The sequence below is a fragment of the Acinetobacter sp. CWB-G5 genome (assembly GCF_019209785.1).
Lineage (GTDB): Bacteria > Pseudomonadota > Gammaproteobacteria > Pseudomonadales > Moraxellaceae > Acinetobacter > Acinetobacter johnsonii.
This window is the reverse complement of sequence record NZ_JAHUTF010000001.1, coordinates 676,528-791,870: the sequence shown is the minus strand read 5'-3', so window position 1 is coordinate 791,870 and position 115,343 is coordinate 676,528. Positions and strand designations below refer to the sequence as shown.

105 protein-coding genes, 1 tRNA gene and 2 pseudogenes (2 of these 108 only partly in view) are annotated in these 115,343 nt (G+C 42.3%); 63 read left to right on the top strand and 45 right to left on the bottom strand.

Going from position 1 to position 115,343, the window contains the following annotated elements:
* A protein-coding gene (locus KVY11_RS03820; protein WP_218288212.1) for an NAD-dependent succinate-semialdehyde dehydrogenase crosses the window boundary here: on the top strand, positions 1-785 show its 3' portion. 664 nt of this gene lie to the left of the window's left edge; 785 of the gene's 1,449 nt are visible here — the last part of the coding sequence; its start codon lies beyond the left edge, outside the window; the stop codon is at positions 783-785.
* 218 nt (positions 786-1,003) lie between these two features.
* Here KVY11_RS03820 and KVY11_RS03815 read toward each other — a convergent pair whose 3' ends face one another.
* The 3 genes and pseudogenes from KVY11_RS03815 to KVY11_RS03810 form a co-directional block, all read right to left on the bottom strand.
* A complete protein-coding gene (locus KVY11_RS03815) occupies positions 1,004-1,429 on the bottom strand; it encodes a hypothetical protein (protein ID WP_218288151.1) in 426 nt (141 codons plus the stop codon).
* Between the two features lie 92 nt (positions 1,430-1,521).
* Positions 1,522-1,869, bottom strand: a pseudogene (locus KVY11_RS16585) (hypothetical protein); the annotation flags it as partial.
* Between the two features lie 169 nt (positions 1,870-2,038).
* Complete coding sequence (locus KVY11_RS03810) at positions 2,039-2,461, bottom strand: Lrp/AsnC family transcriptional regulator (RefSeq protein ID WP_004981435.1); 423 nt, start codon at positions 2,459-2,461, stop codon at positions 2,039-2,041.
* A gap of 203 nt (positions 2,462-2,664) precedes the next feature.
* Here KVY11_RS03810 and KVY11_RS03805 point away from each other — a divergent pair, with 203 nt between their 5' ends.
* The 11 genes from KVY11_RS03805 (at position 2,665) to KVY11_RS03755 (ending at position 17,886) form a co-directional block, all read left to right on the top strand.
* Positions 2,665-3,939, top strand: coding sequence for a Glu/Leu/Phe/Val dehydrogenase (locus KVY11_RS03805; protein WP_218288211.1), 1,275 nt, complete (start codon positions 2,665-2,667; stop codon positions 3,937-3,939).
* Between the two features lie 77 nt (positions 3,940-4,016).
* A complete protein-coding gene (locus KVY11_RS03800) occupies positions 4,017-5,234 on the top strand; it encodes an aspartate aminotransferase family protein (RefSeq protein WP_218288150.1) in 1,218 nt (405 codons plus the stop codon).
* Between the two features lie 13 nt (positions 5,235-5,247).
* The gene (gene astA, locus KVY11_RS03795) at positions 5,248-6,279 is read left to right on the top strand and encodes an arginine N-succinyltransferase (protein ID WP_218288149.1); all 1,032 of its coding nucleotides are present in this window, start codon (positions 5,248-5,250) and stop codon (positions 6,277-6,279) included.
* Positions 6,279-7,748: a succinylglutamate-semialdehyde dehydrogenase gene (astD, locus tag KVY11_RS03790; RefSeq protein WP_058952228.1), complete on the top strand. Its 1,470-nt coding sequence runs from the start codon at positions 6,279-6,281 to the stop codon at positions 7,746-7,748. The genes astA and astD overlap by 1 nt, the downstream gene beginning before the upstream one ends.
* 23 nt (positions 7,749-7,771) lie before the next feature.
* Positions 7,772-9,112: an N-succinylarginine dihydrolase gene (gene astB / locus KVY11_RS03785; RefSeq protein WP_218288148.1), complete on the top strand. Its 1,341-nt coding sequence runs from the start codon at positions 7,772-7,774 to the stop codon at positions 9,110-9,112.
* A gap of 21 nt (positions 9,113-9,133) precedes the next feature.
* Positions 9,134-10,111, top strand: coding sequence for a succinylglutamate desuccinylase (gene astE / locus KVY11_RS03780; protein ID WP_218288147.1), 978 nt, complete (start codon positions 9,134-9,136; stop codon positions 10,109-10,111).
* 403 nt (positions 10,112-10,514) lie between these two features.
* Positions 10,515-12,014 (top strand): amino acid permease, encoded by a 1,500-nt coding sequence (locus KVY11_RS03775; RefSeq protein WP_168158444.1) that lies wholly within the window; start codon positions 10,515-10,517, stop codon positions 12,012-12,014.
* 55 nt (positions 12,015-12,069) lie between these two features.
* Positions 12,070-13,296, top strand: coding sequence for an alanine racemase (gene alr, locus KVY11_RS03770; protein WP_218288146.1), 1,227 nt, complete (start codon positions 12,070-12,072; stop codon positions 13,294-13,296).
* A 564-nt stretch (positions 13,297-13,860) separates the two neighbouring features.
* On the top strand, positions 13,861-16,107 hold the full coding sequence (locus KVY11_RS03765) for a TonB-dependent hemoglobin/transferrin/lactoferrin family receptor (RefSeq protein ID WP_218288210.1): 2,247 nt from the start codon (positions 13,861-13,863) through the stop codon (positions 16,105-16,107).
* Positions 16,108-16,171: 64 nt separating this feature from the next.
* Positions 16,172-16,981: a hypothetical protein gene (locus KVY11_RS03760; protein ID WP_218288145.1), complete on the top strand. Its 810-nt coding sequence runs from the start codon at positions 16,172-16,174 to the stop codon at positions 16,979-16,981.
* Positions 16,982-17,073: 92 nt separating this feature from the next.
* Complete coding sequence (locus KVY11_RS03755) at positions 17,074-17,886, top strand: DUF4198 domain-containing protein (RefSeq protein WP_218288144.1); 813 nt, start codon at positions 17,074-17,076, stop codon at positions 17,884-17,886.
* 105 nt (positions 17,887-17,991) lie between these two features.
* On the opposite strand, the gene pcaU is transcribed toward KVY11_RS03755, so the two are convergent.
* The gene (gene pcaU / locus KVY11_RS03750) at positions 17,992-18,816 is read right to left on the bottom strand and encodes an IclR family transcriptional regulator PcaU (protein WP_218288209.1); all 825 of its coding nucleotides are present in this window, start codon (positions 18,814-18,816) and stop codon (positions 17,992-17,994) included.
* 279 nt (positions 18,817-19,095) lie between these two features.
* On the opposite strand from pcaU, the gene KVY11_RS03745 reads away from it, so the two are divergent.
* The 14 genes from KVY11_RS03745 (at position 19,096) to KVY11_RS03680 (ending at position 36,161) form a co-directional block, all read left to right on the top strand.
* Positions 19,096-19,776, top strand: coding sequence for a 3-oxoacid CoA-transferase subunit A (locus KVY11_RS03745; RefSeq protein ID WP_218288143.1), 681 nt, complete (start codon positions 19,096-19,098; stop codon positions 19,774-19,776).
* 13 nt (positions 19,777-19,789) lie between these two features.
* Positions 19,790-20,446 (top strand): 3-oxoacid CoA-transferase subunit B, encoded by a 657-nt coding sequence (locus tag KVY11_RS03740; protein WP_218288142.1) that lies wholly within the window; start codon positions 19,790-19,792, stop codon positions 20,444-20,446.
* Positions 20,447-20,563: 117 nt separating this feature from the next.
* Positions 20,564-21,769: a 3-oxoadipyl-CoA thiolase gene (pcaF, locus tag KVY11_RS03735; protein WP_218288141.1), complete on the top strand. Its 1,206-nt coding sequence runs from the start codon at positions 20,564-20,566 to the stop codon at positions 21,767-21,769.
* A gap of 22 nt (positions 21,770-21,791) precedes the next feature.
* Positions 21,792-23,147 carry a 3-carboxy-cis,cis-muconate cycloisomerase gene (gene pcaB / locus KVY11_RS03730; RefSeq protein ID WP_218288140.1) on the top strand — a complete coding sequence of 452 codons (1,356 nt, stop codon included), beginning with the start codon at positions 21,792-21,794 and terminating at the stop codon, positions 23,145-23,147.
* Complete coding sequence (gene pcaD, locus KVY11_RS03725) at positions 23,144-23,932, top strand: 3-oxoadipate enol-lactonase (protein WP_218288139.1); 789 nt, start codon at positions 23,144-23,146, stop codon at positions 23,930-23,932. Before pcaB ends, pcaD begins: the two co-directional genes overlap by 4 nt.
* Positions 23,933-23,974: 42 nt before the next feature.
* A complete protein-coding gene (locus KVY11_RS03720) occupies positions 23,975-25,330 on the top strand; it encodes an MFS transporter (protein WP_218288138.1) in 1,356 nt (451 codons plus the stop codon).
* A 14-nt stretch (positions 25,331-25,344) separates the two neighbouring features.
* Positions 25,345-25,779: a 4-carboxymuconolactone decarboxylase gene (gene pcaC / locus KVY11_RS03715; RefSeq protein WP_004981395.1), complete on the top strand. Its 435-nt coding sequence runs from the start codon at positions 25,345-25,347 to the stop codon at positions 25,777-25,779.
* A gap of 26 nt (positions 25,780-25,805) precedes the next feature.
* Entirely contained in the window at positions 25,806-26,531 is a 726-nt protein-coding gene (pcaH, locus tag KVY11_RS03710; protein ID WP_148826560.1) for a protocatechuate 3,4-dioxygenase subunit beta, read from the top strand.
* A 15-nt stretch (positions 26,532-26,546) separates the two neighbouring features.
* Positions 26,547-27,176 (top strand): protocatechuate 3,4-dioxygenase subunit alpha, encoded by a 630-nt coding sequence (pcaG, locus tag KVY11_RS03705; protein WP_218288137.1) that lies wholly within the window; start codon positions 26,547-26,549, stop codon positions 27,174-27,176.
* Positions 27,177-27,326: 150 nt separating this feature from the next.
* Positions 27,327-28,184: a type I 3-dehydroquinate dehydratase gene (gene aroD, locus KVY11_RS03700; RefSeq protein WP_218288136.1), complete on the top strand. Its 858-nt coding sequence runs from the start codon at positions 27,327-27,329 to the stop codon at positions 28,182-28,184.
* Positions 28,185-28,228: 44 nt separating this feature from the next.
* Positions 28,229-29,689, top strand: coding sequence for a NosD domain-containing protein (locus KVY11_RS03695; RefSeq protein WP_218288135.1), 1,461 nt, complete (start codon positions 28,229-28,231; stop codon positions 29,687-29,689).
* 60 nt (positions 29,690-29,749) lie between these two features.
* Positions 29,750-31,069 carry a carbohydrate porin gene (locus KVY11_RS03690; RefSeq protein ID WP_218288134.1) on the top strand — a complete coding sequence of 440 codons (1,320 nt, stop codon included), beginning with the start codon at positions 29,750-29,752 and terminating at the stop codon, positions 31,067-31,069.
* A 447-nt stretch (positions 31,070-31,516) separates the two neighbouring features.
* Complete coding sequence (locus tag KVY11_RS03685) at positions 31,517-33,940, top strand: glucose/quinate/shikimate family membrane-bound PQQ-dependent dehydrogenase (RefSeq protein ID WP_218288133.1); 2,424 nt, start codon at positions 31,517-31,519, stop codon at positions 33,938-33,940.
* A gap of 94 nt (positions 33,941-34,034) precedes the next feature.
* A complete protein-coding gene (locus KVY11_RS03680; protein WP_218288208.1) occupies positions 34,035-36,161 on the top strand; it encodes a TonB-dependent receptor in 2,127 nt (708 codons plus the stop codon).
* 99 nt (positions 36,162-36,260) lie between these two features.
* Here the strand turns inward: KVY11_RS03680 and KVY11_RS03675 are convergent, their stop codons facing one another.
* The 4 genes from KVY11_RS03675 to KVY11_RS03660 all read right to left on the bottom strand — a co-directional run bounded on the left by KVY11_RS03675 (position 36,261) and on the right by KVY11_RS03660 (position 39,375).
* Entirely contained in the window at positions 36,261-36,647 is a 387-nt protein-coding gene (locus tag KVY11_RS03675) for a carboxymuconolactone decarboxylase family protein (RefSeq protein WP_004981378.1), read from the bottom strand.
* 255 nt (positions 36,648-36,902) lie between these two features.
* Positions 36,903-37,550: a CoA transferase subunit B gene (locus KVY11_RS03670; protein ID WP_218288132.1), complete on the bottom strand. Its 648-nt coding sequence runs from the start codon at positions 37,548-37,550 to the stop codon at positions 36,903-36,905.
* 2 nt (positions 37,551-37,552) lie between these two features.
* The gene (locus KVY11_RS03665) at positions 37,553-38,257 is read right to left on the bottom strand and encodes a CoA transferase subunit A (RefSeq protein WP_218288131.1); all 705 of its coding nucleotides are present in this window, start codon (positions 38,255-38,257) and stop codon (positions 37,553-37,555) included.
* A gap of 236 nt (positions 38,258-38,493) precedes the next feature.
* Positions 38,494-39,375 carry a LysR family transcriptional regulator gene (locus tag KVY11_RS03660; RefSeq protein ID WP_218288130.1) on the bottom strand — a complete coding sequence of 294 codons (882 nt, stop codon included), beginning with the start codon at positions 39,373-39,375 and terminating at the stop codon, positions 38,494-38,496.
* 575 nt (positions 39,376-39,950) lie between these two features.
* Here KVY11_RS03660 and KVY11_RS03655 point away from each other — a divergent pair.
* Both KVY11_RS03655 and KVY11_RS03650 read left to right on the top strand, forming a co-directional pair.
* Positions 39,951-41,375 carry a GntP family permease gene (locus KVY11_RS03655; protein WP_218288129.1) on the top strand — a complete coding sequence of 475 codons (1,425 nt, stop codon included), beginning with the start codon at positions 39,951-39,953 and terminating at the stop codon, positions 41,373-41,375.
* Positions 41,376-41,412: 37 nt separating this feature from the next.
* A complete protein-coding gene (locus tag KVY11_RS03650; protein WP_218288128.1) occupies positions 41,413-42,198 on the top strand; it encodes a 3-hydroxybutyrate dehydrogenase in 786 nt (261 codons plus the stop codon).
* 454 nt (positions 42,199-42,652) lie between these two features.
* Here the strand turns inward: KVY11_RS03650 and KVY11_RS03645 are convergent, their stop codons facing one another.
* Positions 42,653-42,847, bottom strand: a complete 195-nt coding sequence (locus KVY11_RS03645; RefSeq protein WP_004694700.1) for a hypothetical protein — start codon at positions 42,845-42,847, stop codon at positions 42,653-42,655.
* 449 nt (positions 42,848-43,296) lie between these two features.
* On the opposite strand from KVY11_RS03645, the gene sbmA reads away from it, so the two are divergent.
* From sbmA to KVY11_RS03625, 4 genes are all read left to right on the top strand, one after another.
* Positions 43,297-44,493 carry a peptide antibiotic transporter SbmA gene (gene sbmA, locus KVY11_RS03640; RefSeq protein ID WP_218288127.1) on the top strand — a complete coding sequence of 399 codons (1,197 nt, stop codon included), beginning with the start codon at positions 43,297-43,299 and terminating at the stop codon, positions 44,491-44,493.
* Between the two features lie 245 nt (positions 44,494-44,738).
* Positions 44,739-45,689 carry a hypothetical protein gene (locus KVY11_RS03635; RefSeq protein ID WP_218288126.1) on the top strand — a complete coding sequence of 317 codons (951 nt, stop codon included), beginning with the start codon at positions 44,739-44,741 and terminating at the stop codon, positions 45,687-45,689.
* 59 nt (positions 45,690-45,748) lie between these two features.
* Positions 45,749-46,612: a hypothetical protein gene (locus tag KVY11_RS03630; protein WP_218288125.1), complete on the top strand. Its 864-nt coding sequence runs from the start codon at positions 45,749-45,751 to the stop codon at positions 46,610-46,612.
* Positions 46,613-46,722: 110 nt separating this feature from the next.
* Positions 46,723-47,241 (top strand): hypothetical protein, encoded by a 519-nt coding sequence (locus KVY11_RS03625; RefSeq protein ID WP_218288124.1) that lies wholly within the window; start codon positions 46,723-46,725, stop codon positions 47,239-47,241.
* A gap of 159 nt (positions 47,242-47,400) precedes the next feature.
* Here KVY11_RS03625 and KVY11_RS03620 read toward each other — a convergent pair whose 3' ends face one another.
* The 6 genes from KVY11_RS03620 to gatC form a co-directional block, all read right to left on the bottom strand.
* The gene (locus KVY11_RS03620; RefSeq protein WP_218288123.1) at positions 47,401-47,979 is read right to left on the bottom strand and encodes a DJ-1/PfpI family protein; all 579 of its coding nucleotides are present in this window, start codon (positions 47,977-47,979) and stop codon (positions 47,401-47,403) included.
* Positions 47,980-48,203: 224 nt separating this feature from the next.
* Positions 48,204-48,677: a hypothetical protein gene (locus tag KVY11_RS03615; RefSeq protein ID WP_218288122.1), complete on the bottom strand. Its 474-nt coding sequence runs from the start codon at positions 48,675-48,677 to the stop codon at positions 48,204-48,206.
* A 306-nt stretch (positions 48,678-48,983) separates the two neighbouring features.
* The gene (locus KVY11_RS03610; RefSeq protein WP_218288121.1) at positions 48,984-49,349 is read right to left on the bottom strand and encodes a hypothetical protein; all 366 of its coding nucleotides are present in this window, start codon (positions 49,347-49,349) and stop codon (positions 48,984-48,986) included.
* Positions 49,350-49,795: 446 nt separating this feature from the next.
* On the bottom strand, positions 49,796-51,271 hold the full coding sequence (gene gatB, locus KVY11_RS03605; protein WP_218288120.1) for an Asp-tRNA(Asn)/Glu-tRNA(Gln) amidotransferase subunit GatB: 1,476 nt from the start codon (positions 51,269-51,271) through the stop codon (positions 49,796-49,798).
* The gene (gene gatA / locus KVY11_RS03600) at positions 51,271-52,749 is read right to left on the bottom strand and encodes an Asp-tRNA(Asn)/Glu-tRNA(Gln) amidotransferase subunit GatA (RefSeq protein ID WP_218288119.1); all 1,479 of its coding nucleotides are present in this window, start codon (positions 52,747-52,749) and stop codon (positions 51,271-51,273) included. Before gatA ends, gatB begins: the two co-directional genes overlap by 1 nt.
* Before the next feature lie 53 nt (positions 52,750-52,802).
* Positions 52,803-53,117: an Asp-tRNA(Asn)/Glu-tRNA(Gln) amidotransferase subunit GatC gene (gene gatC / locus KVY11_RS03595; RefSeq protein WP_062034404.1), complete on the bottom strand. Its 315-nt coding sequence runs from the start codon at positions 53,115-53,117 to the stop codon at positions 52,803-52,805.
* A gap of 133 nt (positions 53,118-53,250) precedes the next feature.
* Here gatC and KVY11_RS03590 point away from each other — a divergent pair, with 133 nt between their 5' ends.
* The 6 genes from KVY11_RS03590 (at position 53,251) to KVY11_RS03565 (ending at position 58,000) form a co-directional block, all read left to right on the top strand.
* On the top strand, positions 53,251-54,297 hold the full coding sequence (locus KVY11_RS03590) for a rod shape-determining protein (RefSeq protein WP_087527717.1): 1,047 nt from the start codon (positions 53,251-53,253) through the stop codon (positions 54,295-54,297).
* Between the two features lie 15 nt (positions 54,298-54,312).
* A complete protein-coding gene (mreC, locus tag KVY11_RS03585) occupies positions 54,313-55,170 on the top strand; it encodes a rod shape-determining protein MreC (protein WP_004694667.1) in 858 nt (285 codons plus the stop codon).
* Positions 55,157-55,648 (top strand): rod shape-determining protein MreD, encoded by a 492-nt coding sequence (gene mreD / locus KVY11_RS03580; RefSeq protein ID WP_126035663.1) that lies wholly within the window; start codon positions 55,157-55,159, stop codon positions 55,646-55,648. Before mreC ends, mreD begins: the two co-directional genes overlap by 14 nt.
* On the top strand, positions 55,636-56,202 hold the full coding sequence (locus KVY11_RS03575; RefSeq protein ID WP_126035664.1) for a Maf family nucleotide pyrophosphatase: 567 nt from the start codon (positions 55,636-55,638) through the stop codon (positions 56,200-56,202). The genes mreD and KVY11_RS03575 overlap by 13 nt, the downstream gene beginning before the upstream one ends.
* Before the next feature lie 38 nt (positions 56,203-56,240).
* Positions 56,241-57,695, top strand: a complete 1,455-nt coding sequence (gene rng / locus KVY11_RS03570; RefSeq protein WP_004981336.1) for a ribonuclease G — start codon at positions 56,241-56,243, stop codon at positions 57,693-57,695.
* Between the two features lie 131 nt (positions 57,696-57,826).
* Positions 57,827-58,000, top strand: a complete 174-nt coding sequence (locus tag KVY11_RS03565) for a PA1571 family protein (RefSeq protein WP_162841312.1) — start codon at positions 57,827-57,829, stop codon at positions 57,998-58,000.
* A 63-nt stretch (positions 58,001-58,063) separates the two neighbouring features.
* Here the strand turns inward: KVY11_RS03565 and KVY11_RS03560 are convergent, their stop codons facing one another.
* A complete protein-coding gene (locus KVY11_RS03560) occupies positions 58,064-59,443 on the bottom strand; it encodes a wax ester/triacylglycerol synthase family O-acyltransferase (protein WP_178896256.1) in 1,380 nt (459 codons plus the stop codon).
* A gap of 161 nt (positions 59,444-59,604) precedes the next feature.
* Positions 59,605-60,339: a phosphoadenylyl-sulfate reductase gene (locus tag KVY11_RS03555; protein ID WP_218288118.1), complete on the bottom strand. Its 735-nt coding sequence runs from the start codon at positions 60,337-60,339 to the stop codon at positions 59,605-59,607.
* A 202-nt stretch (positions 60,340-60,541) separates the two neighbouring features.
* On the opposite strand from KVY11_RS03555, the gene thrH reads away from it, so the two are divergent.
* Positions 60,542-61,159 (top strand): bifunctional phosphoserine phosphatase/homoserine phosphotransferase ThrH, encoded by a 618-nt coding sequence (gene thrH, locus KVY11_RS03550; protein WP_078426022.1) that lies wholly within the window; start codon positions 60,542-60,544, stop codon positions 61,157-61,159.
* Positions 61,160-61,235: 76 nt separating this feature from the next.
* Here thrH and KVY11_RS03545 read toward each other — a convergent pair whose 3' ends face one another.
* Together KVY11_RS03545 and KVY11_RS03540 are read right to left on the bottom strand one after the other, a co-directional pair.
* Complete coding sequence (locus KVY11_RS03545) at positions 61,236-62,474, bottom strand: OmpP1/FadL family transporter (protein WP_218288117.1); 1,239 nt, start codon at positions 62,472-62,474, stop codon at positions 61,236-61,238.
* 331 nt (positions 62,475-62,805) lie between these two features.
* Entirely contained in the window at positions 62,806-64,137 is a 1,332-nt protein-coding gene (locus KVY11_RS03540; RefSeq protein ID WP_218288116.1) for an OmpP1/FadL family transporter, read from the bottom strand.
* Positions 64,138-64,886: 749 nt separating this feature from the next.
* On the opposite strand from KVY11_RS03540, the pseudogene KVY11_RS03535 reads away from it, so the two are divergent.
* Positions 64,887-65,003: pseudogene (locus KVY11_RS03535) on the top strand (IS5/IS1182 family transposase); the annotation flags it as partial.
* Between the two features lie 30 nt (positions 65,004-65,033).
* Here KVY11_RS03535 and KVY11_RS03530 read toward each other — a convergent pair.
* Positions 65,034-66,053, bottom strand: coding sequence for an AraC family transcriptional regulator (locus tag KVY11_RS03530; RefSeq protein ID WP_218288115.1), 1,020 nt, complete (start codon positions 66,051-66,053; stop codon positions 65,034-65,036).
* A 153-nt stretch (positions 66,054-66,206) separates the two neighbouring features.
* On the opposite strand from KVY11_RS03530, the gene KVY11_RS03525 reads away from it, so the two are divergent.
* The 8 genes from KVY11_RS03525 to KVY11_RS03490 all read left to right on the top strand — a co-directional run bounded on the left by KVY11_RS03525 (position 66,207) and on the right by KVY11_RS03490 (position 74,252).
* Complete coding sequence (locus KVY11_RS03525) at positions 66,207-67,652, top strand: coniferyl aldehyde dehydrogenase (protein ID WP_218288114.1); 1,446 nt, start codon at positions 66,207-66,209, stop codon at positions 67,650-67,652.
* Positions 67,653-67,766: 114 nt separating this feature from the next.
* Positions 67,767-69,497 (top strand): GMC oxidoreductase, encoded by a 1,731-nt coding sequence (locus KVY11_RS03520; protein WP_218288113.1) that lies wholly within the window; start codon positions 67,767-67,769, stop codon positions 69,495-69,497.
* Between the two features lie 480 nt (positions 69,498-69,977).
* On the top strand, positions 69,978-70,412 hold the full coding sequence (arsC, locus tag KVY11_RS03515) for an arsenate reductase (glutaredoxin) (protein WP_218288112.1): 435 nt from the start codon (positions 69,978-69,980) through the stop codon (positions 70,410-70,412).
* Between the two features lie 57 nt (positions 70,413-70,469).
* The gene (locus KVY11_RS03510; protein ID WP_218288111.1) at positions 70,470-70,790 is read left to right on the top strand and encodes a metalloregulator ArsR/SmtB family transcription factor; all 321 of its coding nucleotides are present in this window, start codon (positions 70,470-70,472) and stop codon (positions 70,788-70,790) included.
* A 6-nt stretch (positions 70,791-70,796) separates the two neighbouring features.
* Positions 70,797-71,270, top strand: a complete 474-nt coding sequence (locus KVY11_RS03505; RefSeq protein ID WP_218288110.1) for an arsenate reductase ArsC — start codon at positions 70,797-70,799, stop codon at positions 71,268-71,270.
* 7 nt (positions 71,271-71,277) lie between these two features.
* Positions 71,278-72,321, top strand: a complete 1,044-nt coding sequence (arsB, locus tag KVY11_RS03500; RefSeq protein WP_218288109.1) for an ACR3 family arsenite efflux transporter — start codon at positions 71,278-71,280, stop codon at positions 72,319-72,321.
* Positions 72,322-72,326: 5 nt separating this feature from the next.
* Complete coding sequence (gene arsH / locus KVY11_RS03495) at positions 72,327-73,031, top strand: arsenical resistance protein ArsH (RefSeq protein ID WP_130114375.1); 705 nt, start codon at positions 72,327-72,329, stop codon at positions 73,029-73,031.
* A gap of 153 nt (positions 73,032-73,184) precedes the next feature.
* Complete coding sequence (locus KVY11_RS03490; RefSeq protein ID WP_218288108.1) at positions 73,185-74,252, top strand: ArsO family NAD(P)H-dependent flavin-containing monooxygenase; 1,068 nt, start codon at positions 73,185-73,187, stop codon at positions 74,250-74,252.
* Between the two features lie 273 nt (positions 74,253-74,525).
* On the opposite strand, the gene KVY11_RS03485 is transcribed toward KVY11_RS03490, so the two are convergent.
* From KVY11_RS03485 to fahA, 3 genes are read right to left on the bottom strand one after another with little or no spacing between them, the layout of a single operon-like run.
* The gene (locus KVY11_RS03485; RefSeq protein WP_058952186.1) at positions 74,526-75,101 is read right to left on the bottom strand and encodes a VOC family protein; all 576 of its coding nucleotides are present in this window, start codon (positions 75,099-75,101) and stop codon (positions 74,526-74,528) included.
* 21 nt (positions 75,102-75,122) lie between these two features.
* Positions 75,123-75,761: a maleylacetoacetate isomerase gene (gene maiA / locus KVY11_RS03480; RefSeq protein ID WP_218288107.1), complete on the bottom strand. Its 639-nt coding sequence runs from the start codon at positions 75,759-75,761 to the stop codon at positions 75,123-75,125.
* 21 nt (positions 75,762-75,782) lie between these two features.
* Positions 75,783-77,066, bottom strand: a complete 1,284-nt coding sequence (gene fahA / locus KVY11_RS03475) for a fumarylacetoacetase (RefSeq protein WP_218288106.1) — start codon at positions 77,064-77,066, stop codon at positions 75,783-75,785.
* Between the two features lie 185 nt (positions 77,067-77,251).
* Between fahA and KVY11_RS03470 the strand changes: the two genes are divergently transcribed.
* Positions 77,252-78,073, top strand: coding sequence for an IclR family transcriptional regulator (locus tag KVY11_RS03470; protein WP_218288105.1), 822 nt, complete (start codon positions 77,252-77,254; stop codon positions 78,071-78,073).
* Between the two features lie 255 nt (positions 78,074-78,328).
* Here the strand turns inward: KVY11_RS03470 and KVY11_RS03465 are convergent, their stop codons facing one another.
* The 5 genes from KVY11_RS03465 to KVY11_RS03445 all read right to left on the bottom strand — a co-directional run bounded on the left by KVY11_RS03465 (position 78,329) and on the right by KVY11_RS03445 (position 84,400).
* The gene (locus KVY11_RS03465; protein WP_218288104.1) at positions 78,329-79,555 is read right to left on the bottom strand and encodes an amino acid aminotransferase; all 1,227 of its coding nucleotides are present in this window, start codon (positions 79,553-79,555) and stop codon (positions 78,329-78,331) included.
* A gap of 29 nt (positions 79,556-79,584) precedes the next feature.
* Positions 79,585-80,985, bottom strand: a complete 1,401-nt coding sequence (locus tag KVY11_RS03460) for an amino acid permease (RefSeq protein ID WP_218288103.1) — start codon at positions 80,983-80,985, stop codon at positions 79,585-79,587.
* Positions 80,986-81,149: 164 nt separating this feature from the next.
* Positions 81,150-82,211: a 4-hydroxyphenylpyruvate dioxygenase gene (hppD, locus tag KVY11_RS03455; RefSeq protein ID WP_062034383.1), complete on the bottom strand. Its 1,062-nt coding sequence runs from the start codon at positions 82,209-82,211 to the stop codon at positions 81,150-81,152.
* A gap of 681 nt (positions 82,212-82,892) precedes the next feature.
* A tRNA-Arg gene (locus tag KVY11_RS03450) sits at positions 82,893-82,968 on the bottom strand.
* Positions 82,969-83,047: 79 nt separating this feature from the next.
* Positions 83,048-84,400 carry an amino acid permease gene (locus tag KVY11_RS03445; protein ID WP_062034382.1) on the bottom strand — a complete coding sequence of 451 codons (1,353 nt, stop codon included), beginning with the start codon at positions 84,398-84,400 and terminating at the stop codon, positions 83,048-83,050.
* 342 nt (positions 84,401-84,742) lie between these two features.
* On the opposite strand from KVY11_RS03445, the gene prpF reads away from it, so the two are divergent.
* Both prpF and KVY11_RS03435 read left to right on the top strand, forming a co-directional pair.
* Positions 84,743-85,933: a 2-methylaconitate cis-trans isomerase PrpF gene (gene prpF / locus KVY11_RS03440; RefSeq protein WP_058869113.1), complete on the top strand. Its 1,191-nt coding sequence runs from the start codon at positions 84,743-84,745 to the stop codon at positions 85,931-85,933.
* Between the two features lie 316 nt (positions 85,934-86,249).
* Positions 86,250-87,161, top strand: a complete 912-nt coding sequence (locus KVY11_RS03435; RefSeq protein WP_218288102.1) for a polyprenyl synthetase family protein — start codon at positions 86,250-86,252, stop codon at positions 87,159-87,161.
* A 141-nt stretch (positions 87,162-87,302) separates the two neighbouring features.
* Here the strand turns inward: KVY11_RS03435 and KVY11_RS03430 are convergent, their stop codons facing one another.
* The 4 genes from KVY11_RS03430 to KVY11_RS03415 form a co-directional block, all read right to left on the bottom strand.
* Entirely contained in the window at positions 87,303-88,160 is an 858-nt protein-coding gene (locus tag KVY11_RS03430; protein WP_058869115.1) for an SPFH domain-containing protein, read from the bottom strand.
* 15 nt (positions 88,161-88,175) lie between these two features.
* Entirely contained in the window at positions 88,176-88,649 is a 474-nt protein-coding gene (locus tag KVY11_RS03425; protein ID WP_004694603.1) for an NfeD family protein, read from the bottom strand.
* Positions 88,650-88,746: 97 nt separating this feature from the next.
* Entirely contained in the window at positions 88,747-89,664 is a 918-nt protein-coding gene (locus KVY11_RS03420) for a patatin-like phospholipase family protein (RefSeq protein WP_004981268.1), read from the bottom strand.
* A gap of 65 nt (positions 89,665-89,729) precedes the next feature.
* Positions 89,730-90,359: a 1-acyl-sn-glycerol-3-phosphate acyltransferase gene (locus KVY11_RS03415; protein ID WP_183174027.1), complete on the bottom strand. Its 630-nt coding sequence runs from the start codon at positions 90,357-90,359 to the stop codon at positions 89,730-89,732.
* 136 nt (positions 90,360-90,495) lie between these two features.
* On the opposite strand from KVY11_RS03415, the gene KVY11_RS03410 reads away from it, so the two are divergent.
* The 5 genes from KVY11_RS03410 (at position 90,496) to KVY11_RS03390 (ending at position 97,102) form a co-directional block, all read left to right on the top strand.
* Positions 90,496-91,752, top strand: coding sequence for an MFS transporter (locus KVY11_RS03410; protein ID WP_218288101.1), 1,257 nt, complete (start codon positions 90,496-90,498; stop codon positions 91,750-91,752).
* Between the two features lie 141 nt (positions 91,753-91,893).
* Entirely contained in the window at positions 91,894-93,018 is a 1,125-nt protein-coding gene (locus KVY11_RS03405) for a porin (protein ID WP_218288100.1), read from the top strand.
* Between the two features lie 423 nt (positions 93,019-93,441).
* A complete protein-coding gene (locus KVY11_RS03400; protein ID WP_218288099.1) occupies positions 93,442-95,100 on the top strand; it encodes a phosphoethanolamine transferase in 1,659 nt (552 codons plus the stop codon).
* Between the two features lie 3 nt (positions 95,101-95,103).
* Positions 95,104-95,784 (top strand): response regulator transcription factor, encoded by a 681-nt coding sequence (locus tag KVY11_RS03395; RefSeq protein ID WP_004694591.1) that lies wholly within the window; start codon positions 95,104-95,106, stop codon positions 95,782-95,784.
* Position 95,785: 1 nt separating this feature from the next.
* The gene (locus KVY11_RS03390; protein ID WP_218288098.1) at positions 95,786-97,102 is read left to right on the top strand and encodes an ATP-binding protein; all 1,317 of its coding nucleotides are present in this window, start codon (positions 95,786-95,788) and stop codon (positions 97,100-97,102) included.
* Here KVY11_RS03390 and KVY11_RS03385 read toward each other — a convergent pair.
* On the bottom strand, positions 97,092-97,802 hold the full coding sequence (locus tag KVY11_RS03385) for a phosphatase PAP2 family protein (protein WP_218288097.1): 711 nt from the start codon (positions 97,800-97,802) through the stop codon (positions 97,092-97,094). The genes KVY11_RS03390 and KVY11_RS03385 overlap by 11 nt on opposite strands.
* A 164-nt stretch (positions 97,803-97,966) precedes the next feature.
* On the opposite strand from KVY11_RS03385, the gene KVY11_RS03380 reads away from it, so the two are divergent.
* Positions 97,967-98,659, top strand: a complete 693-nt coding sequence (locus tag KVY11_RS03380) for an HAD family hydrolase (RefSeq protein ID WP_218288096.1) — start codon at positions 97,967-97,969, stop codon at positions 98,657-98,659.
* A 71-nt stretch (positions 98,660-98,730) separates the two neighbouring features.
* On the opposite strand, the gene KVY11_RS03375 is transcribed toward KVY11_RS03380, so the two are convergent.
* Positions 98,731-99,918: an ammonium transporter gene (locus KVY11_RS03375; protein ID WP_058952170.1), complete on the bottom strand. Its 1,188-nt coding sequence runs from the start codon at positions 99,916-99,918 to the stop codon at positions 98,731-98,733.
* Between the two features lie 724 nt (positions 99,919-100,642).
* On the opposite strand from KVY11_RS03375, the gene KVY11_RS03370 reads away from it, so the two are divergent.
* On the top strand, positions 100,643-101,365 hold the full coding sequence (locus KVY11_RS03370; protein WP_218288207.1) for a carbonic anhydrase: 723 nt from the start codon (positions 100,643-100,645) through the stop codon (positions 101,363-101,365).
* Positions 101,366-101,427: 62 nt separating this feature from the next.
* Here KVY11_RS03370 and KVY11_RS03365 read toward each other — a convergent pair whose 3' ends face one another.
* The 5 genes from KVY11_RS03365 to KVY11_RS03345 all read right to left on the bottom strand — a co-directional run bounded on the left by KVY11_RS03365 (position 101,428) and on the right by KVY11_RS03345 (position 105,597).
* Positions 101,428-102,153, bottom strand: a complete 726-nt coding sequence (locus KVY11_RS03365) for an amino acid ABC transporter ATP-binding protein (RefSeq protein WP_010326224.1) — start codon at positions 102,151-102,153, stop codon at positions 101,428-101,430.
* A 14-nt stretch (positions 102,154-102,167) separates the two neighbouring features.
* Positions 102,168-102,851: an ABC transporter permease subunit gene (locus tag KVY11_RS03360; RefSeq protein WP_062034370.1), complete on the bottom strand. Its 684-nt coding sequence runs from the start codon at positions 102,849-102,851 to the stop codon at positions 102,168-102,170.
* A complete protein-coding gene (locus KVY11_RS03355; protein ID WP_148826519.1) occupies positions 102,851-103,594 on the bottom strand; it encodes an amino acid ABC transporter permease in 744 nt (247 codons plus the stop codon). Before KVY11_RS03355 ends, KVY11_RS03360 begins: the two co-directional genes overlap by 1 nt.
* A gap of 68 nt (positions 103,595-103,662) precedes the next feature.
* Complete coding sequence (locus KVY11_RS03350) at positions 103,663-104,607, bottom strand: transporter substrate-binding domain-containing protein (protein WP_218288095.1); 945 nt, start codon at positions 104,605-104,607, stop codon at positions 103,663-103,665.
* 567 nt (positions 104,608-105,174) lie between these two features.
* Positions 105,175-105,597 carry a hypothetical protein gene (locus tag KVY11_RS03345; protein ID WP_004694572.1) on the bottom strand — a complete coding sequence of 141 codons (423 nt, stop codon included), beginning with the start codon at positions 105,595-105,597 and terminating at the stop codon, positions 105,175-105,177.
* A gap of 287 nt (positions 105,598-105,884) precedes the next feature.
* Here KVY11_RS03345 and KVY11_RS03340 point away from each other — a divergent pair, with 287 nt between their 5' ends.
* The 4 genes from KVY11_RS03340 to KVY11_RS03325 all read left to right on the top strand — a co-directional run bounded on the left by KVY11_RS03340 (position 105,885) and on the right by KVY11_RS03325 (position 108,606).
* Entirely contained in the window at positions 105,885-106,163 is a 279-nt protein-coding gene (locus tag KVY11_RS03340; RefSeq protein ID WP_004981228.1) for a hypothetical protein, read from the top strand.
* Between the two features lie 164 nt (positions 106,164-106,327).
* Positions 106,328-108,034, top strand: a complete 1,707-nt coding sequence (locus KVY11_RS03335; RefSeq protein ID WP_218288094.1) for a mechanosensitive ion channel — start codon at positions 106,328-106,330, stop codon at positions 108,032-108,034.
* 60 nt (positions 108,035-108,094) lie between these two features.
* Positions 108,095-108,286: a hypothetical protein gene (locus tag KVY11_RS03330; protein WP_218288093.1), complete on the top strand. Its 192-nt coding sequence runs from the start codon at positions 108,095-108,097 to the stop codon at positions 108,284-108,286.
* 167 nt (positions 108,287-108,453) lie between these two features.
* Positions 108,454-108,606, top strand: coding sequence for a hypothetical protein (locus KVY11_RS03325; protein ID WP_004981224.1), 153 nt, complete (start codon positions 108,454-108,456; stop codon positions 108,604-108,606).
* 21 nt (positions 108,607-108,627) lie between these two features.
* On the opposite strand, the gene KVY11_RS03320 is transcribed toward KVY11_RS03325, so the two are convergent.
* From KVY11_RS03320 to KVY11_RS03300, 5 genes are all read right to left on the bottom strand, one after another.
* Positions 108,628-109,827 (bottom strand): NAD(P)/FAD-dependent oxidoreductase, encoded by a 1,200-nt coding sequence (locus KVY11_RS03320; RefSeq protein WP_218288092.1) that lies wholly within the window; start codon positions 109,825-109,827, stop codon positions 108,628-108,630.
* A gap of 64 nt (positions 109,828-109,891) precedes the next feature.
* Positions 109,892-110,761 (bottom strand): 1-aminocyclopropane-1-carboxylate deaminase/D-cysteine desulfhydrase, encoded by an 870-nt coding sequence (locus KVY11_RS03315; RefSeq protein ID WP_218288091.1) that lies wholly within the window; start codon positions 110,759-110,761, stop codon positions 109,892-109,894.
* 63 nt (positions 110,762-110,824) lie between these two features.
* Positions 110,825-111,976, bottom strand: coding sequence for an HlyD family secretion protein (locus KVY11_RS03310; protein ID WP_218288090.1), 1,152 nt, complete (start codon positions 111,974-111,976; stop codon positions 110,825-110,827).
* 32 nt (positions 111,977-112,008) lie between these two features.
* Positions 112,009-113,658: an MFS transporter gene (locus KVY11_RS03305; protein WP_218288089.1), complete on the bottom strand. Its 1,650-nt coding sequence runs from the start codon at positions 113,656-113,658 to the stop codon at positions 112,009-112,011.
* 12 nt (positions 113,659-113,670) lie between these two features.
* Positions 113,671-114,219, bottom strand: coding sequence for a TetR/AcrR family transcriptional regulator (locus KVY11_RS03300; protein ID WP_218288088.1), 549 nt, complete (start codon positions 114,217-114,219; stop codon positions 113,671-113,673).
* A gap of 545 nt (positions 114,220-114,764) precedes the next feature.
* Here KVY11_RS03300 and KVY11_RS03295 point away from each other — a divergent pair.
* Positions 114,765-114,968, top strand: coding sequence for an NF038215 family lipoprotein (locus KVY11_RS03295; protein WP_218288206.1), 204 nt, complete (start codon positions 114,765-114,767; stop codon positions 114,966-114,968).
* A 207-nt stretch (positions 114,969-115,175) separates the two neighbouring features.
* Here the strand turns inward: KVY11_RS03295 and KVY11_RS03290 are convergent, their stop codons facing one another.
* Positions 115,176-115,343, bottom strand: partial view of a DIP1984 family protein gene (locus KVY11_RS03290; RefSeq protein ID WP_086208533.1) — the final stretch only. It continues 288 nt past the right edge of the window; only the last 168 of its 456 coding nucleotides appear in the window; its start codon lies off the right edge, out of view; the stop codon is at positions 115,176-115,178.

The following is a 115,343-nucleotide window of genomic DNA, read 5'->3' as shown; positions in this document are numbered from 1 at the left end:
ACACGGTGAAAAAGTTGAGCTTTACAGGTTCAACTCAAGTTGGTCGTATCTTGATGCAACAATGTGCGCCAACCATCAAAAAACTGTCTTTAGAATTAGGCGGTAATGCACCAGTATTGGTTTTTGATGATGCCAATCTTGAGCAAGCGGTACAAGGCATTATGGCCAGCAAGTTCCGCAATAGCGGACAGACCTGTGTATGTGCCAACCGTATTTATGTACAAGACGGTATTTACGATGCTTTGGTTGAAAAACTGGCAGTTGCTGTAGCGAACTTAAAAGTGGGTGATGGCCGAGTTGAGACTTCAACCCAAGGCCCGTTGATCGATGAAGCCGCGATTGAAAAAGTACAGTCGCATATCGCCGATGCCATTAGCAAAGGTGCGCAGCTTAAAACCGGTGGTCAACGCTCAAGCCTAGGTGGAACTTTCTTTGAACCGACACTTTTAACGGAAGTGACGCAAGAAATGAAAGTCGCGAAAGAAGAAACTTTTGGTCCATTGGCACCGCTATTCCGTTTTAAAACGGAAGAAGAAGCAGTACAAATGGCCAATGACACTGAGTTTGGTCTGGCAACTTACCTATTTACGCAAAACACGGCACGTCAGTGGCGTGTTGGTGAAGCGCTTGAATACGGTATGGTTGGCATCAACACGGGCGCGATTTCAAACGAAGTGGCTCCCTTTGGTGGTGTGAAGCAGTCTGGCTTAGGTCGTGAAGGTTCTAAATTTGGTATCGATGAATATCTCGAAATGAAATATTTGTGCGTGGACTTATCTGTTTAAGTCAGTCCAGTAACCATCAGTTAAAGAATCAGCCTTGCCCATTCAAGGCTGATTTTTTATGGGTGCATATTACGGAGAGCCGATTTATTTTAAAATATTGCAAGGTCTAATATGGATCTGACCCTGAAAATTATAGTTATGTGAGATAATGTTTGATTAACCCAATAAGATCACTTTTTTGATTTATGAAAGAGGTTTTATATTCATAAAAACCCTTATTATTCATTTTTTAGTAAAATTAAAATTGCTTGACTCAAATCGTTTTCTTTATCTTTCCTGCGCTTTAAAATCAAACAAACTTTTTGCCCTTTTTTTAGATTATCAAAACGCACTCTATCAGGGTAGGTATTATTTCTGAATCCAAATATACCATACTGATCAAACCTTATAAAATATTCCTTTGGATAAGGAGGTCTTGATGAAATAACATAATCTTCATACACATAAATCCCGCATAACTCTTCTTCCTCAAGATAATCAAATGAAGGGGAGTATGGCAAATATTTATACCCAAAAAAAAGCATTGGTATCAAAAATAAGATGCCAAGTAAATATATCTGTCTATCAAATAAAACAACCAAAACTAAAGACAATATAACAACAAAAAAACAAATAATAATTAGAATAAAATAGAGGTCACCCATGCTAAAAACCAACCTATTATCTTGAGGTAAGTAAAATTCAATTAAATGAATATATTTTTAAAATTAACTTTTTATAAGCGAATATAATTAACTTAATGCTGTAAAAGTGAAAATTCTTGACTCATATAATTCACTACACCTGAAATCTGCTCCATATATTGCATTGTTCTGGTATTTTTTCTGCTTGAATCATGTTCACTGTTCGAGAAGGATCAACCCCATCAAACTGACAATAAAATAAAGGCTCACCACGCTTTAAAATGAGAATATTTGAAGTGTCATGCCATTCAAACCTTCACAGACTAAGTCAGTGGTCTAGACTAAATATGGGCGGAGAAACGACAACCATGTGTCGAGCCTATCAAAGGATTTTTATAATAGCCAAATGCGTCTAGTGGGGTAGTGTACACTATTTTATCTGCTATAAAACAACATGATAGATTAGGGTAATAATATTGGAGATTCACACCAACCGCTCAAACCAAGCAGAATTTGATCCTTATGGATTATACATTTTTAGTTCAGGATCCAATTTACAGCGTCTTTTGACTTTGAAGGCAATAGGCTAGAGATACTCAGTATAAATTTCCCTGATTGCCTTTATCGACTTTAAACTTTATAGGTAGACAATAAAATGCTGGTTTCAGTATTGTAAATTCCTGAAATATTTCGAATTCTTTCTAGAATTCGATCAAAATTTTCTAAGCTGTCAGACTTCAACTCTACCAACAGATCCCACTTGCCATTGGTGCTATGCAAGGTATGCACGGCAGGGTCGATTCTGAGCTCTTTGACCACCGCACTCGTCTTGGTGCCTTCGACCATAATATTCATCCAAGCACGGATACTATTTTTCTCAGTCCCCGGTTTAATCCGCACCGTATAGCCTGTAATGACGCCACTGGTTTCCAAATATTCAATACGCTTTTGCACCGTATTTCGAGAGATACGGAGCTTGTTGGCAATCTCGGTAATCGAGATACGCGCATTGTCTTGCAGTAAGCCGAGGATTTGACTGTCCGTATCATTCATTTTGATTTTTCCTATTATCAATTTGATGAAATTTATTTCATTTTAATCAAAATTACAACTTTTTCGGCGCAGTTTGATTTTTCATACTATGCATATTGAGCAGTATTCACATGAACGTTACATCGAGCTGAGGCGATGTGTTCTGCGGGTTATGTCTCATATCTATTTAATGGATTTGATTCACCAAATTTTCAAAGGGAAACATCATGTCTTTGTCATATGAAATGGACAATAGTGGCGCTTGGCAGACCTATCTTGCACAGATTAACCGTGTTGCGCCATATCTGGAAGACGACTTAGTTCCATTCATCGATACTTTAAAGCGTCCTAAGCGCGCTTTGATTGTTGATGTACCAATCGTGATGGACGATGGTTCGATCCAGCACTTCGAAGGTTATCGTGTACAGCACAATTTGTCGCGTGGACCAGGTAAAGGTGGTATTCGTTATCATCCAGACGTAGAACTCAATGAAGTCATGGCACTCTCAGCGTGGATGACGATTAAAACTGCGGTATTGAACTTACCGTATGGCGGCGCTAAAGGTGGTGTTCGTGTAGACCCTCGCAAATTGTCTCCACGTGAACTTGAACGCTTAACTCGCCGTTTTACTAGCGAAATTAGCCTAGTGATTGGCCCACAGGTCGATATTCCTGCTCCAGATGTAGGCACCAATCCAGACATCATGGGTTGGATGATGGATACCTACTCAAGTATCAAAGGTCATACCGTAACAGGTGTAGTAACCGGTAAGCCTGTGCACTTGGGTGGTTCTTTAGGCCGTGTGCGTGCAACAGGTCGTGGCGTATTTGTTACTGGTTTAGAAGTTGCTAAGAAAATCAATCTCGCACTTGAAGGCAGCCGTGTAGCGATCCAAGGTTTCGGTAACGTGGGTAGCGAAGCGGGTTACTTATTCCATAAAGCCAATGCGAAAGTGGTGTGTGTACAAGACCATACAGGCACGATCTTTAATGCTGAAGGTATGGACGTTAAGCAGTTACAAGACTACGTTGCGATTCATAAAGGTGTAGCAGGTTTCCCAGATGCGAATTTAATTGAAGACGAAGCGTTCTGGTCGGTTGAAATGGATATTTTAATTCCAGCGGCTTTAGAAGGTCAGATTACGCCTGAGCGTGCGCAAAAATTGACTGCAAAATTAGTCTTGGAAGGTGCGAATGGTCCAACGTATCCAGACGCAGAAGACATTCTGTTAGAACGTAAAATTACGATTGTACCTGACGTACTGTGTAACGCAGGCGGTGTAACTGTGAGTTACTTCGAATGGGTTCAAGACATGGCGAGCTACTTCTGGACAGAAGAAGAAATTAACCAACGTTTAGACAAACTCATGATGTCAGCAGTTGAAGACGTTTGGTTCACTGCAAGCGAAAAGCAGTGCAGCCTACGTACAGCAGCATACATCTTGGCGTGTAAACGTATCTTAAAAGCACGTAAAGAACGAGGAATTTTCCCAGGTTAAGGGGAAGTTCCGTGCCCTTCGGGGCACACCATATTATTAGAAAGAACAACATCAGATTTATTAAGGACGAACAAACCATGAACCAGAATAGTCAACCAAATCGCCAAGATTTTAATCAGTACATGGTGCCAGTTTTTGCACCCGCTCAGTTTATTCCTGTGCGTGGCGAAGGTTCTCGTTTATGGGATCAGCAAGATAAGGAATATATCGATTTTGCAGGCGGTATTGCGGTCAATGCGCTTGGACATGCTCACCCTGTGGCGGTTAAAGCTTTGGTCGAACAAGGTCAAAAGCTTTGGCACATTGGCAATGGTTATACCAATGAACCCGTACTTGCACTTGCAAAACAATTAGTTGATAACACCTTTGCAGATAAAGTGTTCTTCTGTAACTCTGGTGCAGAAGCAAATGAAGCGGCTTTGAAACTTGCGCGCAAAGTGGGCCTAGTTTCAGGCTCTGCACGCAAAAATAAAATTATTGCATTTAAAAATGCTTTCCACGGTCGTACTTTATTTACGGTTACGGCAGGTGGTCAACCGAAATATTCACAAGATTTTGCACCGCTTCCAGAAGGTATTCACCACTTACCATTTAATGATTTAGACGCAGTACGTGAAGCGATTGATGCAGACACGTGTGCGGTGATTGTTGAGCCGATTCAAGGTGAAGGTGGTGTCATTACGGCAAGCCCTGAATTTTTAAAAGGCTTACGTGAACTGTGTGACCAACATGGTGCGGTACTCATTTTTGATGAAGTGCAAACAGGTGTTGGTCGTACAGGTGCTTTATATGCGTATATGAATACGGATGTGATCCCAGACATTTTAACCACAGCCAAAGCACTCGGCGGCGGTTTTCCAATTGGTGCCATGATCACAACAGATAAGTTTGCCAACATGTTTGTGGTGGGTGACCATGGTACGACTTATGGTGGTAACCCATTGGCGTCTGCTGTAGCCAATGCCGTATTTGGTTTGATCAATACCCCAGAAGTGTTAAATGGTGTACGTACACGTGCGCAAATTTTTGCCGACGGTTTAAACCAGTTAAATGCACGTTATGGCCTATTTGAAGAAGTCCGTGGTCAAGGTTTATTAATTGGCTGTGTACTAAAAGCTGAATATGCAGGCAAAGCCAAAGACATCGTGACTTTAGCGGGCGAAGAAGGATTATTGGCGCTGGTTGCAGGTCCAAATGTCGTTCGTTTCACGCCATCATTAATTATTCCAGAAGCAGATATCGAAGCAGGTTTACAACGCTTTGAGCGTGCGCTCGCGCGCTTTGTTGGCGCGTGATAGGCCACTGGTTATGATGATTGTTAGACATGCAGAGCATCGAGATTTAGATGATATCTACATTCTGGCGGGGAAGTCGGGCGTTGGCCTGACTTCTTTACCCCAAAATAAAGAGATCTTATCTGCTCGAATTGCACGCACACAAAAGACCTTAGTGGGGCAAGCTGCACCAAGTGAACAAGGGTATTTATTTGTTTTAGAAGATACTCAGTTACAACGTGTGGTGGGTGTGAGTGCCATTGAAGTTTCAGTGGGTTTAACTGAACCTTTTTATAACTACCATGTGGGCAAACAAGTCCATGCCTCACAAACTCTGAATGTTTATAAAACTTTAAATACGCTGTTTTTAAGCAATGACCATACAGGTTGTAGTGAACTCTGCACACTGTTTTTAGATCCAGAGTACCGCAAAGACCAAAATGGAAAACTGCTGTCGAAGATTCGTTTTCTGTTTATCGCAGCTTTCAAACAGGCTTTTCAAAATAAGCTGATTGCAGAAATGCGTGGTTATTCGGATGAAAATGGTCGTTCGCCATTTTGGGATGCCTTAGGCCATCACTTTTTCAATATGGATTTCTCGACTGCGGATTACCTCAGTGGTATTGGACAAAAAGTCTTTATTGCGGAGTTGATGCCACGTTTTCCTGTGTATATCGACTTACTGCCGATGGCCGCACAACAAGTGATTGCACAGGTGCATCCTCAGACTGTTCCTGCCTCTCGTGTGTTGGAGTCGGAAGGGCTGTGTTACCAAGGTTATGTCGATATTTTTGATGCAGGCCCGACGCTTGAAGCGGAAGTCAGTAGCCTTCGTGCAGTCAAAGAAAGTCACACTTGTGCCGTCAAAATTGTCGATAGCGTACCAGAAGGTGCAGGGCGTTATTTGGTGGCGAATGATCGCTATCAAGACTATCGCGCGATTTTAATTCAGCATGCGGCTGAGACAGACAGTTTAAGTTTAACGGTAGAACAAGCGCATGCCCTTGGTGTGCAAGAAGGGCAAAGCATTCGTATGTTGCCTTTAGATAAGATGGAGCAAAAATAATGTCACAAGGGAATTTATATATAAACGGGACATGGTCTCCAGCACAAGGTACGGCATGGGACAAACTCGATCCAGTTACGCAAGACACAATTTGGCATGGTGCAGAAGCAACAGCTGAGCAAGTTGCACAGGCTTGTCAGTCTGCACGCGCAGCATTTGCCGCTTGGGCACGCCGTCCTTTAGCTGAGCGCCTTGAAATTATTCAACGATTTGCCAGCTTGTTAGAACAAAACAAACAACAGCTTGCAACGATTATTAGTCGTGAAACCAGTAAGCCGATTTGGGAAACATTGACTGAAGTTCAGTCAATGATTGGTAAAGTAGCGATTTCAGTACGTGCTTATCACGAACGTACAGGTGAAAGTCTGACGGAAATGCCAGATGGCGCTGCGTCTTTACGTCACCGTCCGCATGGTGTTTTGGCTGTATTTGGCCCATATAACTTCCCAGGTCACTTGCCAAATGGTCATATCGTCCCTGCGCTGATTGCGGGCAATACCATTGTTTTTAAACCAAGTGAACTTACGCCGTGGACAGCAGAAGAAACCGTGAAGTTGTGGCAAGAAGCAGGCTTACCAGCAGGCGTATTGAACTTGGTACAAGGTGGTCGCAGTACAGGTGAAGCACTGGCCCAATCGCATGAAATTGATGGCTTGTTGTTCACAGGCAGTGCCAATACGGGTTACCACTTACACAAGCAGCTTGCGGGCGCACCAGAAAAAATTCTCGCGCTAGAAATGGGTGGCAACAACGCATTAATTATCGACGAGATTACCGACATTGATGCGGTGGTGAACTTAACCGTCCAATCTGCCTTTATTTCAGCGGGGCAGCGCTGTACTTGTGCACGTCGTTTAATCATTAAAAATGGTGCACTAGGCGATGCCTTCATTCAACGTTTGGTTGAAGTCAGCCGTAATTTGGTTGTGGGTCAGTGGGATGCTCAGCCACAACCGTTTATGGGTGGTGTCATTTCATTGCATGCTGCACAGCAAATTCTACAAGCACAACAACGCCTAATCGATTTAGGGGCTCAAGTTCTGCTCCCTGTTACTCAAGCGGATGCCAACAGCAGCTTGTTAAGTCCGGGTCTTTTAGACGTGACCCATGTTAGCGATGTGCCAGATGAAGAATATTTTGGCCCATTGAGCTGTATCTATCGTTATGACCATTTCGATGAGGCTTTGGCACTGGCGAATGCCACTCGATTCGGTTTGTCGGTGGGTCTAGTTTCACCTGACCGTGATCTGTTTGATCGTTTATTGATTGAAGCGCGTGCAGGCATTGTGAACTGGAATAAACCATTAACAGGCGCTTCAAGTGCCGCGCCATTTGGTGGTGTTGGTGCATCAGGGAATCATCGTGCCAGTGCTTTCTATGCCGCAGATTACTGCGCATGGCCAATGGCATCACTGGAAAGTCAGCAGGTAAGCCTACCTGAAAAATTATCGCCAGGCATTGTGCTGTAAGTCGACAAAAAGGGAGTTTATAAATGTCAGGCTATGAAATTAATTTTGATGGTTTAGTCGGTCCAACGCATCACTATGCGGGATTGTCATTCGGAAACGAAGCATCCACCAAAAACCAAAATAATCTTTCCAACCCGAAGTTGGCTGCCAAGCAAGGTCTGTTAAAGATGAAAGCTTTGGCCGACATGGGCTTAAAGCAAGGTGTATTTGCACCGCAAGAACGTCCACATGTCCCGACTTTACGCAAATTGGGTTTTCGCGGTGATGATCACAGCGTGATTGAACAAGCCATGCGAACTTCGCCTGCATTATTATCCGCTTTGAGTTCTGCATCGTGCATGTGGACTGCCAATGCGGCAACGGTTTCACCGTCGGCAGACAGCGCAGATGGTCGTGTGCATTTTACTGCGGCAAATTTGAACAACAAATTCCACCGTTCAATTGAGCATGAAACGACATCGCGTGTTATGGCAGCCATGTTTAACGATGAGCGTCACTTTGCCCATCATGAAGCACTGCCACCTGTGGCTTTGTTTGGTGATGAAGGTGCGGCGAACCATAACCGTTTAGGCGGTGCTTATGATCAAGCCAGCGTGCAAGTGTTTGTCTATGGTCAGCAGTTCCTCGGTGGTGGCATCGGTCCGAAACACTATCCTGCACGCCAATCCCTTGAGGCGAGTGAAGCAGTCGCACGTTTACACCAACTCAAAGCGGAACAAACGGTATTTGTCCAGCAGCATCCCGATGTGATTGACCAAGGGGTCTTCCACAACGACGTGATTGCGGTGAGTAACCAAAACGTACTGTTCCACCATCAGCATGCATTTTTGAATCAATCTGAAGCGTTGTCAGAAATTCGCGAAAAAATGGCGCGCTTGGGTCAAGAGTTTGTGTCCATTGAAGTGCCTGATCAGCGTGTTTCTGTGAAAGATGCGGTAAATACCTATTTGTTCAATAGCCAATTGCTCACGCGTGCCGATGGCGGGATGAGCATTGTGGTGCCTGAAGAGTCGCGTCAAAACCCAGCAGTATGGGGTTATTTAAACGACATGATCCAAATGGGCACGCCGATTGATGACATTAAGGTGTTTGACCTGCGTGAAAGTATGCGTAATGGCGGTGGCCCTGCATGTTTACGTTTACGTGTAGCAGTGAATGAAGCAGAGCTGAATGCGATCAATCCAAACTTGTTTATGAATGATGCCTTGTTTACCCGTTTAAATACGTGGGTGGATCAGTACTACCGCGACCAGCTGGCGCAGCAAGATTTGGCTGATCCGCAATTACTGATTGAAAGCCGTACTGCGTTAGATGAACTGACGCAAATTTTGAACTTAGGTTCGGTGTATCACTTCCAACGTTAAGTAATCGTGCAGGGAAAGCAGATGATAGATTTTCTAGGTGATGTTTTAGCACAACGTGTCCCGACTGTAGCGCATGGCGTACAGCATGATTTTTGTTGGGAGTGGTTGGCTGAAGGTGTTTTATCTTTTACGCCGAAACAGGCTTATGAAAAAGCGGTCGTGCTTTCCGCGGGTGTGCATGGCAATGAAACTGCGCCGATCGAGTTGTTGGCGCAGCTGAGTCAAGATTTGTTTGCAGGGGCATTAGAGCTCAAGGTTAAGTTATTACTGATTTTAGGTAACCCTATCGCGATTCGCGCAGGGCAACGTTATGTTGAAAATGATATGAACCGCATGTTCTGCGGGGCTTATCAACAATTTACCGATACAGTTGAAGCGCAGCGGGTGGCGGTCTTAGAACAGATCGTCACCGCTTTTTTTAATGATAGTCCAGCTCAAGTACGGCGCTATCATTACGATTTGCACACTGCGATTCGCCCATCTTTGTTGCCGACTTTTGCCTTATTTCCATATCAAATCCATGACTATGATGCGGTGATGCTGGACAGTCTAAAAGCTGCGGAATTGGATGCCTTGGTGTATCACAATGCAGTAGGCCGTACCTTTACGCACTTTAGTAGCTCTCAGTTTCAAACAGCCAGTTCGACACTCGAACTTGGTCATGCCAAACCCTTTGGACAAAATGATTTGGCAGCTTTCACCGCGATTAATCATGTGCTTCGCGCCGTGGTGAGTGAACAGTCTTTACCTATCCGTCAAAAACAAGCAATTCAAACTTTCCGAGTCGTTGATTCGATCATCAAAACTGAAGATGACTTCCAGCTTAATTTGGCAGATTCTGCGCCTAATTTTTCCGTGTTCGAAACCGATGCCGTGATTGCTCTGCAACAGGGCAAACCGTATGTGACTGCACCTGAGCAGGTTCGAATTTTATTTCCGAATACTCAAGTGAAAAAGGGATTAAGAGCAGGGCTGATATTAACTGAGGTTCATCCTTGATGATTTCAGTCAATTTATTAAATGTGATGATGGTGGTTTATCGAACTTAAGTCGTTAAATTAATTTTCAATGGAATTGAATATATGGATGTTGAGAAAAATATTAATTCAATATTTTCATCTTTCGATCATAAGGGTACTTATAATCGATGGATGATTTTGCGTTGTGTTTTTATTAAGTTATTGTTTTTTAATATTAAATAATTAAATTTGGCATGGGTTTTGCAGCCTGTGTGAGTATTATTTTGCCGCCATAAAGAGATAAATAGTGTGGTGCTGAATAATAAAAATTAATGTTATTGAAAAATAATATGTAGCTTAATTTTGGACTGAGATGAAATAAGGAATTATCTAAATCTGAGTCCCATATTTACACCCATTGGGTTGTAAATTGGAGTAAAAACATGATGAATGGAAAACAGACCCATCAACAAAAAGAGCCCTTAGAAGGTGATTTACTGGGTGGACATCATTACGAGTCAGTTGAGGAAGAACAACTGCAACGCTCACTGACCAATCGTCATATTCAGATGATTGCGATTGGTGGTGCGATTGGTACAGGTCTTTTTATGGGGTCGGGCAAGACACTCGCTGTGTCGGGTACTTCGATCATCTTAACTTACCTCATTATTGGCTTCTTCTTCTTCTTCGTCATGCGTGCGATGGGGGAACTACTGCTTTCTAATACCAATTACAAATCTTTTGCAGACTTTGCAACGGCTTATTTGGGACCGTGGGCAGGGTTCTTTTTAGGTTGGTCGTACTGGCTCAGTTGGATTGTCACCGCAATCGCGGATGTGATTGTGATTGGCGGTTATGCACAGTTTTGGTACCCCGATCTCCCCGCATGGATACCCGCCTTCACCTCCATTGCCATTTTGACTTTATTGAACTTTGTTGCAGTAAAACTGTTTGGTGAAGTGGAGTTCTGGTTTGCTTTAATTAAAATTATCGCGATCATTATGTTCCTCTTGGTCGGTGTTTATCTGATTACGATTGGTTTCGTCTCTCCAGATGGTGTGAAAGCGTCTTTAGCCCATGTAGTCGAGAAAGAGTCACTGTTCCCTTATGGTTTAACGGGCTTCTTGGCTGGTTTCCAAATTGCGGTATTTGCCTTTGTCGGTATTGAATTGGTGGGAACTACAGCAGCAGAAACCAAAGATCCGCATCATGCTTTACCACGCGCGATTAACTCAATTCCATTACGTATTTTATTGTTCTATATCGGTGCTTTGGTTTGTATTATCGCAGTCACTTCTTGGTCGCAGATTTCACCAGACAAGAGTCCATTTGTTGAAATGTTTACTTTAATTGGTTTGCCCGCAGCAGCCAGTATTGTCAACTTTGTCGTGGCAACCTCTGCTATGTCTTCAGCGAACAGTGGCGTGTTTGCCACCAGTCGTATGTTGTTCGGTTTAGCGGTAGAAAAAGATGCACCGAAAAGCTTTGCTCGACTGTCGAAAAGCAAAGTGCCTGTATTGAGCTTAATGTTCTCGATGTTCTGTGTGGTGGTGGGTACTTCAATTTTGTTCATTGTGCCTGATGTCATGACGGCATTTATCATCATTTCAGCCTTCACTTCGATTTTGTGTATTTTCACCTTTGCCATGATTATTTTGTCGTACTTGGCTTATCGCAAAAAAGCGCCTGAACTGCATGAACAGTCGGCGTATAAAATGCCAGGTGGACGTTTTATGGCATGGTTTACCTTGTTGTTCTTAATCTTTGTGGTTGCGATTTTGGCGCTCGATCATGACACCATGATTTCATTGGCCTTCTCTCCAATTTGGTTTATTGGACTGGGTATTGCTTATTACTATAAAACGAAAAAATATGCTGAGCGTAACTGGATTTTGACCCATGGTCGCCGCATTGAACAGGATGAAATGCCAGAAAATAATTAAGGAATAGAGGGGGATATTCCCCCTTTATTTTTATCGCAAAACAGAGGGATTTATTTTGAAAAAAGCGACACTTTGGGCATGCATGCTGGGTGCTGGATTACTACATATACAGAGCAGTTTTGCCGCACCTTTATTGACGCCACATCTTTCAGCGACACAAGTGGTAGCGCCACAGGCCAATGCATGGGTCGAAATTAATGTGCAGACCTTCGAGCAGAATATTCAGACCTTACAACAGCAGCTACAGGACAAAAGCCAGATTTGTGCGGTCATGAAAGCCGATGCTTATGGTCACGGGATTGAACTGTTGATGCCGAGTATTATTAAGCTCAATGTGCCCTGTGTTGGTATCACCAGTAATGCCGAAGCCGCGATGGTACGCAAGACTGGTTATCAGGGGCGCTTATTAAGGCTACGTGCAGCGACTGACCAAGAAATCCAAAATGCTGCTTCCTTAAAGATGGAAGAGTTGTTGGGGAACTATGAACAAGCACAGCGCCTCTCAGTATGGGCTAAACAACAGGGTTTAACCCTTGCGTATCATTTGGGTTTAAATGCAGGGGGGATGGATCGAAACGGTTTAGAGCTGAACAGTGCACTAGGTAAACAGCAAGCGCTACGCATGACCAAACTGCCAAATTTAAAGCTGGTGGGCATCATGACGCATTATGCTGTGGAAGATGAAAAATATGTGCGTGAACGTTTGGCGGTCTTTAACCAGCAAACGGATTGGATAATTAAAAAAGCCAAATTAAAGCGAGAAGCACTGACTTTACATACCGCAAATTCTTTTGCGACCTTGACGGTTCCAGAGTCACACCTAGATATGGTACGTGCAGGCGGTGTGATTTATGGTGACAGCCTTCCAGATCGAGCTGAATATAAAAAGCTGATGACCTTTAAAACTCAAGTGGCAACAGTCAATGCCTATTTGAAAGGCACAACAGTTGGCTATGACCAAACGTATACTTTGAAGCGTGATTCACTATTGGCGAACTTACCACTTGGTTACTCAGATGGTTATCGACGTGCATTTAGTAATAAAGCCTATGTGTTGATTCGTGGGCATAAAGTGCCTGTAGTTGGGCGCACCTCTATGAACACTACCATGGTGGATGTCACTGATTTTCCAGATATTCGTGCCAATGATGAAGTAGTTCTGTTTGGCGAACAAAGGGGCGCAATAGTGAAGCAAAGTGATTTGGAAGAATACAATGGCGCTTTGCTGGCAGATGTCTACACCATGTGGGGTAACTCGAATCCGAAAGTTGTGGTTCGGTAGAGTAAAAGAGGGGGGAGACTCTGTTGTTTTGACCGCCTTACTGACAAAATCATCGTTTGGTTTGGGCATTATTCCAGTGTCTAATAATGATTAAAATATTGTTTTTAAGAATGAACTGACGGTTTTATTCAAGGCAGTGCATATGTTGATATGCACTGCCTTTTCATTTCTAGCATCGATGATTTGAAGTTTAAGGGTGGAGTTGAACTGTATTGAGATTCTTGGATTTGATGATAGCGCCCCATTATTTTTTGCTTTAAACGCTCGATATTGGGTTTAAAGTTTGAGGTTTTTTTTGTATACAAATCGATCGAGAAGCCACTCGGCTTGAGTTAAGCATTGAAATCAAAAACTATTTTTTGAACAGTCTGATTCGCTGGAAAAATAAAATAAAAGCAAATACTATTTGTAAATAATAATCTAATTGATTATGATTCGCATCCACTAAGTGTCCCTATATCAATTATCTTTCCTAGCCTCCGTCCTTGAGTGCATGGAAAAGTAATTTGAATTGTATGTAATGATTATCAATATCATTTAAGAGGTGGGTTTAACCGCATGAGTATGAAGCAATATCAGTCGCAATTTTCGGGCGACGAAGTTAAAAGTTTGAACCTCCGACCTTGCTATTTATCATTATGTTTGGCTGTGCTCATGACCACAGGTTTGAGTTCTAAGAGCTTTGCACAAGACAATGTTTTAGTTTCAGCCTCACTTCCAAAGATTACGGTTTATGCTGAACATGAAGATCAAGCCCCAGTTTCTAAGACAACGATTAATCGGGAAAATTTAGATAAAACTGGGGTGACCGATATGGCAAGTATCGTGAAGTACTTGCCTTTGGTACAAGCGCCATTTTCAGTTGCGGGCAGTGGCACATTTTTCGATGGAGCTGGAACCAGTGGTTATAACATTCGTGGGATTGATGCCAACCGTATTGGCTTAGATATTGATGGGGTTGATATTGCCGAAGCGACTGTCAGCTCTTATGTTCCGCCTAATAGTATGAGTCAACGTGGTGCAGGTCGTGATTATATCGAGCCTGAAATGTTTAGCTCGGTAGATATTGTTTCCGGAACAACAGATGCATCTACTGACGGAATCGGTGGACGCGTTTCATTTAAAAACAAATCTCCAGAAGATTATTTGGTGGATGGAAAAACCATTGCGGGTACTGCAAAAGCAGGCTATAGCTCTGCGGATGAAGCATGGTTAAGTTCGGTAACAGGGGCGGTAGGAAACGATGAGGTGAAAGCCTTAGTTGCTTATGCTCATCGTGATGGACATGAAACAAAACCTAACTCGAAAACCAAAGCATTCCCAACGGATTGGAGCTCTGATGCAGTATTGGGCCGAGTTGTATGGGCGCTCTCCGATCAGCATCAGTTTAATTTGACAGGAGATTTCTATCGTAAAAGTGCCGATACCACAGACATTAGTGCCAGTTTATTTAGTAATTATAAAAGCGATGCCACCCAGCAGCAGGACATAGATCGTACCCAATTTAGTCTTGAACATATTTATAAACCTGAGACATTGGTGCTATTTGATCAGCTGAAAAGCAAAATTTGGTATCAGGAATCAAATAACGAAACCGCGACTTCATTCATGAATAATGCGAATACGAAACGTGATTTCTCAACCACTTATAAAGAAAAAAATACAGGGATTAAGTTTGATGCATCGAAGAACTTAGAGCAGCAGACTTTAAAATATGGCCTTGCGGTCGACCAAAAAGATTATTCCAGTACCAAAGTCGATTTACGCAATGGTGCAACACTGCCAACCCTCTATCAAGATGGTTACTTACTGGATTCTGAGTTAAAGCGTTATGCAGCCTATTTCTCAGATGAAATTCGTTTGGGGCTCTTTGGTCATGACTTAACCCTAACACCATCGCTTCGTTTTGAACGTCAGGAGTATCGACCAGATTCTTCGAGCTATAGTGATGTCCAAGCACGTGACTTTAGTTATGTTTCGCCGAGTTTTGCGGCCAGCTATCAATTTACTCCTGAAAACTACAGTTATTTTAAATACACCCGCGGTACACGTATTCCATCACCTACTGAGATAGGCGGCATCTATCAAACCACCGCAGGCAATCCAAGTTATATCGTGATTGGTAACTCGAATCTTGATGAAGAAACCAGTGATGCATTTGAAATTGGACTGAGAAATACTTCAATTGATGGTATCAAGTTTGATGTCACAGGTTTTTATACCAAATACAGTGACTTCATCGATTACCACAACTATGACACCACACCACAATATCCTTATGGTTACTACCGTGCAGAAAACCTAGCCAATGCCGAAATTTGGGGCGGTGAGCTGTCTACACGTATTGATTTGGGTCAATTTATTCCACACTCGGATGGATTTAGCCTCGCTTTAGTGGCAGGTAAAACCAAAGGCACCGCAAAAAATAAAGATAGCCTGAAAAGTGGGGTGAATTCAGTACAACCTGAAAAGGGCAGCCTCACCTTTGCTTATGACCACCCAGATAAAGTCTTTGGTTTAGGTCTAACTGCAACTGCGGTCGGGGACAAAATCGCATCTAAAGATGTGAGTACCTACCAAGATGACGTGGAGTATCAACCTGTTGCAGGTTATGCCGTGTTTGATCTCTCAGCTTACTGGAATATGAATAAGTTCACTAAGTTGAACGTGGCGGTGAATAACATCTTTGATAAGACGTATTGGGACTATGCCGCAGTGGGCACCATTACAGGAACGAACCAAGCCAGTCTGATCGATCGTGCTGCAGAACCGGGTCGTAATATTGTCGCAAGTATCGAATTTAAATACTAATTTCAAAGCTAGATAGAACTGAGATTCCGTCTAGCAAATTTAACCTTCAGGAAATGAAATCACCATGAAAATTATGACTATATTGGCAACGGGCATCGTTATGCTCAGTGCTTCAGCGAGTATTTTAGCTGCAGACAAAACAGCACAAACGGATACATACCAACAAGCTTATGCCATTCATGCGCTTTATCACCCAGAAAATAAACAACCGAGTGCTGCACTGGTAACACAGCAATATACGCAGGATTATGCCGCACTTTTTGCGAATACTAAAAAAGTGACAGCCGAACAGTTTGCACAATTTGAACAGGCACGTTTAGCCCCTGTACTTAAGCAACGACGTGAAATGTCATTAAAACAGGCGCATGTCCGTTATGGTATTTTAGATAAAAGCAAGGATCAAAAGTTGACGTTGAAAGAGTTCCAAGCCTCTGGTGAAAAGACTTTTGATGGTTTCGATCAGAACCAAGATGGTTTGATTAATGCTGAAGATGCAAAGTTGGCTGGGGCAAATACAGGAACACATGATGGTTTCCGTGCCAAATTACCGATTTCAATGCCGATGCCAAGTAATGTGAATGAGTTTATCGCGCAATATGGTCAGGGTAAAAATTATGTGACTTTGGGTGACTATCTAACAGCGCGCGATAAACAATATTTCGAGACCGATACCAATCAAGATTTGATTGTGACTGAACAAGAATATGTCGATGAGTTTATGCAACGTTTTGACCGTAATTTGGCGACGGGTACAACTCAAATGCAGGAGATTGCAGGACAGCAATTCAAAGCCATTGCAAAGGGTAAAACCACCATTCAAGCAAACGATATTAAACAGTATGCGAAAAAAGTAGGGCAAGCCTCAGCTCAATAAACAGGCCATACCTTTAAGCCATCTATGAATGGCTTAAAGGGAAAACTGATTTGGTTGACGATGGACAATGATACATCAATGGAATATCAACGATGAAAAAAATAGGTTTGGCTTGCTTACTGAGTATCTTGGTCGCAAATGGTTGGGCACATGCACCCTTTGTGGCGCCAAGCAGTTATGTGGTGGAAGGTGGGAACACTGCAATTTTGGCAGGATTTGCAGAGCAAGCCTTTGACTCGGAAGTGGCGATTAAAGGCTTTAACTTTAAAGTACTCACGCCGAAGGGTGAAACTCAAGAGTTAACTCTGAGTCATAGTAAAGCTTTAAGTTTGGCTGATGTGAAAACGGATCAAGCAGGAACTTATACAGTTACTGGGCTCCGAACAGGCGAGCTTAAATATGCAAAAGTGGGGCAGCGTTGGTTACGTGTCTTAGATGCAAAAGCTGAAGATTTAGCGCCACTGGCTGAACGTCACTTCATGACTCCAAGTGAAGTACAAGCGAAAACCCAGCAGTTTACTGTGCAACGTTTTGATCAGTTGCTGAGTTATTTTTCTAAGCAACAATATAGTGCGGTGAAGCAAGACCCCACGCAACAAGGTTTAATATTGGAGTTTTCAGGACATCCAAATCAAATTTCATTAAAAACTCCATTCAGAGTGAAATTGAATTTGGGTAATAAAGCTGCATCAGGTTTTCAGGTCACACTAGAAAAACAAGCCACAACATTGGGAAAGGCTGAAAAAGCGATCCAGTTGCAGACCAATGGTTCAGGTGAAGTCACTTTGCCATTTTCAGCGGTCGGGCAGTACCTTGTCACTATTACCTCACCAGAACAGTCTGAAAAGATTCGACCCAATGCTCAGATCTATAGAACGATTTTGAGCTTATACGTAAACCCTTAAAATTAAGCTAAAACAAAGAGGAAATTCACAGAAAGCTGTTCTAGCTCCTCTCGGCTGAATCATAGACTTATATATGATAAGGACTGCGTGATTTTCTTTTAAACCTTAAAGAATATTACGTAGTTCGCGTGCGGTTTCTTGTAGTAATGGCAGTATGTGTTGAATCAAATACTCTTTGGTTGTGCGCATGGTAGGGGAAACAATATTTAAGGCTGCAACCACCTTTAACTGTTGCCCATAAATTGGAACGGCAAGAGCATGTACGCCCAATTCATGTTCCTCACATGAGTAGCACCAACCTTGCTCTCGAATTTCATGCAATAAGGCCAGAAACGTTTCATTGTTGGTATGGGTATATTTGGTTAGGCGTTGTAACGGATATTGATTCAGCCATTCACACTGTTCCTGATCATCTAGATAGGCAAGTAAAATTTTGCCTGCCGATGTCGCATGTGCAGGTAAACGATTTCCCAAATGCAGGCCATAAGGATTGACACGATCCGTTTGCTGGTGCGCGGCACTGCGTGCAATGGTAATGGCTTCATAGCCATCTAGAACCATAACGGAGAAAATGAGTGAGGTTTGATTGGTGAGCAGGTTCAGCAAAGGTTGTGAAATTTTAGGAAGATGTGCTCCACCTAAGTAAGAGCCTGAAAACTTAAGAATTTTAGGGGTTAAATAAAAATAATGACCATCAGATTCTAGATAGCCTAAATATTCAAGGGTGAGTAAATGGCGTCGCGCTGCAGCACGGGTCATGCCTGTACGTTCCGCGGCCATAGTGATATTTAAACGATGTCGATCAGTACCAAAGCTGTCGAGAATGGCCATGCCTTTACTAATACCTGCGACAAAATCTTCATGTCGAATGGTTTTTTTATTGTCTTTGTGTTGAAGACACTTTTCTCTTGTCTCAGTTGCTTCGTCCATCGTGTTCCCTTTATCCATTTTTATTTCTTCATTATTTTTACTATAACGTGAAATCAGAGTGAAATAATCAGGTTTTGTTCGATATACGGGAATTTTGTTCGATCATCGAACAAAACCTATGAGCACTATCTATCCTAAAGTGGAGAAATTATAAAAAATGAACAGATAAGGAAATCGAACTAAAAAACTAGGGAATGTGGTTTTAGCTGAATCATCCTCCAGTATAAGTTAGTTTTCCGCGCCTTTTCAAATTTGCATGATGCACAATGGAGTTATCTAATGATAGATAAAAGTGCAGCGACCCTAACGGAAGCGCTCTCCCAAATCACCGACGGCTCAACCATCATGATTGGTGGTTTTGGTACAGCAGGACAACCCGCTGAACTGATCGATGGCTTAATTCAACTCGGCATTAAAGACTTAACCATTGTCAGCAACAACGCTGGTAATGGTGACTATGGTCTAGCGAAACTGCTTAAAGCAGGTGCTGTGAAAAAAGTCATTTGTTCTTTCCCGCGTCAGTCAGACTCTTGGGTCTTCGATGAACTCTATCGTGCAGGAAAAATTGAGTTAGAACTGGTGCCGCAAGGCAACCTAGCCTGTCGTATTCAAGCCGCAGGCATGGGACTCGGTGCAGTCTTTACCCCAACTGGCTACGGCACCTTATTGGCCGAAGGCAAAGAAACCCGTCACATCGACGGTAAAGATTATGTGTTGGAATATCCAATCAAAGCCGACTTCGCTTTGATTAAAGCACAGCAAGGCGACCGTTGGGGCAATCTGGTCTATCGTAAATCTGCACGTAACTTTGGTCCAATTATGGCCATGGCCGCAGGTGTAACCATTGCACAAGTCTCTGAAGTGGTGGACTTGGGTGCTTTAGATCCTGAACACATCATCACCGCAGGTATTTTTGTTCAACACGTGGTACAGGTTCAACCTGAACCAGTTGCTGTGTAATCGGGAGAACATCATGAGCTATCAAAAACTCAGCCGTAACCAAATTGCAGAACGTGTGGCACAAGATATTCCAGATGGCGCTTATGTGAATCTTGGGATTGGCTTACCGACCAAGATTGCCAGTTACCTACCAAGTGACAAAGACGTGTTCTTACATTCTGAAAATGGTTTATTGGCTTTTGGTCCACCACCTGAAAAAGGTCAAGAAGACCCTGAGTTGATTAATGCAGGTAAAGAATATGTGACCATGCTCGAAGGTGGTGCCTTTTTCCATCACGGGGATTCTTTTGCCATGATGCGTGGCGGTCACTTAGATATAGCCGTCCTCGGTGCCTTTCAAGTGGCAGCCAATGGTGACTTGGCCAATTGGCATACCGGTGCACCCGATGCGATTCCAGCTGTCGGTGGTGCGATGGACTTAGCTGTTGGTGCCAAGAAAGTCTTTATCACCACTGACCATGTGACCAAACAAGGTGAACCAAAGATCGTGGCTGAACTGACTTATCCAGCGACAGGCTTGAAGTGTGTCGATCGTATTTACACCGACCTGTGTGTGATTGATGTCACTGCTGAAGGTTTAAAAGTGATTGAGAAAGTCGATGGTTTAAGCTTTGCAGAATTGCAGGCGATGACGGGTGCTCCGTTGATGGATGCGACACCACAGAATTAATGATTTGAATCCCCCTAAATCCCCCTTTGCTAAAGGGGGACTTCTCTAGCATCAAGTGCGGTAGGTCTCCCTCCTTTTTAAAGGAGGGATTAAGGGAGGATTAAGAGAAGAATAGATATGAAAAATGCTTACATTATTGACGCTATTCGTACCCCATTCGGACGCTATGCAGGTGGACTTGCTCCAGTACGTGCCGATGACTTGGGCGCAGTGCCGATTCAAGCCTTAATGCAACGTAATCCCAGTGTGGATTGGAGCCAAGTCGATGACGTGATCTATGGCTGTGCCAACCAAGCCGGTGAAGATAACCGTAACGTTGGTCGTATGTCTGCATTGCTTGCAGGTTTACCGGTCGAAGTTCCAGCGACCACCATCAACCGTTTATGTGGTTCATCACTAGATGCCATTGCGATGGCAGCCCGTGCAATTAAAGCCGGCGAAGCAGATTTAATCATCGCAGGTGGCGTCGAAAGTATGTCTCGTGCACCTTTTGTCATGGGTAAATCAGAAACAGCTTATGGCCGTAGCCAGAAGATTGAAGACACCACCATGGGCTGGCGTTTTATCAATCCGAAGTTGAAAGCCATGTATGGTGTCGAAACCATGCCACAGACTGCAGAGAACGTGGCGCAACAATTTAATATTGATCGCGCAGATCAAGACCAGTCTGCCTTGGCGAGTCAACAGCGCACCGCAACCGCGCAAGCTCAAGGCTTTTTTACACATGAGATCATCCCAGTGAGCATTCCTCAGCGTAAGGGTGATCCGATTGTGATCGACACAGATGAACATCCACGTGCATCGACCACATTAGAAGCTTTGGCAAAACTGAAGCCAGTTGTAACAGCAGAAGGCACCATTACCGCGGGGAATGCATCAGGCATCAATGACGGTGCGGCTGCTGTACTGATTGCTTCGGAACAAGCGGTTGAGCAGTACCAGCTTAAACCGCGTGCCAAAATCATTGCTTCAACAGCAGTGGGTGTAGAACCACGCATTATGGGCTTTGCACCTGCGCCTGCGATTAAGAAGCTTCTCAAACAAGCCAATCTGACATTAGAGCAGATAGATGTGATTGAGCTGAATGAAGCCTTTGCGGCACAAGCACTGGCCGTTACCCGTGATTTAGGTCTGGCAGATGATACGACCCAAGTGAATCCAAATGGCGGTGCAATTGCGATTGGTCATCCACTGGGTGCATCGGGTGCACGTTTAGTCACCACGGCTTTAAACCAGTTAGAACAAACGGGTGGCACGTATGCCTTGTGTTCGATGTGTATTGGTGTCGGCCAAGGCATTGCAATGATTATTCAGCGCGTTTAAAGCAGAGTTAAGGATAGCGATCATGAGCCAGTTATATGCCAGCTTATTTTACCAAAACGAGGTGACTGAAATTTTCAGTGATCGCGCGTTGGTGTCTTACATGATTGAGGCTGAAGTTGCCTTGGCACAAGCGCAGGCTCAGGTCGGCGTTATTCCAGAATCTGCGGCAACAGCAATTTCAAACATTGCAACAACTGCAATTGATCAGATTGACTTTGATGCTTTAGCTCTTGCTACAGGCTTAGCGGGCAATATCGCGATTCCTTTTGTGAAGCAATTAACTGCGATTGTGAAACAAAGTGATGAAGATGCTGCGCGATATGTGCATTGGGGTGCAACCAGTCAAGACATTTTAGACACTGCCTGTATTTTGCAATGTCGTGCTGCAATGACGCATGTTGAAGCTTTAATTCACCAATGTTACCGCACTGCATTGACCCAAGCTGAACAGTATCGCTCACAAGTGATGATTGGACGCACATGGTTGCAGCAAGGTTTACCGATTACTTTGGGGCATAAATTCGCGCGTTGGGCCTCGGTATTTCATCGTGATTTAGCACGTATTGAAGCCATGAAAGCACGTGTTTTTAGTGCGCAATTAGGCGGTGCCGTTGGTTCATTGGCTTCATTGCAATCTCAAGGTACAGCAGTGGTTCAGGCATTTGCAGTACAGTTACAACTTTCTGTTCCAAGCTGTACTTGGCATGGCGAGCGTGATCGTATTGTTGAAGTGGCGAGTGTCCTCGCAATAGTGACGGGCAGTCTGGGCAAAATGGCGCGTGACTGGTCATTGATGATGCAAACTGAAATTGCAGAAGTGTTTGAGCCTGCAGCGAAAGGGCGTGGAGGATCATCGACGATGCCACACAAGCGTAATCCTGTTGCTGCGGCATCCGTTTTGGCAGCAGCCAATCGTGTACCTGTACTGATGTCGAGTTTGTACCAAAGCATGGTTCAGGAACATGAGCGTAGTCTAGGTGGATGGCATGCAGAATGGTTGGCATTGCCTGAAATTTTCCAACTCTGTGCGGGTGCTTTAGAACGGACTTTAGACGTATTACAAGGCATGCAAGTCAATGCTGAAAATATGCAACGCAATTTGGATTGCACGCAGGGTTTGATCATGGCGGAAGCTGTAATGATGGCATTGGCACCACATATGGGGCGCTTACAGGCGCACCATGTGGTTGAAGCAGCATGTAAAACAGCCGTTGAAAAAGGTGTGCACTTAAAAGATGTGATTGCGGAATTGGATCAAGTCAAAGACTTGTTTAGCGCTGCTCAGATTTCAGAAATTTTTAAACCTGAGTCATATCTTGGCAATATTCAAGACCAGATTGATACGGTGTTGCAAGAAGCAAAAGGAGAGGCAAAGTGAATATCACAATGACCAATCGTCAGGGAAAATGTTTGGCTGTACAAATTAGCGGTCAAGAAAATGCCTCTGTAATTGTATTTTCAAATTCACTCGGCACAGACAAGGGCATGTGGCAACCTCAAGTTGCTGCCTTCGAACAGCATTTTAAAGTGGTGACTTATGACACGCGTGGTCATGGTCATAGCGATGTGATTGAGCAGACTACTGTACAAAATCTTGCAGAAGATGTGATTGATATTCTGAACGGTTTAAACATTGAAAAAGCGCATTTTTGCGGGATTTCAATGGGCGGCATGACGGCTTTGTGGCTCGGTATTCACCATGCAGATCGTTTTCATAGCATCACTGTGGCGAATTCAGCAGCCAAAATTTGGACTGAAGAAGGTTGGAATGCTCGTGCAGATGCTGTGACAGCCAATGGCTTAGCGGATTTAGTTGCGACTACGCATACACGTTGGTTTAGTGAGCAGTTTGATTATCAACATGATGCTTTGGCGCAGTGCACCATTCAATCTTTAGCGACTATGCCAGCACTGGGCTATGCAGAATCTTGCCGAGCGCTCGCGCAAGCAGATCTATCTACTCAAATTCAACAGATTCAGATTCCAACTTTAGTGATTGCAGGCGCGTTTGACCCTGTCACGACAGTGGCAGATGGCGTCTTTATGCAACAACAGATTCAAAAGAGTGAACTCGCGGTGATTGATGCATCGCATCTTTCCAATATTGAGCAACCTGAGCTGTTTACCCAAACCCTCAGTCAGTTCATTGGATCGCTTCAATAGTTTAAGGATTTTTAAAAGGACTTTCAGCCCAAGGAGGCAGGTATGGCGTCTCAGGAATACGCTACTCAAAAAACGAGTATAGACGCACAAGCACTGATTAATGATGCACCGATTAGCAAATATCAGTGGTTGATCGCAATTGTATGTTTTCTCATTGTTTTTGTTGATGGTATTGATACTGCGGCAATGGGTTTTATTGCTCCAGCCTTGGCACAAGACTGGGGGATAGACCGCTCGCAACTGGGTCCAGTCATGAGTGCGGCTTTAGGTGGCATGATCATTGGTGCTCTAGTGTCTGGTCCAACCGCTGACCGCTTTGGGCGAAAGATTGTTTTAAGTGTTTCGATGCTGATTTTTGGTGGCTTTACTTTAGCATCAGCATATGCGGCTGATTTAAATACCTTGGTGGTACTGCGCTTTTTAACCGGTATTGGTTTGGGTGCAGCGATGCCGAATGCAACCACGCTATTTTCTGAATATTGCCCACAACGCTCTCGCTCGCTACTCGTGACCTGTATGTTCTGTGGTTACAACTTGGGTATGGCAACAGGTGGTTTTATTAGCAGTTGGTTGATCCCAACCTTTGGTTGGCACAGCTTATTTTTACTGGGCGGTTGGTCGCCACTGATTTTGATGATCTTGGTGATTTTCTTCCTGCCAGAATCCTATCGTTTCTTGATTGTGAAAGGTCGTGATAGTGAAAAAGTCCGCAAAATCTTGATGCGTATTGCACCGACGCAAGTACAGGGTGTTACTGAGTTTCATGTACCTGAAGAAAAAACCGAAGGTGCAGAGAAGAAAGGTGTGTTTGGCATGCTGTTCTCTCAGAAATATGTCAAAGGTACGGTTTTATTGTGGCTGACCTATTTCATGGGTTTGGTGATGATTTATCTGCTTACCAGTTGGTTACCAACCTTAATGCGTGAAACTGGCGCAACTATGGAACGCGCTGCATTTATCGGTGGTTTATTCCAGTTTGGCGGCGTCCTCAGTGCTTTATTTATTGGCTGGGCAATGGACCGTTTCAACCCGAACCGCATTATTGCAGGCTTCTACTTTGTCGCTGGGATCTTTGCCTTTGCCGTGGGTCAAAGCTTAGCCAACCCAACCTTACTTGCCATTTTAGTACTTTGCGCAGGTGTTGCAATTAATGGTGCGCAGTCCGCAATGCCAGCACTGAGTGCGCGTTTTTACCCAACCCAATGCCGTGCAACAGGTGTGGCTTGGATGTCTGGAATTGGTCGTTTCGGTGCGGTATTTGGTGCATGGATCGGCGCAGTTTTACTGGGCAATGATTGGTCATTTACCGCTATTTTAAGTCTGTTGTTAATTCCAGCAACAGCAGCAGCAGTCGCTATTTTTGTTAAATCACTGGTCGCACATACCGATGCGACCTAATTGAGGTTTCTCCCATGAATGATGAACAACGTTATGAACAAGGAATCACCGTACGCACTGAAGTGCTGGGTGAAAAGCATGTCGGTCGTTCACTTGAGAACTTGAATGATTTCAATGCCGACTTTCAAAATTTTATTAGCCGTTTTGCGTGGGGCGAAGTCTGGTCTAGACCGGGCATGCCGCGCCACACCCGTAGCTTAGTCACCATTGCCGTGTTATTGGCATTGGGCCGTGAAGATGAACTGCGTATGCATTTACGTGCTTGTTTTAACAATGGTGTGACCAAAGACGATTTAAAAGAGTTGATTTTGCACTGTTCACTGTATGCAGGTTTACCCGCAGCCAATGCAGCTATGCACATGGCAGAAGAAGTTTTTGCAGATTTGGGCATTGCCCCGCAAAAACTGAGCGAACAGCAACTTAGCCAAGAACAAACGAATCAAGAGTAATGGAACAAGATTAAGAGGGACGTCACATGTCGCAACTTATTTTAGGTGCTTATGCACAACGCAATACCGATGATCATCCGCCAGCATATGCACCCGGCTATAAAACCAGTGTATTACGCTCGCCAAAAAATGCTTTGATTTCGATTGCAGAAACCTTAACTGAAGTGACTTCACCGCAGTTTAGTGCGGAGCAGTTTGGGCCTAAAGATAACGATTTGATTTTGAACTACGCCAAAGAAGGTTTGCCGATTGGCGAGCGCATTATTGTGCATGGCTATGTGCGTGATCAGTTCGGTCGTCCAGTCAAAAATGCCTTGCTCGAAGTGTGGCAAGCCAATGCTTCTGGTCGTTATCGTCATCCAAATGATCAGTTTATTGGTGCGATGGACCCAAACTTTGGCGGCTGTGGTCGCATGATGACCGATGCCAATGGCTATTTTGTATTCCGTACCATTAAGCCGGGTCCGTATCCTTGGCGTAACCGTATTAATGAATGGCGTCCTGCGCATATCCATTTCTCTTTGATTGCTGATGGTTGGGCACAACGTCTTATTTCTCAGTTCTACTTTGAAGGCGATACGCTAATTGATTCGTGTCCAATTATTAAAACCATTCCTTCGGAAGAACAACGTCGTGCATTGATTGCCTTGGAAGACAAGAGCAACTTCATTGAAGCAGACAGCCGTTGTTACCGCTTTGACATCACTTTACGTGGTCGTCGTGCGACTTATTTCGAAAATGATTTGACTTAATTCAGGGAGAACAACATGAACAATTGGAACTTTCAAGAATTGCATGAAACGCCATCTCAAACAGGTGGACCATATGTACACATTGGTTTGTTGCCACAACAAGCCAACATTGAAGTCTTTGAAAATAACTTTAACAACCAGCTAGTTAAAGAAAATACTTTAGGCGAACGTATTCGCTTAGAAGGTCAAGTGTTCGACGGTTTAGGTTTACCGCTACGCGATGTATTGATTGAAATTTGGCAGGCAGATGCCAACGGTGTGTATCCAAGTGCAGCCGACATTCAAGGCAAAGTAGTCGATCCAAATTTCCATGGTTGGGGACGTACAGGCGCAGACTTTGAAACTGGTTTTTGGAGTTTCAATACCATTAAACCAGGTGCGGTTCCAGGACGTAAAGGCACAACTCAAGCACCGCATATCGCACTGATCATCTTTGCTCGCGGGATTAACATTGGTTTGAATACCCGTGTGTATTTCGATGATGAAGCGGAAGCCAATGCACAAGATCCTGTACTGAAAGGGATTGAATGGGCACCTCGTCGTCAAACCTTAATTGCGAAACGTGAAGAGCGTGATGGTGAAGTGGTATATCGCTTTGATATTCGTATTCAAGGTGAAGACGAAACCGTGTTTTTAGATATCTAAACTCCCGAAGGCTTGGTGTAGGACATCGTGCATGAGCCGAATAGATAGAAGTTTATACGTGGTGATGGTATGACCCATTTCATCCATCCCACGTATGTTTGCGGCTGATGATAAAAGTCAGGCAATAGTTTGAAAATACAAGGAACTGTAATGATTACCATCAAAAAATTAGCAATGCAACTCTGCTTAAGCAGTGCTGTTTTAGCAGCAATGCCATCTGCATTTGCAGTCGAAACTACCCCTGCAACACAACACTATATGGTCAAAAACCTCAATATTGGCGACCTACCTGTTAAAACCATCGTACCCATTACCGCAAAAACGGCTGAACAAGCGATTGCACAAGCCAAAGTGATTGCCAGCAATCCTGATGCAGACTTGGCTGAATTCCGTATCGATTTACTCCAATTTTCTGCGGACACAAAAAAAGTCATCGCACTGGGTCAGCAGTTGAATCAAATTTTAAAAGATAAACCGCTAATTGCCACCATTCGTACCCATAACGAAGGCGGTAAAATGACGGTGTCTGATCAAGACTATGAAAAGATTTATCGTGAATACCTGAAAAAGCCATTTATGCAATTGCTGGATATCGAAATGTTCCGTGATGCAGGCAGTGTGGCGAAATTAACCAAATTAGCACATGAAAAGAACGTGTTGGTGATCATGTCAAATCATGATTTTGTCAAAACCCCCGAACAACAAGAAATTGAAAACCGTCTGCTAAAACAAGATCAGATGGGTGCCGACATTCTAAAAATTGCGGTGATGCCAAAGTCAAAACAAGATGTCTTTACCCTCATGAATGCCACGTTGGCTGTAAGCCAAAAAAGTCAAAAACCACTGCTAACCATGTCGATGGGACAGTTGGGCACGATTTCACGTGTGGCAACTGCCAATATGGGTGGCAGCCTAAGTTTTGGCATGATTGGTGAAGCCTCTGCACCGGGTCAAATTGATGTAACTCAACTCAAACAGTTGCTGAAAACAGTACAACCGACCCCTTAATGCACTGTGTTATTCATCTTCAAGGATAGAAAAGGATTTAAAATATGAAACCATCAACTTTACGTTTGACCACATTGGTTTTGAGTTTAGCGGCATCAGGTTTTGCCAGTGCAGAAACTTATATTGTGGATCGTTATCAGGACGATACTGCAAAAGGCTCACTGCGTTGGGCGATTGAACAATCGAATGCCAATGCTGCACAAGAAAATGAAATTCAAATCCAAGCTGTGGGCAAAGCACCCTATGTAATTAAACTGAATCAAGCTTTACCGCCAATTAAGTCGTCAGTGAAGATCATTGGGACGCAATGGGACAAAACAGGCGAGTTTATCGCAATTGATGGTTCAAACTATATTAAAGGTGAAGGCGCTAAAGCTTGCCCAGGGGCAAACCCTGAACAATATGGTACCAATGTCCGTACTACGACTTTACCGGGTTTAGTTCTGCAAGATGTGAATGGTGTGACCTTAAAAGGTCTCGATATTCATCGGTTCTGTATTGGTGTTTTGGTGAACCGTTCAAGCAATAACTTGATTCAACATAACCGTATCAGTAATAACTACGGTGGCTCAGGCGTGATGTTGACGGGTGATGACGGTAAGGGCAATCCGACCTCGACCACCACCAATAACAACAAAGTCTTGAACAACTTGTTTGTCGATAATGGTGATGGTTTAGAGCTGACGCGTGGCGCGGCATTTAACCTTGTGGCCAACAACTTATTTACTTCAACCAAAGCCAATCCAGAGCCGTCTCAGGGTATTGAAATCCTGTGGGGCAATGACAATACGGTAGTCGGGAACAAATTTGAAAACTACTCTGATGGTTTGCAAATTAACTGGGGTAAGCGCAATTACATCGCTTATAACGAACTGACCAACAATTCGATAGGCTTTAACCTCACAGGTGATGGCAACATTTTTGACAGCAACAAAGTGCATGGTAACCGTCTTGGGATTGCTATACGTTCTGAAAAAGATGCCAATGCCCGCACAACCTTAACCAAAAATTTAATTTGGGACAATGGTAAAGATATTAAACGCTGTGAAGCAGGTGGTTCTTGCATCCCTAATCAGCGTTTAGGTGCCATTGTATTTGCAGTGCCTGCACTTGAACATGCTGGCTTTGTCGGTTCTCGTGGTGGCGGTGTAGTGATTGAAGCAGCAAAACTGCAAAAAACCTGTACACAGCCAAATGAACAGGGCTGTAATGCGATGCCAAACCAAAACATTCAAGCACCACGTTTAAGCTATAGCAAAGGTCAAGTCACCGCTACAGTTCAAGCACAGCCAAATCAACGCTACCAAGTTGAGTTCTTTGCGAATCGTCAAGCGAATGGTCAAGAAGCAGAGCAGTATTTAGGTACTCAAGTGGTGACCACGAATGCACAAGGTCAAGGTCAAGCAATGTGGAAAGTAACAAGTAGTGTGGCCAATGTCACCGCCAATGTGACCGACCGTTTGGGGGCAACTTCTGAACTGAGCCCAGCCGTTCGCATTAAATAATAAAAACCGCATGGAAAGCTCACTTGAGTTGAGCTTTCCTCACAGAAAAGGATGTTTGGTATGCAACAACTATTAAAACTAGGCACATTATCTTTGGCGCTTTTAACTTGCCAATTGGCTTCGGCCAATGAATTTTATTCGGCAGACCGTCAATGGTTATTCGGTGATTGGAACGGTGAACGGAAGCAACTGGAAGATCAAGGTTATAAATTTACAGCATCGATTATGAGCCAAGCAGCCACCAATTTGGCTGGCGGTTATAACGATGACAATAGTTTCGACAATGCCGCGCAGCTCACACTGGGTGCCAATTTTGATTTAAATAAAATTGCAGGTTGGGAAAATACCACAGCCGGCTTAATGATTACCAAACGTGATGGTAACGCCCTAACGCTTGAACGTATTAAAGACCCTCGTGCCAGTACCTTGGGCAACAGCCAAGAAATTTATGGTCGTGGCAAAATTTGGCGCTTAACTCAGGCTTGGATCAAAACAGGATTTGACGACAACCGTGTCCAATTCAAAATTGGTCGTATGGGCATGTCTGATGACTTTAACAGCTCGCAATGTGAGTTTCAGAACTTACTTTTGTGTGGTGGACAGTTAGGTAAGTCCATCGGTTCGATTTGGTATAACTGGCCTGTCAGCTTATGGGGCACCAATGTTAAATACCAATTTGCACCAGACTGGTCACTTGGCGCTGGCGTCTATGAAGTCAACCCAGACAATGTCAAAACAGACTCAGACAGTGATGGCTTTAACCTCGATATGGACAATGTCGAAGGGGCGACCATTCCAGTTGAACTGGCGTGGAAACCAAAACTTGCCACATTTAATGGCTTACCGGGTGAATATAAACTCGGTGCACTGTATTCCACAGCAGAAGCTAAAGATGTGGGTACATCAGGAGAAATCCACGATGGTAAATATAGTTTTTGGTTGAATGCTCAACAACAACTGACTCAACACGGGGCTGATCCGAAGCGCGGTTTATATATCAGTTTCAATGGGGTCATCAATGACCGAGACACGACCGCTGTAGAAAGTACACAACAACTGGCACTTTGGTACAAAGGCCCTTTTGATAGCCGTCCAAATGATTCTATTGGTTTTGGTTTGGCCAACTATGTGGTGAATGACCGTGTGACGGATAAGCAAATCGCCACTAACGAAGGTCGTGGTTATTACAGTTATGACGCGCTTGCCAGCGATTATGTCCCAATTCAACATGACGAACTCAATGTTGAGTTGAACTATACCTATCAGTGGTCACCTGCGGTGATGCTCAGACCCAACCTACAATATATCTATCAACCCTCTGGTGTGAAAGAAGTGGATGATGCTTGGGTGGCGGGTCTTAGCGTCAAGGTGAATTTTTAATCGTATTTAAAGTAAAAGAGTGTTTAAACTGTAAGCAATACTATTGCTGAGCCAGGGGCTGTTGACACTTCATCTATGCTTGCGACAACGAGTATTTTTTAGATGATACTAGGCACGAAATACGCAATTTAGTCATTCTAAATAAGTGGTTCGCAACAACGTAGCATCAAAAAATACTCTAGTCCTAAAAGGTTGTGGCTAAAATCTTCACAGACATCGTTATGAAACTTGAAAATAGTCTCCCACTATTGTCATCGCTCCATGCCTTGCCTGCTCAATTTTAGCCTACAACGCAAGCCATTTATGAAATATCAACAGCCCCTAAACACTCTTTTTTCATTGTTGAAGCAAGTTAATTGTGGATGCTCAAAGTTTGGATGTGGTGTGAATGATGCTCAAAACAAAGTAGGCGAGATCATTTAAAACACAGCATTTGGAGTAAAAAGTATGTCCGAAGCACAATCTCAACCCATATTTAAAATATGGTGCTTTATATTAGGCTTAGCTTTATTGCTGACTGGCTTATTTTATTTAATCGGTGGTGGAAAACTGATTAGTCTAGGTGGTTCATGGTACTTCCTCATTGCAGGTTTATTGACCACCATTTCTGCAATATTTATTTTTAGAAAAAAAGCACTGGGTGTCTGGATTTTTACACTGGTTTTTCTTGGAACCGTGGTTTGGGCACTGTTTGATGCAGGTTGGGATTTTTGGGCACTCCATTCACGGTTAATGTTTCCGGCGGGTTTATTTGCCGCACTGTGTTTTACCTTGCCTGCTATTCGTAAGTACCAATTTCAAATTGCGCCTTCAGCACCCGCTTATGCCTTAGGTAGTTTAACGGTGTTAGGTATGCTCGGTGGTTTGTATGGCATGTTTATTCCACATCCAACGGTAAAAGCCAGTGGTGAAGAATTACCCCTAGTGCCTGTAACAGCTCAAACCCAACAAGTGAATTGGTCGCACTATGGTAATGATGCCGGTGGTAGTCGTTTTGCTGCGTTGGATCAGATCAACCGAAATAATGTATCTAAGTTAAAGGAAGCATGGCGCTTTCAAACAGGCGATATGACCACAGGTACGGGTAATGGTGCAGAAGACCAGCTCACCCCTTTACAGGTGGGCGATAAAGTCTTTTTATGTACACCGCATAACAACATCATTGCTTTAGATGCAGATACAGGTAAACAAGTCTGGAAGGCTGAAGTGAACTCTAAAGCGGATGCTTGGGAGCGTTGCCGTGGTGTGAGTTACTTTGACTCGACTCAAGCCTTGGTACAACCGACTTTAGCCGGTGCAAGTGCGGTGACAGCGGTGGCAAACAATACCGCATGTCCACGTCGTGTTTATACCAATACACCTGACGGTCGTTTAATTGCAGTCAATGCCGATACAGGCGAACGCTGTAAAGACTTTGGTGTCGATGGAACGGTGAACTTACTGGAGGGTCTAGGTGCGGGCACGCAAGCGCCTCGTTTTGAAGTGACTTCGGCGCCAACCATTGCAGGCACCAGTATCATCGTTGGAAGTCGTATTGCTGATAACTTTGCAGCGGATATGCCGGGTGGTGTGATTCGTGCTTATGATGTGATTACTGGGCAGCTACGCTGGGCTTTTGATCCACGTAACCCAAATCCAAATTATGTCCTCAAACCGGGTGAAATCTACAAACGTAGTTCAGCTAACTCTTGGGCTGCAATGTCCTACGACCCGCAAATGAACACGGTGTTTTTACCGATGGGAAGTTCATCGGTCGATGTCTGGGGTGGAAACCGTCAACCTGTCGATCATAAGTACAATTCTTCCGTTTTGGCTTTAGATGCAACCACAGGTAAAGAAAAGTGGGTTTATCAAACTGTTCATAATGACCTTTGGGACTTCGATTTACCTATGCAGCCAAGCTTGGTCGATTTTCCGATGCAAAATGGGCAAACCAAACCTGCTGTCGTCATTGGCACCAAGTCAGGGCAGTTCTTTGTACTCGACCGTGTTACGGGTCAGCCATTGACTAAAGTCATTGAACAGCCTGTAAAAGCTGCAGATATTCCTGATGAGCAATACAGCGCAACTCAGCCACGTTCAGTTGAAATGCCACAGATTGGCAATCAAACTTTGACTGAATCGGACATGTGGGGCGCAACGCCATTTGACCAGTTGATGTGTCGCATTAACTTTAAATCCATGCGTTATGACGGTCTCTTTACCGCACCGGGTTCTGATATATCTTTAAGTTTCCCGGGATCACTGGGTGGGATGAACTGGGGCAGTATCGCATTTGACCCAACGCATCGTTATATGTTTGTCAACGACATGCGCCTAGGTCTGTGGATTCAGCTGATTAAACAAACGCCTGAAGACTTAAAACTTGAAGCCAGTGGTGGAGAGAAGGTCAACACAGGTATGGGCGCAGTGCCAATGAAAGGTACACCGTATAAAGTGAATAAAAACCGCTTTATGTCGGTATTGGGTATTCCATGCCAAAAACCACCTTTCGGAACCATGACGGCGATTGATATGAAAACCCGTCAAGTGGCTTGGCAGGTGCCTTTAGGTACGGTTGAAGATACGGGTCCAATGGGTATTAAAATGGGCTTAAAAGCGCCGATTGGTATGCCAACCATTGGTGGTCCAATGGCGACGCAAGGTGGTTTAGTGTTCTTTGCTGCAACACAAGACTTCTACTTGCGCGCCTTCAATTCATCTAATGGTGAAGAATTATGGAAAGCGCGTTTACCCGTAGGTAGTCAAGGGACACCGATGAGCTACATTTCTCCAAAAACAGGCAAGCAATATGTGGTCATTTCCGCAGGTGGGGCACGTCAGTCACCTGATCATGGTGATTATGTGGTTGCGTATAGCTTAGCCGATTAAAACGTTTTATTGTATGGGAAACCTGTCGAGATGATAGGCTTCCCATTTTTATGGTAATAACAAGCAAGGAAATATTGTGCGATTAACTTATTTGATGCCTGCGCCTTTTAAACAAGCCTTATTGACTGCGGTTATTTTACAATCTATGCATGCTTATGCAGAAACGACAGAATATCAGCTTCCTGTGATCACTGTCCAAGCGGTACATACCGATAGCGAGTTGTTATCGACTTCTGCATCCATTCAAAAAGTCCAAGCGGCTACAGTGCAAAACAATGCCAATGTGAACCTATCGGAAGTTTTACAAGGGGTTGCAGGCTTACAAATTAATAACCGTGAAAACTATGCGCAAGACTTACAGATTTCGATGCGTGGCTTTGGCGCTCGTTCGACTTTTGGCGTGCGTGGCATTCGGATGTATGTCGATGGTATTCCTGCGACCATGCCTGATGGTCAAGGGCAAAGTTCCAATATTGACCTCAATAGTTTAGATCACATCGAAGTACTGACAGGGCCATTTTCATCTTTATATGGTAACTCATCAGGGGGAACCATTTTAGCTGAGAGCAAAGAAGGGCAAGGGAAAGACTCAATCCAAGTGGGACTCAATGCTGGCAGCCACCATAAGCAACAAGCCAATATCCAATTACAAGGGGGTTCTGAACAGGCCAATCAACCCGCTTATGTGATTAGTTCCTCTTATTTTGATACCGATGGTTTTCGAGACCATAGTGCAGCACAAAAAGTACTGAATAATGCCAAACTGACATGGAACTTAGAGGATGGCAGTAAAATCAACTGGGTGATGAACCGTGTCGATATTGATGCCGACGACCCACAAGGCCTTAGTCGTGAGCAGTGGAAAGCTAATCCGAAACAAGTGAATGACAGCAACAATATCTACAATGTGCGTAAAGAAATTGAACAAACCCAAACTGGGCTGACATGGACGAAGCCATTAAATGACCAGCAAGAGTTGTATAGCATGTTCTATTTGGGCAACCGACAAGTCGTACAATATCAGTCGATTCCTAAGGGGCCACAAGAGAATGATCGCCATGCAGGTGGCGTGATTGATTTTGACCGAGATTACTATGGTGCAGACTTCCGTTGGACAGGAAAAGCACTTTTGCCGAATACAACTTTGGTTGCTGGTGTGGCTTTAGACCGGATGGTTGAAGACCGTAAAGGCTATAAAAATTATGATAATAAAAGCAACTTTGGCGTGAAAGGTGATTTACGCCGTAATGAAAATAATACCCTGTGGAATTTAGATCCATATGTGCAGGCCTCATGGCAGTTCTTACCCACGTGGCATCTTGATACAGGCTTACGCTATAGCAATGTGCATTATGAGTCAGATGATCATTACATCATTGATAAAAATGGTGATGACAGTGGTTCAACGGATTATCAAAAATTATTACCTTCTGTGGCTTTAGGCTGGGAAATTTTACCTGAACTTTATGCCTATGCCAGTTATGGCAAAGGCTTTGAAACGCCAACCTTTACCGAAATGGCTTATAACACTGATCCTACGAAATCGGGTATGAATTTTGCGTTAAAAGCAGCAAGTAGTGATAACTATGAGCTGGGTCTAAAGTCGCAGAATCCATTCGGGCTCCTCACTTTTGCTGTTTTCCAGACAGATACAGAAAACGATATAGTGACAGCGGGAACACGTGATGGTCGTGCGACTTTTCGTAATGCAGATCAAACCACGCGACAAGGGTTAGAGCTTTCATGGCAACAAACGATTTGGAAAGAGCTCAACATTCAATCTAGCTTTAGTTATATTGATGCTGAATTTGATAGTTATACAGCAGAAATAGCGAATCCAAATAACCCAACTACTCCATATGCGAAAGCCATTAATAAAGGAAATAAGATTCCCGGAATTGCCAAAAATCAAGTGTTTACCCGTATTGCATGGCAACCAGAGCAGGGCTTTCAAGCCGGCTTAGAAGCACGCTATATGGATAAAATTTATGTCGATGATATCAACTCAGATACTGCACCAAGTTATACCATTGTGGCTGCAAATGTCGGCTATTTATGGGTAAACCGTGACTGGAAAGTAAACAGCTATGCTCGAGTCGATAACCTGTTTGACCGTAACTATGTTGGCTCAGTAATTGTGAATGACGGCAATAGTCGCTTCTTTGAACCTGCCGATGGTAGAAACTTTAGCGTTGGCATGAGTGTGACCAAAGCCTTTTAATGGAAATAGTTTGGCTAGGCAAATAGTGCTGCTTAGCCAAACCAGATGAATCGCGCCATACGACTGCAAAAGACGCTTTTGTATGGGCGCTTAATCTGTTTATGAATTGCTTTGATATTCCTGAATCACTTCCAGTGCAGCACGGAACGCCTCTTGAGTCGCAGGTGCGCCGCAATAAGGCAAACTGTGCAAAAGGACTTCTTGAATTTCTTCAACCGTTGCACCGTTATTCAACGCACCACGAACATGGCCTTTCAGTTCCGTTGGACTCTTTTGTGCCGTCAAAAATGCAATGGTAATTAAAGAGCGATATTTACGTGGTAAAACACCTTCACGTTGCCATGTTGAGCCCCAAGCATGTTCATTAATCCAGTCCTGCAAAGGTTGGGTGAAAGGTACAGTATTGTCTTGAGCACGTTTAACAAAAGATTCGCCCATGACTTCTGTGCGAACTTTTAAACCATTTTCATAATCTTGTTGTGACATGGGAACCTCTGAATGTGGAATACAAATATAGTAGCCGAGCAGCTTGGTTTTTCATCAGCTATTTGGGTTAAAAAGATGTGCGCGGGAGTCATCCTTCAATATATTTGGGAGTATAGAAATACTCTTGATCAAGGTAATGATGGTTTTTATGTCTGATTTAAAGGCTATAAAAATGCATATTGGTAACTGAAAACCTTTTTGATTGAGCCCAATAAGAAAGCAGCCGAAGCTGCTTTGAATGATGCTGTTTTGTACTTAAGCGGCTTTAAAGTCATTGATGATAAGTTCTAATCCAGTCGCTTTCTGGATTTGTTCTAGGCTCACATCGCTTGCCAGTTCAACTAGTTTCACACCTTCAGCAGTGATATCCATAACGCCTAAGTCAGTAATCATACGGCTGACGACAGCTTTGCCTGTGAGTGGTAGGGTACATTGAGGCACAATTTTTGGCGTGCCATCTTTGGCGCAGTGTTCCATGAGCACCACGACTTTTTGTACACCAGAAACCAAGTCCATAGCACCGCCCATGCCTTTGACTTTTTTACCCGGAATCATCCAGTTTGCCAAGTCACCCGTTTCAGAGACTTCCATTGCACCTAAAATAGCAATATTGACATGTCCACCCCGAATCATGGCAAAAGATTCTGAGCTTGAGAAAAATGCAGCCCCTTTACGTGCGGTGACAGTTTGTTTTCCTGCATTAATCAAGTCTGCATCGACGGCATCACGGGTTGGAAATTCATCAATGCCGAGTAAGCCATTTTCTGACTGTAACCAAACATTGATCCCTTCTGGCAGATAATTGGCCACTAAAGTCGGTAAGCCAATACCTAAGTTGACATAAAAACCATCTTCGAGTTCAAGGGCAGCACGCTGCGCCATTTCATTACGTGTCCAAGCCATGATTAAGCTTCCTCTGCTTTAATGGTCAGTTGTTCGATCTGCTTTGTAGGGGTGGCGTTCAGTACCACACGGTTAATGTAGATACCCGGTAAATGGATGTCATCTGGATCGATTTCACCAATTTCAACCACTTGTTCGACTTCGGCAATGGTGAATTTGCCTGCCATGGCACAGTCAGGGTTAAAGTTACGTGCTGTTTTACGGAATACCAAGTTGCCGGCTTTATCGGCTTTGTAGGCTTTCACTAAAGCAATGTCCGCAGTAAGGGACATTTCTAAAATATGCGGACGACCATGAAAGTCACGGACTTCTTTACCTTCGGCAATGAGAGTGCCTACACCTGTTTGGGTGAAAAATGCAGGAATACCTGCGCCGCCTGAACGTAGTTTCTCTGCGAGTGTACCTTGTGGGGTAAGTTCAACTTCAAGTTCACCATTGAGATACTGACGCTCAAACTCTTTGTTTTCACCGACATAAGAGGCAATCATTTTTTTAATTTGTTTGGTTTCTAATAATTTACCTAAACCAAAGCCATCTACACCCGCATTATTTGAAATACAGGTTAAACCTGTAACACCTGTATCTTTTAAGGCATCAATTAATGCTTCTGGAATACCACAGAGGCCGAAACCACCCACAGCAATAGTTTGATTATTGGCAACTACATCAGCCAATGCTTCGGCTGCATTTGCGACGACTTTATTCATCTTTTATTTCCTGATCTTCCTTGCTTGTTATTTTTTTAGCATTGCGCTGCACTTTTTAGAAATTGAATCTTTCTAATGTATAATAAGAAAAACTCATTAATGCAGAATGTTTACGAAGAAAAATAAATAAAAGAAGAGTCAAAGCATGTGTGAAAGCTATGCAAATAATCATAGGCTTATTCTGAGCTATTAAGGTTTAGCTTCAGTTTCGCTTAGTCAAGGAGGGAGAACTTAGCTTAGAAATGATGCCAAAGTGTGGTTTCAATAAATTGAGACGACATGTTAGACAGTTCATAATCTTTTTTATAAATAATGCCCACCGCGAGCTGCGCTTGATTGTCCTCAATTTCAACCAACACATTTTTTTCAAGGTCGATGAATTTTTGGAAATGCCGTGGAATAGCACTGACGCCCATACCATAGGCAACAAAGTGTGAAAGGGAACTGATTTGGTGGCATTCGACTTTTAAGTCCAACACCACTTGATGCGCAGCACAATGTTCCTCAATCACATGCCGAATAATTGAGGGGTTTTGTAAGGTCACAAATGGACAAGAGCAGAGTTCAAGCCATGTCACGCTTTTCTGCTTGGCTAAGACGTGGTGTTTGGGCAAGAGAGCTAAAAAGTCTTCATTGAATATAGGCTGAAAAATCAGTTGGTCATTGGCCTTGGGTTCAAAACAAATACCAATCTCAAAAATGCCTTCTTGAACCTTTTCAATGATTTTTTCATTGGTGATGTCATGGATTGAAAAACTGATGTTGGGGTGCTGCTGTGCAAAATCATGCATCACTTCGGGGAGTACCGCATGAGTGGCGAAGGGCATTGAGGCAATATTTAAAGTGCCACGGTTGAGTTTAAAGCGCTGTTTGACATCTTTTTCCATATCCTCCCAGTTGGCCAAGAGCTTTTTGGCATAGGGAATGAGGGACTGACCTTCAAGGGTGATTTCTACCCGACGTGTGTTGCGTTTAAACAGTTTTCCACCGAGTTCTTCTTCTAATGTTTTAATGCTTAAGCTGAGAGCGGATTGGCTCAGACACAGTTCATTGGCTGCATTGGCATAATTAAGCGTACGTGCAAGGACCAAAAAGGCTTTTAATTGTTTGAGTGTCATGAGCTTCCCTGAGCAATGATGCAACACGATGTTGAATGAAAATGAACGTGTTGTTCTCAAATGGTTTACATAAAAAATACAACAGACGGTCAAAACAGATCAAGTGATGGAAGTGGATGTCATTTTTATCAAGTCGTCAAAGAAGTATAAGTCGAAGAGCATGATAGTGTGTAAAAATATGTTTTAACTGAATGAAAAATATAAAAAATAGTCATTTCGTGCGATTGTGAAATTTTACCTTTAACTTGATGCAATTAGTTTTATCAGTCTTACTAGGGCTTGGATATTAATCAATTTTTCTTCTTACTCAATGATTATTTTCAAACAATGCATGGGTTTATATGCATTATAGTCTGCCCCATAAGCTGAAATATTAATGCTCTGATGGATAAATATAGTACATAGATCAGAGTGCAAATAGACATCTCGTCATGAGGGAAATAGACGGTCTATGAATGCGTATTCGGTCTTTCCGCACAGGCTGATTGCACTGTGACTCAACTAGATTTGACATCATTCGCCATTAATATCACAGCACATCAAGACATATTTTCTTTAAGGATGGAGTAAAAAATATGTGGGATTTGGGTGTAATTTTATTGTCTCTTGGGCTACTGATGTATACAGCCTACAGGGGTTTTTCTGTCATTCTTATGGCACCAATTTGTGCCTTGTTAGCGGTTTTACTGATTAACCCCGCTAACGTTTTGCCTTTTTATTCAGGCGTATTTATGCCCAAAATGGTTGGGTTTATTAAAGATTATTTCTTGGTGTTTTTACTCGGTGCCATTTTCGGTAAAGTGGTTGAAATGTCAGGGATTGCAGAATCCATTGCCAAAACCATTGTGAACCTGATTGGTTCTAAAAATGCGATGTTAACTGTTGTACTTTTAGGGGCGATTTTAACCTATAGCGGCGTCAGTCTCTTTGTGGTGGTCTTTGCAGTTTATCCATTTGCAAATCAACTCTTTAGACAAGCCAACATTCCAAAGCGTTTGATTCCGGGAACCATTGCCCTTGGTGCATTTACCTTTACCATGGATGCCTTGCCGGGAACCCCGCAAATTCAAAACGTTATTCCGACGACCTTTTTTGGTACAGATATTTATGCAGCGCCTTTTCTTGGTTTGATTGGTGGTGTATTTGTTCTAGCAACGGGCCTGAGCTATTTGGAATGGCGTCGCCGTGTAGCTGCTCGAAATGGCGATGGTTATGCCACAGGTATTGAGCTGACTGAAGCCGAGCAACAACAACTGAAGCAAAACTTAGATACAACCTCGAATGGTTCTACCGTACGTCAATGGTTGGCTTTTGTACCTCTTATTTTAGTTGCTGTGACCAATAAGTATTTATCCACTGCAATTAAAGAATGGTATCCAAACGGTTTTGATTTCAATGCCATTGGACTTGCAGCTTACACTGTCGATGTTGCCAAAACTTCTGCCATTTGGGCCGTGGGTTTAGCCTTAATTGTGGGCATTATCGCGGCCATTTCATTTGACTTCCGCCGTGTCTATACGGGCTTCAAAGATGGTGTCAATGCCAGTATTGGCGGATCTTTACTTGCCGTGATGAATACCGCATCTGAATATGGTTTTGGTGCGATTATTGCGGCCTTACCGGGCTTTGCGATTATTAGTCATGCATTGGGCAATACTTTTACCAATCCACTGGTCAATGGTGCGGTTACCACGACAGTCTTAGCGGGTGTGACGGGTTCAGCCTCTGGCGGTATGAGTATCGCTTTAAGTGCGATGGCTGATCAGTACAATGCTGCGATTTTAGCCATGGGAATTCCACCTGAAGTCATGCACCGTATTGTTGCGATGGCATCAGGCGGTATGGATACCTTACCGCATAACGGCGCCGTGATTACCTTGCTTGCTGTGACAGGTTTAACCCATAAACAATCGTATAAAGACATTTTTGCCATCACCATTATTAAAACCATCGCGGTATTTGTTGCTATTGCTGCCTTTACTTGGTTTGGTATTGTTTAAGACTTTGGAATGAAAAAAGAAGACAACGGAGTACATCATGAGTCAACTGTTAAAAGATAAAGTTGCATTTATTACCGGTTCAGCCAGTGGTATTGGACATGAAATTGCAAAGAAATTTGCCAGTGAAGGTGCAAAAGTTGTCATTTCTGATATGAATGCAGAGAAGTGTGCTGAAACGGTGGCGGCACTTCAAAAGCAAGGCTTTGAAGCATTGTCTGCGCCTTGCGATGTGACCGATGAAGAGGAATATAAAACAGCGATTGAACTGACTCAGAAAACCTATGGGCGGTTGGACATCCTCATCAATAATGCGGGTTTTCAGCATGTTGCAGTGATTGAAGACTTTCCAACTGCAGTCTATCAAAAGCTGATTAATGTCATGTTGGTGGGGTCGTTCATTGGCATTAAGTACGCATTTCCAATCATGAAAGCGCAGCAGTTTGGTCGTGTGATTAATATGGCTTCGATTAATGGATTAATTGGATTTGCTGGCAAGGCTGGTTACAACAGTGCTAAGCATGGTGTGATTGGTTTGACCAAGGTTGCGGCTTTAGAGTGTGCACGCGATGGCATCACCGTGAATGCTCTGTGTCCAGGCTATGTCGACACGCCGTTGGTACGTGGTCAAATTCATGACTTGGCTAAAACCCGAAATGTCAGTGAGCAAAGTGCATTAGAAGATGTGATTTTGGCGATGGTGCCGCAAAAACGCTTATTGAGTGTAGAAGAAATTGCGGATTATGCAATCTTCCTTGCCAGTGATAAGGCGGGCGGTGTAACTGGTCAAGCCGTGGTGATGGACGGGGGTTATACCGCGCAATAACTTAGCTCAGCACACGTTTAAAAACTGAAAGCCTCGGATGTTCGTATCTGGGGCTTTTTTTATAGCGATAGATTTTGCAGAAAGACCTAGATTTAAATAGTAGTGAGCTTAGTGAATGCGTCAGTACATATAGAGTTATAGACTAAAGATTTTCAAATCCTTTCTCTTTTTCTGATTTATAGTTCAATGTTTAAACGTCTAGGATGGAAGATTTAATGTAGATCAATTAAATCAATAGATTAACGGTAAAATAGATGCATAACGATGATACAAATGAGCCTCAGAAATCACAAAATCAATAGGTACGGAAAACTCTCAGCACGTTATTCATTTGCTGATTCGGTATAAAAAACTAAATTTTAATAAAAATAATCAGTTTTAAATCAATAAAAAAAGATGGTTTTTATTTTTATCTTATTGAATGGATTATTCTTTTACTAAAGAGCGTTGCAACTTACAGCTTCTGCCACACTTGATTTTCATCATCAAAAGACACCGTAAAATTAAAACGAGAATCTGCCGTTACCAAGTAACCTGTAGGTGTTTTCATGAGAACTTTGAGCACAGTGCCTTCTTCAAAGTTAATGGGTGGAAAGTCTTCTTTTGTCAGTGTGAGTGGTTTGATCAGTTCAAGTACAAGGGTTTCCATGTCATAGATCCAATAGTTTTTAATGAAAAGATAGTAGCATGAAGTCATTTTAAAATGTGCAAACTTCATTCTTTTATACATAAAATCAACAAGTAATCGTATGGTTGTCAGAGAAATACCGTCATTGCACTCGCTTTAAATCCTAAGCAATTTTTTAGTTTGAAACCCAAAAATTGTAAGCAATAAAATATTATTTTAAATCTGGGGCAAAGCCCGTTCGTATTTTCATAAGTTATTGAATTAATTTATTTTGATTGTGATGTGACTGATCAAGTCGGAAAATAATGTCCTGAGCTCTTGTGAAGGGGCATACAAATCAAATAACGTATAACCCAATAAGGATAAGTAAAGTGTACAAACTTGCTGTAATGCGATTGTACTAAATTAAGAAATAAGGATTAGTATGCACGGATTGCATACCTGAAACATAAAAGGGATATATATCGTTCATGTTTAAGTCATTTTTCCCAAACCCTAGATGGTTCTTCATTTCGGTATTACTTTGGTCAGTGATCAATGTCGTACTGTGGTACACAGGGGGAAATACATGGGGAAGCGCCATAGGTTGGCCGCAAGGATATGCAACGGCTGAATTAGCTATTGGGGTAAGCCGTTTTTGGTCTCCGTCTTTTCTGTGGTTCTATCTCTGGTTTTTTATAGCGACAACACTCTTTGCCTTATTTTGGCGTTTTGTCTCAGACAATAAATGGCAACGCTGGTCGATTTTGGGGTCCGCATTTATTCTGTTTAACATCTGGTTTGGTGTACAGGTCAGTGTTGTTGTAAATGCTTGGTATAACCCTTTTTATGACTTGATCCAAGAAATGTTGAGTAATGGGGGCGGTGATGTGAACCAACTTTATAAAGGTATTTTAACTTTTATTTATGTTGCGATGGTTTACGTTACATTTGCTGTTATAAATTTATTTTTTGTGAGCCATTATGTGTTCCGTTGGCGCACTGCGATGAATGACTATTACACTTCAAATTGGAATAAGTTAAGGCACATTGAAGGGGCATCGCAACGTATTCAAGAAGATACCATGCGCTTTGCAAGAACTTTAGAAGGTTTAGGGGTCAGCTTGATTGAAGCGTTAATGACGTTGATTGCCTTTTTGCCAGTGTTGTTTAGTCTGTCGAGCCATGTAAAGGCAATTCCAATTGTGGGGGCTATTCCATATGCTTTGGTTTGGGCTGCTATAAGTTGGGCTTTATTAGGAACACTCATTTTAGTGTTGGTTGGTTATAAATTACCTGGTTTGGAATTTAATAATCAAAAAGTCGAAGCAGCCTATCGTAAAGAGTTGGTGTATGGAGAAGACCATGCAGACCGTGCTCAACCTGCCACGCTGAAACAATTATTCAGTGGTGTACGTAAAAACTATTTCAGACTGTATTTTCATTATGCATATTTTAATTTAGTACGAATATGGTATATGCAGTTAGATAATATTTATGGACTATTTGTCCTTTTCCCTAGTATTGCAGCAGGGCTAGTGACTTTAGGTTTACTCACACAGATTTTGAATGTTTTTGGCAAAGTTAGGGAGTCATTTCAATATTTGATTGCATCATGGCCAACCATTATCGAACTGCTCTCAATTTATAAACGTCTGAAAGCTTTTGAATCGACTTTGGATGACTAAATATTTTTGATGTATCTCACCTGCCTTTCACGGCAGGTTTTTTATGTGCTCAAGCATCGTTTTGTCTGTAACTTTTGTTGTATGGGTCAAACTAAATTTATGAAATGTTGTTGAGGTTGTCATAAAACAAAGCAAAATGATGTGTGTGTCAAGCTAAAATAAATAATAAAAACAGTTATTTAAGTTTGTTATTTTAGGAGCTTTCCGCTAATGTTTTTATGCGGGTGTTTAAGAGTAAAGTCGTAGTGAATTATAAAATTTTATGTGTATTTGGGGTTTTGGGGAGTGTGTTACAGGGCTGTACCAGTCTGGGAAATGTAGCACAAACAGCTTTTACAAATATTGCATCACCACAAGAATTAATCGTAGAACGAAAAATTAATGATAGCGATAAAAACAGCAAAGAATACGTGTATCACACGGTAGGCGTAAAAAATGAAAAAGATATCGAGGCGCTATATCCACGCAGCATGTTCAGTCAGTATTGCCAAGCACATGGTGGCCGTTTTAGTCAGACACAAAAAAGTAGTTTCAGTTTAGTGAAAGATCCGTGGGCGAAAAAATTACTTCGCACCTATAACAGTTTAAAACAGGGCACGGGTACTTTTCGTTGCCAGCTCAATAATGGTGAACAGTGGCTGGTGAGTATTGAAGCCTTGTCTGAACGTAAACTGCCTAACTCAAATGATACTCGTGTGGTTAATCTACAAAACAAAGTACTGACTGAGCCAGCACCACGGAGTATGGGACCTATTACGCCAAGCAAAAAAGCGGTGACGAAGGCGCCCGCGACCAAGGCAGAAGTGAAGAAAGAGGAAGAAAGCAAAAAAGAAGTAGAGCCTAAAAAAGAAAATAAAGTGGAAGTACCACCTAAAGTCGCCAAAGCTGTAGAAACACCGCAGCAGCAACAGGCCAAACTGTATGTGGCTGCACGCCGTGATATTAACAGTGGGCGCAACCAAGTCGCTGCCTGTAACAGTGCACAACGCGCATATAACTATGGTCGTTTGCCGGGGTCGGATGCCTCAAATGTCTATACCGAATCGGGCATATTAGTTGCACGTTGTTTAACGGGTATTCCAAGTTATAGCAGTCGTTTTTCCAACCCTAAAGGGCAGGCAAAATATGTTTTGCAGAACTTAGCCAAAAACCATAACCACACAGGTGCTAAAAATATGCTCAAGCAAATGAAGTAAGATTTTTGGATGTTTACGACCGAACTTCATGTGAGCACCTCAACCAAAGGAATAACATCATGAGTAATGTCCAAACACCAGCCACCTATTTTAGTGCGCCTTTGCAGGATCAGACCGTGCAAGAAATAGACGTTGATATTTCAGCTCAGCCTTATTTTTACAACAATGACGGAACGCCTGAGTATTTAGCCGATGTGCCAGATGGTATTGAACTGATCCAAGCATCCTCAACTAACGCCCATATGAGTATGGGACATGTCTATGATGTACCCAAAGAAATTGCGACGATCCAAACCCATTGGGGAGAGCAGACTCAGTTAGCATTCGCGGGAAACTCTTTTGAGTTTATGCCACTCAAAGCCACGCCAGAAACAGCTGCCGCCTTTGGTATGACTTTAGTGAAAGCTGGTCAGGCGATAGAGGTGCAGGCTACGCAGAAAAAGTTGTCTCAAATTAAATATCAATATGGCATGTTGGCCGGTCATTTTTTCCCTTATGATCCAATTCAAATCAATCTAGCCGCGAAAACCTTATATCCCTTTGTCGTCACAGACTTAGAGCATCATGACTTTCCGCATGTGTTTGCTTCGACCGATCTCAATCATTTGCCGCTGGTGATTTCAGCAGGACGTTATTTTCCCAAAGACCGAAAAATTTACTTGGCTGACTTGTGGGTGGAACATGGTGATGCACTTTATATTCCTGAAATGCCGAAGCAAGTTGCTCCTGAATTTATCGATTTACACAATAACCGTAATGCTGCTTTAGCCTGTTGGAAGGGCGAAAGTAGTCAGTCTACAATTCAGATGCATACTTTGCTTGATCCCAAAGGTTATTTTTATTGGTTTTGGAATGGCTGTCCGACCATACACCCACAGCTCACTGCATTTGAAACCGCTGAGTTGGATAGAGAAATCGCTTGAATTGGGCGATTTAATTTTCTCCAACTAGACGGTAATTTTACAGTTCCATAACAGGCTGATATACGGGCTTTGTGATACAAAGAATGCAATTGTTGTTTGGAGTTGAGTTTATGTCACAGCCTGTTTTAAGAGTTTTACGTGGTCGGTCTTCTGCTATTTTTCGTCATGCTGTTTTGGCAGCAGCCTTGTGTGGTTCAGTCCAAGTTGCAACGGCCAGTACCACAGTCGACCAACTGAGTAATTGTTTGGTGAAGTCAACGACAGCAACAGATAAAACAACTGTGTTGCAGTGGACGTTTGCGGCACTGGCTGCACATCCTGATCTGAAGGTGTATAGCAATGTCACCGATGCACAGCGGACACAGCTAGATAAAAACCTCGCACAGGTTTTACAACGCATTTTAGTGGAGCAATGTTCAGCGCAGACCAAAGCCGTGATTCAAGCCGAAGGCTTACAAGCGGTTGGAGACAGTTTTCAGGAACTTGGACAGATTACAGGTGAGGAAATTTTAAAGAACCCTGAAGTGAAAGGGCAGTTGCAAGGTGTCTTGCGCTATGTGGATTTAAATAAATTGGTCACGACTTTTTTAACCCCAGAAATTTGGAATAAGTTGGGTGTGACGAGATAGTTCGGTCTTTGAAAAATATGAATAGTGAGAGCGATTTATAAACTGAATCGAAAGCATTAATGTTATAAAAAAGCTCCTTGAATCGAAGGAGCTTTTTTATTTTTGAATCTAAAGGCTGATAGGCCATCTCATAAAAGATTCATTTGAGGAACAACACAATTAAATCGTCACAGTCGCCCCTAAAGCTTGAATAAACTGTGCCATCCAAGCAGGGTGGGCAGGCCAAGCAGGCGCTGTGATCAAGTGCCCGTCTGTTACAGCTTCAGTCACTTCAATGTCCGCATAAGTCCCACCAGCAAGTTTCACCTCGGCTGCGCATGCAGGGTAAGCTGAACAAGTACGACCTTTGAGTACATCGGCGGCTGCAAGAATTTGTGCACCATGACAAACTGCTGCAATAGGTTTTTTCGCAGTATCAAACTCACGTACGATTTCAAGGATACGTTCATTCATACGTAAGTATTCGGGCGCACGACCACCGGGAATGACTAAGCCGACATAGTCCGCAGTGTGTACCGCTTCAAAGTTGTAGTTGATGGCAAAGTTATGACCGCGTTTTTCACTGTAGGTTTGCTCGCCTTCAAAGTCATGAATGGCTGTAGCGATGCTTTCACCTTCATTTTTATCGGGGCAGACTGCATGTACGGTATAACCGAGAGCTGTTAAAAACTGAAAAGGCACCATGGTTTCATAGTCTTCAGCATAGTCACCCACGAGCATTAAAATTTGTTTTGACATCTTTAAACCCTCTTTATTGTTTGTGCATATTTATGTTCAATTTTGATCTAAATTAGCACAGTTACGATGTCATTTTTAAGTTATTCAGAGCTCTTTAGTCGCATAACTGAATTCATTTTTTATAAAAAAGCCCCAAGTAATTGAGGCGTTTTAACTGTATAGAAAAGCATGATAAATCAATCAGTTTATATATTCATTGATATGAAACTTATTATGCTGAGGTGTTAATAGTCTAATGTGCAGGCTTTGCCGTTATATTCATAACGGTTGACATCATATTTTTGACCATTCCAGCGGTAAACAGCAAAACAAAATCCAGGGCCACCATTTTCAATATCCGGCCAGCCGTCTTTTCCTTTAGTTTTTAGAAAAGTAGGAATGCCCATGTTTTCAAAAATGAGTTTCCAATTTCCAGTTTTTTGCTGAGCAACGATATAGTAGCCGACACCTGTTCTACCATAGCACATGGTGCTGGAATCAGAGATAACAGTGTCTTTTAGTCCATCACCATTGAGGTCTTTGTATGTGGTGATTTCACCTGTGTCGCAGTTGCCTTCCCAGCCATGTTTGGTTTTTGTGAAGCCTGCGGCTTTAAATATTTGGCTGGCTTCTTTGGTAGGAACAGTGGGTTTGGTTTCTGCAAATGTGGTGGTGCTGAGAAAGGCAAGGGTGGAAAGTGTGAGGATGGCTGTTTTCATTTTTGTCCTTTGATTTTTTGCAAGTGGTTAATGTTTTTAAAGTAGTAGATAGTGTTTAGTTTAGTAATTTTGGGGAATTAAAAACTACGTCATGTAAAAATCCTCTCCCTAACTCTCTCCTTTAAAAAGGAGAGGGAACAGCGCGTATCAAACTAATCACGTGGCAAAGTCTCCCTTTTTTAAAGGTGAGAAGTGAAGCTTCGCAAGGAGAGGGATTCAGAAATCAAGCATGAAAAAGGACTTTGGAAGTTGAATGCGTCCTAAGATTTCGAGTTTTGCTATGTCGGATACTTTTTTGATGGTCATTTATTTGATTTCTTCGATTAGTTTTTTCAAGCAAGTTAAATGCTCAGCACATTTATCGTTAAGTGGGTTTTGCGGTGCAGTATCATCTAAGTAAAATGAGCTACCCGAATCGAAATCTAAGACTATATTATGTGGATCTATTGATTCTTGTTTTTCTCTAAATCTCAAAATAACATTATTAGCAGGAGGTGGGATATAGCCAAGCACAGAGGGTTTAACAGGACGAAAATGTGTTGATACAGTTCTCAAGCCGCCATTAGGACCAGAGCTATAAAAGAAAGAATTCTCATATACAAATTTTTTTACGGTTTCTTTATATGACTTATTTTGTTTTAAAAATTCACATGCACTATAACAAGCATTCAAAAACCCACTTAATAAGTATGTGTATTCTGTCTGATAATCAAAATCATCGGTTAAAGGTTTTTTTTTTAAGTTCTAATTGATCCATTAATTTAAGATAAAATGTTGCTTCAGCAACTTTTTCTAAAGCATTATGTTTTTCTTGCATGTTCAACCTATTCAATAAGATGCAGATTTATAACCAATATCTGGATTAGATATTCGAGTACTTAATCCTGATTTAATCAGAGCTTCAAGCTCATCTTTTGTATCAACTTAAACGTAATCTATTTCGAATATAGAGGTGCTAGTGATATTTTGTTCATTTGCATGTTGGTAAGGAAATAAATCATTTTCTTTTAACTTTCCTCTTGAAATTTTGGCTACTAACTTTCTCATAAATAAATTTTAAAAAAACCCCGCATTGTGCGAGGTTTTTATAGCATGAAATCAGTAAATTAGTTAAGAAATCAACCAATCAATTTCTTCATCAATTCATTTACTTGTGCAGGGTTGGCTTTACCTTTTGCAGCTTTCATCACTTGACCGACAAGACCGTTAAAGGCTTTCTCTTTACCAGATTTATACTCTTCAACCATCTTCTCGTTAGCAGCAAGAACTTCCTTAATAATCGCTTCAATTGCGCCAGTATCGGTTTCTTGCTTCAAGCCTTTCTCAGCAATAATGGCATCGGCAGTTTTGCCTTCTTCCCACATAAAGCCAAATACTTGCTTCGCAATCTTACCGTTAATGGTGTTGTCCACAATACGTGCAATCATGCCACCCAACTGTTCAGCCGAAACAGGAGAATCTGCCAATTCTAAGCTTGCTTTGTTTAAAGCGCCTGAGAATTCACCCATGACCCAGTTTGCAGCCACTTTACCTTGAGCAGCACCGCCAGCAGCTTTAACGACGTCTTCATAAAACTCAGACATTTCACGCGTCAGTGTTAAAACGTGAGCATCGTACTCAGTCACACCAAAGTCAGCTACAAAGCGCGCACGACGTGCAGCAGGCAACTCTGGAAGCGCAGCACGAGCCGCTTCAATTTGCGCGTCTGCAATCACAACAGGCAACAAGTCAGGGTCAGGGAAGTAGCGGTAATCGTTCGCTTCTTCTTTCGAACGCATTGAACGTGTTTCCATCTTCACAGGGTCGAATAAACGTGTTTCTTGGTCAATCGTGCCATCCCATTCCAAAATTTCCATTTGGCGTTCAATTTCGACATTGATTGCTTGTTCAATGAAACGGAATGAGTTGAGGTTTTTCAACTCGCAACGTGTACCGAACGGTTGACCCGGACGACGTAACGACACGTTACAGTCAGCACGGAACGAACCTTCTGCCATGTTACCGTCAGAAATACCTAACCAACGCACTAAAGTGTGAATCGACTTGATATAAGCCACCGCTTCTTCAACTGAACGCATATCAGGTTCAGACACGATTTCAAGTAAAGGTGTACCTGCACGGTTTAAGTCGATGCCTGACATACCTTCAAACTGGTCATGGATCGATTTACCTGCATCTTCCTCAAGGTGGGCTCGCGTTACGCCAATGCGCTTCACCGTACCATCTTCAAGTTGAATGTCGATATGACCCAAGCCCACAATCGGGTTGTCCATCTGGCTAATTTGGTAGCCTTTCGGAGAGTCAGGGTAGAAGTAGTTTTTACGTGCAAAAACAGACGCTTGGTCGATGTAAGCATCAATACCCAAACCAAAGCGAATGGCTAAATCGACCACTTCTTTGTTCAATACAGGCAGTACACCTGGCATTGCCAAGTCAACGAGGCTGGCTTGTGTATTTGGGTCTTGACCAAATTCAGTTGATGAACCTGAGAAGATTTTAGATTGGGTCGCAAGCTGAGTGTGAATCTCAATCCCGATCACGACTTCCCAACCATCAATCAATAATGATTTAGGTTTAGCAGAATTTTTAGCCATTATGCATTCTCCTCAGCAATTGCCGCACGTTTCGTATGCCAATCCGTCGCTTGTTGGTATTGATGTACCACAGACAACAGTTGAGATTCTGACCAATAGTTACCAATCAGCTGTAAGCCCACAGGTAAGTTATCTTTGTCAAAACCAACAGGTGCGTTAATCGCAGGAAGACCTGCAAGGTTAACCGCGATGGTGTAAATGTCGCCCAAGTACATTTCAACTGGAGACAAGTTTGCGCCAATTTTATAAGCTGTGGTTGGCGCAGCAGGTGCAGCAATCACATCAACCGATTCAAACGCTTTTAAGAAATCTTGTTGAATCAGACGACGGACTTTTTGTGCTTTCACGTAGTAAGCATCGTAGTAACCCGCAGACAACGCATATGTACCAATCAAGATACGACGTTGCACTTCCGCACCAAAACCTTCAGAACGTGAACGTTTGTATAAGTCCATCAGGTCAACAGGGTTCTCTGCGCGGTAGCCATAGCGTACGCCATCGTAACGAGACAAATTCGATGATGCTTCAGCAGGTGCAATCAAGTAATAGGTTGGAACATAAGCTTCAGTCATGTTGAGGTCAATCTCAACCAAAGTCGCACCCATCTCTTCCAATTTTTTCAATGATTCTTCAACACGAGCTTTCACGTCTGCGTCTAAACCAGCGACATTGAAGTATTGCTTTGGAATACCAATGCGTAGACCTTTAACAGATGTGCCGTTTAGATTCGCCACATAGTCATCAACGTCTTTTTCAACAGATGTTGAGTCTTTTGCATCATGACCTGCCATCACATTCATGAGGTAGGCACAGTCTTCAGCCGAACGTGCCATTGGCCCGCCCTGATCCAGTGATGATGCATATGCAATCATCCCGAAGCGCGATACACGGCCATAACTTGGTTTAAGACCCGTTAAGCCACAGAACGATGCAGGTTGGCGAATTGAACCACCCGTGTCCGTACCTGTTGCAAATGGAGCAAGGTCTGCTGCAACCGCGGCCGCAGAACCGCCTGAAGAACCACCTGGCACATGACCTAAGTTCCAAGGGTTTGCTGTAGCGCCGTAGAATGAGTTCTCAGAGGTTGAACCCATTGCAAATTCGTCCATGTTCACTTTACCCAAAGTGACCAGACCAGCGGCTTTGCCTTTCGCTACAACGGTGGCGTCGTAAGGAGAGATAAAGTTATCCAACATTTTTGAGCCCGCAGTGGTTTTAATGCCTTGGGTACAAAAAATGTCTTTGTGTGCAATTGGCACGCCTGTCAATGCGGTTGCTGTGCCAGCTTTAATTGCAGCATCGGCAGCATCGGCTTGTGCAAGCGCTTGTTCTGCCGTCACGGTTACATAAGATTTAACTTGTGTATCCAGTTTTGCAATGCGCTTTAAATAATGTTCGGTCAGTTCGCGAGATGAAAATTTAGCCCCAGCTAAACCCTCAGAGAGTTCACGAATCGATAAGCGATGTAAATCTGTCATGAGAAATGTCTTTACGTTAATTTTTACAAAATAATGGTTTAACTGAATAGAAATTATTCAATCACACGAGGAACAAGGTACAAACCGTCTTGCACTTGCGGTGCAATGGCTTGATATTCATCACGATGATTGGTTTCTGAAACCACATCTTCACGTAAGGGTTGTGGGTGATCAAATGGGCTTTTAAGCGGCTCAACACCATTGGTGTCGATGCCTTTTAAGGTTTCCATCATGCCTAAAATTTTATTTAGACTTTGAGCATATTCAGCAGATTGCGTATCATCTAGCGACAATCGAGCAAGATTGGCGATTGCTGAAACTGTTTGTGCATTTAAATCTGCAGAATGCTGTGCATCCGATGTAGACATAACATCACCTGAGTCAGTATTAAAAAATTTCAAAATATCGTGCGTTATAATAAGCGATTGACTTGTTCAAATCATCACATTTAGTTAAAGTTGCCACCTTGCGTCCACATAAAGTTTAATCGAGAACGTCTCCGTGATTCTAAAAAGACTAATTGGCTTGTTTTCGCCCGATCTAGCCATTGATTTAGGTACAGCAAATACACTTATTTATGCACCAGGACGAGGCATTATATTAAATGAACCGACAGTTGTGGCAATTCGTCACAGTGGTTCACAAAAAATCGTTGCCGCGGTAGGTCTTGATGCAAAGCAAATGCTGGGCCGTACACCTGCAAATATCTCTGCCATTCGTCCAATGAAGGATGGTGTGATTGCCGATTTTGAAGTGACTGAAACCATGCTGAACCAATTTATTGGTAAAGTACATGAAAAACGTCTGTTCCCACCTGCACCTCGTGTTGTGGTGTGTGTGCCTTGCAAATCAACTTTGGTTGAGCGTCGTGCTATTCGTGAAGCTGTATTTAATGCAGGCGCGCGTGATGTTCGTTTGATTGAAGAACCAATGGCTGCTGCAATTGGTGCGGGTATGCCAGTTGAACAAGCATGCGGATCAATGGTGGTCGATGTTGGTGGTGGTACAACTGAAATTGCGATTATTTCGCTTCAAGGTTGTGTCTATGCTGACTCACTACGTATTGGTGGTGATGTATTTGATGAACAAATCATTAACTACGTACGTAAAGCACATGGTTGCGTGATTGGTGAAACCACCGCTGAAATTATCAAGAAAGAAGTGGGTATGGCTTTACCAGAACCTGATTCTAAAACACTTGAAATTGAAGTTCGCGGCCGTAACCTTGCTGAAGGTGTGCCACGTGCGATCACTGTGACTTCGGACGAAATTACTCAAGCGATTTCTGATCCATTACAAAGTATTGTTTCAGCTGTGAAATCTGCACTTGAGCAAACGCCTCCTGAGCTGTCTTCAGACATCGCTGAGCGCGGTATAGTGTTGACAGGTGGTGGTGCATTACTACGTAACCTCGATAAACTTCTTGCGCAAGAAACAGGCTTACCTGTGGTGGTTGCAGAAGATCCTCTAACTTGTGTCACTCGTGGTGGTGGTAAAGTTTTAGAATTCTTCGATAATCCAAATCACGACATGTTATTTGTAGGCTAATAAAGGAATCGGCGGGTGCAAACAAATCTGTTTTCCAGACAACCGCCATCTTTTCGCTCATTTATCATTGCAGTGATCACATGCTTGGTCGTGCTGTTTTTTAACTGGCGCATGCCGCATGTGATTCAACCTGCAAGAGATGTCTTGTACGCCGCTTATAATCCAATTTATGCCGTAGCAAGTTATCCCGTGTTATCGCGAGAGTGGCTGAATCAACAAACCAAGTCTGAAGCTCAATTGCGCCGTGAAAATACCGCGATGCAAGCCGAGTTATTGCAGGCGCAGGTGCGTTTACAAAAATTATCTGAATTATCTGCGGAAAATACGCGTTTACGCGGTCTGTTAGATACCCCGTTGATCATTGATGGTCGTATGGAGATTGCAGAAGTCATTGGGACAGATGCCGATCCATTGCGCCATATTATTGTGGTAAACCGTGGTGCCAACAGTCAGTTAAAAGTCGGGCAAACTGTGCTCGATGACAAAGGTATTATGGGACAGATTATTAATGTCTATCCGCATAGTAGTCGTGTCATGTTGCTTTCAGATAAAGAACATTCTCTTTCGGTTCGCTTAGAGCGATCTGGAATGCGTGCCATTGTTTCAGGGACTGGAGATTTGGGTCATTTGAAAATGGAATACGTGCCGACCAGTGCCGAAATCAAAGTGGGTGAAAAAGTGTATAGCTCTGGTTTAGGTGAGCATTTTCCAGCAGGTTATCTGGTGGGCACCATTTCAAAAATCAGTCGTCATAATTCAGGCGAGTTTGCTCAAATTGATGTTGTTCCTGCTGCACAGTTAGCGGGTGGGCATCATGTCGTTGTGTTATTTTCCGATTCTTTAGCGATGGAGCAACCACATGCCGATCGCTAAACTTCGTGCTGCCAAACAGCGTGACCCCTTATTTCCGATCATTTTTTCGGTGATCATTGCTTCAGTGTTGATGGTTTATCCCTTGTCTTATGCGCTCTCTGGTTGGCGTCCACTGTTTATGATGATGGTGATGCTGTTTTGGGTGCTATGCCAGCCGACATGGAGCGGGATTTGGTTTGCCTTTGCAGTCGGGATTTTCACCGATTTACTGCTCGATGCACCTTTGGGTTTAAACGCACTCAGTTTTGTTCTGATTACTTTTGTGTCCCGTTTTTTAACGCGTGAACGTCGGATTATGACCTTTGCCAATATTTGGGTCATCGCTACCTTGGCTGTGGTCGCGCATCTGTTTATTACCTGGATCGCGCAAATTATGATTGGGGCACAGTTTTCCCTTGCACGTCATTGGCAACCGCTGTTGAGTAGTGTGCTGACTTTCCCGATTGTCTACTTCATCTTGAAAAAATGGCGCGTTTAATTTTAGCGTCCAGTTCGGCCCGTCGCCGCGAGCTGCTGGAGCAGCTTGGTCTAGTCTTTGATATCTATAGCCCAGATATTGATGAATCTGTACAAGTAGGCGAGCCAGTAGCTCATTATGTGGAGCGACTGGCATGTACCAAAGCTGAGGCAGTACAGCTTCAATATCCTGATGCAATTGTGATAGCTGCCGATACCAGTTTAGGGGTCGATCAAGAGATTTTAGGCAAACCTGAGTCTAAGCAGCATGCATTTGAAATGTGGGAAAAAATTTCTGGGCGCAAGCATGATGTATATACTGCGGTTTGTGTTCGTACAAATACGCAAATTTCAAGTATAGTAGTTCGTACTGAAGTCGAATTTCAGCATTTGAGTCCGAATGATATGGAAGCATATTGGGCTACATCTGAACCCATTGGCAAGGCGGGAGCCTATGCCATACAAGGCATTGCAGCACGTTATATTCCACGTATAGAGGGAAGCTATAGCAATGTCGTGGGGCTGCCGTTACATGAAACGGTACAGTTATTACAGGCAGTTAAGGCACTAAATTAACTGTCTCAAAAGATTTTTTATAATGTTTTGAGTTTGTTATGTCTGACGAGTTATTAATTAACGTCACGCCTATGGAATGTCGCGTCGCGTTAATTGAAAACGGCACGGTCAATGAATTATTTATTGAGCGTACGGTGAAACGTGGTTTAGTGGGCAATATTTATAAAGGTAAAGTGGTTCGTGTTCTTCCGGGAATGCAGGCTGCTTTTGTCGATATCGGGCTGTCACGAACTGCTTTTTTACATATTAATGATATGGTTTGGTCACGTAATCAACCCACCCCGAATGTTTTTGAGCTCTTACAGCCGGGACAAATTCTTACCGTTCAAGTCATGAAAGATATGCTGGGCACCAAAGGGGCTCGGCTTTCAACTGATCTTTCCATTCCTTCGCGCTATTTAGTGATGATGCCTTATGGCAATCATACCGGTGTTTCTCAACGCATTGAGTCTGAAGCTGAACGTGATCGTTTACGTTCGATGATTGAGCGTATTCAAGCAGAACATAAACTTCCGGGTTCAGTGATTGTTCGTACAGCCGCTGATGGGATTGCGGAAGCTGCCATTGCGCAAGACATGGCTTATTTGGCAAAACTTTGGGAATTTATTCAGCGCAAGCAGATCAGTATTGCAGTGCCGTCGTTAATTTTTGAAGAACTGCCTTTACCCCAACGCATTATTCGCGATCTTGCGAGTGAAAAGACCGCTAAAATTTCAGTCGACTCGCGTGAAATACATGGCAAGCTCCAAGAGTTCGTAGAAGAATTTGTCCCTAATATCAAAGAACGTCTCATTCACTATCCGGGTGAGCGCCCAATTTTTGACTTGTATAATGTCGAAGAAGACATTCAAAGAGCTCTACAGACGCGTGTTGCGTTGAAGTCTGGCGGTTATTTGATGATAGACCAGACTGAAGCTATGACGACTATCGATGTCAATACAGGGTCATATGTGGGTGGCCGCTCTTTAGAAGATACTGTGTTTAAAACCAATATGGAAGCGACACAGGTCATTGCGCGCCAGCTGAGACTACGCAATTTAGGCGGTATTATTATTATCGACTTTATTGACATGCAAGAGCAGGAGCATCGAACTGAGGTCATGACTCAGTTTGAACGGATGCTTGAGCAAGACCATGCGAAAACCAAAATTACGCAGGTTTCTGAGCTTGGTTTGGTCGAAATGACACGTAAACGTACGCGTGAATCATTAGAGCACTTATTATGTGAATCTTGCCCGACCTGTCAGGGACGAGGTTATGTGAAAACAGCTGAGTCTGTATGTTACGAAATCTTTCGAGAAATCATGAGATATACACGTGCGTATCAATCTCAGACTGGCTTTACTGTCGTTGCGCATCCATCGGTGATTGACCGCTTATTAACCGCAGAAGCGCCAGCAGTCGCGGATTTAGAGCATTTCATTGGTCGTGTGATTAAATTTCAGGTGGAAAATTTATATACGCAAGAGCAATACGATATCATTCTGAGCTGAAATTGTAACAATATATGGTTAAATAGTTGTTACAACTGAAATTTTACTTTCGATCTGAGATTTTTAATACTAGAAACACGGAAATAGCCAAAGCTTATTCTCCCAAATAGGTTTAGCAAATGAGGTGTGATATGGGTGTTAGAGAAGCAATTATTCAACCTAGTTTGAAACATTTATTAGATGCGAAAGTAACGCATAATGCGTATATTGTGGATGATCAGGGTAAAGAAGTACAAATTACAACTGCCATGATTCGTACTGCGTGTCATCAATTATTAAAACAATGTCGTAGCATTAAAAACTAAGGGGCTTATCGAAGCCCCTTAGTTTTATTGATTATTCTTGTATTTCTGATTCGTTTTGCGGCATCAACTGACCGCTTGCAACTTTGGGCCTTCGACCCCCACAATCGCTTCAAAGCGTTGAATCTCTTCTTCTAAGTGCGTGAGTAGATTCTGCATCTTCGGCAGTGCATTTCGGCAAGCAGTCAAACCAACTTCAAGTTTATCTAAATAACTGGTCATAGTGATGTTGAGTGCCTGACCATCCAAAATGATTGAGGCAGGGTATAGCGCATCGAGTCGTGCCCCGTTCCAATACAATGGTTCACGTGGGCCAGGAACATTTGAAATCACTAGATTAAACGCTTGGCGCTTAGGCAGTAAGCCAGAGGCAATGTTGAGTCCGGCAGCACTATAAACAAACGCACTATAGTTTAGAATTTGGTTTGAGTTCATGCGTTTGAACTTCTCTTTGGCATTTTGCACACTGCGACGAACAATTGCGAGGCGCTCTAGTGGATCTTCTTTATGCGTGCCTAAATTTGCCAAAATCATGGTGATACGATTCGACATAGACGAATCATCATCGCGAACTGATGCAGGCACCATGGCTATTAAAGGCTTTTTAGGAAGTGCGTCTTGGGACAATAAATATTCACGCAAGGCACCTGAACAAATCGCCAGTACGATATCATTAATCGTGACACCCAAACTTTTAGAAATATGACGTAAACGGTCAAACTCAAAAGACTGTGCTGCAAAACGGCGGGAGGAGCTAACCCGCTGGTTAAGAATAGAGCTGGGTGCTTGGAAGCTTGAAACATAATCAGGATTACGTCCCATATCTTTCATGACTGTTTGTGACAACTCATACATGACACGTGGTGTTGACTCAAGCTGGCCCATTACGCCATTCATTATTTTCTTAAAGCGACTAACATTTGGTTCTTTTAAACGCTTCGCACGAGGGCCTTCAACACACCATGGTGGCACAATACTCTTTGCGTTTGGATCTTGTGATAATGATTTTTCCACCAAACGCATACCCGCGATACCATCCACCATCGCATGGTGGATTTTGAAGTACATGGCAAAACGATTCCCTTCAATCCCTTCAATAATATGACAGGTCCATAACGGTTTAGCGCGGTCAATTAAACTACTGTGTTCCTGTGAAATGTAGGTGAGCAGTTCAAGAATACGCCCCGGTTGTGGGAGTGCGATATGACGAAAATGGTGATCAAGATCAAACTCTTCATCTTCATCCCAAAATAAACCGTTGAGTTTGTTGTTAAATGGAGGAATAGGAATAGATTTGGAGTTACGAATATCTGCAACTAAATTTTGAATGAAGCTGGCAGGTGCATTTTCAGGGATTTGGAATAAGAATAATCCACCGACATGCATGGGTTGCTGGCGTTTTTCAAGCGATAAAAAAATAAAGTCAATCGGATGTAATGGACGCATAGTCTGGATTGCCTCACTGCAATATCTGACCGCTCCTATGTGAGCAATCTTGTTAGAATTATAGAACTTAAAGCTAGTATATCGATTTTTTTTAACAATGGGAGCGCTTTGTGTGTATCCATTGGTTGCGAAAAACCACTGCGAAGCAGTGGTTTTAGTCTTTACTTTTTCAAATTACCTGCATGCAGGCCACATTCTTTGTGTGTCGCTTCCTCCCACCACCAACGTCCTTCACGTTCATGTTGATTTGGTAACACTGGACGTGTACATGGTTCACAGCCAATAGAAATAAAACCGCGTTCATGTAATGGGTTATAAGGTACTTCCATCATGCGGATGTAGCTCCACACATCGGCACTGGACCAGTTGGCAAGAGGATTGTATTTAATCAACTGTTTGCCTTCGCCCGAAAACCCCACATCTGCCTGAACAACTGGAATCTCAGTTCGTGTGCCTGGACTTTGGTCTTTACGTTGACCCGTAATCCAACCATCTAAAGTCGCTAATTTTTTACGTAAAGGCTGAACTTTACGGATACCACAACACTCTTTATGATCATCTTGATAAAAGCTGAATAAACCTTTTTCATTGACCAGTTGTTGAACTGCATCTGCTTCTGGGAAGCAAATTTCGATATTAATGTTGTAGTGTTTACGTACAGTCTCGATAAATTGATACGTTTCGGCATGTAAACGTCCCGTGTCTAAGCTAAAGACACGAAAGGGTTTACCTAAGTTAGCAGCCATATCAATAAGTACGACATCTTCTGCACCTGAAAACGAGATGGCAATTTCACCCGTTTGATTCAGTGCGAGTGCTAAAATTTCACTTGGCGATTTATCGGCATATTCAGATGCGAGAGCATCAACAAGATCAATAGTTGGAATGGTTGTCATGAGTATCCTGGCAATAGGCTTGGAATCTAACAAGACCTATATTACGTTATTTGCTGCATATTTTAATAGAGTTGAAATAAGCCACTTATCACTAAAAAATAAATGCTTATGAAAAAAATAGATTTAAAAAACAGCAATGCATCAGACAAATATTAAGCTATGATAGTTCAAAATTTTTCCACGTAAATAAAAGGGAGTATTCATGGAAGTTGTTTGCCTTGATCTAGAAGGGGTGTTAGTTCCAGAGATTTGGATTAACTTTGCTAAAAAAACAGGCATTAAAGCGCTTGAAGCAACCACACGTGATATTCCTGATTATGATGTGCTCATGACACAGCGTTTGAACATATTAAAAGAACATGGTTTAGGTTTAAATGATATTCAAGAAGTCATTGCTGAAATGGGCCCATTTCCAGGGGCAAAAGAATTTGTTGAATGGTTACGTACACATTTTCAGCTGATTATTTTGTCAGATACTTTCTATGAGTTTGCACATCCATTAATGAAACAACTGGGCTGGCCAACGATTTTTTGCCATAAGTTAGAAACTGATGAAAAGGGTATGATTACAGCCTATAAGCTGCGCCAACCTGACCAAAAACGTGAAGCAGTTAAAGGATTGCATGGACTAAATTACCGTGTTATTGCCGCAGGTGATTCTTATAACGACACTACTATGCTGGGTGAAGCGGATAAAGGCTTTTTGTTTGATGCACCAGAAAATGTGATTAAAGAATTCCCACAATTCCCTGCAATTCATGGTTATGAAGCTTTAAAAGAGGCAATTCGTAATGCCTCAGTTCGTGATATTCCAGCTTAAAAAACAGCTATATCTACGAAAACAAAAAGGTGCATCTCAATAGATGCGCCTTTTTTATTGAGTATGATGCTATGGTTTAGAATTTATAACCGATATTTAAACCATAAGCGATCGCATCATTGTTGGTGAATTTTCCAGCATTTGAGTGAGCACCTGTTACAGCATCAGCATCGCCTAACCAGAAGTACTTCACGCCAGCGCCAATAAAGTAGTTTTCTGCTGGCGAAAAACGAACACCTGTACCCACACTCCAAAAACCTTCTGTTGGGCCAAGTGTTGTCACAGGGTTACCTGCACCAGAATCCCAACCTACGGACACATTGCCACCCCAGCGCTCGTTAAATTTGCGGCCGACGCCAACGGTTGCAGAAATTTGATCTTCTTTATAGTCAATCAGGTTAAAGCCATTTGGTTTGTTAATCGTTGGGTTTTGGCCTACGACTTTTGAAAGCTTAGCAAAGTTATATGGTTGAACTCTGAAATTTGACCAATCGACCCAGCGTAGATTTGCGAAAGCAACGGTATTGGCCATAATGCCGGTTTGGAAATCAATATTGACAGATTGTGGCGTGGTTAACTTAGTTTCACCAGATGATGCATTTAAGGCTGTCATTAATTGATTGAGTTGAGCAGATTGGCCAGGTGCGCCAGGGATTGAAATATATCCAGCTGCGCCAAAATTTTCTGAAGCATTCATTTTGTGCTCGATTTCTGAGCGATAAGTCACTGATGCTTTAAGCGCGATTTCTGGAATTTGATACGCAACACCTGCTAACCAACCTACTGATTCGTCTTCGCCAGTTCTAAAGTCGTAACCGTTGAATACGCTATAAGTTGTACCGCGAAGTAAAACTGTACCATCTACAGTTTGGTATACCGCACCTGCATAAAGATTCCAGTTTTCGTTCGGTTGGTATCCAAAAAGTAAATTCAAGTTCTGAGTATCGACAGTAACAGATGTCCCACCTTGAAATGGAACTGGGCGGTTTTCTACAAAAGTGCTATTACCCGAGTATTCTGCGTCTGCACCGAAAGGTTGATCGTAAATCAGACCAACAGAGAAATGATCCGTTGCTTGAATTTTTAGAGCAGCGTGAGGGAAGTAGTAGTCACTTGCCATGTCACCCGTTTGGTTACCACTTGTATCTTTTCCTTTTACTTCAGGGTCAAGGACTGAAATACCTGCTTCAAAATAATTGCCGGGTTGAAGGAAAGCAGCAATAGATTGGCCTGAGCGATCAAGACCAGCAGCAAATACTGAAGTTGTTGGGATTAAGCTGAGCAAAATAGCCGAGCGAAGAGCTGTAAGCTTCATAGGGAACATTCCTTGTTGTAGCTTTATGTAAGTGATTGGCACGAAAAGTAACATAAATACAAAAAGAGTAAATGCTCAACTACGGTTGTAAAATGAACTGAAAAGTTAAAAAATGTACTTGTGTAGAGTAAAAACACTAAAAAAAAATATTAATTTTATGATTTATATGGATTTATTTTTAAATGCTGAGTGGCTGATTGAATATTATGCAAAATGTTTAAGTGTTTATTTGTTGCTCAAATGAATCACAAGTGTATAAAAAAGAGTGTAGATGTCATTGTTGAAAATGAAAAAAACCATCTTTACAGATGGTTTTTTTCAGTATTAATAATTAGAACTTGTAACCGATTTTTAAGCCATAAGCTAAAGCATTGTTATCTTCAAACTCTGCTACATAATCAGAGCCACCTGCTTGAGCACCAGTTTGAGCTTTAGCATCGCCTAACCAGAAGTATTTTACACCGCCGGCGATGAAGGTTGCTGGCGTTGGGCTGTATTGAACACCCAAACCAACGTTCCAATAGCCTTCTGTTGGGCCAAGCGTTGATACAGGGTTACCTGCGCCAGAGTCCCAACCTACAGAAACGTTACCCGCCCATTGGTCATTTAATTTACGACCTACACCTACGTTTGCAGACCATTGATCATCGGTATATTCTACTAGAGAAAAACCATTTGGACGATTGACCAAAGGTCCAACAGCTTCAGCAGCTTTCCCAAATTTATAAGGTGTGATTGAGAAGTCTTTCCAATTTACCCAGCGTACATTTGCAAATGCTACAGTATTCGCCATGATGCCTGTTTGGAAGTCTAGATTCACAGATTGAGGTGTTGTAATTTTAGTTTTGCCATCAGCTGAATTAGCTGCTGCAAAACCACCAATTGCTTGTGAAATAGCAGGTAATAATGCAGGCGGTACAATACCACCCAACATTGGTGCTGCATTTGCTAATGGCGTTGCTAAACTCAGATTTTCATTCGCAACAAATTCATGATCAATTTCAGAACGGTATGTTACAGAAGCTTTTAATGCAATTTCAGGAATCTGAAATGCTGCACCAGCCAACCAACCTGCGGCAGAATCTTCTTTAATGTTCGCATCATAACCATTGAACACGCTATAAGCTGAACCACGTAATGAAACATGACCTTTAATTGTTTGATATACACCACCACCATAAATATTAAAGTTTTCAGTAGGTTGGAAACCAAAAATCATAGAAATGTTTTGTGTATCCACTTCAACTGCAGTACTACCTGTAGTGGTGCCACCAATCATTGATGTTGTAACAGGTAGTGAGCTTAGTACTCGATCTGTTGGAGCTGCAACAAAATTGTTAGTGCCAGTATATTCAGCATCTGCACCAAAAGGTTGGTCGTAAAGCAGACCAAAAGAGAAGTTATCAGTAAGTTGGAATTTTAGTGCGGCACTAGGGAAATAGTAATCGCCCGCCATATCACCAATTTGACGATTTGTTGTGCTTGTGCCAGCTTCCTGTCCAGACACATCTGGATCTAATACAGAAATACCTGCTTCAAAGTAATTACCAGGTTGCAAGAATGCAGAGATTGACTGACCTGAACGATCTAGAGCAGCGGCAAATGCCCCCGTCATTGGTACAGTTGCTAAAATCATTGCTGTCGTTAATGTCTTTAATTTCATTCTACGTCTTTCCTTGAGGTGCAAATGCAAATGTTTGTTGCTCATTTTGTGTTTATGTTTTTTGGCTTTTGGAGAGGTCGGTTAACCGAAATCATTTGTTACTCCGTGTCACAAAAATAGCACAATTAAAATAAGAGTAAATGCTCTAGACATAACTAATCAGTTTAAAAAGTGATCACAATAGAGTTTTTATACTAAAAAAACATATTTTTTAAACTTAAGTTAATGAAAAATATAAATATATAATTTGAAATATAAAATTTATTTTTTGGTTAAAAATTACTCAATTAAGCGTGAACATAAATCCTTTTTGCGATGCGTATCACTGTTTTTCTTTACTGTTTTATAATACAAAATTATATTTTTTAAATCATTTATCGATTATTTTTATATAAGATCAAGTTATTGTTCTTTACATGATTAATATTGTCTACAGCAGCAATGATAATTGTTGCGGAATATTGTGCTGTGTTATAAAAATTATATAAAAGTTGAATCAAATATTAAGAGCAAAAATCCTTAGTTTTAAATATAGATGAATGAAGACAGATGGTCATTAAGCGGTGTAATCAGCACTTTATCTTGGCTTAAATAAGTTATCGTTTTGTTATACCGTTAAAAGCATAATTTATTAAAAAAGTTAGAGTTTTAGTTCGCTATCGCTCTACTGTGAACCATAAATGATTAGAAGGATGGGCTTTGTTGTACAAACCTATTCTTAAAGCCATCTTTAGCAATATAATTTCCGAATGAAGAAGCCAGCACCTAAAATTGACCGTACAAGCAATTGCTCCTCATATAACCGAGTTCTCATTAATCGTGGAAATATTGCCATTTGGTTTGATCTTGAAACTCAGAGGTATGCTCATTATTGAACAAAGTAGCAAAACCAGAAGTCATACAATATGGCTTCGACTTTTGTCTCTTAACTCGGTTGGAGGAACGCCAAACCAACTTTTAAAGTTGCGACTAAAAATAGATAACTCTGCATAGCCCAACTGTAGAGCAATATCCGTCAAATTCACATTGCCTGCATCAAGCATACGCAGTGCTTCTTTTTTTCGGACATTTTCGAGTATATCTCGATAGCTTGTTCCTTGCATTTTTAAAGCGCGCTGAAGCTTTTTCGGATGCATGCCCATACAGAGTGCGATATTTTCAATGCTGCAGTCTCCTGTCGCCATCAGCATGCGGACTGAACTCTCTATCAGTGCGGTATTGTCTTCAGTTTTGGTGCTGCTTTGTGTTTCAAGCTGCTGTACGATCAGTTGATTGATGGCATCTTCATTAAAATTATAGGGTTTATAACTTAAAAAGCTTGCGGGAAAATAAAGCGCATCCTCATCGGTTTCAAACTCTACCTGACATGAAAAATGTGCTTGGAAAGTTTGAGCACTTTTTTGTGGTGCTTTTTGCTTGAAGCAAATTTTTTCTGCATGCCACTGTGGGCCAATCAAATCTTTGAGAATATTCGCGACAAGGCAAATGGCCAGTTGTGATTTTTGTGGTACATCGGTGTTGTATTCACTTAATCGAACAAAGTTCAACTTACAGAGTAGAGCATTATGCTGCGAGACGTGGAAGACAATGCCTTCAGCATGTAAATAGACATATTTTTGCGCCACGCTTAAGGCTTCAAGTATGCTCGTTTGTCGGGACATGTAGACGCCAATCAAACCGATTGTGCTAATATTTTGGAGTGCGCCGAGTTTTAAACCGAAGCAGTCATCCTGACAGGCTAAGGCCGCTTTTTCCAATAAATTTAAATAATGATCATAATGAATAAATGAATCTGGATCGCGGAGTAAAGCAGGTAAAATCCCGATCTCTTTCAAGATTTCTATAGGGTTGATGCCATAACTACGGACTAAGTCTTCAAAACCGCCGAGGCTGGCTGCACGAATATAACTTCCCATCACAACATTCCGTGTTGTCCTAAAAGATCAATTTAGTGTCCTAAAAAGTCAAGCATAATTCAAGCCATTTGTTAAAGTAGGATAAGAGATTATCTCAACCAACATAGAAAAGAAGTATTAAATCACCATTTTTAGCCGTGAAAGGAAAAGCATATGCAACTTACGGTTCAGTCTCATATCGAGCAAACAGTGATAGAACAGACATTACACGATTGTTTTCAATTGCAGCGCAAAAGCTTTCATCAACAAGGCATTGAAACAATTGCGCAACGCAAGCAACATTTACTGAATTTAAAAGCGCTGATTAATGATCACCGTGAAGCAATTATTGAAGCCTTGAATCGAGATTATGGCAATCGTTCACGTCATGAAACCTTACTGGCAGAAATTATTACGGTCACAGATGATATTAACGGCAGCATCAAACACTTGAAACAGTGGACTAAAGTACAAAAAAGACATGTCGATCATAGCTTGTATTTTGGTGCGAAGAACCGCGTAATTCCTCAGCCACTGGGGGTGATTGGAATTATTGTGCCGTGGAATTTTCCCATCAATTTGATGTTTTCACAGTTGTCGGCCGTGTTTGCTGCGGGAAATACGGCTATGGTTAAAATGTCTGAAAATTCAAGATATTTGGCTGAATTGCTGATTGAGTTAAGCCCCAAATATTTTAAAGCGGAAAAATTACAGATTTTCGATGAGACTGGTGAAGTGGGTATCGCATTTTCAAAATTGCCGTTTGACCACCTGATGTTTACTGGCTCTGGTGCGACAGGGCGTAAAGTCATGGCTGCTGCAGCACAAAACTTAACCCCTGTGACTCTGGAGCTGGGTGGTAAATCTCCTGCGGTGATTGACCATGAATACCCTATTGAGAAAGCTGTAGAACGCATTATGTTTGTGAAACAGTTTAATGCGGGACAAATTTGTACCAATGTCGATTATTTATTTGTACATGAGTCGAAGTTACAAGCGTTTATTCAAGCGGCATCAGTTTGGGTGCAGGAACATGTGCCTGATATTCATAGCAAAGATTATACTTCTGTGATTGATGAGCGTGCATTTCAGCGCTTAGTGCATAGCTTGGCAGATGCTGAAGCCAAAGGGGCCAGTTTGATTAATTTAAATCGGCAAGAGCCTGATGCTGCGACACGAAAATTTCCACTGACTTTGGTGTTGAACAGTAATGATGAGATGGAAATTGATACGCGTGAAACCTTTGGCCCAATTTTGATGGTCAAAACCTACCAAAAGCCTGAAGAGGTAGTGGACTATATTGTGCAGCGTGATCGTCCATTGGCCTTTTATCCATTTAGCAATAACAAAAGCCTAGTCGAATTTTATATCAGCCGAGTTATGTCGGGCGGGGTTTCGGTCAATGATGCCTTATTTCATGTCGGGCAGCATGACTTACCCTTTGGAGGGGTCGGCCCCAGTGGCATGGGGCACTATCATGGTTATGAAGGCTTTTTGACTTTTTCTAAAATGCGCCCTGTGTTTTATCAGGCGGGTTTTTCAAGTTTGAAGTTTCTCGCGCCACCGTATGGGAAATTTGTCAATTGGCTGTTGAATTTATTGATTCGGATGAAGTCATAAGCGCTTAAATTTTAAAACCTCAAAATCACTTTTCACTTCAAGATGGATATTTTGAAGTGAAGGGGTTGGTGTATTTAAAAACAGAAAAATAAAACTATTAAAGGAGTTAATAGTATGAATAATAAAGATTTTGATTTTGATTTTGATTTTGATCAAATCGTGATTGGCTCAGGCTTTGGTGGATCGGTCAGTGCATTACGCCTCAGTGAAAAGGGCTATAAAGTCCTGATTTTGGAGAAAGGATTACGCCGTGAAGACAAGGATTTTCCAACTACAAATTTAGACACCAAAAACTATTTGTGGCGTCCTGAACTGGGATTTAGAGGTACGATGCAATTTACTTTCACCAGTAAAACCACCATTTTGCATGGGGTGGGCGTCGGTGGGGGCTCACAAATTTATGCCAATGTACACTTAATTCCACCTGATGCGGTTTTTGAGTCAGAGGCATGGACCAAGATTCGTAAAGACTGGAAAGAAACCTTAAAACCGTTTTATGGTCTCGCTCAACGCATGTTAGGTACAGCGAATAATACTTATACCAATATTGCAGACGACACGTTAAAAGAAGTTGCGAGTGAAATTGGATATGCAAACTCCTTTAAAACGGTGAATACGGGTGTCTTCTTTTCGCAAGTAGCTGGTCAGGAAGGACAAGTAGCGAAAGATCCGTATTTCAATGGAGATGGACCAGATCGTAACTCCTGTATTTATTGTGGCAGTTGTATGTTGGGCTGTCGTAATAATGCCAAAAACACCCTCATGAAAAATTACCTGTATTTTGCTGAGCGTAATGGCGTTGAAATTCGTCCAAGTTCTGAAGTCATTAAAATTATACCCTTGAGTGAGGATGGTGGTGAAGGCTATGAAATCATCGTCAAAGAAACTTTAGGCAAGAATGTTCGTCAGTATAGTTTACGCAGTCGTGGGGTAGTGTTATCTGCAGGGGTGATGGGTACGGTACCGATGTTGTTAAAAATGCGTGATCAGCATAAGACTTTACCCCATATTTCTTCATTGCTAGGACAGGAGGTTCGGACGAACTCGGAAACTCTGACCACAGTGAACAACACCGGAAAAAAACTGGATGATGGGGTGGCAATCAGCTCTTTTATTTCAGTCGATGCAGATACCAATATCGAGGTCACACGTTTCCCTGAAGGTGCGGATGCTTCATGGATTTATATTCCATACGTGCCGATGGTGACCGGTCAGGGCTTTATGCGCTTTATGAAGTTTGTGCTAAACACTTTAATACATCCCTTAAAAACCTTTAAAGTACTGCGTTATAAGGGTAAAGCCAAAGATTCGATCATTTTATTGGTAATGCAAAAGTCTGAAGCATTCATTCATTTTGAATGGCGTAGAAAGTGGTATCGACTGTTCCAGAATAGTATTACTGCCGTGCAAAAAGAAGGGGACACACCACTCACCGTTTCATTCCCTGCGGCTGAAGAAGCCACTAAAATGATTGCACAAAAGTTGGGTGGAGAGCCAGGTTCTGCACTTACTGAAATTCTACTGGGAACGCCAACGACAGCACATATTATGAGTGGCGTCGCGATGGGTAATGACAGGTCGAATGGCGTTGTGGACTTCACCGGTCAAGTCTTTGGTTATCAAAATTTACGCGTATTAGATGGTTCGATTGTACCTGGAAATTTAGGTGTGAATCCCTCACTGACCATTACCGCACTGTCTGAATTTGCGATGAGTCAAATCCCAGTGTTCTCCGCAGAGCGGGCAGCAAAGATTCAGCGTATCGAATTTAGTCAGCCTTTGGAGGGACAGGTGTCTGACTTGAAGGGCAGTGGGGATTTAGTTAGTGCATTAAGCAATGCTTAAAAAAAAGTGGATATGGGTTGGGTTGGTGATTGTGCCTAATAAGGCAAATTAGACAGCCGAAGCAATACAATCTTTAGATCATTATCCCTCTAACGCTGTATGACAGTGTTAGAGGGTGTTGCTGATTTGATGGGCTATGATTCAGAAATTCCTAAGCTAAGAAGAGAGCAAAAAGCTCTCTTACCTTTTTACCGATTAATTGGGGGGCACTACTGAGTCTATTCATAGACCCAAAAGCCATAGTTTATTTTTTCTTGTTATAAAATATGACTAGTAAAATCAAAATAATAACTAAGATCAAAGTAATCATGACTGTTTCCATAGTTTGACCTCTAAATCTTATATTTTATCTAATTTTAACATGCTCATTCGATCACTATATATTCAAAATAGATCATTTTTTATTCTTAAAATATGGAGTTGCATATATATGCTTATTCATATATAAATATATTAGCGGATTTAATTGAGTTTGAGCAAATGACTGCGATTCCAAAAGTTAAGATTTATCACAACCCTGAATGTGGTACATCACGTAATACATTGGCATTAATTCGTAATGCCAATATTGAACCTGAAGTGATTGAGTACCTTGTAACACCTCCATCTAAAAATGAACTGATTCAAATGATCGCGGATGCAGGTTTAACGGTGAGAGAAGCGATTCGTAAGAATGTTGATCCTTATCGTGATCTCGAGTTGGGCCGTGAGGACTGGACGGATGAACAGCTTTTAGATTTTATGCTGCAGCATCCAATTTTGATTAACCGTCCATTCGTAGTCACTGAATTAGGAACTCGTTTAAGTCGTCCGTCAGAATTGGTTTTAGAAATTCTGCCACTCCCACAAAAGGGTGCTTTTACTAAAGAAGACGGCGAACAAGTGCTGGACGAAAATGGGCAGCGATTGAAATAAAAATTTCATGGATATATGTGAATATTGATATATCCATATGTTTGAGTGAGTGAAAGTATGGATCAAATCAATTTTTTTAAATGTTTAGCTGATGAAACGCGATTCAACATTGTGATGTTGGTTGTGGTTAATCATGAGCAGTGTGTCTGTGATTTGACTGAAAAATTACAACTTAGCCAACCTAAGATTTCGCGGCATTTAGCCTTACTGCGTTCTTCAGGTCTTTTACAAGATCGACGTCAAGGGCAATGGGTGTATTACAGTCTCAATCCTAATTTACCCACTTGGTGCGTAGACGTCTTAAATACCCTCAAAAATGCTGACTTACAGCCCCAAATTGAACGCCCTTTTTCGCAAATAAAGAGTTATTGCGAGTAGAACAATATGAAATTCCTTTTTTTATGCACAGGAAATAGCTGTCGCAGCATTTTGTCCGAAGTGTTGTTTAATAGTCGTGCCCCAGAGGGTTGGAAAGCCTATAGTGCAGGCAGCCAGCCATCTGGACAGGTGCATCCATTGACCATTGAAACTCTAGAAAACTTAGGTCTTTCAACCGAAGGTTTGTGGAGTAAAACCATTGATGACTGCGAACAATACCAACCTGATGTGGTGATTACGGTTTGTGATTTAGCGGCGCAAGAAGCTTGCCCACTTTATTTAGGTGGTGCAATCAAAGCACATTGGGGTTTAGCGGATCCTTCGCATTTAGTCTTGCCGAAAGAAGAAAAACTCAAAGCCTTTCAAGTCACTGTGGATCATATCAACCGTCGCTTAGATGCTTTATGGGCATTCGATACAACACATATGTCTCGCCTAGATTTGATTGCGGCAATCCATCAAATTTCGCATATTGAATGAGATCATCATGGCTCAACAAAAATTATCCTTTTTAGATCGTAACCTCACGCTATGGATTTTTATTGCGATGGGGTTCGGAATAGCGATAGGCGTGTTCTTTCCACAAGCTTCAGTGGCTTTGGATAAAATGAGTGTGGATTCAGTCAATATCCCGATTGCGATTGGTTTGATTTTGATGATGTACCCACCATTAGCCAAAGTGGATTATGCAGCTTTGCCACAGGTGTCTAAAGATAAGAAAACGCTGACGCTATCCTTAGTACAAAACTGGCTCATCGCACCTGTTCTGATGTTTGCATTAGCCATCATTTTTCTACATAGCTATCCTGAATACATGACAGGCTTAATCTTGATTGGGTTGGCGCGCTGTATTGCCATGGTCTTGGTGTGGAACGGGTTGGCCTGTGGGGATAACCAATATGTTGCTGCATTGGTAGCTTTTAACAGTATCTTCCAGATCTTATTCTTCAGTACTTATGCTTGGCTATTCTTAACCTTCTTGCCACCTTATTTTGGTGTTGCAGGACAGGTAATCAATGTAGATTTCTGGACCATTACCCATGCGGTACTGGTGTACTTAGGGATTCCATTTTTTCTTGGCTTTATGACCCGATTTATTTTGGTTCGTACGAAAGGTTTGGCTTGGTATCTAAATACCTTTTTACCCAAGATTAGTCCGCTGAGTTTACTGGCGTTATTGTTCACGATTGTGGCGATGTTTAGCCTTAAAGGAAACGATGTAGTGAGCTTGCCACTCGATGTCTTGCGTATTGCGATTCCATTGACGATTTACTTTATTGTGATGTTTTTCATTAGTTTCTTTATGAGTAAGTGGATGGGGAACGACTATCCTAAAACCACAGCTATTTCATTTACTGCTGCGGGAAATAACTTTGAACTCGCTTTAGCTGTCGCGATTGCAACCTTTGGTTTGGCTTCACCCGTCGCATTCACGACGGTGATTGGTCCACTGGTTGAAGTACCCGTGTTGATTGCTTTAGTTAGTGTGTCCTTGTGGCTCAGAAAAAAGTTTTTTAAAGCAGAGGTGTAATTTCTATGACTCTCCCAAATGTAGATATGAATCTTCTCGATCAACCTACTTTAGAAAAAGTACAGGCCAAAGCGCTAGATCATCCACCACGTATTTTACTGCTCTATGGTTCTAACCGTGAGCGTTCATACAGCCGATTGGCGGTGATGGAAGCTGGTCGTATCTTAGAGCAGTTTGGTGCAGAAGTTAAAATCTTTCATCCTAAAGGTTTACCTTTACCTGAAGATGCAGATATGGAACATCCAAAAGCCAAAGAACTACATGAGCTTTTGGCATGGTCAGAAGGCATGGTGTGGTGTTCACCTGAACGTCATGGTTCAATGAGTTCAATTTTCAAATCGCAAATTGACTGGATTCCACTGGCAGGTGGTGCGATTCGTGCAACCCAAGGCAAGACTTTGGCGCTCATGCAAGTCAGTGGTGGATCGCAGTCTTTTAATAGCGTCAATCAAATGCGTATTTTAGGCCGTTGGATGCGCATGATCACCATTCCAAACCAATCGTCTATTCCCAAAGCTTTTTTAGAGTTTGAAGAAGATGGACGAATGAAACCTTCAGCCTTTTATGATCGAATTGTCGATGTCATGGAGGAGCTGTATAAATTCACTCTGCTGACGCGTGGGCAGAGCCAGTACCTCACAAACCGTTATTCAGAACGAAAAGAGTCGGCAGAAGAATTATCTAAGCGTGTCAATCAACGGAGTTTATAAACTCTAGATGACCCAAGATGTTGAAAAGTAGTTTGAGCAATTGAAAAGCCCAATTACAAACTTGATCAATTTTTAAAATTCGCTCAACCTCTAGCATAGACTGAGCTTTTTAATTTTAAATATGGCTTAACTATAACAAAGAGGAGAGAAGCTTTGGCACAACTACAAGCAGAAGTCGATGTGATTATCATTGGTGGTGGTCAGTCGGCACTTGCTACAGCTTATTTCCTCAAACGTAAAAAAGTTCCATTTGTGATTTTAGATGATCAATCGCAAGCTGGCGGTGCATGGCTGCATGCATGGCAGTCGCTACGTCTTTTTTCACCGCATACATGGAGTTCGTTGTCGGGTTGGATGATGCCAATGACTGAACACACCTACCCAATGCGAAATGAAGTGATCGAATATTTGTCGGCATACGAGCAACGCTATCAATTTCCGATCATTCGGCCAGTCCATGTCGATCGTATTGAACAAGAAGGTGACTATTTAGATGTGTATGCCGGAGATCAATATTGGCGAGCAAAGGCTGTGGTTACTGCAACTGGTACATGGAGTAAGCCTCATATTCCTAATGATATTGGACGTGAGAAATTTAAAGGAATACAGCTTCATTCAGCGGACTATGTCAATGCAACACCTTTTAAGAATAAGAAAGTCATCGTTGTAGGTGGTGGAAACTCAGGCGCGCAAATTCTTGCCGAAGTTTCAAAAGTGGCAGAAACGACTTGGGTCACGACGACAGCACCAGCATTTTTATCAGATGATGTTGATGGGCGAGTCTTGTTTCTTCGTGCAACGGAGCGTTTAAAAGCACAACAGGAAGGTCGGAGTTTGGAACAGTCTGCCGGTGGATTTGGAGATATTGTCATGATTGACAGTGTAAAAGAGGCAAGAACACGAGGAGTGTTACACAGTCGAGAGCCTTTTGTCGCATTTGCTGAGCATTCAGTTGTTTGGGCTGATGGTTCAACTCAAGCGGTAGATGCTGTCATTTGGTGTACAGGATTTAACCCTGCACTTAATCATTTAAGAAGTCTTGATGTGGTAGAGCCTGATCAAACGGTTGCTGTTCATAATGGGCGTTCAATGAAAGTAAATAATTTATGGTTGGTTGGCTATGGTGAGTGGACAGGCATGGCATCGGCGACTTTAATTGGAGTGTCCAGAACAGCAAGAGCTGCGGCTGATGAAATTGCGGCCTATTTGACTGATGCTTAAACCTATAAGTTTAAAGGGATGCATAGACAGGTTTCATGCATGAACAATTTGATTCGATTTTATATGGATGAGCACTGAGATAGGATTCGCCGTGCAATAAACGCAAAGTTATTGTTGATGGCAGTCGGTGGAATTAAGTTATTCTAAGTTTCTAATTAAAATAAGAAATCCTATCTATTTAAATCAGAAAAGCAGCCGAAGCTGCTTTGCGTTTTTTTATCATCGTTGAAGTTGCCTCTATGGCATTCACCATCAGCACAACTTCCGCCAGACTTAAGCGTCTACTTTGGCGGTACGAGAGTTTTGGCTTAATTCATCTGCATGTAGGAAATGCGTATGCTGCGGTGCGCGTTTGGTTTTGCTCCATTCTTCCAGCATGTCATATTTCATTTGTTCTGTAATCATGGCAATTTTTTGTGGCGCTTTTTCATCGTCATAGGCCAGTTCCAAACGGTGGCCATTTGGATCAAAGAAATAAATTGAGTGGAAAATACCATGATTGGTAATGCCCAAGACCTCTATACCATTGGCTTCTAGGTGTTCTTTAGCATCAATCAGTGCCTGACGGTCTTTGACTTTGAGTGCAATGTGCTGCACCCATTTTGGGGTGTTTTCATCGCGGCCCATTTCAGGCTGGGTTGGCAGTTCAAAGAAAGCCAGAACATTACCATTTCCTGCGTCTAGGAATAGGTGCATATAGGGATCAAAGGCTTTGGTTGAAGGTACATGGTCTTCAGCAAAGGCGAGAATGAAATCCATATTTAGGTTTTTTTTGTACCATTCCACCGTTTCTTTGGCATCTTTACAACGGTAGGCCACGTGGTGGATTTTTTCAATTTGAATGGTCATTTTTATATCCTTATAAAAAACTTAAGCGGCTTCAGGCTGCATTTCAGGTGCAGCGTGTTGAAAGGCTTCTAAAGTGTTGCAATGGGTGTAAATCGAACAAATTTTTGGATAGTCCGATAAATCAAGATTAAAACGTAGAGCGTTATAGACTTGTGGAATCAGGCAGCAATCTGCGAGGGTCGGCTGATTGCCAAAACAGAATTTGCCATTTGACTGTTCCAGTTGTGCTTCAAGGGCTTTAAAGCCCGTTAAAACCCAATGTTTATACCAAGCCGTTTTTTGTGCATCACTTATTTCCAATGTACCCGTCAGATACTGAAGTACCCGTAGGTTGTTGAGTGGATGGATATCGCAGGCAATACTTAAACTAAATGCACGGATCAAAGCACGCTGCTGCAAGTCTTGAGGGAGCAGGGCCATGTCTGGGAATTTTTCTTCTAAATATTCAAGAATACTTAGCGATTGGGTCAGAACAAACTCCTGCTCTGCCCATGTGGGCACTAGCTCACTCGCATTGATCTCACGGTAGCTTTCACTATGCTGCTCGCCGCCATTATTGACTAAGTGCACAGGTACATGTTCTGCAGCCAGACCTTTTAAATTCAAGGCAATACGAACTCGGTAAGCCGCAGAACTACGAAAATAGGTATACAGTTTCATGGGCAAGATCCTGGTCTGCAATTATTGGGTAAAACCAAAATCCACTGCTGGCAGAATTTTGCCGCTGACTTCACCAAAACCAATCCGCAAATCATCTTGTTCACAATAGCCTTTTATAATGACGGTATCGCCGTCTTGAATGAAGTTACGCTGTTCGCCATTTGATAGCGTTAAAGGTTTGGTGGCATTCCATGTGATTTCGAGCAATGAACCATAAGAATCTGGAGTTGGTCCTGAAATGGTCCCTGAACCCATCAAATCACCGACCTGCAAGTTACAGCCCGCAATCGTATGATGTGTGAGCTGCTGAGCCATGGACCAATACATATATTTAAAGTTGGTTGTGCAGATCACATCACTTTTGTCGTCATTCTCAGGTTGAATTTCTACCGAAAGATGAATGTCATAGCTGTTGCTGCTGTTGTCTTCACGTAGATAAGCCAAAGGTTTCGGTTCTTGTTCAGGTGAACTGGTTTTAAATGGCTCAAGTGCTTCTAGCGTCACAATCCAAGGTGAAATGGACGACGCAAAAGTTTTGGCATTAAATGGGCCAAGTGGCACGTATTCCCATTGTTGCAAGTCACGTGCAGACCAGTCATTAAACAGCACCATACCGAAAATATGATCCCAAGCGTTTTCAATTGAAACAGGTTGACCCAGTTGACTTGATTTGCCTACGATAAAACCAGTTTCCAGTTCAAAGTCGAGTTTACGACAAGCAGAAAATACAGGACGTTCTGAATCTGGCAGCTTGATTTGTCCTGATGGACGGACAATATCTGTACCACTCACAATGACCGAACTGGCACGACCGTTATAACCAACAGGGAGTTCTGACCAGTTGGGCAGCAGCGCATTTTTCGGGTCACGGAACATGCAACCGACATTGGTGGCATGTTCTTTAGATGAATAGAAATCGGTATAGCCCGGGATGTGTACAGGCATATGCATTTTGACGTCTGATTGTTTGAAGAAAACCTGATCACGCAGGGCCTGATTGTCACGAAGTTCAGGATTATCTGCGGACAACAAAGCTTGTAATTCTGCGCGGACTTTAGACCAATTGGCTTTACCTGATTCAATAAACAAATTCAGTGTCGGTTGATTAAAGAGCAGTTTGCCATCTGCCTGTTTGCAATAACCATGCGCTTCCAGTACCGCCAGATCAACCACCCATTCTCCCAGTGCTACGCCAGCACGGGCCTGCGAATTGTGTTTTTCACTAAAAATGCCATAAGGCAGGTTTTCTAGCGGGAAATCTGAATGTGCAGCAATTTCAACAAATGACTTCAAGCGTTTGCTCATGGATATTGATCCTTTCCGTGGAAAATTTACGTTCTAGATAGAATCATACTTATATTTTAAAATTACGCAATAAATAATTTATTTATGAATAGTGTAAATTGTTAGACTATACTACTCTGAATGAGAGAGTCAGGTTTAGATGGCTCACATTTTTGATTTAAGTAGTACAATTCACCAATGGAGTTATGACAACTAATGCAGCTATGCAGGGTAAAGCGATGAGTGTTGAGGAAGAAAAAATACAGGGAGGGGTTCAGTCTCTGGAAGTTGGATTAACCGTATTAGATGCATTGACCGCACATAATGCACCGATGATGTTAAAAGAGCTGTCCGAAGTTTTATCCATGCACCCGGCCAAAGTACACCGTTATGTGGTGAGCTTGATTCGTAAAGGTTATGCTCAGCAATTAACGGATGGGCGTTATAGTTTAGGTGAGCGTGCACATGCTTTTGGGGTGAATGCACTCAAACGAACAGATATGCTGGAATTAAGCCAGCGTTATATTCAGGACATTCAGCAACATCTGAATTGCAGTATTCATGTGAGTAAATGGTTTGCCGATGGCGCGGTCGTGGTTCAGTCTCTAGAATCTAACCATGTCTTTAATATTATTACCCGAGTCGGTTCACGCATGCCGCTGCTGAAATCTGCGACAGGGCGCTTGCATGCCTGCTATCAGTCTGAGCACATCATCAAGCCATTATTGGAAAAAGAATGGGAAAGTAGCGTTAAGTCAGAGCAGTATCCTGCAAATTGGGAAGACTTTTTAGAGCTGAAAGCGAAAATCCTGAGTCAAGGTTATGCTTCAGTCACAGGAGATATGATGGCTGGGATCAATGCGATTAGTATTCCAGTCTTTAATTTCACGCAGCAACTGGATCATGTCATTACTTGTATTGGCACAGAAGATCAGTTACCCGAAGGACAAATGCAGCAAGCAACTGATTATGTTCTTGGCGTACAGCGTCAGATCGATGCTTTATTTCATCCCGCCGCTGCCATATAAAAGCGTCGATGACATTGAAAAGATGAATTAAGTTTTAAATCCACCCTTTGGTGGATTTTTTTATTGGGCTGTGGAGCTTGGCAGTCGAAATATTTGATTTTTTACTGCGCTGTCTAAAGGCGAAGGGGGGAAGCACGAACTAGGTAGCTAAGCTGAAACCCGTAGACTTTGGTTGCCTTGATTCAAGTTCCGAATAATAACGATAAAAAAGGCTTCTGACCCTAGAGTGAGAAGCCTAAGTGAACATGATATATTTTAAGCAAGCACAGACTCAGCGGAGCTTGCAGCTTTAAGCACAGTTGCCATCGAGTCAGCCACATAATCAATATTGTTTAAATTTAGGCCAGCAGTACACATACGCCCGCTGCGGACTAAATAAATACCATAATCGTGTTTCAGCAAATCGACCTGTTCTGCACTTAAGCCCGTATAACTAAACATACCTTGTTGCTGGGTCAGATAGCTAAAGTCCATATCTGGTAGCGCTTGACTGAGTTTGTCTTCAAGTAAGCGACGCATCAGTAAAATACGCTGACGCATTTCTTCTAATTCAGACTGCCATAGCTGAGACAATGCTGAGTCATTTAATATCTGACTCACCAATAACGCACCGTTAGCTGCTGGGCTAGAATAAATGCGGCGGACTGTCGCTTTAAGCTGGCCCAATACATTTTGGGCAATGTTTGCGTCATCACAGACAAAGCTCAAGCTACCAACGCGCTCGCCATAAAGGGAGAAAATCTTGGAAAAAGAATGGCTGACAATAAAGTTCATACCAGACCGATCTAGCGCGTGGATTGCATAAGCATCTTGCTCCAAGCCTTGGCCAAAACCTTGATAGGCCATGTCCAAGAAAGGAATCAAGTCATTTGCTTTTAGAACCTCAATCACTTGATCCCATTCATGGGGTTCTAAATCTGCACCTGTCGGGTTATGACAGCAAGGATGCAGTAGTACGATACTTTGAGCAGGTAGCTGCTTTAAGGTATCTAGCATCGCCGTTAGATTTACGGCATGGGTGTCCGCATCATAATAAGGGTAGAAATGGGTTTGAACACCAGCACCATTAAAGATCGCAATATGGTTTTCCCATGTCGGCTGACTGACCCAGATCTCGGACTGCGGGAAATATTTGTTTAAGAAGTCTGCCCCCACTTTGAGTGCACCAGAACCACCCAAAGTCTGAATGGTGACGACACGTCCTTGCTGACGAGCAGGGCTAGCCTGACCGAAAATGAGTTTTTGTGCAGCCTGATTAAAGCTCTTGAGCCCATCCATCGGCAAATAGACTCGGACTTTGTCATAGTCAGGGATTAAATGAGTATAGGCTTTTTGAACCGACTGTAGCTGCGGCACGATATTATCTTCATTATAATAAAGTCCGATACTGAGATTGACCTTATTCTGGCGCGTATCTTTGCTGAATTCCTCCATCAGAGAAAGAATCGGGTCACCTGCATAGGCATCAATATGTTGAAACATGAATACATCCTAATATGATAAATACGATATTACGCTTCTGGTAAGGAAGTGATTTTACTTTTTTCAAGCAACGCAACATGATCTTCTTGCTTCCGTTTAAAGAGGTAAGCTGTCAGTAAAATCGCGATCCAGACTGGAATCATGAGAACTGCAATTTGCATATCTGGGCTACGACTCATAATGAGCAGAATACTCGCCATGAAGGCAATACATAAATAATTGGTAAATGGATAGGCCACACTTGGAAAGTGAGTTTTTACCTGCATGCGATTCATGGCTTTTTTAAACTTTAAATGTGTATAAGAAATCACGACCCAGTTAATCACAATAGCCGCTACGACTAGCATCATGAGTAAGTTAAATGCTTTTTCAGGAAATAAATAGTTAATCAGAACACATATTAAAGTAAAGAAAGCTGAAACCATAATGGCATTTACAGGAATACCACGCGGATTAATTTTGCTTAAAAATTTTGGGGCATTGCCTTGTTGTGCCAGACCAAGTAGCATTCGGCTGGTACAGTAATTAGTGCTGTTATAGACAGAAACAGCCGCAGTCAAAACCACAAAATTCAAAACAGCGGCCACGGTCTGGCTGCCTAAAGAGTCGAAAATCACTACAAAAGGACTACCGCCTTCAGCCATCATATTCCATGGATAAAGTGACAAAATTACGACTAGGCTTAAGATATAAAATAACAAGACGCGGTAAACAATTTGATTAACGGCTTTTGGAAGGGTTTTCTGAGGATTATCTGTCTCTGCTGCCGCAATACCTACTAGCTCAATTCCACCGAAAGCAAACATAATCATGGCCATAGCCATCACTAAGCCTGTAACACCATTCGGGAAGAAGCCACCGAGCTGCCATAAATTTTGTAAGCTAGACTGGCTATGACCACTACCGCTAGCCAGCAAGTAACTACCAAAAGCAATCATGGCAATAATTGCCACGACCTTAATGATGGCTAGCCAAAACTCCATTTCACCAAATAATTTCACGTGCAGTAAATTAATGACATTAATGAAAATAAAGAAACCCAACGCAGAAACCCAAGTTGGAATATCAGGCCACCAGTAATGGATATAGAGGCCGACAGCACTTAGTTCAGCCATACACACTAAAATATTGAGTACCCAATAATTCCAGCCAGACATAAAGCCCGCAAATTTGCCCCAGTATTTATAAGCAAAATGACTAAAAGAACCACTCACGGGTTCATGCACAATCATTTCACCAAGTTGGCGCATCATGAGGAAGGCAATGAGGCCTGCGATGGCATAGCCTAAAATAACAGAAGGTCCTGCGAGTTTGATGGTTTGTGAGATACCGAGGAATAGCCCTGTGCCGATAGAACCACCGAGGGCGATGAGCTGAATATGACGATTACTTAAACCTTTTTTCAGGTTTCCTTGTTCAATGTGCTGCATTTTTATTCTTCATCCATGTGAGATAAAGCCTTGAACCATGATGATGTTTCGTTATTTTTATATTGTCATCGGAGCAGACTTTAATTTTACGAGTATAGTTCTTGCACAAAAGTTAAATTTCCCTGTACATAAAACTATATGTACAGGGAAATTCTAGAAATCGTTTAAGCTTTAGATACATCTAAAACGCCACGTTTAATTTGGTCGCGTTCAATCGACTCAAATAGCGCTTTAAAGTTGCCTTCACCAAAACCATCGTCATCTTTACGTTGAATAAATTCAAAGAAGACAGGGCCTAGCATATTTTGGGAGAAAATTTGCAACAAGAGGCGTTTATTACCGTCTTTAGTATTGCCATCCAGCAAAATGCCCCGTTTTTGTAGTTCATCAGCAGGTTCACCGTGGTTAGGCAAACGCTCATCTAGCATTTCATAATAGGTATTTGGCGGAGGTGTCATGAACTTGGCACCTAAAGCTTTTAACTTGTCCCAAGTGCTAATCAGGTCATCACAAATGAAGGCAATATGCTGAATGCCTTCACCGTTAAACTCATTGAGGAATTCGGCAATCTGACCATTTCCTTTATCCGAATCCTCATTGAGCGGAATACGGATTTTGCCATCTGGCGCCGTGAGTGCCTTGGACGTCAGGCCAGTATATTCACCTTTAATATCGAAGTAGCGAATTTCTTGGAAGTTAAAAATCTTTTCATAGAAATCAGACCAATACTGCATACGGCCTTTATACACATTGTGGGTCAAATGGTCGATTTCATATAAACCTGTGCCGACAGGATGAGAGGGTACATCATCAAAGAAAATGAAGTCATTTTGGTAAATGTCACAATCGACGAGGAAAATAGGAGAGCCGCCAATCCCTTTAATTGCTGGGATATTCAGCTCCATCGGGCCAACTTGGTTGTAAATTGGTTCTGCACCAATTTCTATTGCCTTTTTAAATGCCTTTGCCGCATTCTTGGTGCGAAAACCCATTGCACAGGCAGAAGGGCCATGTTCTTTATAGAAATAAGCTGCATATGATTCAGGCTGATAATTAAGAATGATATTAATTTTGCCCTGACGCCATAAATACGCATTTTTAGACTTATGCTTTGCCACTTTGCTGAACCCAATGGTTTCAAACACCGCATCTAGCTGACCATCTTTAGAAACAAATTCAATAAATTCGAATCCACACAATTCTAATGGGTTGGCTAATTCATTCATACAACGTCCTCATTTCTTTTTTAAGCAATCCTATTGCTTATCTTTTTAACGATTCCTTTCAGAGCTAACGGACTGGTCGCTACAATTCTAGAGCGAGAGAGACAAATCCGTTTGTCTGACATGGGGCACTTGTTCAGCAGCATTCTCAATGTTGAGTGAGCAAGTGTAGAAGTTTTAATTCATCATACTTGATCTAAATTATTATTCAATACGTAATTTAATTACGTAATAAATAAAATTGGTAAATGATTAACCTATAAATTAAATTAATATTATTCATAAAAATATTTTTAAAATATGGGGGCTTTGTTATACCAAGATTTCAGGATGAAATCTGTGTTATAGGACTAAAATAGAAGGGAAAAATTGGGTATGAAATTTGGCTCATTCAGTGCATCTATTGAGAACAGCTATTTGAAAATGAAACAGCCAAGCAATTGATTTGAGCACGAAAATTAATTGTAAAATATCAAGAACAGTTTGACTTACTAAAACCTGACTTGAAAATCCAGATGTAGGTGGCGCCGCGAGCGAGTTTCTTCACGCTGAATTTTTTGCATCAGTTTGAGCAGCTGTTGAATCAGCGTCCAATATTGAAGGGGATTATTAGTATCACAGTGTGATAAATCGAATTTTTAGTGTTTATGATTAGGCTTAGAGAGGTTGAAAACAACCATAAAATGGTGCGCTCTGCGGGACTCGAACCCACGTCGGTCGCTTAGGAGGCAACTGCTCTATCCAGTTAAGCTAAGAGCGCAAAAGTGCGGTTAATGTAGCTGATTTTACTCAAAAAAAATAGTTATTGCCGAAACAATAACTATTTAAAAATGAATATTTTATGCTTTTCTATACAGAATTTTGTATAGAACGAACATTAATGCAATCCAGATTGGAATCATGATCACAGCGCCGCTTAAACCTTGAGTCCACATGATGTAAAGCACTACAGCAATAAATGCAAGAACAAGGTAGTTACTGAAAGGCGACCAAAGTGCAGGAAATAATGGTTTTTTCGCTTCACTTTTCATGGCCTTCATAAATTGAAGATGAGTTAAGCTGATCATGGCCCAGTTCAATACTAAAGCACCAACAACGATGTAAATTAAGTTGCTGAGAGCATCTTCTGGCGCAAAATAATTCAATAGTACACAACCGAAAATCAGTAAAGCAGAGAACAAGACTGCTGGAATTGGCACACCTTGTTTATTGGTTTTACTGAATATTTTAGGTGCATTGCCTTGCTGTGCTAAACCAAACAACATGCGGCTGTTAGCATACATACCACTGTTATATACAGAAAGTGCTGCAGTCAAGATAATAAAGTTAAGCAAATGCGCAGCCCAACCAATACCTAATTGACTGAAGATCATTACAAATGGGCTCTTATCTAAGCCGCCAAGTTGCAATTCATTCCAAGGTACAAGCGATAACAAAATGGTCAATGAACCCACATAGAAAATGAGGATACGGAATACCACTTGGTTGATTGCTTTCGGAATTGATTTTTGTGGGTTATCAGCTTCTGCTGCAGCCATACCAATCAATTCAATACCGCCAAAGGCAAACATGAGGAAGGCAAGCATATAGAAGAGGCCTTCAACGCCATGCGGGAAGAAACCGCCATGTGACCAAAGATTGCTAAATGAAGCCGTGGAATCTGCGCCTGCCGTAGCCAAAAGATAAAGACCAAATACAATCATAGCGACGACGGCCGTGACTTTGATAATAGCTAGCCAGAACTCTGATTCACCGTAAAACTTCACATTACCTAAATTGACTAAGGTAATGATAACAAAGAAGGTTAAAACAGATGCCCATGCAGGAATATGAGGCCACCAGTAGTTGATATACTTCGCAACAGCGGTCAGCTCGGTCATGGCTACTAGAACATATAGAATCCAGTAGTTCCAGCCTGCAAGAAAGCCTGCAAATTTGCCCCAGTATTTGTTTGCAAAATGACTAAAAGAACCTGCAACAGGTTCTTCAACGATCATTTCCCCGAGTTGACGCATGATTAGAAATGCAATTAAACCGCCAATTGCATAGCCCAAAATAATGGATGGGCCAGCAGATTCAATCACATGTGCGGAACCTAAAAATAAGCCAGTACCAATTGCGCCGCCCATGGCAATCAATTGAATATGACGGTTCTTTAAGCCACGCTGAAGTTGAGACGACTCTTTATTCAAGTTATTTCAGCCCGACAATGGATAAGTGTTTCCGATTGTAATAGATCGCGAAGAAATCGCATAGTAGCTCAAAATTCATGAAAAAAAGTTATTATTCATATGAAAAATAATATGTAATAAATTGTAAATAAAAAACATACGAATCAATATATTAATTTTATTTAAATTATAAAATCGGGAATTTTATTTGGAAACCGGACGTTCACAAATGGTTTTTTTTTATACTTACTTAGACTAAAGTCCTGTACGTTACGCATGGATATTGAAAAAAGGTATGATGAACCAAAGTTAAATCAGCATGCTTGACTTAACACAATGATAAATATGAAGGATTTAATAAAAATGAGTTTTGCACCGCAAATCAAAATTCCAGCAACGTATATGCGTGGAGGGACCAGTAAGGGCGTATTCTTTAAATTAGATGACCTCCCAGAAGCCGCGCAACAGGCTGGACGCGTTCGAGATCAGTTATTGCTCCGTGTAATTGGTAGCCCAGATCCTTATGCAAAGCAGATTGATGGTATGGGTGGTGCAACATCGAGTACCAGTAAAACGGTGATTTTAGCGAAGAGCCAACAGCCTGAACATGATGTCGATTATTTATTTGGGCAAGTATCGATTGATCAGCCTTTTGTCGACTGGAGCGGAAACTGCGGTAACTTAACGGCAGCTGTTGGTTCATTTGCGATTTCAAATGGTTTGGTCGATGCTACACGAATTCCAGAAAATGGCATCTGCACAGTCCGCATTTGGCAGGTGAATATTCAAAAAACCATTATTGCACACGTACCTATTACGCAGGGCCAAGTTCAAGAAACAGGTGATTTTGAACTTGATGGCGTGACATTCCCAGCTGCAGAAGTGCAAATTGAATTTTTAGATCCAGCCGATGATGGTGAAGATGGTGGTGCAATGTTCCCAACAGGGAATTTGGTTGACACTTTAGAGGTTCCAGAGATTGGTCGCTTTCAAGCGACATTTATCAATGCAGGTATTCCGACCATTTTCTTAAATGCAGAAGACATTGGCTACACGGGGAGTGAATTACAAGACGCAATTAATGGCGATGTCAAAGCTTTAGCGCGGTTTGAAACCATTCGTGCCTATGGTGCAAAACAGATGGGGCTGATTCAAGACATTTCTGAAGCTGCCAGTCGTCAACACACGCCTAAAATTGCTTTTGTTTCTAAGCCAAAACAATATGTCTCGTCGAGTGGTAAAACCATTACAGAGCAAGACACTGATTTATTGGTTCGTGCACTTTCTATGGGTAAATTACACCATGCGATGATGGGGACAGCAGCTGTTGCCATTGGTACTGCAGCAGCGATACCAGGAACCTTGGTCAATTTGGCCGCGGGTGGTGGAGCACGTGAAGCAGTTCGTTTTGGTCATCCTTCAGGGACTTTACGTGTCGGAGCGCAAGCGATACAAGAAAAGGGTCAGTGGGTGGTGAAAAAAGCTGTCATGAGCCGGAGTGCACGCGTACTAATGGAAGGTTGGGTGCGTATCCCAGCTGAAAGTTTAGATTAACACGATGTAAAAAGCCTCTCTTTGCAGAGGCTTTTTTATGTCAACTCTAGGTCTGCGATAAGAGGTCTAAAAATAACCAAGACCATGAGTAGTGAATTTTAGAGCTTGATTGCTTGTGTAATGGCTGCTTGAAATAGTAGAAAAGTCATTCTTATCACCTCGTCTGCAAAAATTAATAGAATACTGTGCCTTGTTTGTGCTTTCGGCATAGAGAAAGCGGGCAGAAAGCAGTATCATGCCAACAGATCATTTTAAATGATCTGTTCAGGCAAACTGAGCACCAGATTAATTTATCCTATTGTTATTCGAGGCGAATGTGTCAGCACTAACCGACGTATCAGCAAATGCACTCCAACAGGCTCAACAACGTATTCACGATGATTTATTGACGGCACTTGATGCTTTTTCAATTCCGGAACCGTTAAAGAGTGCCGTGCATCATGCGGTCATGTTAGGTGGCAAACGTGTGCGTCCTGCGCTGTGCTATGCCACGGCACATTTAAATCCAAACAATAATGCCGCTGCCGTGCGCCGCGCCGCTGTGGCTGTGGAGTTGATTCATTGTTATTCCTTGGCACATGATGATTTGCCGTGTATGGACAATGATCTTTTGCGTCGTGGTCAGCCGACCTGTCATGTGGCTTATGGTGAAGATACGGCTTTGCTAGCGGGCGATATCTTACAGTCCATGGCATTTGAAATTTTAGGTAGCCGTCTGTTTGATGCTGGCCCAGTGGTTGATCAGGGTATTGTATTGAAGCAGATGCAAATTTTAGCGACAGCGAGCTCTAAAATGGTGTGTGGACAAGTCCTCGACCTACAAGCCGAAGGTAAACGTGTCGATCAGGCTGCACTTGAAAATATCCACCGAAATAAAACGGGTGCATTGATTTCTGCTGCGGTGATGATGGCTGCGGTGACTGTATTTGACGGTTGCGATCAAGCGATTCCAAAGTTACGTGAATATGCGCAGGCAATTGGTTTGGCTTTTCAGGTACAAGACGATATTTTAGATATCATTTCAAATACAGATGTACTGGGTAAAACAGCAGGGAAGGATGAGCAAGTCGAAAAATCGACTTATCCAGCCTTGATGGGGCTAGGCGCTGCACAAGAGTATGCCAAGACTTTGCATAATCAAGCCTTTGCTGCTTTGGCTTATTTCCCAACTGATGCGGCAGCAGAACTTAATCAGATTTCACAGTTTTTATTGGCTCGCCAAAGCTAAGTTTCAGTGTTTAGATTAAAAAAAGAGGACATAGCGTGTCCTCTTTTTTAATGCTTGTTCCTTAGAGGCTTGAGTTTTTTCACAACCCCAATAAAAAAGACAGCTCGAAAGCTGTCCTCATTTAATCAAACCAAGCATCAGTTAGATGTCTTTACGTCCCATAACACCGCGGATGGTACTTAAAATATCGGCTGGTAACACCACTGTTTTAGCGTTGTTCGATTTAGACATGTCTTGCATCGCTTTGACATATTGTTCGCCCAACAAGTAAGCCACAGGAATTTCCTTATCGCCCACAGCAGAAGTGACCATTTCAATAGCACGCTGAGAAGACTCTGCTAAGACGACTTGCGCTTCTGCGTCACGGCGAGACGCTTCTAAACGGCCATCTGCCTCTAAAATCGCGGCTTGTTTTTCACCATCGGCTTTGGTCACGGTCGCACGACGTTGACGCTCAGCTGCCGCTTGCGCTTCCATTGCTGCTTGCATGGTTGAAGAGGGTTGAATATCCTGAATTTCAACGGTTTTTAGGGTAATCCCCCAGTCTGAAATATCATCCGAAATGGCTGCTTTAAGTTTGGCTTTAATGTGATCACGAGACGATAGCGCATCATCAAGATCCATTTCACCGACGATTGAACGCAGTGAGGTTTGCACTAGGTTTTGAATGGCCCATGTATAGTTTTCAATCCCATAGACAGCATTTACAGGCGTGGTGATGTTGATGTAAGCCACTGCATTCATAAGCAAAACGGCATTATCGCGGGTAATCACTTCTTGAGAGGGAATGTCTAATACAATGTCTTTGGTCGTCACTTTATAAGCCACTTCATCGACATAAGGAATCACAAAGTTGAGACCCGGACTCAACGTGGTATGGTATTTACCTAGACGTTGTACGATCCATTTATAACCTTGTGGAACAATACGGACACCTTTAAAAATGGTGACAGCGGCAAAAGCCAAAATTGCTAAAACGACAATAAATCCACCAGACATATGCTTAACTCACTTTTATCTATTTTCGTTGGTTGAGAGATGTGCTTTGACCATTAAATCATTGCCCAGTATTTCAACGACACGTACTCGGTCGCCGACGTGGACTTTATCTAAAGTACGACAGTTCCATTCATCTGAACCGAGTACTGGAATGGGGAAACGAACGCGAATGTGTTCACTTTCAGGACTCGCTTGAATCACCATGCCAATTTGACCGATGGTTGCTTCGCGAGACAGTCCTGCTTTGGTTTTGTCAGTCGAAAGTGGTTTAATAAATTTAAACCAAAGTAAAGTGCATAATATCGACAAAATAATCCACGTCACAAACTGCGTGGTAACACCCATCATGGGGAACATCCAGTACAAAATACCGACCATAATGGCCGCAATACCGAACCACAATGCGGCAAAAGCAGGCAGAATCAGCTCTGATAACATTAACAGAACGCCCAATACAAACCAGTGCCAAGGTTCAAAAGCAAATTCCATACATCTACTCATATATTCGTTATAGGGATATAGATGCAGAAGCATCTATATCAATTTAGCAGATGAATAAGTCTTTGAATATTAAAAATCAAATTTTTTAGAATTTGGCTTTGGGCGCAGGTTTAAAAGCAGCTGGGGTCTTTTTAAAATCGACAATGGCTTTTTCAATCGATTTAATTTTGAGCTGCGCGGCTTTTTCACCTTCTAAAATAGATTGATTGCTGGCTTTTAAGTCCAAAGTGCCTAAGTGTCCGACTTTGGGTTGAATCACCACAGTCGCTTGGCTCAATTCTTCATTGATGCTTTGCTGCCCCATAATATTAATGGTCTGGTCGAGCAAGCCCCACATATTGAGGGGCTTGTTGCCGACAGGACGCGCTGAAATATCAATCGCGATCACAATATCCGCGCCCATGTCCTTGGCTGTTTTGACTGGAATTGGGCTGACCAGACCGCCATCCACATACTTGGTTCCACCAATCACCGCAGGGACAAAAACGTTCGGAATACTGCATGAAGCACGCACGGCTTGGCCCGCATTGCCTTTGATAAAATCGGCTTTACGTCCAGTGTCAAGACGGGTCGCCACCGCAGCAAAGCGGATAGGGAACTGTTGAATCGGTTTGTTGCCGACGTGTTTGTTGACATAGTCTTGCAGCTTTTGACCTTGAACAAACCCTTGGGAGTTGAGGGTTAAGTCTCGAATGTCCGATTCTTTTAAGGTCAAGGCAATTTGCTGAAGTTGGAAAGGCGTTTTACCACTGGCATAGATACTGCCCACAAAACTTCCCGCACTGGTTCCCGTAACAATTTTAGGTTTAATACCATGTGACTCTAAAACTTTAAGCACCCCAATGTGTGCAAAACCTTTGGCACCGCCACCGCCGAGTGCAATCGCAATCACAGGTTCACGAGCTTGAATGGGAGTAGTTGTTGGTGTTTTCTTTGATGCAAGATCACATCCTGCCATAGTCAGTGTGAGTGCACCAATCAGAGATAAACGAGCAAAATTCATGGTCAAAAATACTAAAACGCAAAACAAATAATGGTGCACATCTCAGCAGATTCGACCTTGATTTACTAGCTATTTTTTAAGCGTTTTTGTAAAGGCTTGGCCAACCATTTTGGGTTCTTGGCTGAAAATTTGCCGATATACAGATCTAAAATATGCTCTAGGTCTTGCTCAAAATGCCCTGTGGGATGAAACACGCCCAAGCAGTGGATAGTTTTTTGCGCATAGTCAAAGGAAAACATCACAATTGGAATCTGTGCACCATACGCAATGCGATAAAAGCCACTACGGATGGCTTCGGCTTGCTTACGTGTGCCTTCAGGCGCCATACCGACCCAAATTTTTTCTTTGCTGTGAATAATATCGATAATATTTTGGGTTAACCCTTGAGCATGGGTACGATTGACTGGAATGACGCCAATCCACTCAAGTAACGGTTTCAGTGGGGTATGAAACAAACTGTTCTTGCCAAAAATGGTGATTTGCAGGCCTAAGCCCAATAGAGCCGTAAAGCCATGCCATGCATCGATATTTGAGGTATGCGGTGAAATAATTGCTACCGCTTTAGGTAGATTGGGAAATTTGCCAACAAAGCGCCAACCTTGCGCCAAATAAAGCTGCTTAAAAATAGCGCGAGTGAATGCAGATGAGTTACGACTTGGAACTTGATCTGGTAGCTCTGGAAAATATTGGTTCATTGTTATTATACTCAATCGATCAAGATGTATATCCTCTCATCATAAGCAGTGATCGGCTTGAATTCATTGGCAAAAAAAGTGAAGGGATAGCGATCTCAGATGAACATTTTGACCAATCCATGTATATAGGAACAGCATGCTACAGACTCGCAATGTATATATTTTGCTGTTTTCATTGTATTGGGCGCAGGGCTTACCCGTCGGGTTTATGACTCATGCCTTGCCTGTCATTTTAAGAGCACAGGGTGTGTCATTGGCACAGATTGGAGGCTTCGGACTGCTGATGTTGCCGTGGTCGATCAAAGTGTTTTGGGCACCTGTACTGGATCGTTTTGGGATCACTCGTTTCGGCCACTATCGGAGTTGGATCATCCCATTGCAGTTTCTTACGGTGCTGGTGCTGATCGGGCTGTCTTTCCTCCCGATTGATGGATTAAATCAACCTATTTATTTATGGGCTTTCTTTGTGGGCCTCCTGAGTATGAATTTGCTAGGGGCAACGCAAGATATTGCAACCGATGGATTGGCGGTCAATATTTTAAAAGGGGAACAACAGCACTGGGGCAATACCTTTCAGGTGATTGGATCGCGTCTTGGTTTTATTGTCGGTGGTGGTGCAATCTTGTGGGCATTAGATTGGCTGAGTTGGCAGAGCACTTTTTTGATGCTGGCTGCAATGGTCTTTATAAACACGCTGCCGATTTTAATTTATCCAGAGCCAAAGCATCGAGCTGTTTCAGTACCTCAGACCACATCTTTTAATCTCCAGCAGATCAAAAACTATTTGGCTTATTTTGTCCAGAGTCCCGTACTCACAGCATGGTTAGCAGTGCTATTGAGCTTTAAAATAGCGGATGGTTTAGCAGGGCCACTTTTGAAACCTTTAATGGTCGATTTGGGGCTGAGTTTTTCTCAGATAGGGCTTTATGTCACCATGCTAGGTGCATGTGCCGCCTTAATAGGTGCAGGACTTGCGGGCTATAGTTTGAAGTTGATTCGCCGTGCCACGGCTTTAGTACTGTATTCGGTGCTTAAAATATTCAGTCTGGCGGCTTATACATGGTTAGCCTTTCAATATGAAAACCAGCACAGTATTCAGCCGTGGCTGATTTATCTAATCAATGCCTTTGAAGATATGACCTCATCGATGCTGTTGGTAGTCATGCTCACCCTAGTAATGCAGTACAGTCGTAAACATCTGGCAGGTACGGACTTTACTTTTCAAGTGGCGCTGATGGCCACTGTCAGTGGCGGTTTGTATAGTGTGAGCGGTCTATTGGGAGATTGGATCGGCTATTTTAATTATCTGTGTATGATTGTAGTCATTGCGATGTTGAGCCTGTGGTTTATCTTCAAATGGCGTGGCATTGCGATGCATTCAGACCTTTCATAATTCATTCATAAATAAATCATAAAAAGTGCTAGATATTGACGTAAACAATTAAAAAATATAACTAAATAATTTTTTAATTGTTCTGTCATATATGTCTGAACGGTAATATTTGTAACAAATTTACCGTAGGATATTTTGATAATGAAAATACAAATTGCAGCCGCAATCGCTTTAAGTTTAGTGGCAGGGGTAACATTCGCAGCGCCTACTTTTTATGGTGAAATTGATGTCACGGCCGATTATTTACCTGAAGACAATGCTTCGCCAAATAAAGACCGCGATGTGGTCGAGTTGAACTCTAACAACTCCTTTTTGGGGTTAAAAGGCGAAGAGAAGCTGACAGATCGCTTAAATGCACTATACCAAGCTGAATTTACCTTTTATGTAGACAATGGCGGTAGCACCGATACTTTCGTTCCGCGTAATTTACTCGTTGGCTTACAAGACCAGAAATTGGGTACATTGAAAGTCGGTAAAATTGATACCCCCGTTAAACAACTGTCTTCAGTGGTAGATACCTTTAATAACTATGTCGCCAACAAAGCCGATGTGGCGGGGATTTTCACGGGTGAAAACCGAGTCGATAACGTGCTGGTCTATGAAACACCTGCTTGGGGAGTGGGCGCAGGTAAACTGAAAGCTGCGGCACTGTTAGCAACAGGTGAAGCTGGTGGTATTGAAAAATCTAAAGGCGGGGCAAAAGTTGCAGGGCGTGGTCTGGGCGATGCTTGGTCAGCATCAGTAGTCTATGACAGTAAAAAGTTTGTTGCAGGGATTGGTTATGATAAGGCCATTCCGTCAACCTTTGCAGGACGTGGCACGTTGAATGCTTCAGCGCCTGAAGTGACTGGCGGGGTGGCTGGTAGTGCCTTTGCAGCAGCTGATACTTTACGCGCGATTGGTCGAGTAAATCTCAATAATGGTCTGGCGTTGAAAGCCTTATATCAAACTTCTGAAGTGGCGGATGTACAAGGCAATGATGCTGCCGCGGCTGCCATAGACGATGCACAAGGCTGGTTGGTTGGGGCTGAATATAACTTACCGACTGCCAAAGCTTGGACAGTGAAAGCTCAATACAGTCAAAACTCAACCAGTTTTAAAACATCTAAAGAAGACTTTGATGCGCAGCAGTTTATTGCAGGTGCTGACTATGCATTTACCAAGCAAGTTAAAGCTTATGGTTACGCAGGGATTTTGACCCTTGAACAAGCATCATTTGAAACCAAACAACCTGTAGTAGGCACAGGGATTGAATACAAATTTTAATGTTTAAGTGATAGAAAAGGGCAAAGTCTCTAAAGATTAATGCGAATCAGTTAAGGAGTTTTATAGAAACTCCTTAACTTTTTGTCATTTATGATGGAATCTTCGTATTTTAAAATTCAATATTTGGAGCTGGTCCGTTCTTTGGTTGAGCCAAAAGAACCAAAAACATTTGTCATCCGCAAAACCTTTTGCTTTTCTGCATTTAAATGATCATTTTGCAAAAACATTCCTTTTAAATGGACATACAGGTTGCGGATGACGCTTCCGCGTATCAAATAATATTGGGCGGCTCAAAAAGGGCATCTGATTGCTTAACTGATCGGTATGACTTTATATATTCGGCCACAGCACCTTTTTTATTTAAGCGAGTTTTAAGTTTAGAAAACTACATTGGGGCATCCGCTCAGCAAGACATGATTTAAAATGTTCAATTTGCAGTCTATTTTTAAAGAAGTTTCACTTTCGCGCTTTAACGTATATTTGGCGCTGTGGTTAGCCGTGGTTTTAAACGTGATGTTCTACAAGCAAGTTCAGTTGCTTACGCCGTATCACGGTTTCAAAGCGTATGCTTTTATCGGTGCTACCATTTTGGTGGTGTTGGCTTTTTATCATTTGGTTTTTCAGCTGCTACAGTGGCGGCCGATGGCTAAAGGGTTGGCTGCGTTATTGATCATCATTGGTGGAATGAGTGCCTATTTTGTCAACAGCTTAGGCGTTTCGATCACACCAGATCAGATCCAAAACATGATGCAAACCGATGGAAATGAAGTGCGCGACTTGTTGTCATGGCGTCTTGTACTGTGGATTGGGGCGATGGTGGTGCTACCTTTAGTCGTTTTATTTAAGGTTAAAATCCGCCGTGATCCTTTTAAAACCGTGTTACTGCACAAGCTGTTCGGTAGTGCAGTTTCTATTTTACTGATTGCAGGCATGTTGTTTATTTTCTTTGTTGATTATGCCGCGATTTTCCGTGAGCATCGTGATCTCAAAGGGATGATTTCACCGCAAAATGCGATCAGTTCAACCCTGTCGTATTATAAAAAGAATCGACCACAGCAGCATTTACCGTTAGTGACTTATGGTGAAGATGCTCATTTGATGAAGCAAGTCGGACAGCAAAACTTGCCGAAATTGATGGTTTTGGTGGTCGGTGAAACGGCACGTGCAGAAAGTTTTTCTTTAAATGGCTATGCGAAAAAGACCAATCCTGAGCTGGAAAAACTCAATGTCATCAACTTTAATCAAGTCAGTTCTTGCGGGACAGCCACTGCGGTTTCTGTGCCTTGTATGTTTTCAGGCATGCCACGTGAAAACTATGATGCACAGTTAGCGCACCACCGTGAAGGTTTATTAGATCTTGCACAGCGTGCTGGTTACAAAGTGACATGGATTGACAATAACTCTGGCTGTAAAGGCGTTTGTGATCGGGTTGAACAGTATAAAATTCCAGAACCGATACAGAAAAAATGGTGTTCAGCCGATGGCGAATGTACCGATGAAATTTTGGTGGATAGCTTAAAAGCCTATATGGCTGGTATTGCGGCTGATGATAAAACGCCACGTTTAATTGTGTTACACCAAATGGGCAGTCATGGACCAGCTTACTATAAGCGTTCAACGCCTAAGTTTCAGCCTTTCCAACCGATGTGTGAAACCAATGCCATTCAAGCCTGCACACCTGAACAGCTGAAAAATAGTTATGACAACTCCATTTTTTATACCGACCATGTGTTGAGTCAACTGATTGGTGTATTAAAGCAAAACTCAAACTTTGAAACAGGTTTTTGGTATTTATCTGACCATGGTGAGTCGACTGGTGAACATGGGCTGTATTTACATGGTTCACCTTATGCCATTGCACCAAGCCAACAGACCCACGTACCGATGCTGATGTGGTTTTCAGAAACATGGCAAAAGCAGAATCCGCAACAAATCGCTTGCTTAGGGCAACAAAAAAGCCAAGAATTAAGCCAAGATCATTTGTTCCCAAGCTTATTGAGTTTACTTGGGGTAAAAAGTACGGTGATTGATTCAAAAAATAATATGTTAGAACACTGTACTGCGACCAAAGCGAGCGCTTAGACCATGTCAAAAATATTGATTATTGAAGATGATTTTATGATTGCAGAGTCCACACAAACGCTGCTGCGTTATCAGCAGTTTGATGTGGTATGGGTCAATAATGGTTTTGATGGTTTAAAGCAATTACAACAATATCCATTTGATGTGGTGTTGTTGGATTTGGGCCTGCCGATGATGGATGGGATGCAGGTCCTAAAAAATATTCGCTCGCTTTATCCGACTTTGCCTGTGCTGATTATTTCAGCGAGAGATCAGTTACAAAATCGAGTCGATGGTTTAAACCATGGTGCGGATGATTACTTAATTAAGCCTTATGAGTTTGATGAGTTGCTGGCACGTATTCATGCACTATTACGTCGTAGTGGCGCGTTAAAACAGCAAAAGCAAAGCCAGACTTTGAGTTATGCAGGTCTAGAGTTAGATGAAGATTTGCACTTAGCCAAGTACAAAGGGCAGACCATTGATTTGTCGAACCGAGAATGGGCTATTTTAATTCCTCTGGTCAGTCATCCCAATAAAATTTTTTCCAAAACCAATTTGGAAGAAAAGCTCTATGACCTTGACTCGGAAATTAACAGCAATACCATTGAAGTTTATATTCACCATTTACGTGCCAAACTTGGCAAAGACTTTATCCGTACCATTCGAGGTTTAGGCTATCGTTTGGGGCAGGTTGAAGCATAAAATGGCGAAGCCGACTCCTGTTTCCTTAAAGCGTCAACTAATTACCTATACCTCTTTATTTAGTATTGTGATGGGCTGTTTGTTGGTGATTGCAGCGTATCGCATTGCCCTTGAAGAGACCAATGAGATCCTCGATGCACAAATGCGTAATTTGGCAGAGCGTGTTGCAGCGCATGATCCCGCTCCAATTAAGAGTGAATTTGAAGCGGACAGACACTATCACGAAGAAGATTTATTTGTAGATGTCTGGTCGTATGGACTGCCTGAACAACGGCAACATGAGTTTGATTTATTAATACAACCCGTTAAAAAAGCTGGATTTTATACCCATCACACGGCACAGGGGCTATGGAATACCTATGTGCTGCCAACAGAAAAGTATCAAATTCAAGTCAGTCAGCAGCGCAGTGTAAGACAAAAGCTGGCTTTAGAGCTGGCGGCCAATATGTTGATTCCATATTTACTGTTTATGCCTTTGGCTTTATGGGGGCTGAGTTGGATTATTGGGCGTAGTCTAAAGCCCTTAGATGAGTTTAAAGCGGAACTTGCACAGCGTGAACCATATGAACTGAGTGAGATTCGTCCAGACGGTTATCCACTGGAAATTCTTCCGACCATTAATGAAATGAATCGTTTATTTGAACGAATTTCGCTGTCGCAACAAGAACAAAAGCAATTTATTGCCGACGCAGCGCATGAGCTCAGAACCCCCATTACAGCACTGAATTTGCAAATGAAAATTTTGCTACATGAATTTCCGGAACACCAAGCATTAAAAAACCTAAGTTTAGGCTTAATTCGGACTCAACATTTGGTGTCACAACTGCTCAATTTGGCGAAACAGGATGCTTCTGTTCCAAGTTTAGAACCGACACAAAGACTAGGATTAAGTGATGTGGCAGTTGAATGTATGGAGCAACTGATGGAACTGGCACTAGCGAAAAACATCGATTTAGGCTTAGAACAGCATGAAGCACTTTGGATAGAAACTCAAAGTTCAGCCTTACATTCCATTGTTTATAATCTCTTGGATAATGCGATTAAATATACGCCTGAACAGGGTGTGATTAATGTCTCTATTTATCAGCAAGATCAGCAAGCCATTGTTCAAATTGAAGACAGTGGGCCGGGCATTGCGCCAGAGCTTTATGATCATATTTTAAAGCGTTTCTATCGCGTACATCATCATCTGGAAGTCGGCAGTGGACTAGGCTTATCCATTGTCGATAAAGCCGCAGAAAAAATTGGCGCCAAACTGTACTTTGGACAAAGTACAGGATTGGGCGGCTTACAAGTTCAAGTGATCTTTAAACTGTAGTTTCGGCTTGATTTGGGCTGGACAGTGTAAACTGCTTATAACACAGCGCATATGCCAGTACATTGACCAACCAAATCACCCATGCCGTCCATAAATTGTGACTAAGGAAATGCGCACCCCGCATCATTTGCGCCCAACCCATGACAAAGCCTAAAATCAGGGCAGCAAGCAAATAAAACCACGCGCGTTTGGGTTCATTTAGACGGTATACGAAATATCCAACAAAGAGCGCAAAACCTGTCGCAGCATGTCCTCCAGGGAAACAATGTCCTGCGCTGGCGGATAAGTCCCAAAAGAAATCATGTGTCGTGGCCAAAGTCATGTCCCATGGGCAGGCATGCGCGGATTGTGATTTTAAAATTCCAATGAGGCTAGTACTGATGAGGACTAAGCCAATGAAATAACCATTTTGCCAACGCTGGGGCTTGAACGTAGCCCATTTATACGAAGCGAGCCATTTCAGCAAATAAATCACATACACTGCGATGATGATGTCTTTAACGTAACGGTGATTCAGTTCTGCTAAGGCCCAGTCGCGCTTTAGTGGAAAATGACCAGTTTGATCCATAAAGGGGTGAATCAGTTGTAAGTCGATGGTGCCCGCCACAGGGAAGAGCAGCCACAATACGGCAAAACCCAGCGTCAAAATAAAAAACTGAAGGATGAAAAAACGTTGCTGATCCGACACAAGTGAGGCCATGTTCTGAAAATAAGCGCTATTCCAACAGCGTCAGCTTAAACGAGGCTTAACATAAACGCTGTTTCATCTGCTTTAGCATGATCTGTGCTTTGGTTATCGCTTTAAGGCGAATACAAAGTGTCGTTTCAGTGTTACATTTGCTCTCAAACACATGAGGTTTAAACATGTCGATACGTGCTGTTCTATTTGATTTGGATAATACCTTGACGCATCGTGGACGAAGTGTTGCGGCTTTTAGTCAAGATCTTGCCGATACTTATCAAAGCCAACTTAACTGCGTTGATGTGGAGCAGATTGAGTCGATTGTGAATCGGATCGACAATGGTGGTTATCCCTTAAAAGAGTATTTAACTCATCCCAGCATCGGTGCTTCAGTGGCTTATGCGTTGCTACAGGAGTTAAACTGGCAGGCGCCTCCGCATTTAGAAGCATTAAGCAATTTCTGGTTTGAGCAGTTTGGTTCCAGTGCAGTGGCGATGCCTGAGGCTGAACAAACGCTGACCCGTCTAAAGCAAGCAGGATATAAACTCGCCATTATTTCAAATGGCGGTCATGCCGCACGGCTGTCTATATTAAATGGCTTGGGTTTTCAGCATTATTTTGATGTGATCAATAGCTCTGGATTGTTTGGTCAAGCCAAACCCCAAGCTGATATTTTTATAGATACCGCACAGAAATTGGCTGTTAAGGTGGAGCAGTGCTTATTTATAGGAGATCATCCTATTAATGATGTACAAGGTGCGCAGCAGGCTGGAATGCAAGCACTGTGGCTATCTGGCTTTCATGTACCCTCAGTACAGATGTCTGCACCAAGTATCACGGCATTGTCCGAGATTTTTGATTATTTAGAGCGCTAAAAGCCTCTTATAATGTTCAATACGAATAAAAAAAAGCGGCCCATGTGAGCCGCATTAAAATGGAAATGCATTTAGAACATACTGTCATCTGAGTTGGCAGAGATTTTATGAATAGATAAATCTGCACCGCGGAATTCATCTTCTTGGCTTAAACGAATGCCCATCGTGGCTTTTAAAGCGCCATAGACCACCAATCCCCCAATAACAGCAATACCAATAGCCAATAGCGTACCAATCAGCTGTGACATCATCGCAACACCGCCCAAACCACCAAGCCATTTTTGACCAAAGATCCCGACTGCAAGCCCACCAAAGGCACCACATACGCCGTGCAAAGGCCACACTCCGAGTACATCATCGACTTTTAGCTTGTTTTGGGTGTAGGTGAAAAGTTTGACAAAAATCAGTCCAGCAATAGCGCCAATCACCAATGCCCCAATCGGATGTACGACATCTGAACCTGCACAAATTGCCACGAGACCCGCTAAAGGGCCATTGTGTAAGAAGCCTGGATCATTTTTTCCTGCGAAGTTGGCTGCCAAAGTACCGCCAACCATGGCCATAAGTGAGTTAATCGCGACCAGTCCTGAAATAGCATCCAAACGCTGTGCACTCATCACGTTAAAGCCAAACCAACCCACGATCAAAATCCATGAACCTAAAGCCAAGAAAGGAATAGACGAAGGAGGATGCGCACTGACACGACCATCTTTCTTGTAGCGTCCATCACGTGCACCGAGTAGAACCACCGCAGCCAGAGCGATCCAGCCTCCCATAGCATGTACAACCACTGAACCTGCGAAGTCATGGAAACTTGCGCCGAAAGTATCTTGTAGCCACTGCTGTAAACCAAAGTTGCCATTCCACGCGATCCCTTCAAAAAAAGGATAAACCAAGGCCACTAATAACACGGTTGCAATCGCTTGTGAGCGCATTTTAGCACGCTCGGCAATACCGCCAGAAATAATCGCTGGAATTGCGGCTGCAAAAGTGAGCAGGAAGAAACAGCGCATCAGGTTATAACCATGATCCGCCGCTAAGGTATCCCCAATATGGAAAAAATGGTGTCCATAGGAAATATAGTAACCTACAAAGAAGTAGGCGATTGCAGAAAGTGAAAAGTCCGTTAAAATTTTGCTTAAAGCATTGACTTGGTTTTTATGACGAACTGTCCCTAGTTCTAAAAAAGCAAAGCCTGCATGCATGGCAAGGACTAAAACCGCACCAAGAAGAAGAAAAAGTAAGTCAATATTTTGCATGTTTGGGTTCCATTTGAGTGCAAAATTTTGCAAAAAGAAACCCAGTATACTGATGCTTGTAATTTCGTGAAGATTTCAGCAAAAAGGAAATATTGATTAAGTTTTGCTTAAAAATAACAAGACTCGATATAAAGCAAAAGTGTGCACCATGATGGTGTTTGTGCATTGCAGTGGTGCATGGGTTAAAATATAAATTAATATTAAGTTTATGAATATATTATGTTTATCTAAGTTTCTTTATTTTAAATATACAAGTGTATATTTTATCTCTTGAGTTAAACCCAAAAAGTAGCAACACAAAAAAATGATAAAAAAATTCGGTTAGCAGTTATTGTTAGCTGAGTCTCCATTGCTTTGTTCTCTTTTGGAACGCTCGTGCCATGAAATGTGCGTGCTGATTGTGCATCAGTGAAAGATTTTAAACATGATTGTATTTTCTCATTCTTATTTTAATTTATCACAGATAAAACATGAATAATCACATAACTATATGTAATTAATTGTAATTATTGTCATATATGATCAGTCCTATTTCATCGTTTTACATCTAAAACGAGACAAAATAGTCGGGCAATATTGGCTTTTTGCTGAAAAGTTATGATTACAGAGTTTGCACAAAAAACAAAGACAAGCAGGCAGAATTGGCATTTTAGGTTTTGCTGCTTGAGCGTGATTTCTTAGAGGATATTGGGGCGTTTTAACTGATATTTTTTGATGGATTATGATGAAGAAAAAAGTAATAGCAACATTGTTTGCTCTCCCATGTGTGATGGCTTGGGCCAGTAGTGAAGTAACTTCGGATTGGGGTTATCAAGCACAAACAGCACCGCAGTATTGGAGCCAGCTCAATAGCAAATACCAAACTTGTGCGGGGCATAATCAATCGCCCATTAATATTGAGCATGTGATTTCAGCAGACCTTGCGGCACTTGATTTTGATTATAAAACTGCTGCAATGAGTATCGTGAAGCTTCCTCATACTTTACAAGCCAATTTTCATCAAGGCAGTTATTTAAGTTTAGAGGGAGAACGATTTCAATTATTGCAAATGCATTTACACAGTCCTTCAGAAAATACGATCCACGGCAAAAACTTTCCAATGGAATTACATTTAGTCCATGCTTCTGAAAAAGGGGAGCTGGCTGTGGTTGCAGTGATGTATGAACAAGGGAAAAAGAATCAAGCACTTGATGGACTATGGCAGCAGTATAGGCAACCCCAGAAAGCACTCAATTTAAACGCAGTTCAATTTTTGCCGACACATCGCGAGTACTACCGCTTTAATGGTTCGCTCACGACACCGCCGTGTACTGAAGGTGTACGTTGGGTGGTCTTAAAAGATATTCAGCAGGCATCAGCACAGCAAATCGCAAACTTCGCGGTACTGATGGGGTATCCGAATAATCGTCCTGTTCAAGCCACCAATGCGCGCTTGGTTTTAGACTAGAGCGTGAATTAAAAAAGCAGATCACACGATCTGCTTTTTTAATGTGGGATAACACGTCTGTGCTAGTGCAAGATCTTGTCTAAGAACTGTTGAGCACGATCACCACGTTTGGTGTTAAAGAAGTCATCTTTGCTACAGTCTTCGACAATTTTACCTTGATCCATAAACAACACACGGTTGGCCACTTGGCGGGCAAAGCCCATTTCATGGGTGACACACATCATGGTCATGCCTTCATGTGCTAACTCGACCATCACATCAAGAACTTCATTAATCATTTCAGGGTCAAGTGCCGATGTCGGCTCATCAAACAACATGGCAATCGGATCCATGCTTAATGCACGGGCAATTGCGACACGCTGTTGTTGTCCACCTGAAAGTTGGGCTGGAAATTTATGTGCATGTGCACTCAGCCCAACCCGTTCTAAATAGCCTAAGCCTTTCTTTTTCGCTTCAGCTTCAGAGCGTCCCAATACTTTAATTTGGGCAATGGTTAAATTCTCGGTAATGCTGAGATGCGGAAACAACTCGAAGTGCTGAAACACCATACCTACACGGCTGCGTAATTTGGTCAAATCTGTTTTCGGGTCTTTGATGGGTATTCCATCGACTGTGATTTGACCTTGTTGGAAGGCTTCCAGTCCATTCACTGTTTTAATCAGGGTCGATTTTCCTGAGCCTGATGGACCACAGACCACCACCACTTCACCTTGGCAAATTTGTGTGGTGCAATCGGTTAATACTTGAAAATCGCCATACCATTTACTGACATTTTGGAGGTCAATCATTACTTTTTGGTCGCTCATACGCTTAACCTCCTTTGTAATCGTTTTACTGCATATGTGGCTAGCATACTGATGGTGAAATACACCAAGCCTGCAAATAAAATATATTGCGTTAATAGAGACATCAAATCGCCCCGCACGTAGTTGGTGCGGAAAAAGTCGAGTAGGCCAATGGCGTAGACCATGGTCGAGTCTTGGAACAAGATGATGGTTTGTTGTAACAGCAGCGGTGTCATTTTACGAAAGGCTTGCGGCAAAATGATTAAGCGCATGGATTGACCATAGGTCATGCCTAGTGCATAAGCCGCGGCAGACTGTCCTTTCGGAATCGATTGAATCCCTGCACGTACAATTTCCGAGAAATAAGCTGCTTCAAACAACATGAACGCCACAATACTTGAGACCAAAGCGGTATCAATGGTCAGGTAATTCCCCGTGACTGTGGTGTAGATGAACGGTACAGCAAAGTAGAACCACATCAATACCAATAGGAGTGGAATCGAGCGGAATAAATTGACATAGCCTTGGGCTATTAAATTCAAGATGCGAATTGAAGACAAACGCATCAGTGCCAACAGCGTGCCAATGAAAATACCGCCAATGGTGGCAATACAGACCACTTTTAAAGTGATGCTTAAACCATGCCATAGGGCAGGTGCAGATAACTGCAAATCATGGGTAAATGCGGTGAGCCATTCCATTATTTAGCTCCTGCAATTAAACCTGGGACACGCAAACGTTTTTCAAGCAGCGTCATTAAGGTAATTAAGCACACGTTGATAACGATGAAAATAATCGTGACATAGGTATAGATTTCGATGGTGTTCTGCGTATATTCGCTGATGGTTTTCATCTGAGAAATAATCTCGGAGACCCCAACTAAAGAGGCTACAGAAGTATTTTTGACGCAGTTGGTCAACTCTGAGCTCAGAGGCGGCAAAATCGTACGGAAGGACTGCGGTAAAATGACATAGCGGTATAGTTGTGCGGTACTAAACCCCATGGCATAACCTGCATTGACCTGTCCAGTAGGTAAGGCTTCAATACCTGTGCGAACTTGTTCACAGACACGTGCTGCGGTAAACAGTCCAAGACCGATGCTGGCTGAAATTAGCGCTGTTGTTCCTGCACTTAAATCGTTAATCCACCATGACTTAATCGGGCCAGGTAAGAAATTCGGCACCACATAAAACCAAATAAATAATTGGATCAGTAGCGGTACATTACGAAAAATGGTGACGTAACCAGTGCCGATGGCACGTGCGGTTTTATTGGGAAGCGTGCGCATAATGCCGAGAACACTTCCGAGCACCATTGCAATGCTCCAAGCCACAATGGCAATAACAAACAGCCAGCCTAAACCAATTAAAATCCAACTGAGATAGGTGCTATCTCCGACGCCTGTGGATTGCCAAAGGACGCCCCAGTTCCAGGTATAATTCATGACAATCCCCTAAAATAGGTCAGGCAAAGAAACTTTGCCTGAGTGAACATTAATCTTTCCTTTATCGTTTACTGATCACGGTCATGTGGGTTTGCAATTAAGGCTTTAAGTTGGTCTGACATAGCAAAGTTCAGGTTAATGTTTTTCGGTGGAATTGGCTGTTCAAACCATTTGTTGTACATTTTGTTAATTTCACCTGAGCTATAAGTGGCTTTAATTGCATCATCAACCACTTGTTTAAAGCCTGTGTCGCCTTTACGCAACATACAGCCATAAACTTCTTGAATTGGTGCTGTACCGACAATGTGCCACTTGTTTGGATCTTTGGCTTTCGATTTTTCTCCAGCAAGTAAAATGTCATCCATCATAAACGCAGCAGCACGACCGCTTTGGAGCATCAAGAATGATTCAGCATGGTCTTTGGCAGAAATCACTTCACCAATACCGAGTTCTTTTTCATGCTGACGGATATAGCGTTCAGAGGTTGTTCCTGCTGTCGTCACTAATTTTTTGCCTTTTAAGTCAGCAAAGTCCTTCACGCCTGAATCTGTTGCAGTAAGTAAACGCGAACCCACTTCAAAGAAGCCCACAGAAAAATCAACTTGTTGCTGGCGTTCTTTGTTGTTTGTAGTTGAACCACATTCAAGATCGACTGTGCCATTTGAAACCAATGGAATACGGTTTTGGCTGGTGACTAAGTTATAGCGAACTTTTAAATCAGGCATATTCAGCTTTTGTTTAATAGCCTCAACCACTTTGAGCTGTAAATCATGTGCATAACCGACAGGTTGATTTGGGTTGTCTGCGATATAGGAGAATGGAATAGAGGAGTCACGGTAACCTAAAACAATGGTTCCTGATTTTTTAATCTTATCTAAAGTGCCTGACTGTGAAGCATCTGCGCCAGTGCTAGCTGCATCCGTTGCAGGTGCTTTGTTGTCGCTACATGCACTGAGGCTCAGCGCAAGTGCACTTGCACAAAATAGGGCAGAAAGATTACGTTGCATGGTCATGTACAAACTCCTTTTGTTTGCAGCATCAATTGCATTGTTTTTATCAAAAACGTCAGAATTGGGTTAAAGCTTTATTCTGTGCAAAAGATGTTCTTTTTATGGTATTTTTTTACAGCTTAGTCTGCATCTTAATCGAGATTGCTTTTGCTGCTCAAGTGGGATTTTTAATATTTTGTTAATAATGCTTTAAATAAGTGCATCGCTATATTCCTCTGATATTAAAAAGAAAATTATGCATAATGCGTGCCATTTCAAGTTTTATAATTCATTTTATTAGGCTAATGTCTAATGCCACAGGGTTGGCTATGCGTTTCGTTATGGATGCATGACAGAATGGATTTTGTTCGTGTAGAACATGCTAAAACTGAAATAGCAAAGAAAAGTGCTTTATTTTGAAGATGATCCGTTTTATGACGCAGTATATAAAGGTCAGTTAGATTCGGTTTACTGTCCTACGTTTTCCGCAGAGGATTAAAAACTAAAAAATAAAAGCGACTGTACGTTATGAACAAATGACGGAGCACAATCGCAAGGGGAGGAGATGAGCAGGTGTGTATCAAGACGTGCTTAGTGCACAAACATATCCATATATTCACGGATTTCAGAAATAGCCGTTTCAATATCCGTCGTCAGCCATGTTGGCTCAAACAGTCCAATATAGTGATCTAAACGGTCTTGAGGGACAACTAAACGCACAGGACATTCTTCTTCGAGTAAGCGCCAAGGAATGATGGGTGTTTCATTGTCTAAAAAGGCTTGCACATTTCGAATGTCAATAATCATGGCATTGACACATTCAGGAAAAGGCATCACAGAAAACTCTTCAGTACGACGACGGAAAAACTCCAGATCGCCCCATTTTAGAATATAACTAGGCTTAGAAAATTCAATAATACCAATAAGATGTTGGTCTCGCGTGTAGTGCAAATGACATTGGTGCGTAACATCAGTGTCTAAATCAAGCGTTACACTTTGTTGACGATATGCCATAAAGTCCAAAAACAGCTAAAACAAGGTGCATAATTATAGCGCAAATTCAGTTGAAGAGCGCTGTTCGCCAGACTCTTTTTGTCTATGCCTAGGTGAAATACTTTTTATATGACTTTTAACACTAAATTGATAGATGAATGACTGTTTTTAAAACAATAAAAAATAATAACTTAACTTAAAATAAAGCGCTTGTTTACTATCTCACTATGCTTTGAAACACAATGCTACACAAGCAGTTGTTAGTATAAAAATTCGACAACTTGATAATAGAAAATTGAGGGGGAGCTATGACACATGATTTCAATAAACCGCCCCATGTACAAACGCCAGAGGAGCGGCAAAAGAAAAAACGCGTGCCTGTGTATATGTTGGCATTGGTCGGAATTTTCTTAATCGCATTATTACTTTATATGTTTGCAGATACCAAGCCAAATCCGACTGAGGCGCCTCCAGGTCATCCGAATCCGAGCGCAGAGCCTGCAACACCGAATAATAGCACCACTGCAACAGCAGGTGACGAAGCGGTAGCCACCGATAGCAATACGGCGACTGCAACTGACCGCTAAATGTGACTAAAGCCCTTGTAATGTACAGGGGTTTTTTCTTTAGTAGTCATCAAAAAGGTATTCCATTTCTCATTCATACTTCATGGCAGACAATCACTTCAAAACTAAAATCTGTATTTGAGCAAAGGTCGCTGTGAGGTAGACATAACAAGAGGGAGAACAAAATGAATGATTATGTAGGGCATCAGGGTCGATTTGATGCGATGTATTATTGGGACCAGTTTCACCCGATCCTGTCCGCAATCGCCATCCTGATCATTGGTTGGATTATTGCATTATTGATTGCAGGTGCTGTGAAAAAGGTTTTAACCAAACTCGGGACCAACCAAAAACTTTCCAGTGCTACCGGCCATCGCTCAAATATTGAAAATATTATCTCTCGAGTTGTGTTTTGGCTCATCTTGATTATTGCGGTGATTGGTGCACTCAATGTTCTCAATCTCACCAGTGTAAGTGGGCCATTTAGTAATATGGTTCAACAGTTCTTGTTGTTTATTCCACAACTGTTGGCTGCTGTTGCTGTGGGTTTTATTGGTTGGATTGTGGCAAATCTGGTCAAAGCGGGTTTACAAAAAGGACTTGATAGGACTCAGTTAGATGAAAAACTCAGTCAGGATGTTGGAGTCAGTACGCTGAGTCAAAACATCAGTGAAATTGTCTATTGGCTGATTTTATTACTATTCTTACCCATTGTTTTGTCGATACTCGGTCTGACTGGGCTGCTCTTTCCGATCCAAAATATGGTCAATGAAGCCGTACTGTATCTGCCAAATATCTTTATTGCGGGTGTAATTGTTTTTGCGGGCTATATTCTGGCAAAAATTGTACGGGGCATTATTGAGGGTTTATTGAGAAGCCTAGATGTACAAAAACAGGTTGAAAAAGTAGGACTGTTTAAAAATTCAGATTTGGCCAAAGTGCTCGGATCTTTTGTTTTTGCAATCGTCATTATCACAGCGCTGATTATTGCATTTGAAGCTTTAGGGATCGATGCAATTTCTCAACCAGCGACGGCCATGCTGTATGAAATCATGAATGCGATTCCGCACATCATTGCGGCGGCATTGATTTTAATCTTGGCCTATGTGGTGTCACGTTTTGTCGCAAGCCTTGTGGTCGAAGTCTTGTCGGGAACAGGTGTCGATGACATTCCAAGCAAAGTTGGCTTGCAACGTTTCTTAGGAAACACCAAAGCGTCTTGCGTCGTGGGTTATTTCATTGTGTTCTTTACCATGTTATTTGCGGTCTCTGAAGCAGCAAATCGACTCGGCTTTGAACAGATCAGTGGTTTGATTGCGATGTTTATCCAGTTTGGTGCAAACATCCTATTGGGTGCAGTCATTTTGGGCGTTGGCTTCTGGTTGGCGAACTTGGTTGCACAGGTGATTGAACGTGGTGAATACAACAGCTCTCGTTGGGTGGCGAACATTGTACGTGTCTTGATCATTGGCTTGGTGTTGGCGATGGGCTTGCGTGCAATGGGTATAGCAGATTCGATCGTAAACTTGGCTTTTGGTTTAACGCTTGGGGCAGTTGCTATTGCTTTTGCACTGGCTTTTGGTCTAGGTGGGCGTCAACCTGCAGAACGGGTTTTGACCGATTTGTTAGATAAAGCCAAAAAAGAAGGTACGCAACCGAATCCACTTTATCAGGCTAAAACTGAAAGCACGCAATCCACACAGGGCAAAGAAGAACATGCCTCACTGAAAGAGCAAATGGATACACCAACGATTGCAGAGGAATATCAACATGCAGATGATATTCCAACTACAGCAGAGGTCGATCCTGCACATAAACCTTTAAATAAACCTTTTGGTTCAACGGGTGAAGCTGAACAAGATATTGACGTTCACCCCAAAGATCCAGACTAAATTAATCACACTAAACACCGACCGCTGATGGCGGTTGGTGTTTTTTATTGGAGTAAACTGATGTCAAAAAAAGCCCCAAATAAATATTTTGCCCCAATCATCATCGCGGGTATTACGGTTGGATTTTTTGTGAGTGCTTATAAATTTGTCTTTGCAAAACCAAAGATCAGTGAGACAACGCAGACCAATGCTGAAAGAATACCGACTGCGGCAACTGAGGGACGTGATGCGGTTGAATCTGATGAAAAATAATACAAAAGTCTATAGTGTTGAATGAACTTTAATTTGGTATGTTTGATGCATGTGGAATATGGATATTTCATAAATTAGAAATACTTACATGCCTATACTTTTGTGATAGCTGCATGGACATTTCACGATTTATTTTTATAAATTGCAGTTTAAAAAGGAAAAAACAGATGATGCAAATATTAAAAAAAACTTTGATGACGAAACGTTCAGTGATCCAGCCGAGCCATGTCCATATTGCCATTGCGAAAATGGACTTAGCACTTGCCCGTCAGCAGAAGCAAAAGCAGTGCGTATTGCTACGCACGGACTATTTGGAATAATTTATAGCTTAAGCACATGGCTTAGACATATTCTGATGCGGCATGCGCAGATGACCATGCCCACTGGAAGTTAAAGCCGCCCAAATGTCCTGTGACATCCAGTATTTCACCGACAAAGTACAAGCCTTTTTGCTTTTTACTTTCCATCGTTTTCGAGGATACTTCAGTGGTGTCTACGCCACCTAAAGTCACCTCAGCAGTACGGTAGCCTTCGGTTCCTGATGGTTTGACTTCAAATGCATGTAAGCGCGTGGCAATGTGCTCCAGTTTTTCATCCGACAGTTGACCAATCGCTGTTTCAGCTAGTTCAGGCCAAATGAGGTTTTGCAGTTCAACCACCACACTTTTTGGAAAATGTTCACCCAGTAAAGTACGCAGCAGAGCTTTGGGCTGACTGTGCTTTTTGGCTTTTAAGTAGTCGTGCAAATCCACACTTGGCAAGAAGTCAATTTTGAAGCTTTGTCCTACATCCCAATAATTCGACAGCTGTAGCGAGCTTGGCCCACTGAGCCCACGATGGGTAAATAAAAGGGCTTCGGTGAAAGCGTTTAAGTCATTCGATAAAGTCGCATCGACCGCGTTGCCACTAAGGCGGGTTGTGACTTCTTTAAAGCTGTCTGAAAAGGTAAAAGGCACCAAACCTGCGCGAGTTGGATATACATGGTGGCCAAATTGTTTGGCAATTTCATAACCAATGCCAGAACCACCTAAAGTTGGAATGGATAAACCACCTGATGCAACCACGACAGATTCAGCCTCAAAATAACCCAGTGTCGTGGCAATTTGAAAACCCTGCTCATCGAGTGCGGTGATGGCTTTTACTTCACAGTTGGTTTTAATGTCGACCAAACCTGTTTTTTCACACTCGCTCAATAGCATGGCTAAAATTTCTTTGGCACCTTTTAGGGTGAAAAGCTGACCGTGTTTACGCTCTTCATATTCAATGCCGTACTCACATACTAGGCCAATAAAGTCCCAATTGGTATAGCGAGTGAGGGCTGAAATCACAAAGTGTGGATTATGTGAAATAAAGTTGCTTGGCTCGACATAGAGGTTGGTAAAGTTACATTTACCCCCACCTGACATGAGAATTTTTTTGCCGACTTTATTGGCTTTTTCAACCACTAGCACTTTACGTCCGCGTTGAGCTGCCATATAGGCTGTCATTAAGCCAGATGCACCTGCACCTAAAACTAAGACATCATATTGATTTGCGGACATGACACACTCACGGGAGAATAAAGCAGGGCATTATAGACCATCTTTTTTGCTTTTTCAGGACTATCTAAAGTGTGGCTAAACGAGCTTGTAGCCCACCTGAATGAATCACCAAAATACGATGATCTTTGGGGAATGTACCTTGTTGAATTAAATCGGTTAAGCCCAACAGCATTTTACCTGTGTAAATTTGTTCCAGTGGAATGTCATATTGCTGCTCAAAGGTACGGATAAATTGTAAGAGCTCGGGAGTAGTTTTGGCATAACCACCACAGCAATATTGATCGGTAATTTGCCAATTCCGTTTTTCAGTCAGTTGCTCTAGTTCTCGACTTAAAAAATCACCTTTGAGCGCGGAGAAACCCAAAAGGTGTTGCTGTGAATGACTGGCTTCAATCAGACCCGCAATGGTGCCACCTGTGCCCACGGCACAACAAATCAGGTCATAATTTTCTCGATCCGTATCAGAGAGAATTTCTGAGCAGCCTTGAATGGCAAGGGGATTGGTTCCTCCTTCGGGAATCATATAATAATCAGGATAATCTTGTTGTAACTGTGCTAAGTATGTTGGGCTTTGCTTTTGCCGATAGGCTTCTCGCGTCACAAACTGCAACTGCATGCCGAATTGCTGTGCTGTATTTAAGGTTGTATTTAAAGGTTTACTGGCCAGCTCTTCACCTCGAATAATGCCCAGACTCTCAAAACCAAATAACTGTGCTGCATAAGCCGTTGCGGCAATATGATTGGAATAGGCACCGCCAAAAGTCAGCAGTTTTTTATAGCCTTGTTGCCGTGCCGCCAACAGATTGTATTTGAGTTTAAAAAATTTATTGCCTGAAATATATGGATGGACCAAGTCTAAACGTTTGATGCTGATATTGATCCCGTCAATACTGATGTACTGATAGGGAATGGACTGTGCAATCTGTTCAAACATAGGACTTTAATCAATCAGGTTGAGTGCTTAGTGTAAGTGAAAAGTCGCGGTTTCTGCACAGAATTAACGCTGTGCAGATTGCGTATCGACCGAACTAATTACGGACATGCCTGGACGTAGGTTTTCAATTCCTGTCTGATTCGGATCAATTGCAATCCGTACCGCAATGCGTTGTACCACTTTGGTAAAGTTGCCTGTTGCATTATCAGCTTTAAGTACACTGAACTCTGAACCCGCCGCTGGGGAAATTTGCTCGACATGACCTGTAAATTTCTGATGATTGAGGGCATCCACCGTGAACCATGCTTTTTGCCCAATTTTCATGTTGGCAATTTGAGTTTCTTTAAAGTTTGCGGTGACCCAAGTCTGCTGTGGAATCAGATAGAGCAACTGTGTGCCTGCTGCCACATATTGTCCCACGCGTGGGTTCACTTCACCCAGTTGTCCATCCATCGGGGCGATAATACTGCTGTAATTTTTGGTTGTTTTGGCTTGATCCAGTTGGGCCGCGGCATTGGTCACTTGTGCTTTGAGTCCTGTTTCAGCCACTTGCGCGGTTTTGAGCGCTTCTTTCGCCACCAATACATTGGCCTGTGCTTGTTGCAGTAAAGCTAAATTATTTTGGGTATCGGCAAAGGCTTTGTCTTGTTCCGATTTAGACGCCGCACCAGAGTCGCCCAACTGTTGATAGCGCTGCTGTTGTGCCAATGACAGTTGGTAGGCTGCTCGAGCTTGTTCGACCTTGGCTTCTGCCGCTACAATATCGGCTTTACGCTGTGCAATATTTTGGTTTTGATTAGACAGAGCATTCTGCGCTTGATCCACCCCAGCTTCTGCTTGTGTGACTTTTTGGTCATAAGTCGTGGCATCAATATGCATCAACACCTGTCCTTTTTTGACGTGATCAAAATCACTGACCAACACATCTTTGACATAACCATTAATTTGCGAAGAAAGCACCGTGGTTTTGCCTTTGACATAGCTGTTGTCAGTGGACTCAACAGCACTGTCAAATGGCCCAATTTTCCATGCCCATAAAATGATGCCAATACCGATGATGAGTATTAAAAACATCAAAATCAGCGTACGTTTCGCTGTTGGAATCAATTTACTCGAAGGCGGCGTAATCGGTGTCGTTGTTGCCTCAGGCTGAGAGGAATTTTCAGAAGTTGCAGTTGTTTCAGCGGGAGCTATTGGTTTTTGATCTTCAGACATAACAATTTCTCAATAAATAGGGAGCAGTGGCATTAGGCAGGACCGACTTTCGCTTGTTGTCGCAGTTGATATTGATTCCGTGCAATTAGGAATGTCCCCCACAACAACAGCAGCATGGCAACGATGCCATTGAAACTAATCACATCGTTATAGGCACGTACTTGAGCCTCTCGAGTCACCACTTGATTGAGATTTTTTAAGGCTTGTTGTTGCTCTAACTGCTGATCGAGTGTGTAAGTATGCGAACTTTGTTGATACGCTAAAAGGCGCTGTGCAATCAATGGATTGGTTTCGGGTAGCTGTTGAATCATCTCAGCACGATAGTTTTGTGTTCGGACTTGTTGATAGGTGGAGTAAAACGATGAACCGACTAAGCCACCAAATGTTTGAGTCGCTGAAAATAAAACAATGAATGTGACAATATGAGTAGGGCCTTTTTGCATGGCGCTTAAGATACCCGTGATCAAGAGTGGGCCAATAAACACACCACTGGCAAAGCCGACCAAAAACTGACTGCCGTAGAAGTTGGAAGGGCGAATATCACTGGTAAGGTGAAAATCTAGTCCGCAAGCAATCAACACCAAAGCTTCTGCTAATAGTAGGTGCCAAATAATCCGTTCACGTGAAAAAGTAATCGCACTAAATAAGGTACCAGACACGATGCCGAAAAAGATCACCACATAGAGCGGCACAAATTGATCGGGGCCCATGCCCATAGTTTTGAGAAAACTCACGGCAGCATAACTTTGCTCCGACATTAAGAAGCGAATTGCAAAAGCACCGATGATAAAACGAAGCGTGGATGATGCCCCCAGCCAACGCGTCATAATCAATGGATTGACCCGATAATGCTCATAGACCAAGCCAATCACAATCAGGCTAAACCCTGCAATGAGCAAATAGGCCAACCACTTCACTTCAAGCCACCACAAAATAGGCCCTTGGGTCAGCACAATACACAAAAAGGCAAAACCGGGCGCAAGCAGGGCAAAGGTGAAGAAGTCTTGCTTTTCAAAAACAGCAATTCTTAGGCTGCGGGGCAACTTCAGCGACACCACCATTGCAAAACAACAGAGCGCTAAACCAATTTCAAAGGTGTATAGGACATTCCAGTTATTGACGTCAATGAGATACGGGGAAATGATCCATGCCAAGGGAATTCCAAGCTGTTGAAAGCCTAAAGCCAAATAGATACTGCGACCAAAATCCTCCCGTTTAAAGGCCTGCATAATGTAATACATGCCTAAAGAGCTGAGCGGTGCTGCAACCATTCCGCTAATGAAACGCACCAGTACAGCCATTTCAAAGGTATGCACAAAGACGTGTAAAACCAAAACCACAATAAAAAGCAGTAAGCCAATTTCAGAAAATAGACGCAGACCGTATTGTTGGCGGGCTTTAAACAGAATCAGGTTCGCACTGACATTGGCCATCACATAAGCCGCAGGAATCCATGCCACCTCAGAGGGTGTTAGTCCATATTCACCCTGAATTAAGGGTAAATTTGCGGTAATAAAACCGTTACTGAGACTTGCAGATAGTGCGACAAACAAACCAATAAAAAAATATATGAAGCGCTTAGGTGTTGAGTGCGCAATCACGGCAGGAGAGCCAGGCAGGGTTGGTTTTTCTTCAGCAGTCCAGTTTGGTGCAGGTTCGAGTAAACGCGATGGCTGTGTCATGAATGGTGACCTTTATGCCCGAATACCATTAAGTAACAACTCAATGGCGCGTTGCGCAAGTTGTTGCTGCTCTATATCGGTCAGTCCCTGAAATGAAGTCCTTAAAATAGCCGTAATCATGGCGTAATCTTGGGTGGTCAAATCGGGGCGACAAACGCCGTATCGAATGGCTTGATCAATTAAAGGTTGTAAAATCGCATCGCGGCGTGCGTAGATATCAACCATGACGGGATCATTACGCTCAATCACTCGCCAATACTCCATCAGTGCAGTTAAATACGGCAAGTTATAGACATGGTTTTCAATTAAACGAATAAAACCATCGTCATACTGAGAAAATGCTTCTGCACGAACTGCGAGACGTTCTAAAGCTTGCTCCATGAGAGCAATCACCAAGGCACGACGGTCATCAAAATTGCGATAAAACGTCGCCCGTCCGACATTGGCTGCATCAATCACCTGTTGTAAGGGGGCATTGATCCCGTGTGTACGAAAAACCTGAACTGCGGCTTCCAGCAATTCCTCACGGTTTTGTGCAGCACGCTGTTGCCTACTGGTCATGGTGATTATTTCATTTGATTTGGGGGTGCTATTATTTAACGGACAAAAGTGTCCGTTGTAAATATTCAATCCTGTAAGATTTTGTAAATCAGGTTGTCCTTTTCTAATTTAATCTAATTTCGATAAGAAATAGGCGACTCGAAAACGTCATCTGCAACCTGCATGGTGTAAATAAGATAATGTTTTATTCGCTATATTTTAATAAATCCAAGAAATGAACAGGTTTTGCAGATGACAATGGTTTCGCCTACTTTTGTCGAAACAAAAGTAGGGCGAGCCGCAGGCTGATGAAGAAATTGAAAAAAACAAGATAAGACTCCGCCAAGATAGTTTTTTCAATACGTCGGATAAATATTTAAATCGAATTTTGGTTAATTTAAATCATTTATATTATTGTTTTATATATGAATAGTTGATATTTATTTTATAAAGAAAATTCGCAGAGAACCATCATTTAGATGGATAAGAGTTGTAACAAAGTCGATAGGATTGGAAAAATAAAAGTGCTATGCTGAAAGCACAATAATGATAAATGAGGGGATATGATGAAAACCTTATCTACCCTAGTATTGGTTTTATTGCTCACCCAACTGACCGCGTGTGATGCAAAAAAGGATTTGAATCAGCCTAGAACTGAGGCTCGTACCATGATTATTGGTGGTGTTCCTGTGCATGATCGTGACTATAAACTTCCATCACAAGAAATGGCTTTTAATCAGAAAAAGCCTCCACAGGCTGATGCCTACTAATAGGTAAAAATAGGGAGGCATATTGTCAGTACATGGTGGTGCAAGGTGCGATGTGCAGTATAAAAGATGCATTGTGCTACGCCAGATTTGTGAAAATGTGAAGTAGACGTCTTACTTCCTGCAAACGTTTGTTGAATTAAAGCCTTACAAACGTATAAAAGGCCTTGCACTCGCCCAATATGCCCAAACTGTTGTGGCTAAATTTGGCTAGATCAGTTCGATTTGCCAATTTGAAGCCTGAATCTCTAAGTTATTTTGCCTGAGTTGCTGGCTAATTGCATCGGCTTGTTTTTGCAAGTCTGCAACCGTAATGGTTTTAACCCAGCGAATTTCACTCGAACTATAACGACCATTTTCACGTCGTGAGCTGTCGAT

Coding starts and splice junctions, on each gene's coding strand:
- KVY11_RS03815 (WP_218288151.1), bottom strand. CDS start 1,429: ATGGGTGACCTCTATTTTATTCTAATTATTATTTGTTTTTTTGTTGTT.
- KVY11_RS03810 (WP_004981435.1), bottom strand. CDS start 2,461: ATGAATGATACGGACAGTCAAATCCTCGGCTTACTGCAAGACAATGCG.
- KVY11_RS03800 (WP_218288150.1), top strand. CDS start 4,017: ATGAACCAGAATAGTCAACCAAATCGCCAAGATTTTAATCAGTACATG.
- astA (WP_218288149.1), top strand. CDS start 5,248: ATGATGATTGTTAGACATGCAGAGCATCGAGATTTAGATGATATCTAC.
- astD (WP_058952228.1), top strand. CDS start 6,279: ATGTCACAAGGGAATTTATATATAAACGGGACATGGTCTCCAGCACAA.
- astB (WP_218288148.1), top strand. CDS start 7,772: ATGTCAGGCTATGAAATTAATTTTGATGGTTTAGTCGGTCCAACGCAT.
- astE (WP_218288147.1), top strand. CDS start 9,134: ATGATAGATTTTCTAGGTGATGTTTTAGCACAACGTGTCCCGACTGTA.
- KVY11_RS03775 (WP_168158444.1), top strand. CDS start 10,515: ATGATGAATGGAAAACAGACCCATCAACAAAAAGAGCCCTTAGAAGGT.
- KVY11_RS03765 (WP_218288210.1), top strand. CDS start 13,861: ATGAAGCAATATCAGTCGCAATTTTCGGGCGACGAAGTTAAAAGTTTG.
- KVY11_RS03760 (WP_218288145.1), top strand. CDS start 16,172: ATGAAAATTATGACTATATTGGCAACGGGCATCGTTATGCTCAGTGCT.
- KVY11_RS03755 (WP_218288144.1), top strand. CDS start 17,074: ATGAAAAAAATAGGTTTGGCTTGCTTACTGAGTATCTTGGTCGCAAAT.
- pcaU (WP_218288209.1), bottom strand. CDS start 18,816: ATGGACGAAGCAACTGAGACAAGAGAAAAGTGTCTTCAACACAAAGAC.
- KVY11_RS03745 (WP_218288143.1), top strand. CDS start 19,096: ATGATAGATAAAAGTGCAGCGACCCTAACGGAAGCGCTCTCCCAAATC.
- KVY11_RS03740 (WP_218288142.1), top strand. CDS start 19,790: ATGAGCTATCAAAAACTCAGCCGTAACCAAATTGCAGAACGTGTGGCA.
- pcaF (WP_218288141.1), top strand. CDS start 20,564: ATGAAAAATGCTTACATTATTGACGCTATTCGTACCCCATTCGGACGC.
- pcaB (WP_218288140.1), top strand. CDS start 21,792: ATGAGCCAGTTATATGCCAGCTTATTTTACCAAAACGAGGTGACTGAA.
- KVY11_RS03720 (WP_218288138.1), top strand. CDS start 23,975: ATGGCGTCTCAGGAATACGCTACTCAAAAAACGAGTATAGACGCACAA.
- pcaC (WP_004981395.1), top strand. CDS start 25,345: ATGAATGATGAACAACGTTATGAACAAGGAATCACCGTACGCACTGAA.
- pcaH (WP_148826560.1), top strand. CDS start 25,806: ATGTCGCAACTTATTTTAGGTGCTTATGCACAACGCAATACCGATGAT.
- pcaG (WP_218288137.1), top strand. CDS start 26,547: ATGAACAATTGGAACTTTCAAGAATTGCATGAAACGCCATCTCAAACA.
- aroD (WP_218288136.1), top strand. CDS start 27,327: ATGATTACCATCAAAAAATTAGCAATGCAACTCTGCTTAAGCAGTGCT.
- KVY11_RS03695 (WP_218288135.1), top strand. CDS start 28,229: ATGAAACCATCAACTTTACGTTTGACCACATTGGTTTTGAGTTTAGCG.
- KVY11_RS03690 (WP_218288134.1), top strand. CDS start 29,750: ATGCAACAACTATTAAAACTAGGCACATTATCTTTGGCGCTTTTAACT.
- KVY11_RS03685 (WP_218288133.1), top strand. CDS start 31,517: ATGTCCGAAGCACAATCTCAACCCATATTTAAAATATGGTGCTTTATA.
- KVY11_RS03680 (WP_218288208.1), top strand. CDS start 34,035: ATGCCTGCGCCTTTTAAACAAGCCTTATTGACTGCGGTTATTTTACAA.
- KVY11_RS03675 (WP_004981378.1), bottom strand. CDS start 36,647: ATGTCACAACAAGATTATGAAAATGGTTTAAAAGTTCGCACAGAAGTC.
- KVY11_RS03670 (WP_218288132.1), bottom strand. CDS start 37,550: ATGGCTTGGACACGTAATGAAATGGCGCAGCGTGCTGCCCTTGAACTC.
- KVY11_RS03665 (WP_218288131.1), bottom strand. CDS start 38,257: ATGAATAAAGTCGTCGCAAATGCAGCCGAAGCATTGGCTGATGTAGTT.
- KVY11_RS03660 (WP_218288130.1), bottom strand. CDS start 39,375: ATGACACTCAAACAATTAAAAGCCTTTTTGGTCCTTGCACGTACGCTT.
- KVY11_RS03655 (WP_218288129.1), top strand. CDS start 39,951: ATGTGGGATTTGGGTGTAATTTTATTGTCTCTTGGGCTACTGATGTAT.
- KVY11_RS03650 (WP_218288128.1), top strand. CDS start 41,413: ATGAGTCAACTGTTAAAAGATAAAGTTGCATTTATTACCGGTTCAGCC.
- KVY11_RS03645 (WP_004694700.1), bottom strand. CDS start 42,847: ATGGAAACCCTTGTACTTGAACTGATCAAACCACTCACACTGACAAAA.
- sbmA (WP_218288127.1), top strand. CDS start 43,297: ATGTTTAAGTCATTTTTCCCAAACCCTAGATGGTTCTTCATTTCGGTA.
- KVY11_RS03630 (WP_218288125.1), top strand. CDS start 45,749: ATGAGTAATGTCCAAACACCAGCCACCTATTTTAGTGCGCCTTTGCAG.
- KVY11_RS03625 (WP_218288124.1), top strand. CDS start 46,723: ATGTCACAGCCTGTTTTAAGAGTTTTACGTGGTCGGTCTTCTGCTATT.
- KVY11_RS03620 (WP_218288123.1), bottom strand. CDS start 47,979: ATGTCAAAACAAATTTTAATGCTCGTGGGTGACTATGCTGAAGACTAT.
- KVY11_RS03615 (WP_218288122.1), bottom strand. CDS start 48,677: ATGAAAACAGCCATCCTCACACTTTCCACCCTTGCCTTTCTCAGCACC.
- gatB (WP_218288120.1), bottom strand. CDS start 51,271: ATGGCTAAAAATTCTGCTAAACCTAAATCATTATTGATTGATGGTTGG.
- gatA (WP_218288119.1), bottom strand. CDS start 52,749: ATGACAGATTTACATCGCTTATCGATTCGTGAACTCTCTGAGGGTTTA.
- gatC (WP_062034404.1), bottom strand. CDS start 53,117: ATGTCTACATCGGATGCACAGCATTCTGCAGATTTAAATGCACAAACA.
- mreD (WP_126035663.1), top strand. CDS start 55,157: ATGCCGATCGCTAAACTTCGTGCTGCCAAACAGCGTGACCCCTTATTT.
- KVY11_RS03575 (WP_126035664.1), top strand. CDS start 55,636: ATGGCGCGTTTAATTTTAGCGTCCAGTTCGGCCCGTCGCCGCGAGCTG.
- rng (WP_004981336.1), top strand. CDS start 56,241: ATGTCTGACGAGTTATTAATTAACGTCACGCCTATGGAATGTCGCGTC.
- KVY11_RS03565 (WP_162841312.1), top strand. CDS start 57,827: ATGGGTGTTAGAGAAGCAATTATTCAACCTAGTTTGAAACATTTATTA.
- KVY11_RS03560 (WP_178896256.1), bottom strand. CDS start 59,443: ATGCGTCCATTACATCCGATTGACTTTATTTTTTTATCGCTTGAAAAA.
- KVY11_RS03555 (WP_218288118.1), bottom strand. CDS start 60,339: ATGACAACCATTCCAACTATTGATCTTGTTGATGCTCTCGCATCTGAA.
- thrH (WP_078426022.1), top strand. CDS start 60,542: ATGGAAGTTGTTTGCCTTGATCTAGAAGGGGTGTTAGTTCCAGAGATT.
- KVY11_RS03545 (WP_218288117.1), bottom strand. CDS start 62,474: ATGAAGCTTACAGCTCTTCGCTCGGCTATTTTGCTCAGCTTAATCCCA.
- KVY11_RS03540 (WP_218288116.1), bottom strand. CDS start 64,137: ATGAAATTAAAGACATTAACGACAGCAATGATTTTAGCAACTGTACCA.
- KVY11_RS03530 (WP_218288115.1), bottom strand. CDS start 66,053: ATGGGAAGTTATATTCGTGCAGCCAGCCTCGGCGGTTTTGAAGACTTA.
- KVY11_RS03525 (WP_218288114.1), top strand. CDS start 66,207: ATGCAACTTACGGTTCAGTCTCATATCGAGCAAACAGTGATAGAACAG.
- KVY11_RS03520 (WP_218288113.1), top strand. CDS start 67,767: ATGAATAATAAAGATTTTGATTTTGATTTTGATTTTGATCAAATCGTG.
- arsC (WP_218288112.1), top strand. CDS start 69,978: ATGACTGCGATTCCAAAAGTTAAGATTTATCACAACCCTGAATGTGGT.
- KVY11_RS03510 (WP_218288111.1), top strand. CDS start 70,470: ATGGATCAAATCAATTTTTTTAAATGTTTAGCTGATGAAACGCGATTC.
- KVY11_RS03505 (WP_218288110.1), top strand. CDS start 70,797: ATGAAATTCCTTTTTTTATGCACAGGAAATAGCTGTCGCAGCATTTTG.
- arsB (WP_218288109.1), top strand. CDS start 71,278: ATGGCTCAACAAAAATTATCCTTTTTAGATCGTAACCTCACGCTATGG.
- arsH (WP_130114375.1), top strand. CDS start 72,327: ATGACTCTCCCAAATGTAGATATGAATCTTCTCGATCAACCTACTTTA.
- KVY11_RS03485 (WP_058952186.1), bottom strand. CDS start 75,101: ATGACCATTCAAATTGAAAAAATCCACCACGTGGCCTACCGTTGTAAA.
- maiA (WP_218288107.1), bottom strand. CDS start 75,761: ATGAAACTGTATACCTATTTTCGTAGTTCTGCGGCTTACCGAGTTCGT.
- fahA (WP_218288106.1), bottom strand. CDS start 77,066: ATGAGCAAACGCTTGAAGTCATTTGTTGAAATTGCTGCACATTCAGAT.
- KVY11_RS03470 (WP_218288105.1), top strand. CDS start 77,252: ATGACAACTAATGCAGCTATGCAGGGTAAAGCGATGAGTGTTGAGGAA.
- KVY11_RS03465 (WP_218288104.1), bottom strand. CDS start 79,555: ATGTTTCAACATATTGATGCCTATGCAGGTGACCCGATTCTTTCTCTG.
- KVY11_RS03460 (WP_218288103.1), bottom strand. CDS start 80,985: ATGCAGCACATTGAACAAGGAAACCTGAAAAAAGGTTTAAGTAATCGT.
- hppD (WP_062034383.1), bottom strand. CDS start 82,211: ATGAATGAATTAGCCAACCCATTAGAATTGTGTGGATTCGAATTTATT.
- prpF (WP_058869113.1), top strand. CDS start 84,743: ATGAGTTTTGCACCGCAAATCAAAATTCCAGCAACGTATATGCGTGGA.
- KVY11_RS03430 (WP_058869115.1), bottom strand. CDS start 88,160: ATGTCTGGTGGATTTATTGTCGTTTTAGCAATTTTGGCTTTTGCCGCT.
- KVY11_RS03425 (WP_004694603.1), bottom strand. CDS start 88,649: ATGGAATTTGCTTTTGAACCTTGGCACTGGTTTGTATTGGGCGTTCTG.
- KVY11_RS03420 (WP_004981268.1), bottom strand. CDS start 89,664: ATGAATTTTGCTCGTTTATCTCTGATTGGTGCACTCACACTGACTATG.
- KVY11_RS03415 (WP_183174027.1), bottom strand. CDS start 90,359: ATGAACCAATATTTTCCAGAGCTACCAGATCAAGTTCCAAGTCGTAAC.
- KVY11_RS03410 (WP_218288101.1), top strand. CDS start 90,496: ATGCTACAGACTCGCAATGTATATATTTTGCTGTTTTCATTGTATTGG.
- KVY11_RS03405 (WP_218288100.1), top strand. CDS start 91,894: ATGAAAATACAAATTGCAGCCGCAATCGCTTTAAGTTTAGTGGCAGGG.
- KVY11_RS03400 (WP_218288099.1), top strand. CDS start 93,442: ATGTTCAATTTGCAGTCTATTTTTAAAGAAGTTTCACTTTCGCGCTTT.
- KVY11_RS03395 (WP_004694591.1), top strand. CDS start 95,104: ATGTCAAAAATATTGATTATTGAAGATGATTTTATGATTGCAGAGTCC.
- KVY11_RS03390 (WP_218288098.1), top strand. CDS start 95,786: ATGGCGAAGCCGACTCCTGTTTCCTTAAAGCGTCAACTAATTACCTAT.
- KVY11_RS03385 (WP_218288097.1), bottom strand. CDS start 97,802: ATGGCCTCACTTGTGTCGGATCAGCAACGTTTTTTCATCCTTCAGTTT.
- KVY11_RS03380 (WP_218288096.1), top strand. CDS start 97,967: ATGTCGATACGTGCTGTTCTATTTGATTTGGATAATACCTTGACGCAT.
- KVY11_RS03375 (WP_058952170.1), bottom strand. CDS start 99,918: ATGCAAAATATTGACTTACTTTTTCTTCTTCTTGGTGCGGTTTTAGTC.
- KVY11_RS03370 (WP_218288207.1), top strand. CDS start 100,643: ATGAAGAAAAAAGTAATAGCAACATTGTTTGCTCTCCCATGTGTGATG.
- KVY11_RS03365 (WP_010326224.1), bottom strand. CDS start 102,153: ATGATTGACCTCCAAAATGTCAGTAAATGGTATGGCGATTTTCAAGTA.
- KVY11_RS03360 (WP_062034370.1), bottom strand. CDS start 102,851: ATGGAATGGCTCACCGCATTTACCCATGATTTGCAGTTATCTGCACCT.
- KVY11_RS03355 (WP_148826519.1), bottom strand. CDS start 103,594: ATGAATTATACCTGGAACTGGGGCGTCCTTTGGCAATCCACAGGCGTC.
- KVY11_RS03350 (WP_218288095.1), bottom strand. CDS start 104,607: ATGACCATGCAACGTAATCTTTCTGCCCTATTTTGTGCAAGTGCACTT.
- KVY11_RS03345 (WP_004694572.1), bottom strand. CDS start 105,597: ATGGCATATCGTCAACAAAGTGTAACGCTTGATTTAGACACTGATGTT.
- KVY11_RS03340 (WP_004981228.1), top strand. CDS start 105,885: ATGACACATGATTTCAATAAACCGCCCCATGTACAAACGCCAGAGGAG.
- KVY11_RS03335 (WP_218288094.1), top strand. CDS start 106,328: ATGAATGATTATGTAGGGCATCAGGGTCGATTTGATGCGATGTATTAT.
- KVY11_RS03330 (WP_218288093.1), top strand. CDS start 108,095: ATGTCAAAAAAAGCCCCAAATAAATATTTTGCCCCAATCATCATCGCG.
- KVY11_RS03325 (WP_004981224.1), top strand. CDS start 108,454: ATGATGCAAATATTAAAAAAAACTTTGATGACGAAACGTTCAGTGATC.
- KVY11_RS03320 (WP_218288092.1), bottom strand. CDS start 109,827: ATGTCCGCAAATCAATATGATGTCTTAGTTTTAGGTGCAGGTGCATCT.
- KVY11_RS03315 (WP_218288091.1), bottom strand. CDS start 110,761: ATGTTTGAACAGATTGCACAGTCCATTCCCTATCAGTACATCAGTATT.
- KVY11_RS03310 (WP_218288090.1), bottom strand. CDS start 111,976: ATGTCTGAAGATCAAAAACCAATAGCTCCCGCTGAAACAACTGCAACT.
- KVY11_RS03305 (WP_218288089.1), bottom strand. CDS start 113,658: ATGACACAGCCATCGCGTTTACTCGAACCTGCACCAAACTGGACTGCT.
- KVY11_RS03300 (WP_218288088.1), bottom strand. CDS start 114,219: ATGACCAGTAGGCAACAGCGTGCTGCACAAAACCGTGAGGAATTGCTG.
- KVY11_RS03295 (WP_218288206.1), top strand. CDS start 114,765: ATGAAAACCTTATCTACCCTAGTATTGGTTTTATTGCTCACCCAACTG.